Origin of the sequence: Hymenobacter piscis, assembly GCF_018760735.1 — a bacterium.
Lineage (GTDB): Bacteria > Bacteroidota > Bacteroidia > Cytophagales > Hymenobacteraceae > Hymenobacter > Hymenobacter piscis.
Window position 1 is genome coordinate 112785 of the sequence record NZ_JAHHZN010000003.1, and the last position, 113997, is coordinate 226781.

The 113997-nt window shown below is 63.2% G+C and carries 100 protein-coding genes (1 of these 100 cut by a window edge); 53 read left to right on the forward strand and 47 right to left on the reverse strand.

All coding sequences use genetic code 11. From position 1 onward, the window contains the following. The first annotated feature begins 75 nt into the window (after window positions 1–75). Window positions 76–1671 carry a hypothetical protein gene (locus KLP40_RS04365; RefSeq protein WP_215592464.1) on the forward strand — a complete coding sequence of 532 codons (1596 nt, stop codon included), beginning with the start codon at window positions 76–78 and terminating at the stop codon, window positions 1669–1671. A gap of 118 nt (window positions 1672–1789) precedes the next feature. Here KLP40_RS04365 and KLP40_RS04370 read toward each other — a convergent pair whose 3' ends face one another. Continuing rightward, a complete protein-coding gene (locus KLP40_RS04370) occupies window positions 1790–2911 on the reverse strand; it encodes a DNA topoisomerase IB (protein ID WP_215592465.1) in 1122 nt (373 codons plus the stop codon). Between the two features lie 289 nt (window positions 2912–3200). Between KLP40_RS04370 and KLP40_RS04375 the strand changes: the two genes are divergently transcribed. Then, window positions 3201–4013 (forward strand): M48 family metalloprotease, encoded by an 813-nt coding sequence (locus KLP40_RS04375; RefSeq protein ID WP_215592466.1) that lies wholly within the window; start codon window positions 3201–3203, stop codon window positions 4011–4013. 147 nt (window positions 4014–4160) lie between these two features. Then, complete coding sequence (locus KLP40_RS04380) at window positions 4161–5339, forward strand: App1 family protein (RefSeq protein ID WP_215592468.1); 1179 nt, start codon at window positions 4161–4163, stop codon at window positions 5337–5339. Between the two features lie 183 nt (window positions 5340–5522). Here the strand turns inward: KLP40_RS04380 and KLP40_RS04385 are convergent, their stop codons facing one another. Both KLP40_RS04385 and mtgA read right to left on the reverse strand, forming a co-directional pair. Further along, on the reverse strand, window positions 5523–5984 hold the full coding sequence (locus KLP40_RS04385; protein ID WP_215592470.1) for a YybH family protein: 462 nt from the start codon (window positions 5982–5984) through the stop codon (window positions 5523–5525). A gap of 111 nt (window positions 5985–6095) precedes the next feature. Next, window positions 6096–6800 (reverse strand): monofunctional biosynthetic peptidoglycan transglycosylase, encoded by a 705-nt coding sequence (gene mtgA, locus KLP40_RS04390; protein ID WP_215592471.1) that lies wholly within the window; start codon window positions 6798–6800, stop codon window positions 6096–6098. 286 nt (window positions 6801–7086) lie between these two features. Here mtgA and KLP40_RS04395 point away from each other — a divergent pair, with 286 nt between their 5' ends. Both KLP40_RS04395 and KLP40_RS04400 read left to right on the forward strand, forming a co-directional pair. Next, a complete protein-coding gene (locus KLP40_RS04395; RefSeq protein WP_215592472.1) occupies window positions 7087–7719 on the forward strand; it encodes an LON peptidase substrate-binding domain-containing protein in 633 nt (210 codons plus the stop codon). A gap of 164 nt (window positions 7720–7883) precedes the next feature. Beyond that, window positions 7884–9107: a metallophosphoesterase gene (locus KLP40_RS04400; RefSeq protein ID WP_317196746.1), complete on the forward strand. Its 1224-nt coding sequence runs from the start codon at window positions 7884–7886 to the stop codon at window positions 9105–9107. On the opposite strand, the gene KLP40_RS04405 is transcribed toward KLP40_RS04400, so the two are convergent. The 3 genes from KLP40_RS04405 to KLP40_RS04415 form a co-directional block, all read right to left on the reverse strand. Then, complete coding sequence (locus KLP40_RS04405) at window positions 9085–10011, reverse strand: diacylglycerol/lipid kinase family protein (RefSeq protein ID WP_215592474.1); 927 nt, start codon at window positions 10009–10011, stop codon at window positions 9085–9087. The two genes, KLP40_RS04400 and KLP40_RS04405, sit on opposite strands and share 23 nt — an antisense overlap. A 109-nt stretch (window positions 10012–10120) precedes the next feature. Continuing rightward, window positions 10121–10930, reverse strand: coding sequence for a M48 family metallopeptidase (locus tag KLP40_RS04410; protein ID WP_215592475.1), 810 nt, complete (start codon window positions 10928–10930; stop codon window positions 10121–10123). Window positions 10931–11344: 414 nt separating this feature from the next. Next, a complete protein-coding gene (locus KLP40_RS04415; protein ID WP_215592476.1) occupies window positions 11345–12178 on the reverse strand; it encodes a murein L,D-transpeptidase catalytic domain family protein in 834 nt (277 codons plus the stop codon). A 122-nt stretch (window positions 12179–12300) separates the two neighbouring features. Here KLP40_RS04415 and KLP40_RS04420 point away from each other — a divergent pair, with 122 nt between their 5' ends. After that, on the forward strand, window positions 12301–12702 hold the full coding sequence (locus tag KLP40_RS04420) for a hypothetical protein (protein WP_215592477.1): 402 nt from the start codon (window positions 12301–12303) through the stop codon (window positions 12700–12702). 166 nt (window positions 12703–12868) lie between these two features. Here the strand turns inward: KLP40_RS04420 and KLP40_RS04425 are convergent, their stop codons facing one another. Together KLP40_RS04425 and KLP40_RS04430 are read right to left on the reverse strand one after the other, a co-directional pair. Then, window positions 12869–13270 (reverse strand): hypothetical protein, encoded by a 402-nt coding sequence (locus tag KLP40_RS04425; protein WP_215592478.1) that lies wholly within the window; start codon window positions 13268–13270, stop codon window positions 12869–12871. A 263-nt stretch (window positions 13271–13533) separates the two neighbouring features. Continuing rightward, window positions 13534–14007, reverse strand: coding sequence for a DUF4199 domain-containing protein (locus KLP40_RS04430; RefSeq protein ID WP_215592479.1), 474 nt, complete (start codon window positions 14005–14007; stop codon window positions 13534–13536). Between the two features lie 300 nt (window positions 14008–14307). Between KLP40_RS04430 and KLP40_RS04435 the strand changes: the two genes are divergently transcribed. Then, window positions 14308–15930 carry an ABC-F family ATP-binding cassette domain-containing protein gene (locus KLP40_RS04435; protein ID WP_215592480.1) on the forward strand — a complete coding sequence of 541 codons (1623 nt, stop codon included), beginning with the start codon at window positions 14308–14310 and terminating at the stop codon, window positions 15928–15930. 19 nt (window positions 15931–15949) lie between these two features. Then, complete coding sequence (locus tag KLP40_RS04440) at window positions 15950–16738, forward strand: hypothetical protein (RefSeq protein ID WP_215592481.1); 789 nt, start codon at window positions 15950–15952, stop codon at window positions 16736–16738. A 113-nt stretch (window positions 16739–16851) separates the two neighbouring features. On the opposite strand, the gene KLP40_RS04445 is transcribed toward KLP40_RS04440, so the two are convergent. Then, the gene (locus KLP40_RS04445; RefSeq protein ID WP_215592482.1) at window positions 16852–17022 is read right to left on the reverse strand and encodes a lmo0937 family membrane protein; all 171 of its coding nucleotides are present in this window, start codon (window positions 17020–17022) and stop codon (window positions 16852–16854) included. A gap of 345 nt (window positions 17023–17367) precedes the next feature. Here KLP40_RS04445 and KLP40_RS04450 point away from each other — a divergent pair, with 345 nt between their 5' ends. Together KLP40_RS04450 and msrA are read left to right on the forward strand one after the other, a co-directional pair. Next, on the forward strand, window positions 17368–18261 hold the full coding sequence (locus tag KLP40_RS04450) for a 3-hydroxyacyl-CoA dehydrogenase family protein (RefSeq protein WP_215592483.1): 894 nt from the start codon (window positions 17368–17370) through the stop codon (window positions 18259–18261). Window positions 18262–18442: 181 nt separating this feature from the next. Further along, a complete protein-coding gene (msrA, locus tag KLP40_RS04455) occupies window positions 18443–18979 on the forward strand; it encodes a peptide-methionine (S)-S-oxide reductase MsrA (RefSeq protein ID WP_215592484.1) in 537 nt (178 codons plus the stop codon). 154 nt (window positions 18980–19133) lie between these two features. On the opposite strand, the gene KLP40_RS04460 is transcribed toward msrA, so the two are convergent. Beyond that, on the reverse strand, window positions 19134–19946 hold the full coding sequence (locus KLP40_RS04460) for a hypothetical protein (RefSeq protein ID WP_215592492.1): 813 nt from the start codon (window positions 19944–19946) through the stop codon (window positions 19134–19136). Window positions 19947–20050: 104 nt separating this feature from the next. Further along, window positions 20051–20875, reverse strand: coding sequence for a 2,3,4,5-tetrahydropyridine-2,6-dicarboxylate N-succinyltransferase (locus tag KLP40_RS04465; RefSeq protein WP_215592493.1), 825 nt, complete (start codon window positions 20873–20875; stop codon window positions 20051–20053). Window positions 20876–21033: 158 nt separating this feature from the next. Between KLP40_RS04465 and KLP40_RS04470 the strand changes: the two genes are divergently transcribed. From KLP40_RS04470 to mnmE, 4 genes are all read left to right on the forward strand, one after another. After that, on the forward strand, window positions 21034–22242 hold the full coding sequence (locus KLP40_RS04470; protein WP_215592494.1) for a glycosyltransferase family protein: 1209 nt from the start codon (window positions 21034–21036) through the stop codon (window positions 22240–22242). Window positions 22243–22344: 102 nt separating this feature from the next. After that, a complete protein-coding gene (locus tag KLP40_RS04475; protein ID WP_215592495.1) occupies window positions 22345–23364 on the forward strand; it encodes a 3-oxoacyl-ACP synthase III family protein in 1020 nt (339 codons plus the stop codon). A gap of 123 nt (window positions 23365–23487) precedes the next feature. Next, window positions 23488–24147, forward strand: coding sequence for a metal-dependent transcriptional regulator (locus KLP40_RS04480; RefSeq protein ID WP_215592496.1), 660 nt, complete (start codon window positions 23488–23490; stop codon window positions 24145–24147). Between the two features lie 161 nt (window positions 24148–24308). Further along, window positions 24309–25700 (forward strand): tRNA uridine-5-carboxymethylaminomethyl(34) synthesis GTPase MnmE, encoded by a 1392-nt coding sequence (mnmE, locus tag KLP40_RS04485; protein WP_215592497.1) that lies wholly within the window; start codon window positions 24309–24311, stop codon window positions 25698–25700. A gap of 194 nt (window positions 25701–25894) precedes the next feature. Here the strand turns inward: mnmE and KLP40_RS04490 are convergent, their stop codons facing one another. After that, the gene (locus KLP40_RS04490) at window positions 25895–26794 is read right to left on the reverse strand and encodes an aldo/keto reductase (protein WP_215592498.1); all 900 of its coding nucleotides are present in this window, start codon (window positions 26792–26794) and stop codon (window positions 25895–25897) included. A gap of 248 nt (window positions 26795–27042) precedes the next feature. On the opposite strand from KLP40_RS04490, the gene KLP40_RS04495 reads away from it, so the two are divergent. Then, on the forward strand, window positions 27043–28335 hold the full coding sequence (locus KLP40_RS04495) for a citrate synthase (protein WP_215592499.1): 1293 nt from the start codon (window positions 27043–27045) through the stop codon (window positions 28333–28335). Window positions 28336–28433: 98 nt separating this feature from the next. Here KLP40_RS04495 and KLP40_RS04500 read toward each other — a convergent pair whose 3' ends face one another. The 7 genes from KLP40_RS04500 to lepA all read right to left on the reverse strand — a co-directional run bounded on the left by KLP40_RS04500 (window position 28434) and on the right by lepA (window position 35682). Further along, window positions 28434–28796, reverse strand: a complete 363-nt coding sequence (locus KLP40_RS04500; RefSeq protein WP_215592500.1) for a hypothetical protein — start codon at window positions 28794–28796, stop codon at window positions 28434–28436. A 181-nt stretch (window positions 28797–28977) separates the two neighbouring features. Continuing rightward, the gene (locus tag KLP40_RS04505; RefSeq protein ID WP_215592502.1) at window positions 28978–29346 is read right to left on the reverse strand and encodes a hypothetical protein; all 369 of its coding nucleotides are present in this window, start codon (window positions 29344–29346) and stop codon (window positions 28978–28980) included. Window positions 29347–29697: 351 nt separating this feature from the next. Then, window positions 29698–31653 (reverse strand): OmpA family protein, encoded by a 1956-nt coding sequence (locus KLP40_RS04510; protein ID WP_215592503.1) that lies wholly within the window; start codon window positions 31651–31653, stop codon window positions 29698–29700. Window positions 31654–31672: 19 nt separating this feature from the next. Beyond that, a complete protein-coding gene (locus tag KLP40_RS04515) occupies window positions 31673–32323 on the reverse strand; it encodes a 7-carboxy-7-deazaguanine synthase QueE (protein WP_215592504.1) in 651 nt (216 codons plus the stop codon). A 340-nt stretch (window positions 32324–32663) separates the two neighbouring features. After that, window positions 32664–33575 carry a bifunctional 5,10-methylenetetrahydrofolate dehydrogenase/5,10-methenyltetrahydrofolate cyclohydrolase gene (locus KLP40_RS04520; RefSeq protein ID WP_215592505.1) on the reverse strand — a complete coding sequence of 304 codons (912 nt, stop codon included), beginning with the start codon at window positions 33573–33575 and terminating at the stop codon, window positions 32664–32666. Between the two features lie 15 nt (window positions 33576–33590). Continuing rightward, window positions 33591–33788 (reverse strand): hypothetical protein, encoded by a 198-nt coding sequence (locus tag KLP40_RS04525; protein ID WP_215592506.1) that lies wholly within the window; start codon window positions 33786–33788, stop codon window positions 33591–33593. A 106-nt stretch (window positions 33789–33894) separates the two neighbouring features. Further along, entirely contained in the window at window positions 33895–35682 is a 1788-nt protein-coding gene (lepA, locus tag KLP40_RS04530) for a translation elongation factor 4 (protein ID WP_215592507.1), read from the reverse strand. A gap of 192 nt (window positions 35683–35874) precedes the next feature. Here lepA and KLP40_RS04535 point away from each other — a divergent pair, with 192 nt between their 5' ends. The 3 genes from KLP40_RS04535 (at window position 35875) to KLP40_RS04545 (ending at window position 39444) form a co-directional block, all read left to right on the forward strand. Further along, the gene (locus tag KLP40_RS04535) at window positions 35875–37740 is read left to right on the forward strand and encodes a glycoside hydrolase family 15 protein (RefSeq protein WP_215592508.1); all 1866 of its coding nucleotides are present in this window, start codon (window positions 35875–35877) and stop codon (window positions 37738–37740) included. A gap of 171 nt (window positions 37741–37911) precedes the next feature. After that, complete coding sequence (locus tag KLP40_RS04540) at window positions 37912–38313, forward strand: GlcG/HbpS family heme-binding protein (RefSeq protein ID WP_215592509.1); 402 nt, start codon at window positions 37912–37914, stop codon at window positions 38311–38313. 270 nt (window positions 38314–38583) lie between these two features. Then, the gene (locus tag KLP40_RS04545) at window positions 38584–39444 is read left to right on the forward strand and encodes a carboxypeptidase-like regulatory domain-containing protein (RefSeq protein WP_215592510.1); all 861 of its coding nucleotides are present in this window, start codon (window positions 38584–38586) and stop codon (window positions 39442–39444) included. Window positions 39445–39469: 25 nt separating this feature from the next. Here the strand turns inward: KLP40_RS04545 and KLP40_RS04550 are convergent, their stop codons facing one another. Further along, window positions 39470–40237: a hypothetical protein gene (locus KLP40_RS04550; RefSeq protein ID WP_215592511.1), complete on the reverse strand. Its 768-nt coding sequence runs from the start codon at window positions 40235–40237 to the stop codon at window positions 39470–39472. A gap of 221 nt (window positions 40238–40458) precedes the next feature. Between KLP40_RS04550 and KLP40_RS04555 the strand changes: the two genes are divergently transcribed. From KLP40_RS04555 to KLP40_RS04575, 5 genes are all read left to right on the forward strand, one after another. Next, complete coding sequence (locus tag KLP40_RS04555; RefSeq protein WP_215592512.1) at window positions 40459–41328, forward strand: carboxypeptidase-like regulatory domain-containing protein; 870 nt, start codon at window positions 40459–40461, stop codon at window positions 41326–41328. Window positions 41329–41477: 149 nt separating this feature from the next. After that, complete coding sequence (locus KLP40_RS04560; RefSeq protein ID WP_215592513.1) at window positions 41478–44957, forward strand: methylmalonyl-CoA mutase family protein; 3480 nt, start codon at window positions 41478–41480, stop codon at window positions 44955–44957. 91 nt (window positions 44958–45048) lie between these two features. Beyond that, the gene (locus KLP40_RS04565; RefSeq protein ID WP_215592514.1) at window positions 45049–45618 is read left to right on the forward strand and encodes a hypothetical protein; all 570 of its coding nucleotides are present in this window, start codon (window positions 45049–45051) and stop codon (window positions 45616–45618) included. Window positions 45619–45921: 303 nt separating this feature from the next. Beyond that, window positions 45922–47751 (forward strand): peptidoglycan D,D-transpeptidase FtsI family protein, encoded by a 1830-nt coding sequence (locus KLP40_RS04570; RefSeq protein WP_215592515.1) that lies wholly within the window; start codon window positions 45922–45924, stop codon window positions 47749–47751. 118 nt (window positions 47752–47869) lie between these two features. Beyond that, the gene (locus KLP40_RS04575) at window positions 47870–48976 is read left to right on the forward strand and encodes an OmpA family protein (RefSeq protein WP_215592517.1); all 1107 of its coding nucleotides are present in this window, start codon (window positions 47870–47872) and stop codon (window positions 48974–48976) included. A gap of 75 nt (window positions 48977–49051) precedes the next feature. Here KLP40_RS04575 and KLP40_RS04580 read toward each other — a convergent pair whose 3' ends face one another. Further along, entirely contained in the window at window positions 49052–49591 is a 540-nt protein-coding gene (locus KLP40_RS04580) for a hypothetical protein (RefSeq protein ID WP_215592518.1), read from the reverse strand. A gap of 211 nt (window positions 49592–49802) precedes the next feature. Between KLP40_RS04580 and KLP40_RS04585 the strand changes: the two genes are divergently transcribed. The 5 genes from KLP40_RS04585 (at window position 49803) to KLP40_RS04605 (ending at window position 55582) form a co-directional block, all read left to right on the forward strand. Next, on the forward strand, window positions 49803–49940 hold the full coding sequence (locus tag KLP40_RS04585) for a hypothetical protein (protein ID WP_215592519.1): 138 nt from the start codon (window positions 49803–49805) through the stop codon (window positions 49938–49940). Between the two features lie 286 nt (window positions 49941–50226). After that, a complete protein-coding gene (locus tag KLP40_RS04590; RefSeq protein WP_215592520.1) occupies window positions 50227–50862 on the forward strand; it encodes an FKBP-type peptidyl-prolyl cis-trans isomerase in 636 nt (211 codons plus the stop codon). Window positions 50863–50965: 103 nt separating this feature from the next. Continuing rightward, entirely contained in the window at window positions 50966–51655 is a 690-nt protein-coding gene (locus tag KLP40_RS04595) for a hypothetical protein (protein WP_215592521.1), read from the forward strand. Between the two features lie 194 nt (window positions 51656–51849). After that, window positions 51850–53784 carry a KUP/HAK/KT family potassium transporter gene (locus KLP40_RS04600; RefSeq protein WP_215592522.1) on the forward strand — a complete coding sequence of 645 codons (1935 nt, stop codon included), beginning with the start codon at window positions 51850–51852 and terminating at the stop codon, window positions 53782–53784. A gap of 217 nt (window positions 53785–54001) precedes the next feature. Then, on the forward strand, window positions 54002–55582 hold the full coding sequence (locus tag KLP40_RS04605) for a S8 family peptidase (RefSeq protein WP_215592523.1): 1581 nt from the start codon (window positions 54002–54004) through the stop codon (window positions 55580–55582). An 87-nt stretch (window positions 55583–55669) separates the two neighbouring features. On the opposite strand, the gene KLP40_RS04610 is transcribed toward KLP40_RS04605, so the two are convergent. Next, complete coding sequence (locus KLP40_RS04610) at window positions 55670–57481, reverse strand: M61 family metallopeptidase (protein ID WP_215592525.1); 1812 nt, start codon at window positions 57479–57481, stop codon at window positions 55670–55672. Window positions 57482–57673: 192 nt separating this feature from the next. Here KLP40_RS04610 and KLP40_RS04615 point away from each other — a divergent pair, with 192 nt between their 5' ends. From KLP40_RS04615 to KLP40_RS04625, 3 genes are all read left to right on the forward strand, one after another. Continuing rightward, window positions 57674–58309 (forward strand): C40 family peptidase, encoded by a 636-nt coding sequence (locus KLP40_RS04615; RefSeq protein ID WP_215592526.1) that lies wholly within the window; start codon window positions 57674–57676, stop codon window positions 58307–58309. A gap of 741 nt (window positions 58310–59050) precedes the next feature. Further along, window positions 59051–59491, forward strand: coding sequence for a DUF2147 domain-containing protein (locus KLP40_RS04620; RefSeq protein WP_215592527.1), 441 nt, complete (start codon window positions 59051–59053; stop codon window positions 59489–59491). Window positions 59492–59665: 174 nt separating this feature from the next. After that, window positions 59666–60301 (forward strand): hypothetical protein, encoded by a 636-nt coding sequence (locus KLP40_RS04625; protein ID WP_215592528.1) that lies wholly within the window; start codon window positions 59666–59668, stop codon window positions 60299–60301. A 103-nt stretch (window positions 60302–60404) separates the two neighbouring features. Here the strand turns inward: KLP40_RS04625 and KLP40_RS04630 are convergent, their stop codons facing one another. Further along, window positions 60405–62456: a M1 family aminopeptidase gene (locus tag KLP40_RS04630; protein WP_215592529.1), complete on the reverse strand. Its 2052-nt coding sequence runs from the start codon at window positions 62454–62456 to the stop codon at window positions 60405–60407. Window positions 62457–62611: 155 nt separating this feature from the next. Here KLP40_RS04630 and KLP40_RS04635 point away from each other — a divergent pair, with 155 nt between their 5' ends. Beyond that, complete coding sequence (locus tag KLP40_RS04635) at window positions 62612–64861, forward strand: T9SS type B sorting domain-containing protein (protein ID WP_215592530.1); 2250 nt, start codon at window positions 62612–62614, stop codon at window positions 64859–64861. Window positions 64862–65044: 183 nt separating this feature from the next. Here the strand turns inward: KLP40_RS04635 and KLP40_RS04640 are convergent, their stop codons facing one another. From KLP40_RS04640 to KLP40_RS04650, 3 genes are all read right to left on the reverse strand, one after another. Further along, complete coding sequence (locus tag KLP40_RS04640; protein ID WP_215592532.1) at window positions 65045–65689, reverse strand: cytochrome c oxidase subunit 3; 645 nt, start codon at window positions 65687–65689, stop codon at window positions 65045–65047. A 202-nt stretch (window positions 65690–65891) separates the two neighbouring features. Next, entirely contained in the window at window positions 65892–66233 is a 342-nt protein-coding gene (locus KLP40_RS04645; protein WP_215592534.1) for a hypothetical protein, read from the reverse strand. Continuing rightward, window positions 66226–66459 carry a hypothetical protein gene (locus KLP40_RS04650; protein ID WP_215592536.1) on the reverse strand — a complete coding sequence of 78 codons (234 nt, stop codon included), beginning with the start codon at window positions 66457–66459 and terminating at the stop codon, window positions 66226–66228. The genes KLP40_RS04645 and KLP40_RS04650 overlap by 8 nt, the downstream gene beginning before the upstream one ends. Before the next feature lie 210 nt (window positions 66460–66669). Between KLP40_RS04650 and KLP40_RS04655 the strand changes: the two genes are divergently transcribed. The 4 genes from KLP40_RS04655 (at window position 66670) to KLP40_RS04670 (ending at window position 70912) form a co-directional block, all read left to right on the forward strand. Beyond that, the gene (locus KLP40_RS04655; RefSeq protein WP_215592538.1) at window positions 66670–67467 is read left to right on the forward strand and encodes a TapB family protein; all 798 of its coding nucleotides are present in this window, start codon (window positions 66670–66672) and stop codon (window positions 67465–67467) included. 46 nt (window positions 67468–67513) lie between these two features. Further along, window positions 67514–68017: a DUF4920 domain-containing protein gene (locus KLP40_RS04660; RefSeq protein ID WP_215592539.1), complete on the forward strand. Its 504-nt coding sequence runs from the start codon at window positions 67514–67516 to the stop codon at window positions 68015–68017. Window positions 68018–68166: 149 nt separating this feature from the next. Further along, window positions 68167–70269 (forward strand): NAD-dependent DNA ligase LigA, encoded by a 2103-nt coding sequence (gene ligA, locus KLP40_RS04665; protein ID WP_246558637.1) that lies wholly within the window; start codon window positions 68167–68169, stop codon window positions 70267–70269. 190 nt (window positions 70270–70459) lie between these two features. After that, window positions 70460–70912 (forward strand): rhodanese-like domain-containing protein, encoded by a 453-nt coding sequence (locus tag KLP40_RS04670; RefSeq protein WP_215592540.1) that lies wholly within the window; start codon window positions 70460–70462, stop codon window positions 70910–70912. Between the two features lie 136 nt (window positions 70913–71048). On the opposite strand, the gene KLP40_RS04675 is transcribed toward KLP40_RS04670, so the two are convergent. Continuing rightward, complete coding sequence (locus KLP40_RS04675) at window positions 71049–71984, reverse strand: polysaccharide deacetylase family protein (RefSeq protein WP_215592541.1); 936 nt, start codon at window positions 71982–71984, stop codon at window positions 71049–71051. A 128-nt stretch (window positions 71985–72112) separates the two neighbouring features. Between KLP40_RS04675 and dapA the strand changes: the two genes are divergently transcribed. Beyond that, window positions 72113–72982: a 4-hydroxy-tetrahydrodipicolinate synthase gene (gene dapA, locus KLP40_RS04680; RefSeq protein WP_215592542.1), complete on the forward strand. Its 870-nt coding sequence runs from the start codon at window positions 72113–72115 to the stop codon at window positions 72980–72982. Between the two features lie 713 nt (window positions 72983–73695). Here the strand turns inward: dapA and KLP40_RS04685 are convergent. Continuing rightward, a complete protein-coding gene (locus KLP40_RS04685; RefSeq protein ID WP_215592543.1) occupies window positions 73696–74430 on the reverse strand; it encodes a (Fe-S)-binding protein in 735 nt (244 codons plus the stop codon). Window positions 74431–74585: 155 nt separating this feature from the next. Next, complete coding sequence (locus KLP40_RS04690) at window positions 74586–75440, reverse strand: hydroxymethylglutaryl-CoA lyase (protein WP_215592544.1); 855 nt, start codon at window positions 75438–75440, stop codon at window positions 74586–74588. A gap of 227 nt (window positions 75441–75667) precedes the next feature. On the opposite strand from KLP40_RS04690, the gene KLP40_RS04695 reads away from it, so the two are divergent. The 5 genes from KLP40_RS04695 (at window position 75668) to KLP40_RS04715 (ending at window position 80739) form a co-directional block, all read left to right on the forward strand. Further along, complete coding sequence (locus KLP40_RS04695; RefSeq protein WP_215592545.1) at window positions 75668–76999, forward strand: M23 family metallopeptidase; 1332 nt, start codon at window positions 75668–75670, stop codon at window positions 76997–76999. A 382-nt stretch (window positions 77000–77381) separates the two neighbouring features. Beyond that, window positions 77382–77864 carry a thioredoxin family protein gene (locus tag KLP40_RS04700; RefSeq protein ID WP_215592546.1) on the forward strand — a complete coding sequence of 161 codons (483 nt, stop codon included), beginning with the start codon at window positions 77382–77384 and terminating at the stop codon, window positions 77862–77864. Window positions 77865–77936: 72 nt separating this feature from the next. Next, a complete protein-coding gene (locus KLP40_RS04705) occupies window positions 77937–78980 on the forward strand; it encodes an FAD:protein FMN transferase (protein WP_215592547.1) in 1044 nt (347 codons plus the stop codon). A gap of 119 nt (window positions 78981–79099) precedes the next feature. Further along, the gene (locus KLP40_RS04710; protein ID WP_317196750.1) at window positions 79100–79291 is read left to right on the forward strand and encodes a DUF4266 domain-containing protein; all 192 of its coding nucleotides are present in this window, start codon (window positions 79100–79102) and stop codon (window positions 79289–79291) included. A gap of 155 nt (window positions 79292–79446) precedes the next feature. Beyond that, window positions 79447–80739 carry a DUF3570 domain-containing protein gene (locus KLP40_RS04715; RefSeq protein WP_215592548.1) on the forward strand — a complete coding sequence of 431 codons (1293 nt, stop codon included), beginning with the start codon at window positions 79447–79449 and terminating at the stop codon, window positions 80737–80739. A gap of 85 nt (window positions 80740–80824) precedes the next feature. Here the strand turns inward: KLP40_RS04715 and KLP40_RS04720 are convergent, their stop codons facing one another. The 3 genes from KLP40_RS04720 to KLP40_RS04730 form a co-directional block, all read right to left on the reverse strand. Continuing rightward, the gene (locus tag KLP40_RS04720) at window positions 80825–81427 is read right to left on the reverse strand and encodes a hypothetical protein (protein ID WP_215592549.1); all 603 of its coding nucleotides are present in this window, start codon (window positions 81425–81427) and stop codon (window positions 80825–80827) included. A 200-nt stretch (window positions 81428–81627) separates the two neighbouring features. Further along, the gene (locus KLP40_RS04725) at window positions 81628–82338 is read right to left on the reverse strand and encodes a hypothetical protein (protein WP_215592550.1); all 711 of its coding nucleotides are present in this window, start codon (window positions 82336–82338) and stop codon (window positions 81628–81630) included. Then, entirely contained in the window at window positions 82335–84053 is a 1719-nt protein-coding gene (locus tag KLP40_RS04730) for a S8 family serine peptidase (RefSeq protein WP_215592551.1), read from the reverse strand. Before KLP40_RS04730 ends, KLP40_RS04725 begins: the two co-directional genes overlap by 4 nt. A gap of 638 nt (window positions 84054–84691) precedes the next feature. Between KLP40_RS04730 and KLP40_RS04735 the strand changes: the two genes are divergently transcribed. Beyond that, window positions 84692–84925: a hypothetical protein gene (locus KLP40_RS04735; RefSeq protein ID WP_215592552.1), complete on the forward strand. Its 234-nt coding sequence runs from the start codon at window positions 84692–84694 to the stop codon at window positions 84923–84925. Between the two features lie 173 nt (window positions 84926–85098). Here the strand turns inward: KLP40_RS04735 and KLP40_RS04740 are convergent, their stop codons facing one another. From KLP40_RS04740 to KLP40_RS04750, 3 genes are all read right to left on the reverse strand, one after another. After that, window positions 85099–86490 (reverse strand): M28 family peptidase, encoded by a 1392-nt coding sequence (locus KLP40_RS04740; protein WP_215592553.1) that lies wholly within the window; start codon window positions 86488–86490, stop codon window positions 85099–85101. Window positions 86491–86594: 104 nt separating this feature from the next. Continuing rightward, complete coding sequence (locus KLP40_RS04745) at window positions 86595–87164, reverse strand: histidine phosphatase family protein (protein ID WP_215592554.1); 570 nt, start codon at window positions 87162–87164, stop codon at window positions 86595–86597. 39 nt (window positions 87165–87203) lie between these two features. Beyond that, complete coding sequence (locus KLP40_RS04750; protein ID WP_215592555.1) at window positions 87204–88190, reverse strand: DUF1028 domain-containing protein; 987 nt, start codon at window positions 88188–88190, stop codon at window positions 87204–87206. Window positions 88191–88358: 168 nt separating this feature from the next. Between KLP40_RS04750 and KLP40_RS04755 the strand changes: the two genes are divergently transcribed. The 3 genes from KLP40_RS04755 to KLP40_RS04765 all read left to right on the forward strand — a co-directional run bounded on the left by KLP40_RS04755 (window position 88359) and on the right by KLP40_RS04765 (window position 92552). Further along, window positions 88359–89876, forward strand: a complete 1518-nt coding sequence (locus KLP40_RS04755) for a T9SS type A sorting domain-containing protein (RefSeq protein ID WP_215592556.1) — start codon at window positions 88359–88361, stop codon at window positions 89874–89876. Between the two features lie 91 nt (window positions 89877–89967). Further along, a complete protein-coding gene (locus KLP40_RS04760) occupies window positions 89968–90996 on the forward strand; it encodes an ABC transporter ATP-binding protein (RefSeq protein WP_215592557.1) in 1029 nt (342 codons plus the stop codon). After that, entirely contained in the window at window positions 90993–92552 is a 1560-nt protein-coding gene (locus KLP40_RS04765; RefSeq protein ID WP_215592558.1) for a glycine betaine ABC transporter substrate-binding protein, read from the forward strand. Before KLP40_RS04760 ends, KLP40_RS04765 begins: the two co-directional genes overlap by 4 nt. Window positions 92553–92580: 28 nt before the next feature. Here the strand turns inward: KLP40_RS04765 and KLP40_RS04770 are convergent, their stop codons facing one another. After that, window positions 92581–93279 carry a TIGR04283 family arsenosugar biosynthesis glycosyltransferase gene (locus tag KLP40_RS04770; RefSeq protein WP_317196747.1) on the reverse strand — a complete coding sequence of 233 codons (699 nt, stop codon included), beginning with the start codon at window positions 93277–93279 and terminating at the stop codon, window positions 92581–92583. A 162-nt stretch (window positions 93280–93441) separates the two neighbouring features. Here KLP40_RS04770 and KLP40_RS04775 point away from each other — a divergent pair, with 162 nt between their 5' ends. The 3 genes from KLP40_RS04775 (at window position 93442) to KLP40_RS04785 (ending at window position 95933) form a co-directional block, all read left to right on the forward strand. Further along, window positions 93442–94128 carry a response regulator transcription factor gene (locus KLP40_RS04775; RefSeq protein ID WP_215592559.1) on the forward strand — a complete coding sequence of 229 codons (687 nt, stop codon included), beginning with the start codon at window positions 93442–93444 and terminating at the stop codon, window positions 94126–94128. Window positions 94129–94354: 226 nt separating this feature from the next. After that, window positions 94355–95686, forward strand: a complete 1332-nt coding sequence (locus tag KLP40_RS04780; protein WP_215592560.1) for a sensor histidine kinase — start codon at window positions 94355–94357, stop codon at window positions 95684–95686. A gap of 97 nt (window positions 95687–95783) precedes the next feature. Continuing rightward, complete coding sequence (locus tag KLP40_RS04785) at window positions 95784–95933, forward strand: hypothetical protein (RefSeq protein WP_215592561.1); 150 nt, start codon at window positions 95784–95786, stop codon at window positions 95931–95933. A gap of 70 nt (window positions 95934–96003) precedes the next feature. Here KLP40_RS04785 and surE read toward each other — a convergent pair whose 3' ends face one another. Beyond that, on the reverse strand, window positions 96004–96879 hold the full coding sequence (gene surE, locus KLP40_RS04790) for a 5'/3'-nucleotidase SurE (RefSeq protein ID WP_317196748.1): 876 nt from the start codon (window positions 96877–96879) through the stop codon (window positions 96004–96006). Window positions 96880–97026: 147 nt separating this feature from the next. Here surE and KLP40_RS04795 point away from each other — a divergent pair, with 147 nt between their 5' ends. The 3 genes from KLP40_RS04795 to KLP40_RS04805 all read left to right on the forward strand — a co-directional run bounded on the left by KLP40_RS04795 (window position 97027) and on the right by KLP40_RS04805 (window position 100282). Beyond that, window positions 97027–97719 (forward strand): hypothetical protein, encoded by a 693-nt coding sequence (locus KLP40_RS04795; protein ID WP_215592768.1) that lies wholly within the window; start codon window positions 97027–97029, stop codon window positions 97717–97719. Between the two features lie 120 nt (window positions 97720–97839). Next, window positions 97840–98274 (forward strand): DoxX family protein, encoded by a 435-nt coding sequence (locus KLP40_RS04800; protein ID WP_215592562.1) that lies wholly within the window; start codon window positions 97840–97842, stop codon window positions 98272–98274. Between the two features lie 232 nt (window positions 98275–98506). After that, complete coding sequence (locus tag KLP40_RS04805; RefSeq protein ID WP_246558639.1) at window positions 98507–100282, forward strand: M14 family metallopeptidase; 1776 nt, start codon at window positions 98507–98509, stop codon at window positions 100280–100282. Window positions 100283–100424: 142 nt separating this feature from the next. On the opposite strand, the gene KLP40_RS04810 is transcribed toward KLP40_RS04805, so the two are convergent. The 3 genes from KLP40_RS04810 to KLP40_RS04820 all read right to left on the reverse strand — a co-directional run bounded on the left by KLP40_RS04810 (window position 100425) and on the right by KLP40_RS04820 (window position 103692). Next, entirely contained in the window at window positions 100425–101210 is a 786-nt protein-coding gene (locus KLP40_RS04810) for a hypothetical protein (protein WP_215592563.1), read from the reverse strand. 371 nt (window positions 101211–101581) lie between these two features. Next, window positions 101582–102361, reverse strand: a complete 780-nt coding sequence (locus tag KLP40_RS04815; RefSeq protein WP_215592564.1) for a hypothetical protein — start codon at window positions 102359–102361, stop codon at window positions 101582–101584. 86 nt (window positions 102362–102447) lie between these two features. Further along, a complete protein-coding gene (locus tag KLP40_RS04820) occupies window positions 102448–103692 on the reverse strand; it encodes a bifunctional 3,4-dihydroxy-2-butanone-4-phosphate synthase/GTP cyclohydrolase II (RefSeq protein WP_215592565.1) in 1245 nt (414 codons plus the stop codon). Between the two features lie 265 nt (window positions 103693–103957). Between KLP40_RS04820 and KLP40_RS04825 the strand changes: the two genes are divergently transcribed. Next, window positions 103958–104584, forward strand: coding sequence for a hypothetical protein (locus tag KLP40_RS04825; protein ID WP_215592566.1), 627 nt, complete (start codon window positions 103958–103960; stop codon window positions 104582–104584). Window positions 104585–104825: 241 nt separating this feature from the next. Here KLP40_RS04825 and proC read toward each other — a convergent pair whose 3' ends face one another. The 7 genes from proC to KLP40_RS04860 form a co-directional block, all read right to left on the reverse strand. After that, window positions 104826–105638 carry a pyrroline-5-carboxylate reductase gene (gene proC / locus KLP40_RS04830; RefSeq protein ID WP_215592567.1) on the reverse strand — a complete coding sequence of 271 codons (813 nt, stop codon included), beginning with the start codon at window positions 105636–105638 and terminating at the stop codon, window positions 104826–104828. Between the two features lie 162 nt (window positions 105639–105800). Further along, entirely contained in the window at window positions 105801–106976 is a 1176-nt protein-coding gene (locus tag KLP40_RS04835) for a glycosyltransferase (RefSeq protein ID WP_215592568.1), read from the reverse strand. An 11-nt stretch (window positions 106977–106987) separates the two neighbouring features. After that, window positions 106988–108211: a glycosyltransferase family 4 protein gene (locus KLP40_RS04840; RefSeq protein WP_215592569.1), complete on the reverse strand. Its 1224-nt coding sequence runs from the start codon at window positions 108209–108211 to the stop codon at window positions 106988–106990. Between the two features lie 219 nt (window positions 108212–108430). Next, window positions 108431–109507 carry a potassium channel family protein gene (locus KLP40_RS04845; RefSeq protein ID WP_215592570.1) on the reverse strand — a complete coding sequence of 359 codons (1077 nt, stop codon included), beginning with the start codon at window positions 109505–109507 and terminating at the stop codon, window positions 108431–108433. A gap of 81 nt (window positions 109508–109588) precedes the next feature. Further along, on the reverse strand, window positions 109589–111670 hold the full coding sequence (dnaG, locus tag KLP40_RS04850) for a DNA primase (RefSeq protein ID WP_215592572.1): 2082 nt from the start codon (window positions 111668–111670) through the stop codon (window positions 109589–109591). A 254-nt stretch (window positions 111671–111924) separates the two neighbouring features. Then, the gene (locus tag KLP40_RS04855; protein WP_215592574.1) at window positions 111925–112938 is read right to left on the reverse strand and encodes an LLM class flavin-dependent oxidoreductase; all 1014 of its coding nucleotides are present in this window, start codon (window positions 112936–112938) and stop codon (window positions 111925–111927) included. Between the two features lie 299 nt (window positions 112939–113237). After that, window positions 113238–113997 carry the 3' portion of a hypothetical protein gene (locus KLP40_RS04860; RefSeq protein ID WP_215592576.1) on the reverse strand. 494 nt of this gene lie beyond the right edge of the window, so only the last 760 of its 1254 coding nucleotides appear in the window; the start codon falls outside the window, past its right edge; its stop codon occupies window positions 113238–113240.

Below are 113997 nucleotides of genomic sequence, written 5' to 3' on the forward strand. Positions count from 1 at the left end.
GTTGTGTGCGCCCTGGTATTGACTTTTCCGGCGAACTTGCGTTGAAGGAAACCACGTCGCGCTTTTTCGCTCTGCATGAACCCACGCTACTTCTTCCCCCTGCTCCTGCTGACGGCCGCTTCCTGCGGCCGGGACACCTTCTTCCAGCCCGATGCCCGGGTCAATTTTTCCAGCCCCCTGCCCGCCGCCGCCGACAGTGCCCGCGTCACGGCCGGCCGCCATTACCGCCGGGGTCCGGGCGGCCGCCTGCTACTAGGGCCCCACTACCGCCGGGCCTGGGCCGCCCCCGTCAGCCTGCCCGTACTCAAGCCTGCCTCCGTAGTGCCGGGCGGCCTTACTTTCGCCAAAATGGGCGGCGGCTTCCAGACCATCAGCATGACCATGGTGGACTCCGCCGGGCATAGCTACGCCGTACGCAGCATCGATAAGGACCCGTACAAGACCCTACCGAAGTTTCTGCGCCAGGGTTTTGTGCTGGCCACCGTGCGCGACGCCACGGCCGCCGCCATGCCCTACGGCGCCTTTGTGGTGCCCCCGCTGACCACGGCGGCCGGGGTACCCCACACTTCCCCGCGGGCCTATTACGTGCGCGCCGATGAAACGGGCCTGGGCGAGGCGTCTGAGCAGTTCCGGGGCAAAGTGGTGCTGCTCGAACGCAAATACGAAGGCAAGCAGAACATCGACGGGCCCGTGGCCGGCGCTACGGCCCTGGAAGAAACCGACGACGTGCTGCCCGACCGCTACGCCAACCAGCGCCACCAGCTCGATGCAGACGCTTACCTGCGCGCCCGCCTGCTCGACCTCTGGCTCGGCGACTGGGACCGGCACGAGGGCCAGTGGAGCTGGGCGGCCTACCCCCAACCCGACCACCGCCTGCTCTGGAAACCCATTCCCCAGGACCGGGACCAGGTTTTTTTTCGCTTCGATGATGGCGTGGCCTCCTGGGTGGTGAGCAAGCTGGTCAGCAAGTTCCGCACCTTCGGGCCCCACTACCAAAGCATCGAGGGCTACACCCGCAACGCCTCCTTCATCGACCAGCGGGCCTTGGCCGCCGTGCCCCGCGCCACGTACCTGGCCACCGCCCAGGACCTGCAGCAGCGCCTCACCGACGCCGTGATTGAAGTGGCCGTGCGCCAGGGCCTGCCCCCGGAAGTGTACCAGCTGGAAGGCGCCCGCATGATAGAAAGCCTCAAGGCCCGCCGCGCCGCGCTGCCCCGGGCCGCCGAGGAGTTCTACCAGCTGAAATCGAAAGAAGTGCTGGTAGCCGGCACCGACGAGGCCGAGCGCTTCGAAGTAGAACGCCTCAACGACACGACGACGGTAGTGTCGGTGTACTCGTTGGAAGACGACAAGGTCGGGCGCAACGGAACGCTGCTCTACCGCCGCCGTTTTAACCCCCGGGACACCCGCCGGGTGCTCCTGCACGGCCTGAAGGGCAAGGATGAGTTCCTGGTTTCGGGTCAGGTGCGCCGCTCCCCGTTTATCGACATCTACGGCGGCCCCGACGAAGACCTGATCCAGGATTCCTCCCGGGTAACCGGCCTGCGCAAGCGCACCCGCTTTTTCGACACGGCCCGCAACAACGACTTCCGCCCCGGCCCCGAAACCAAGGACAAAACTGCCCACAACGTCCTCTCCCACGCCTTCGACCGCGACGGCTCGGGGCGGTAACGGTGAGATGGTGAAATAGTGAGGTGGTGAGGTTGGTGTTCAAAGGCCCTGTTGGCGCAAATGGCGCAGTCAGGGCCTTTAAACATCAACCTCACCACCTCACTATTTCACCATCTCACTATTTTACTGCTTCCAGCTCCGCCAGCATATCGAGCACCATGTGTTCGGTGGGGGTCAGCAGGTCGTTTTCGGCGGGGTCGGCGTCGTGGCGGCGCAGGTAGTCGATGAGCTTGTTGGAATTGAAAAGCTCGATGACCTGGGGATGAATGTAGTATTTGGAGCACACGCTGGGGGTGTTGCCCAGGTTCTCGGCCACGTCCTTGATGGCCCGTTTCAGGGTTTTAGGGCGCGGAAACTCCGGCTCTTCTTCCAGAATCCGCTCCAGGCACTCCACCATTTTCACGGTGCCGCCCCAGGTGCGGAAGTCCTTGGCCGAGAGCTTCATACCCGTAACGCGGTGCAGGTACTCGTTCACGTCGCCCGACTCCAGCTCCTGGCGGTGGCCGTCGGGGGCGTAGTACTGAAACAGGTGCTGGCCCGGGATTTCCTTGCACTTCTGCACCATGCGGGCCAGCTTCCGGTCATGAATCGTGAGGTCGTGGGGCACGCCCTTCTTGCCCACGAAGCTAAAGCGCACGTCGGCTCCGCTCACGTTCACGTGCTTGTCGCGCAGGGTGGTCAGGCCGTAGGTCTTGTTTTTCTTGGCGTATTCCTTGTTGCCGACGCGAATGAACGACTGGTCCATGAGCGTGAGCACCAGGGCTACCACCTTGGTTTTATCGAGTTGCGGGCGGGCCAGGTCGCGGTGGAGCTGGTCGCGCAAACCGGCCAGCTGCTCGCCAAACGCCCGCAGGCGGCTGAACTTGGTCAGGGCCCGGGCCTGGTCCCAGGCCGGGTGGTAAAGATATTGCTTGCGGCCCTTGGCGTCGCGGCCGGTCACCTGCAGATGGGTGTTGGCCGCGGGCGAAATCCACACGTCGGTCCAGGCCGGCGGAATGCCGAAGCTGCCGATGCGGGTGAGTGTTTTCTCGTCCGTGACCAGTTCGCCCTTGGGAGTGCGGTAGCGCAACTTGCCGGCGCGGGTGGTTTCGCGGGTCAGGCCGGGCCTGGTATCGGTGAGGTAGCGCAGGCCGGCCAGCTCGGCCTGGCGGGCGGGGTCTTTGTACAGCTCGTGGGCCTCCGAAAGGGGCAGTAGGCGCTTTTTCTTGGTTTTGGGGCGGAGGGTAGCGGCGGAAACCATAGGTCAGGAAAGGGGCAGAAAGGAGCCGCGGGCCGGAGCGGACGGGCGGGCTTAGCTCTACGCAGAAAGCCGCCGAAAGGTGGCCGCCCGGCCCCGGGCGCGCGCAAATCGACCAACCGGTTTTTATCGGCTTGATTTTCGGCCGCCTACCTGCTCGTCTACCCGTATTTCGCGCCGTTTCACAACACGTTCCCGCGTCCGGCCGTTAGGAGGGCGCTGGCTTTGGCACCGTTTTTTCTGGGTGGCCCGGCAACTCTCCTTTGTTTCATCATTTCCTTACGCACTTTTCATGCGACATATTCTGCAAAAAACCGGTCTGCTGGCGGGCCTGGCGTTCACGCTGGCCGGCGCGGCCGCCTGCTCCTCCGACGGGGGCGACGGCGTGCTGCTTTTCTCCATTGAAGACGACAAAGCCCTGGGCGAAAAAGTAGCCGCCCAGACCGATTCCACCTTCCGGGCCAAGGGCCAGCTGCTGGAGGCCAACGCCAATCCGCAGGCCTACGCGGCCCTCAACCGCATCGTGCTGCGGGTGCTCAACTCGGGCAAGCTCCAGTACCGTAACGAGTTTGTGTGGGACGTAAAGATTATCCGGGACGACCAGACCCAGAACGCCTTCGCCACGCCCGGCGGCCACATTTACGTGTATTCGGGCCTGATCAAGTACCTCGATAATGAAACCCAGCTGGCCGGCGTGCTGGGCCACGAAATTGCCCACGCCGACCGGCGCCACACCTCCCGCCAGCTCCAGCAGCAATATGGCATCAGCGTGTTGCTGAGCCTGATTCTGGGCAACAACCAGAACACGCTGGTGGACGTGGCCAGCGGCCTGGGCCAGCTTAAATTCAGCCGCGATTTTGAAACCGAGGCCGACGCCTACTCGGTGGAGTACCTCAACGGCACCAACTACTACGCCTGCGACGGGGCCGCCGGCTTCTTCATCAAGGCCCAGAACGACGGGCAGTCGGCCACGCCGGAGTTTCTCAGCACCCACCCCAACCCGGGCAACCGCATCGAGAACATTCAGGCCAAGGCCGACGAGCTCAACTGCCGCAACCGCACGGCCGCTTCCACTGATTTCAACCAGCTTAAAAGCGCGCTGTAAGTCTGCCGGCCCTTTCACTAAAAGCTCCCGCCGGTTGGTCGGGAGCTTTTTTTGTGGCTGAGCCTGAGCCGCTGACGGGGCCGCGACAACACCCGGGGCCGCCGCCTGCGTAGGAAGCGTTTCGGTAACCCGCTTTCTTTACGCCCTATGGCTTCTCTACTTGATAAATTCAGCGACTGGGCCGAGCAGGCCGACGAGGCCCTGACCCGCACCCGCGCCCGGCTTGGGCTGCTGCATCCGCTGCAGCTGGTGCCCTACCGCAGCTACGGCACTGCCGAGCGCCTGTACGTGAAAGGCCGCGTGCTCACCGATAAAGGCATCAGTGAGCCGGACCCCTCCGATTCGCGCTGGCACAACCTGGTGAACATGTACCGCCGCTTCGACAGCAACGAAATCAGCGGGGCCCGGCTCAGCGTGCTGCCCGCCGATGGCTCTGAGCACCCGGTCGTATCGGATGAGGAAGGTTATTTCACCCTCAACCTGGTCCCCGGGCAGCTGCCCGAGCCCGTGGACTTTCTCTGGCACCCGGTGGAAGTGGCCCTGGTGGAGTCGCCGCCGCCCTTCCCCACCCCGGCCGGTCTGCGCACCCGCGCCATGGTGCTCATTCCGCCCGCCGATGCGGAGTACGGCATCATTTCCGACCTCGACGACACCGTTATCCAGACCTCGGCCACGGACTTGCTGCGCATGGCCCGCATAGTGCTGTTGCGCAACGCCCGCTCCCGTTTGCCCTTCAAAGGCGTGGCCGAATTCTACCGCCAGCTTCAATTGGGCCGCAACGGCAAGCGCAACAACCCGTTTTTCTACGTCAGCAGCTCGCCCTGGAATCTGTACGACCTGCTGGAAGATTTCCTCGATCTGAACCAGATTCCGCCCGGCCCCCTGCTGCTGCGCGACATTGCCCTCCAGCGCAAGCAGGCCGGGGCCGCCTCCGAGCATCACGGCCACAAGCTCCGCGAAATCGACAACCTGCTGCTCACCTACCCGCGCCTGCCCTTCGTACTCATCGGCGACTCGGGCCAGGAAGACGCCAATATCTACCGCGAAGTGGTACGCCGCCACCCCGGCCGCATTCTGGCCATTTACATCCGCGACGTGAACCTGCCCGAACGGGCCGCTTTGGTGGAAAGCGTGCGCGACGAGCTGCGCCAGGCGAACGTAGAACTGCTATTGGTACAAGACACGGTGCAGGCGGCCGAGCACGCGGCCCGGAGCGGCCTCATCTTTGGAGAAGCCATTCCGGCCGTGGCCCAGGAAAAGCACAAAGACGAAACCGCCGAAGACGGCCTCGACGGTCAGGGTTCCGGCCAGCCGGTGATGAAATGAGTGAAGTACCAGTTATGAGTGGTTCGTGATTTATCCCTCCGGCTTAGTTAAGAGCCCCTGACGTATGCACGTCAGGGGCTTTGTTTTTGCCGGGGCTTGGTGCTGCGTAAAGGGTGGGTTAGTTTGCTTCGCGCCTCATGATGAGGCTGCTATTCACCCCCGCACGCTGTTCAGCTCGAATGTTCAGCTCGAATGGTCGGCTACAACCACCCAGGCGCCGTTGATGCGACGAAACACCAGCAGGAAGTGGCCCTGCAGGTCGCCGGCGGCGGGGCGGGCCAGGTGCCAGCGGCCGATGACGTGGGCCGCATCGGGGCTCAGGGGCTCAATGCGCAGGTGGCTGAAATCGAGCTGGCCCATGGCGGCGGCGGTGGGGTAGCTGCGGCGGTAGTTGTCGAGGGTGGACTGCCAGCCGTAGGTCAGGCCGCTCTTGCCGATGAAGACCAGCGAATCGTTCTGCCAGTATCCCTGCATGAACCCGGCTACGTCGCCCCGGTTCCAGGCGGCCGTCTGGGTGTGCAGCACGGTCAGGATGTCGCGGCGGGCAGCGGCCGTAACCGTTGGCGTAAGCCCGGGGGCCAGGCGTGGCGTGCAGGCCGGCAACAGGCCGATCGAGAGCAGGAACGCGAAACAGAAACGCTTCATAATACAGGGGACGCTTGACAGTAGCCGGAAAATGTTCCGCCCCGGTGACGACCACTGGGCCGGGACTGCACTACAGATTTCACTCACTCACTCACTCACTCACTCACTCACTCACTCACTCATCAGCTCTCGCACGTAGGCGGTGCCGCCCAGGCGGCGCATGTTGCGCAGCACCCGGCGCTGCTTGGCCCGGGCCTGGGGCCCCGGGTTGCTGGCCCGGAACCGCAACGGATTGGGCAGCACCCCGGCCAGCAGGGCCGCTTCCTGGGGCGTGAGCTTCTTGGCCGATTTGTGGAAATACTGCCGGGAAGCGGCTTCGGCCCCGAAGATACAGTCGCCCATTTCGGCTACGTTCAGGTACATTTCCATGATGCGGCGCTTGTCCCAGAGCAACTCGATGAGCAGGGTAAAATAGGCCTCGGCAGCCTTGCGCACGTAGCTGCGGCCGTGCCACAGAAACACGTTTTTGGCTACCTGCTGCGAGATGGTGCTGCCGCCCCGCAGCTGCTTTTTACCCTCAAAGTTCGACTGAGCCGCCTTCAGCAGCGCCTCTCCGTCGAAGCCGTGGTGCAGCAGAAACCGCTGGTCCTCGGCGGCCACCAGCGCCAAGGGCAACTGGGGCGAAACCTCGTCGAGCGTTTTAAACGCGTACTGCATGCGGCGGTCGGCCTCCCGGATGCCGTGGTAGCCCTGGCCAACGGGCGCGTGGGCCCGGCGCTCCAGCATCAGCCAGGTGGCGGGCGGACTTACCCAACGGTAGAGCAGCACCCAGGCCACTGAGGCCAGAAACAGTACCGCCAGCAGTTGTAATATCATCCGCCCGGCTCGCCGGGCCTGTTTTTTATAGTCTGTCACGCGTTTTGCTACCGGTTTACTCCTGGGATTCCCTGCGAAGCCCGCCGTAAAAATAGCGTCTGTTTCAGGACCAGGCTTAAAAACGGCCGTCCACGGCCGGCCACTACCCTGATTTGGCTGCCCGATAAGTAAAAAACTGCCCGGCGGCCGGGAGCTTACGGGCATTCCGTTGTTCTGAAAAAAGCCGGATATTGGCTGGCCGCCCGGTCCCGCGCCGGGCCTTCCGTTTCGCAACCCCTCCCCGTTCATGCGCCAGTTAGCTCTGTTTCCTTTGAATCTGGTCGTTTTTCCCGGCGAGAAGCTCAACCTGCACATTTTCGAGCCCCGCTACCGGCAACTGGTGCGCGACTGCCTGCAGGAGGGCATTACCTTCGGCGTGCCACCCTACCTGAACGGAGCCGTTAGCGTGCTGGGCACTGAAATGCGGCTGCTGAGCGTGGAAAAAAGCTACGCCTCGGGCGAGCTGGATATCCGCACCAAGGCCGTGGGCTTGTTTCGGGTGGAGGAGTTTTTCCGGGAGCTGCCCGGCAAGCTCTACGCCGGCGCCACCATCGAGCCCGTGGCCGACGATGCCTCCCCCGATCCGGCCCTGCACGTGCGCATCCGGGAGCTGATTCAGCAGCTCTACGACATTCTGGGCCTGCGCCGCCTGTTTCTCGACCTGCCGCCCGATTTCCGCGTGTACGATGTGGCCCACCAGCTGGGCCTGAGCACGGAACAGGAATATGAGCTGCTGGAAGCCTCCTCCGAGGTCGAACGTCAGCACCTGGCGCTGCGCCACCTGGCCCATATTCTGCCGGTTCTGCTGGAAACCGAGCGCCTCAAGGAACGGGTGCGCCTCAACGGCCACTTCAAAAACCTCACGCCTCCGTCGTTTTGAGTAGTTGGTTGTTGGTTGTTAAAGGAACGTTGCGGCGGGCGCAGCCAGGCAATAGCGGGGCGGCTTCTTGCAGGATAGTTGGTCTGTAGTAAGCCGCAACGAGGTTGATTGCCGTTCAAGACTACCTGGTTGCAATCCCTAACTGACGTCCAGCATCTATCCCCGTGGCAATTACTTCCCTTGTATTTTACGGGCTGCTCCTGCTGGCCGGGCTCCTGGCGCTCTGGCTGGGCCGCCGCTACGGGCAGGAGCGCCGCTACCGCCGCCGGCCCTACGTGGCCCCCGCCCACCACGACTGGGCCGCTCGCCCTCTACCGGCCCCTCTGCCCCGGCACCGCGTGGCCCTGCTCGGCGACCCCGGCGCGGTAGCCACCGATGGCACCGACCCTGTTTTGCAGTTGCTGGAAGAGTGGGAGCAGGAAACCGGCCCGGCCGGCACCATCGTGCTGCTCGGAGACAACATCTACCCTACCGGCCTGCCCGCGCCGGAGCACCCCGGCCGCCCTTTGGCTGAGGCCCGCCTGGCAGCCTTGCTGCGCAGCCTGGGCCGGTTTCCGGGGCGCGTGGTACTGCTCAGCGGCAACCACGACTGGAACAAAGGCCGCGCCGACGGCTGGGAATACCTGCGGCGTCAGGAGGCGTACGTGCACGAGCACCTGCCCCGGGCCCACTACCTGCCCCCCGATGGCACGCCCGGCCCCGTGAGTTTGCAGTTAACCGAGGGGCTGTTGCTGGTGGTGCTGAACACGCAGTGGTGGGTGCAGCACGGCCCGCGGCCCGCAGCCGATTCGCGCCAGCCCTTCCGGGACCTGCGCGCCCTGCTCGAAGCCAACCGCCACCAGCAAGTGGTGGTAGCGGGGCATCATCCGCTGTATTCGAATGCCCTGCACGGGGGTAAGTTTACGGCCAAGCAACACGTGTTTCCGCTGACCACCGTGCACAAGCGGGCCTATCTGCCGTTGCCCCTCATTGGCTCTCTGCTGCCGCTTTACCGCAAGTGGGTGGGCGCCGCCGAAGACATGGCCCACCCCCGCTACCGCACGATGCGCCGCCGGCTGCTGCGGGTGCTGCACGACTTTCCCGGCGTTATCTACGCGGCCGGCCACGACCACAACCTGCAGTATTTCCAGCGCCAGGGCGGGCACTACCTCGTCAGCGGGGCCGGCAGCAAAACCGCCTTCGTGCAGAAGGGTGGCCGCGCGGCCTTCGTGCACGAACACCAGGGATTCTTCAGTCTCGATTTTTACTCCCGCCACGAAACCTGGCTGCGCACCCTGGAGCCCGGGGGCCAGCCGGAGGTTTTCCGCATGCACCTGCGCGCGCCGTCCGGGCCGGTTCCTGCCCGGCTATCCTTCGGGGCCGGGCTTAGGCAGCGGTTTCGGCAGTAGCGGCCGGCACCAGCACCCGCAGGGTACCCGGCCTGATTTCCACGGCCACGGGCGCGGGCAGGTAACAGGGTTCCCCGTCTAGTTGCACCAGTACTTGGTCGGCGCCGGCCACCTTGATGCGGGCCCAGTGGCAGCGCAGGCGGTGGGTATAATCGGAAGCGTCGAACGTGCTGGTGTAGAGGCGAAAGAGCAGGCCGGGCGCTGCGGCGTTGGGAAAAGGCGCAATCAGGCAGATTTCGAATTGGCCGTCGTCGAGCTTGCTGTCGGGGTTGATGACCACGTTACTGCCGAAGGTGTTGGCATTGGCCATGGTGAGCATGAAAGCCGGTCCCGTCCACGTTTCCCGGTCGGTTTCGATGTGGTAGGTGGCGGGCTCATAGGCGGCGTATTCCTGGGTGGCAATGCGCACGTAGGCCGCCGGTCCGCGCACCTTGCCCGCATTGAACCGGCTCACTACCCGGGCATTAAACCCCATATCAGCCAGATGAGCTGCAAATCTACCGCCCACCCGCAGCGTGTCGAGGCGCCGGATCTGATGCTCCCAGCTCAGGCGCAGGGCTTGCTCCGGAACCAGCGGAATGCCCAGGTCCTTGGCCAGCCCGTTGCCCGAGCCCAGGGGCAGAATGCCCAGGGGGCAGGCCGTACCGCTAAGGGCTTCGGCAACCAGACTCACCGTGCCGTCGCCCCCGGCGGCAAACACGGCGTCCGGGGGGTGGGCGGCTACCTGCGCCCGCAGCCGGGCCAGGTCCTGCTCGCCGGTAGTAAAAAAGAACGACGCTGTGCGCCCACGCTCGGCGCAGTACTGCCTGATGGTCGTCTGCAGCGCGGCCTTATCAATATCACCCGATATCGGGTTCAGCACAAACAGCAGCCGGTAAAGCGGAGCGGGCGAAGTCGTTTCCATACAAACCAAGGCAGCAATATAAGGCAGAATAGCACCTGGCGGGTCGGTCGGTGCCAAACGCACAGAGCCGGCACCAGGCCGGCTCTGCAGAAAGTAACCACGATAAAAGTTACTGCTTGAGATTGGCTGGCAGCCCCTGTGGAAAATCGGCCGCAATTTCCCGCTCAATCTCCCCGATACGGTTGCCCGGATTGGGATGGGTGCTCAGGAATTCGGGCGGCTTGCTACCTTGGTTGGCTCCTTCCAGCACCCGCATCACCTGGAGCATGGCGCGGGGGTCATAACCGGCCGCCGGGGTGAAATCCACTGCCAGACGGTCGGCCTCCAGCTCATCCTCACGGCCGTAGCGCAGGGTAAGCAGCTTGCCCACCATGGCCGCCGCCGCGGCCGAGGCAGCCGTGCCGGGCCGCTCCGGATCATACAACCCGATGGCGGCCGCTCCGGTCAGCCCGTTGGTAAGCTGGGATTTGGCCACCTGTTCGGCCGAGTGGCGCGCGACTACGTGCCCGATTTCGTGGGCCAGCACCCCGGCGACCTGCCCTTCCGTGGTCATGTTTTTGAGCAGCCCGGCCGTGATAAAAATCTGGCCGCCGGGCAGGGCAAAGGCATTGATGGTGCTTTCATCGGCCAGCAAATGAAACCGGAACTGGTAGGGCGTCTGGCCGGCTTTGGTACTCTGCACCAACTGCTGACCGATGCGCTCCACGGCGGCGGCAGCTTTCTGATCGGGGTGCAGGCCGCCGTACTGCTGGGCCATTTCGGGCGCTGCCTGCAGACCCAGGGCAATTTCCTGTTCGGCCGACATGTTTACGTGCTGCACCTCGCCGGTCACCTCGTTTTTTTGGGTGTTGCAGTAGTAGGGAATGAAGGCGAAGGCGGCCATCACCAGCGCCAGAATGTAACGTAAGTTGCCTCGCATGATAGACTGAGGAGAAAGGATGGGGAGAGAGTTCAAAAACGGCCCGAGAGCCGCTTGGGCCTTGTAACGGGCGCTCCCCCGAAGAGTTTCACCCGCCTGCTTCCTCCCGTTTCCTCCCCCCAGCCAGCGTTGTGGCCGCCGTCTTTCAGCCTTGCTGCCGAATTGCACGGTAGTGGTGCGCAGCAGGATGCTGGCTCCACGGCAAACCGACGGCCTGATGCCCTCCAGGGCCTTCTTCCAGCTGCGTTGGTGGTCAGTTGGTTGTCCTTTCCGTCAACCTTAACCTGGCCCGGGCTACCAACTACCAGGCAAAGAGGAAGCAGCACTGCTCTCCCGCGCACAGAAATGCCCCATCACCGGTTGCGCCGGCAGTGGGGCATTCTTGTGCGAAAACAGAGGCATCGTCTCCAGGCATCAGCCCAGGCGCACTTTCAGCCCCTGGTGCTGAGCAAAGGCCAGCAGCGCCGCATCCAGTTCCAGCAGCGCAGAGTGGTAGGCAATTTCCCGGGGGCCGTGCGCGAATACCACCGAACCGCCCTTGATGGTGCGAATGATAGCGCCTGCTTCGGCGGTGGGCAGCGCCGGGCAGCCCTGGCTGCGGCCCAGGCGGCCGTGCTGCCGCACAAAGTCCTGGCTCACGTAACTGGCCCCGTGGACTACCACGGCGCGGCGGCGGGCATTGGTGTTGTAGCCCGCGTCTACTCCGTCCAGCCGCAACGAGAGGCCGTGCTTGCCCTGGTATGTCTGGCTGGTAACGTAAAAGCCCAGACTGCTCATCTCCGAGCCTTCCCGGTTGGAAAACGTGCGGGCAAATTCCTCACCGGTGTTCTTGCCGTGGGCTACCAGCGTGTGATGGAGCAGCCGGCCCTGGGCCAGATCTACCACCCACAACCGCTCCCGGGTGCTGGACTGGCTGAAATCAATGATACTAATCGTCTGGCACCGGGCACTGATGGCCCCATGCCGCTGAAGGTTATAAAACCCGATCAGGGCCTCGCGATACACCTGCACGGACAGATTGGCCGCCGCGAGGTTAGCCTGGGCGTAGGTCTGGGCCACATGCTGCTCGAAGGCGGCCATGTAGGCAGCCCGCTCGGCTCCGCTCAGTCGCGACGGATTGCCAGATGCCGCCCGGGATACGGGGTCGAGTGCGGGCAGCAGCTCACGGGCGGGAGTAGCGGCGGCTGGAAGCAGGTAGGAAAAACACGTTAGAAAGAAACCGGCAGTAACCGTCGGTAGGTTTGTCATCAGCTGAAATAGAGTAGTCGGAGCAAATGAATTTGAAGGTACCTTGCACAACCGCACCGTGTGAGGCCAGCCAAAAATAGTACTTTTTCGTCAACAACCCCGCCTCCCTTAATGACTTACCCATGAAAATTGTTCCCGTTTTTGCGTTGCGCATCACCCTGCTTGCAGCCGGAATCTTGTTTGCCGGTTGCGGTCATGACCTGCCGGAGCTACCGGATTTCGATGCCGCCGCCTGGCGCGCCGACCCCTACGGCTGCCAGAACAAGCGCGCGGCCCTGCTGTCCACGCTAGCCAAATACCGCAGTGACCTGTTTGGAGCCCGTATCAACGATATTACCAACGTTCTGGGCCACCCCGACGAAGAAGAACTGGGCGAGCAGAGCGACAAAGTCTACATCTACTACGTCACGCCGGGCCTGCAGTGCCAACCCGGGCATCCGCGCGCCGCCCGCAACCGGGTTATGCTGCGTAGTGGCGCTACCGGCACGGTAACGGAAGTTATTCTACCGGTTCTTCAGAAATAGGAAAATATAATTATAAAAATATCAAACTCATTTATTTAAAGCCTCTTCGCTTGCAGCCGGCCGAATTACCTTACTGGATGCACGCCGCAACACCGATACAAAAAGCGCCGCCTCCTGACCGGAAGCGGCGCTTTTTTGACAGCCCGAGGAGAAAAATGCAATAAACCTAGCCCAATCCTCCTTCGCTGGCCGGAGGCACCGGCACCGTTTCATGGTGCTGATCATTACGAAACAGACTTAGCTGGGAGGGCGTCAGAATCCGGCCGCATTCCGCTTCGTACTGGGCCTGCAATTCAGCCAGCTTGGCGTCCCGCTCCAGCGTATTTTCCTGGAACTGCCAGGTAATTTCCTCGGTGCGGGCCAGCTTGATCTTATTTACGTCGCGCAGCTTAATGTACTGGGCTTCGTTGAGACGAAGCTGCCGGCTCATCTGCCGGGTCAGATCCTCTACACGGGCTGCTGATGGATCAGTATTGCCGGGCCGCTCCGCATTACGGTCTTTCATCTGGGCCTGCGCTGCGGTGCTCAGACCCACCAGGAGGGTGAGTAAAAAGAAAAAGGCTTTCATAAAACGGTGGTGGAAAGCGTACAGCTTATTGAACGGTGTGTTAGGCCTGAAACTTCTCCGGCCAGATAAAAATTCCATCTTCCGGCATTTATTACATACAAATATATATAATTAAAGTTACATTGTAAAATAAATTTCACTTATTAGTTAAAACATATATTGTAATAGTTATTGTTTTTCGCACTTCGTTCATCCTTATTAATCAACAAAAAAAGGCTGGCCCATGGGGCCAGCCTTTACCACTTAGTTAGTTAGTTAGTGCGTTACTCCAAGCCCGTCATAGGCTTGTGGTCAGGACTCTTGTAATATTGCATGGCAATGAGGGAAATAATCATGCCCGACATGGCGCCCTGCAGGATAATGGCCAGAAAGGCAATGGTCACCGACAGATCGAATCCGAACAGATCCTGAGCCCGGATATCGTTCATAATGGCCCGGTTGAGCACCCCGGCGTAAAAGATAAAAAAGAAGGCAAAGGCCACGGACGCCACGAGGGCCGTAATGATACCCGTGCCGAAGCCGTGCAGGTAAGGCATCCGGCCGTGCCGGTAGCGCTTGTACTGCACAATGGCCATGCAGATACCGATGGCCAGAATCAGTCCGTTCAGAAAGCTCAGCTCAATGTGCTCGGCCAACCCAAACAAGGACGCCACTACGAAATAAAGCATCATGCCGATAGCCGTCAGTAAGCCGTACCGGACGCCGTTGGATTCGGGAGTGAGATGGGAATCTGCCATGGGAAGAACGGGTTGAGGGTGAAAAGATGAGTTTCAGGCGGGCGGCGCAGGGCATCGGAACTTACCGACCGGGCCGGCTTGTTCGCCCTACCGGCTATTAACCCAACGGGGCCGGCCCGCCTTTCTCTATACCATGCTCAGGACAAGGTTGTTGTAAATCAGCGCCATTTTTTTCCTGACTCCGCTGCCGTTGCCGCCTGGGGGCAGGGCGGGCGGGGCATTTTCCGTACTTTTGTGCGCCGGCCAGCCGCCTTCGGGGCTTCAGGGCCGGTTTTCCGCGTTTTTCCGCATTTTTTCTATATGATCAGCACCTCCAACGTAAGCCTGCGCTACGGCAAGCGCATCCTCTTCGAAGACGTAACCATCAAATTCATGCCCGGCAACGTGTATGGCCTGATCGGGGCCAATGGGGCCGGAAAATCCACCTTCCTCAAAATTCTGTCGGGTGAGATTGAGCCCAACACCGGCTCGGTGGACATGCCCAAGGGCTCCCGCCTCTCGGTGCTCAAGCAGGACCAGTTCGCGGCCGATGCCTACCCGGTGCTCCAGACCGTGATTATGGGCCACACCCGGCTCTGGAAGGTGATGGAAGAAAAGGACGCGCTCTACGCCAAGGCCGATTTCTCGGACGCCGACGGGGAGCGGGCCGCCGAGCTGGAAGGCGAATTTGCCGACCTTGAGGGCTGGAACGCCGAATATGAAGCGGCCGAGCTGCTCTCCGGCCTCGGCATCGCGGAAGACAAGCACCAAACCCTGATGGGCGACCTGGGTACTTCCGATAAGGTGCGGGTGCTGCTGGCCCAGGCCCTGTTCGGTAACCCCGACGTGCTGTTGCTCGATGAACCCACCAACGGCCTCGATGCCGAAACCGTGCTCTGGCTGGAAAACTTCCTCGACTCGTTCCAGAACACCGTGATAGTGGTCAGCCACGACCGCCACTTCCTCGATGCGGTGTGTAACTACATGGCCGACCTCGACTTCTCGAAGATTACCATGTACCCCGGCAACTACTCGTTCTGGTACGAGAGCAGCCAGCTGGCTTTGCGCCAGCGCCAGGATATCAACAAGAAAACCGAGGACAAGCGCAAGGAGCTGGAGGAGTTTGTGCGCCGCTTCTCGGCCAACGCCTCCAAGAGCAAGCAGGCTACTTCGCGCCAGAAGCTGCTCCAGAAACTCACCCTGGAAGAAATCAAGCCCAGTTCGCGCAAGTACCCCTACATTGCCTTCAAGCCCGAGCGTGAGGCCGGCAACCAGTTGCTGACGGTGGAGAACCTGAGCGCCAAAGTTGATGGCCAGACCATTTTCCGCAACGTGTCGTTCATGCTCGACAAGGGCGACAAGGTAGCCGTGGTCAGCCGCGACGACCGGGCCGCCTCCCTCCTCTTCGATATCCTGTTCGAGCAGACCAAGGCTGCCACCGGCGACTTCAAGTGGGGCACCACCATCACGCCCAGCTACTTCCCCAAGGAAAACACCGAGTTCTTCGATACCGACCTGAACCTGGTGGACTGGCTGCGCCAGTACAGCACGGAGAAGGACGAGTCCTTTATCCGGGGCTTCCTGGGCCGGATGCTCTTCTCGGGCGAGGAGTCGCAGAAGAAGTCGAACGTGCTGAGCGGGGGCGAGAAAGTGCGCTGCATGCTCAGCAAGATGATGATGGAGGGCGGCAACGTGCTCACGCTCGATGACCCCACCAACCACCTGGACCTGGAGAGCATTACGGCCCTCAACAACTCGTTGCAGGAGTTCAACGGTACGCTGCTGTTCGCCTCCCACGACCTGCAGGTGATTGAGACGGTAGCCAACCGCATCATTGAGCTGACGCCGGAGGGAATTATTGACCGCCGGATGACGTACGAGGAATACCTGGCCGACGAAAACATCAAGGCTCAGCGCCGCAAGATGTACCAATTGGTATCATAACCACGTTCTAGCAAGCATTATGAAACGACTCCTGTTCCTGATGCTGATTGGTGGGGCCAGCCTGGTTGGGCTGGCCCCTACCGTTTCAGCCCAAACCACCGATACTACCCGCACCAGCAAGCCCCAGCTGAACACGGCCCCGCCCGGCGGTGCCCCCGCTCCCCGGCAGCCGGCCCCCGTGTACCAGCCCGCCACGCCGGCTCCCGCTACGCCGGCTCCGGCCAGCACGCCCGACCCCAACGTGCCGGCTTCCCGCGCGCCCTACGACCCCAGCCGCCCCTCCGGCCTGGATTTGCCCCAGCGCCCGGGGGTGGCGGCACCAGCGCCGCCCCTGCGCAAGTATTTCCTCTACACTAATTTTGGCTTGGGCTTCAACGGCTTCAGCGGCTACAACCAGTTCAGCGCCAGTCTGGCCCCGGCCATCGGCTACCGTTTCTCGGAGCGCTTCGCGGCGGGTCCGGGCATCTCGTACGCCTATAACAGTTACACCTTCGGGCGCGGTGGCCCAACCATCAAAACCAATAGCCTGGGCTTTAAAGGCTTTGGGCAGTTCATCGTATACAAGGAGTTCTTTCTGCACGCCGAGTATGAGGTAACCAAGGCTGAAGTACTGGGCTACGACCAGTCCGGCAACCTCGGTATTTTCAAGCGTACGGTGCGTACGCCTTTGGCTGGCGCGGGCTACCGCACCCGCTTCAGCGACCGGGCCGCCGCCGACATTGTGGTACTCTACAACTTCAACGATGGGTTCGATGACATTTACGGGCAGCCGGTCATCCGTTTCAGCTTTCTGTTTGACCTGAAATAAGCCATTGAATTTTGGTTAAACACAAAAACTCCCACTCAGTAGCTGAGCGGGAGTTTTTGTGTTTTTCAGACTGCATCTTCAGCCAGCTAGCCAGCTGAAGAAAAAGCCGGCAGTTAAACTACCCGGCCGCCGCGAATAACGCGCAGCAGGATGGCAATGATGGCAATTACGAGCAGGATGTGGATCAGACTGTTACCAGCAATACCAGCGCCGAGTACGCCGAAGAAGCCCAGGGCCCAGATGATGATCAGAATTACCGCGATGATGTACAACAGATTACCCATGATGGAAAGGAGGAGAGAGTTGAAAAAATGAGAAAGGGGGAAAGAGAAAAGGGAGTTTTCCGGCCGATGGAGGGTGATTTGGCGGCCGGAAACCATTCTGGGGGTTTGTACGCGCACTTTCCGGCAAAAGGTTTAAATTCTATTCAAGTATTTTTTTTCGGCCGGCCGCAATAGGCCCCTAAGGGCCGGAAACGTGCCTTTGTCCCGGGAAAAAAACAACGGCAACCGCTCACTCCTCCACGGCCGGGCATTGGGTCAGCCGGCGTTTCGGGTTAGCTTTGCGGCGGCGCGGCCGACTAAAGGTCGGCCGCGCATTCCTTCTTCCCACCCCTTTCCCCCACCCTTATGAACGTTGCCGTTATTGGCTCGGGCACCATGGGCAATGGCATTGCGCACGTGTTCGCGCAGCATGGCTTTGCCGTTGCCCTCATCGATATCAACCAGGCGGCCCTCGACAAGGGCATGGCCACCATCGGCAAAAACCTGGACCGCCAGGTAAGCAAGGGCAGCCTCGCCGAAGCCGACAAAACTGCCACCCTCAGTCGCCTGACTACCTATACCAGCCTCTCGGAAGGCGTACTCAACGCCGACCTGGTGGTGGAAGCCGCCACTGAAAATGTGGAGCTCAAGCTCAACATCTTCCGTGAAATCGACCAGTATGCCCCCGAGGCGGCCATTCTGGCCACTAACACGTCGTCCATTTCCATTACCCGCATTGCGGCCGTTACCAAGCGGCCAGCCCAGGTAATCGGGATGCACTTCATGAATCCGGTACCGGTGATGAAGCTGGTGGAAGTGATTCGGGGCTACGCCACGTCGGATGAGGTAACCAAACAGGTAATGGACCTCTCGCGGCAGCTGGGCAAGACGCCTACCGAGGTCAACGACTTCCCCGGCTTCGTGGCCAACCGCATTCTGATGCCCATGATCAACGAGGCCATCATTACCCTGCACGAGGGCGTGGCCGGCGTGGAGGAAATCGATACGGTGATGAAGCTGGGTATGGCCCACCCCATGGGCCCGCTGCAACTGGCCGATTTTATCGGCCTTGATGTGTGCCTGGCTATTCTGCGGGTGCTGCACGACGGCCTGGGCAACCCCAAGTACGCCCCCTGCCCCCTGCTGGTGAACATGGTAACGGCCGGCCGCCTGGGCGTGAAATCGGGCGAGGGCTTCTACTCCTGGACCCACGGTACCAAGGACCTGGTGCTGGCCGACCGTTTCCAGAAACGCGGATAATGCCGTGAATGGGATGATGCTGATTCGTTTAACATGCTGCTGATCAGAAATCCGCGCCGTTGCTGTAAAGGCCTCAAGCGGCTCATGCGCCGCGATTTGAACAGCTTTCCTGCTTCGCGCGTTATACTGTCGGCATTGAGCAAATCAGCGTCATCCCATCATCAGCAACATCTGTGATTTAATGGAACAAGCAACTTTTGGCGGCGGGTGCTTTTGGTGCACCGAAGCCGTATTTCAGAGTCTGAAGGGCGTGGAGAAAGTCGTGTCGGGTTACACCGGCGGGCGCATTGCCAACCCTACGTATAAGGAAGTATGCAGCGGCCTGACGGGCCATAACGAGGTTATTCAGGTAACCTTTGATCCGGCCGTGATCAGCTACGAGGAGCTGCTGGAGGTGTTCTGGAAAACCCACGACCCTACTACCCTCAACCGCCAGGGCAACGATACGGGCACGCAGTACCGCTCGGGCGTGTACACGCATAATGAGGAGCAGCACCGCCTGGCCACGGCCTACAAGCAGCACCTGACGGAGGCCAACGCCTTCGACGGTCCCATCACCACGGAAATTCTGCCCCTGCCGGTGTTTTATCCCGCCGAGGCCTACCACCAGAACTACTACAACCTGAACGGCTCCCAGCCTTACTGCCAGTTCGTGGTAAAGAGTAAAGTGGACAAGGTGAAGGCCGTATTCGGCGACAAGCTGAAGGCGACGGTTTAACGCCCATTGAAAGGGTAATAAAGAACTGTCATCCTGAGCGGAGCGAAGGATCTTATCACGCAAAAACGACCGTATTAACGACTCGTTCTATCGTGGCAAGATCCTTCGTTTCGCTCAGGATGACAGTTCTTTTTTAACCCTACAGCAAGCCATGCTAGCCCTGCCGCTGGTCCTGAAAATCGATCTGGAAAGGGCCCTGCTCCCGGCCGATGGCGTAGAACAACGCCACCTGGTTCATGAGGGTGCGGGCGTAAAGGTCGAGGGCGCGGGTTTCGAGGATCTGGTCGTTCTTGACGATGATGAAGCTCACCAGCTCGCCCGGGTAGGCCCCGTCCTCGCCCACTTCCGGCAGGGCCTCGAAGGGCGACGCCGACTTGACGGGGATGTAGTCCTGCTTGGGCAGACTCATGAGGGTTTTCTCGCCGTAGGGCACGAAGCCCTTCAGGTGGGAGTAGCGGTAGTTCGGGTTCCAGACCCAGCTGCCGTTGAAGATGTAGTACTCATCGGTGCCCAGACGCAGGAAGTCCCGCAGCGAGACGTTGACGCCCACCCGCCAGTTGCTACGCTCCTCCAGGCTCTGCTTGATAATGGCCAGGCGCGTGGGGTCGGCCACGTCGGTCAGGCCCTGGGTCATGCGGGCCTGGGCCACCAGCTCGCAGCCGGCGTACAGGTTGAGCAGCTGCTGCCGCCAGGCGTTCTGAGCCCCCAACTGGTAGGCATCGGCGCGGGTGAACTCGAAGAAGTTATAGGTGTAGGGGCCGGCAATGGCCACCCCGTCGCGGCCGTTGGGCTCGGCCCACTCCACCAGGAAGCAGGGGCGCGAGCGGCCATCCACCCAGGGCAGTTCCCGGTTGAAGGCCACGCGGGTTTGCACGGTTTCAGGATCGATACCCAGCTCCTGGGCAATGTAGTCGCGCACTTCATCCCGGGCCTGCGCGGCCGATACAACGGTTTTGAGGGTACTCATCAAGCGAAAGAAGTAGGAATAAACGGCCCGCCGGCCAGTAGTAGCCGGGGGCAGTTTACAATGTTAGCGGTTTTGGCCGGGCTCTCCAACCCGGGCCCGGCGACTTACACGGCCACGTTGTGCTCGCGCAGGGCGTCGTTGAGGCTGGTTTTGAGGTCGGTGCTGGGCTTGCGCTGACCAATGATGAGGGCGCAGGGCACGTGGTACTCGCCGGCCGGGAACTGCTTGGGCAGCGAGCCGGGAATGACCACCGAGCGGGCCGGCACGTAGCCGCGGTACTCCTTGGGCTCGGTGCCCGTAACGTCGATAATGCGGGTGCTGCCCGTGATAGTCACGCCCGCCCCGATAACGGCTTCCTTGCCCACGAAGCAGCCTTCCACCAGAATGCTGCGCGAGCCCACGAAGGCGCCGTCCTCGATGATAACCGGCGCGGCCTGCACCGGCTCCAGCACGCCCCCGATGCCCACGCCCCCGCTCAGGTGCACGCCGGCCCCGATCTGGGCGCAAGAGCCCACCGTGGCCCAGGTGTCCACCATGGTGCCCTCGCCCACCCAGGCGCCGATGTTTACGTAGCTGGGCATCATGATTACGCCGGAGGCCAGGAAGGCGCCGTAGCGGGCCACGGCCGGCGGCACCACGCGCACGCCCTGGCCCTGGTAATCGGTTTTGAGGCGCATTTTGTCCCGGAACTCGAAGGGGCCGACTTCCAGCGTTTCCATCTGGCGGATGGGGAAGTAGAGAATCACCGCCTTCTTCACCCAGTCGTTTACCTGCCAGTCGGCGCCCTCGGTAGCGCCGGGCTGGGCCACGCGCAGGCGGCCCTTGTCGAGTTCTTCGATGACGTGCTCAATGGCCTGCACGGTGGCGGTCTGCTGCAACAGGCTACGGTCGTTCCAAGCGGCTTCAATCAGGTTTTGGAGGTCAGACATTTCGTTATTCGGCTTTCGTTTTTCGTTATTCGTGGTTTGATGGCCGGTTTCCGGCTTATCGGCCTAAAGGTAGCGGATGCGGGGCGAGCCCACCAAGCGCCGGGCGCAATCAACCTGACGCCAGTCGAACAACGGGCAACGAGTAACGAACAAGGAAAATGCTTCCCGTAACCATCCTGCTGGCCTCCGTACTCAAGCCCCTCGACGATACCCGCATGCTGGGCAAGTTCGGGCGCACCCTGGCCGGGCGGGCAGGCACCGTGGTGCACGTAGCTGGCCGGGCCGCCCCCACCCCGCCGGATTTGCCGGCCAATCTGCGCGTGCAGGAACTGCTGCGCGGCACCCGCCTGAGCTGGGAACGGCTGGCAGCCCAGCGGCGCTACTGGCAGCTGCTCCAACGCCTGCGCCCGACGGTGGTGTTCGTGCACGCCCCGGAGCTGCTGCCCGCCACCGTGCTCTGGCAGCTGTGCCACCCCGCAACCCGGTTCGTGTACGACGTGCGGGAAAACTATGCCCTCAACATCCGGACCCAGCGGGTGTACCCAGCCTGGGCCCGGGGCCTGCTGGCCGGCCTGGTGCGCCGCCTCGAAACCCTGGCCGCCGCCCGCGCCGCCGCCGTACTACTGGCCGAGCGCAGCTACGCCCCGGAGCTGCCCTTCGCCGCCGGAGCCGCGGCCGACTCGGATTCCCACCCTTTCGCCAACAACCAACAACCAACAACCAACAACCAACAACCCGTCCTTGTCATCGAAAACAAGTATCAGCCTTACGACTCGTGCCCGGTGCCCTATCCGCGCCGCCTGCCCGAGCGCACGCAGCCGCTGCGGCTGGTGTACTCGGGCACGATTTCGGAGCTGAACGGGATATGGGAAGCCCTGCGCTTCGCGGCCCACCTGCGCACGGTCTGGCCCCTGGCCCACCTCACCATCATCGGATACTGCCAGCAGCCGGGGCTGCTGCCGCGCCTGCAAGCGGCCGTGGCAGCCAGCGGCGGCGGGGTCACGCTCGTGGGCGGGGCCGGGCTGGTGCCCCACGCCCGGGTGCTGGCCGAAATCAGGGCCAGCCACCTAGGGCTGCTGCCCTACCGGCCCCACTCCAGCACGGCCCGCTGCATCCCCACCAAATTGTTCGAGTACCTGGGCGAGGCCCTGCCGCTGGTGGTGCCGCCCAACCCGCTCTGGGTGGCACTGGCCGAAGAGGCGCGGGCGGGTCTGGTTTTCGACTTCCAGCAGCCCGATTACCCGCCGGCGCAGGAGCTGGCGGCGGCCCTGGAGCAAGGTCTTTACTACCCCCTGGGGCCGCCACCGGGGGCGTTTTGGCCTCTGGAAGCCGAAAAATTGCACTGGCTCATGGATTGTATCAAGTAACTGCCGACCTTTGCCGCCCGTTTACGGGGCAGGGCTCCGAATTTTTCTACCTTCGGCGCACGCTTTTCTCCTGATTGCTCTGCTCCGCAAATCCCCCCAGTGATGAACAACACTCTCCGCAACTCTGAAATTGCCGGCGTCGGCCACTACGTGCCCGAGCGCGTAGTCACCAATGCCGAACTTATCCCCCTGATGGATACCACCGACGAGTGGATCCAGGAACGCACCGGTATCAAGGAGCGCCGCTGGTTCAAGGAGGGCACCGATACCACCGCCAACATGGGCGCCAACGCGGCCCGCAAGGCCCTGGAAATGGCCGGCCTCACGCCCGACGACGTGCAGATGATTGTCTTTGCCACGCTCTCGCCCGATTACTTCTTTCCCGGCTCGGGCGTGCTGCTCCAGCGCGAGTTGGGCATTCAGGCCCCCATTCCGGCCTTCGACGTGCGTAACCAGTGCTCGGGCTTCGTGTACGCCCTGAGTATGGCCGACCAGTTCATCAAAACCGGCATGTACGATACGGTGCTGGTGGTGGGCTCCGAGATTCACTCTTCGGGCCTTGATATCAGCACCCGCGGCCGGGCCGTGTCGGTGATTTTCGGCGACGGGGCCGGCGCCGTGGTCCTGCGTCCCTGCACCCGCGAGGGCCAGGGCATCCTGAGCACTCACCTGCACGCCCAGGGTGAGCACGCCGAGGAGCTCATTGTGAAGGAACCCAGCTCCAACCGCCAGAACCGCACCGCCTTCATCCAGAACCTGGAAAATGAGGAGGAGCTCTACCCCTACATGAACGGCCAGAACGTGTTCAAGCACGCCGTGGTCCGCTTCCCGCAGGTAATCAAGGAGGCGCTGGATCAAAACGGGCTGGAGTCGAAGGACATCGACATGCTCATTCCCCACCAGGCCAACCTGCGCATCACCCAGTTTGTGCAGCAGAAAATGGGCCTTTCGGATGACAAGGTGTTCAGCAACATCCAGCGCTACGGCAATACCACCGCCGCTTCCGTGCCCATCGCCCTGAGCGAAGCCGTGCAGGAAGGCCGCATCCAGCGCGGCGACCTAGTGTGCCTGGCCGCCTTCGGCTCCGGCTTCACCTGGGCCTCCGCTCTGATCAGATGGTAGATTGTCAATTGAGAATTAACAATTAAGAATTAGGAATTAGGAATTGGCCGTTCAGTAAGTCAGTATCAGGCCTGCTGAACGGCCAATTCTTATTTTTTAATTCTTAATTCTTAATTAAAAAACATGCCCAGCTACACCGAGGAAAACTACCTGAAGGCCGTCTACAAACTCTCGGAGGCCCAGCCGGGCACCGAGGTGAGTACCAACAGCGTGGCCGAGGAACTCCAGACCCGGCCGGCCTCGGTGACGGACATGCTGCGCCGCCTCGGCGAGAAGGGCCTGCTCCATTACACCCGCTACCGGGGCGTGACGCTGACTACCGAGGGCCGGCGGCTGGCTTTGCTCACCATTCGCAAGCACCGCCTCTGGGAGGTGTTTCTGGTACAGCACTTCGGCTTCAACTGGGATGAGGTGCACGAGGTGGCCGAGCAGATGGAGCACATCGACTCCGAGTTGCTGGTGCGCCGCCTCGACGAGTTCCTGGGCTTCCCCCAGCTCGACCCCCATGGCGACCCCATTCCCACGGCCGAGGGCGTGCTGCACCGCCCCCAGCACCGCCTGCTCGCCGACCTGCGCCCCGGCGACCAGGGCCGGGTAATGGCCGTGCGCAACACCACCGCCCCCTTCCTGCAGTACCTCGACAAAGTGGGCATCAACCTCGGCACCCACCTTGAAGTGCTGGATAAGATACCATTTGATAATTCCCTTGAAATCAGAATCAACCAGGAAATAAAATACCTGGTTTCCGCCGAAGTCAGCCGCAACCTGCTGGTGACGGATTGAGGCCGAGCGCTCAGTAAAACTGTCATTCCGACGTCGGAGGAACCTGGGTTTGTAGATGGCGGTAGTGTCCAATTAGCCTGACCCAGCTTCTTTGGGCGTCGGCTTGACCGTTCTGGTGAGGCCCTGATTTTCTACATTCCTTCGACTTCTTCCCCGCCGCCGTGGCTGCCAACTTACCCCTCTCGCTCTCCGACACCATCGTGGCCCTTTCCACCCCGCCCGGGGCGGGGGCCATTGCCCTGGTGCGCCTCTCGGGCCCCCAGGCCATTGCCCTGACCGACGCCGTGTTTGCCGGCAAGCGCCTGGCCGACCAGCCCGGCCACACCCTGCACTACGGCACCATCCGCGACGGGCAGCGGATTCTGGACGAGGTGGTCGTGTCACTGTTCCGGGGGCCGCACTCCTACACCCGCGAGGACGTGGTGGAAATCAGCACCCACGGCTCCGACTACATCGTGCAGGAAGTGCTGGGGCTGCTGCTGCGCCAGGGCGCGCGGTTAGCCGAGGCGGGCGAGTTCACCAAGCGGGCCTTCCTGCACGGGGCCTTCGATCTGGCCCAGGCCGAAGCCGTGGCCGACCTGATTGCCGCCGACTCGGCCCTGAGCCACCAGGTAGCCCTGCGCCAGATGCGGGGCGGCTTCTCCCAGGAGCTAAAGGACCTGCGCGGAAGGCTGGTGCACTTCGCGGCCCTGCTGGAGCTGGAGCTGGACTTCGGGGAGGAAGACGTGGAGTTTGCCGACCGCACCGGGCTGGTGCAGCTGCTCCAGGAAGTGCAGGCCCTGGTCCGCCGCCTGCTGCGTTCCTTCGAGCTGGGCAACGTCATCAAAAACGGGGTGACCACCGTTATTGCCGGCCGGCCCAACGCCGGCAAGAGCACCCTGCTCAACGCCCTGCTCAACGAGGACCGCGCCATCGTTTCGGACGTGGCCGGCACCACCCGCGACCTGATTGAGGACGAGGTCAGCATCGAGGGCATCCGGTTCCGGTTTGTGGATACGGCCGGCCTGCGCGACACCACCGACGTAGTCGAATCCATCGGCGTGGAGCGCACCCGCCAGCGGGTTCTGCAAGCTGCTTTGGTCGTATATCTGTTTGATATCACAACAACTTCCGGCAGCGAACTTGAAGCAGAGATTCAGGCCCTGAACCTGCCGGCCGGCGCGGCGGTGCTGGCCGTGGGCAACAAGCTCGATGTAGCTTCCGACGCCGAGCTGGCCGCCTTCCAGGCCCGCCCCGACACCGTACTGATTGCCGCCTCCCGTGGCGACGGCCTGGATGAGCTGCGCGAGGCCCTGCTGGCCCGCGTCCGGCTGGAGGGCCTGGACCGCACCGGGGCCAGCACCATCGTCACCAACCTGCGCCACGCCCAGAGCCTGGAGCAGGCAGGCCGCCACCTCGACGCCGTACTGGTGGGCCTGAGCACTGGCGGCGGCACCGAGCTGCTGGCCGCCGACCTGCGCCACGCCCTCAGCGCCCTGGGCCAGATAACCGGCGAAATCAGCAACGACGACCTGCTCACCAGCATTTTCACCCAGTTCTGCATTGGTAAGTAGGCCGTCCGTGGGCCGAACTTCGGTCCGCAGCCCCGGCTCGATGTAGCAGCAGCTTTGTGGCAGCACCCGAAGTGTCAGGCGTTCCGGGCCCCGCTACGCGGCGCACCATTCTATGAACCATAGGCCGCGCTGTGGTTTCCTGGCAGGCAGCAAGGCGCGAGGTCGGGCTACGGGCTGAAGTCCGGCCCAGATTTCTACCGGTGCTGTTCGTACGCGTTGGCCGGCACGGCCCGCAGCAAGGCGGCGCGGGCTTCGGCCGGCAGCGGTGGGCACCTGGCCAGTTGCAGGGCTTCGTCCAGTTGGGTTTCGGTGCGCAGCCCCAGTACGGCAGCCGTGACGCCCGGGGTATCGAGCACGAAGCGGCCGGCTACGGTAGCGGGGGTTTGGCCCAGTTCGATGGCTAGGGCCTGCACGGCGGCAGCGGCCTGAGCTACCTGCTCGGCCGGGTGGCCGAGGTAGTCGGTAGCGGGTTTACCGGCCAGCCGGCCCTGGGCCAGGGTCCCGCGGGCCAGTACGCCCACATTGTGCGTGCGCAGGTGACCGAGCATGGCTTCGAAAGGACGCTGATCAAGCAGGCTGAGTTGGAGCATCACGCTGGTCAGGCCGGCGCCGGGTACGTACTCGCGGATGACGTTGGGCCGGATGGACGAAATGCCGTAGTGGCGGATTTTGCCTTCCTCCTGCAACCGCCCAAAAGCTTCCAGCACTTCGTCCCGGTCGTCCTCGAGGGTACCCCCGTGGAGTTGGTAGAGGTCGAGGTAGTCGGTTTGGAGGCGGCGCAGGCTGGCTTCGGCGGCTTGCCGGATGTAGGCGCTGGTCGGATTCCAGTCCCAACCCTGGCCGTCGGCCCGCCACTGGTTGCCCACTTTGGTGGCCAGCACCACCTCGGAGCGGCAATGGCGGAAGGCGGCCCCGAACAATTCTTCGTTGCGGCCGTGGTCGTAGAGGTCGGCCGTATCAAAAAAGGTGATGCCGGAAGCGTGGGCCCGCTGGAGCAGGCGCTGGCCGGCCGCCGCATCCGGGTTCAGCGACATGCCGCCAAAAGCTATCCGGCTTAACTGCAGACCGGTAGCGCCGAGGTTGGTGTACTCCATAGGATGAAAATCAAAAGACATAAAGCCGGCGAATACCGGACGTGGAGCGAAAAATAGCGCGAATTAGCGGGGAAAAGTTCGTCGGCATGCCGCACTTGTCAGGCGGGGGGCTTTTCTTTGTGCTTTACCCCATCTCAAACAACCACCCGGGTGGATTTGTAGTATAGGCGCCAAACACTCACCGGGTTTCCGGCCTGCCGGTAATTCGTTAGTTTCGCCCTGCAACCCCACTCTTCAACCAACGCTTTATGGCAGAATCTGCTGAACTGATCCTCAACGGGCAGTCGTACACCCTCCCGGTTATCGAAGGCACGGAGCACGAAAAGGCCTTCGACATTAGCAAGCTGCGCGACCAGACGGGCTACGTAACCCTGGATCCGGGCTACAAGAACACCGGCGCCACGAAAAGCGCCATCACCTTCCTCGACGGCGAAGAAGGCATCCTGCGCTACCGCGGTTATCCGATTGAGCAGCTGGCCGAGGAATCGACCTTTATCGAAGTAGCCTACCTGCTGATTTACGGCAAGCTGCCCACCAAAACCGAGCTGGACGCGTTCAGCAGCCAGATTACCCAGCACACGCTGGTGCACGAGGACGTGCGCAAGATTTTCGACGGCTTCCCCTCGGCCGCCCACCCCATGGCCATTCTCAGCAGCCTTATCTGCTCGCTGACCGCCTTCTATCCCGAAAGTGTATCGCCGGACCTGAGCAAGGAGGAAATCGACCTGAACGTTATCCGGTTGATGGCCAAAATCTCGACCATCGCGGCCTGGACTTACAAGAACAACATGGGTCACCCGCTCAACTACCCGCGGAACGACCTCGACTACTGCGCCAACTTCCTCTACATGATGTTCAGCTTCCCCACGGAGAAGTATGAAATCAACCCCGTAGTTGTGAAGGCGCTCAACAAGCTGCTCATCCTGCACGCCGACCACGAGCAGAACTGCTCCACCTCTACGGTGCGCCTCGTGGGCTCGGCCAATGCCTCGCTCTACGGCTCGGTTTCGGCCGGTATCAACGCCCTCTGGGGCCCGCTGCACGGCGGTGCCAACCAGGAAGTGGTGGAGATGCTCGAATCTATCCAGCGCGATGGTGGCGACACCCAGAAGTGGATCGACAAGGCCAAGGACAAGAACGACTCGTTCCGTCTGATGGGCTTCGGGCACCGCGTATACAAGAACTTCGACCCCCGCGCCACCATCATCAAAAAGGCCGCCGACGAAGTTCTGAGCGCCCTAGGCCTCGAAGACAGCCCCCTGCTCAAAATTGCAAAGGAGTTGGAGCAGGCCGCCCTCACCGATGAATACTTCGTGGAGCGCAAGCTGTATCCGAACGTGGACTTCTACTCCGGCATCATCTACAAAGCCATCGGCGTACCCACGGAGATGTTCACGGTGATGTTTGCCCTGGGCCGCCTCCCCGGCTGGATTGCCCAGTGGAAGGAGATGCGCACCAACAAGGAGCCCATCGGCCGTCCGCGTCAGATTTACGTGGGCGAAACTGCCCGCGACTACGTGGCCCTCGACCAGCGCTCTTAGTCGGAATTGCATCCTGACAATCAACAAAAAAGCCCGCTTACGCGGGCTTTTTTGTTTTCAGGTGTTGCTACATATTCAGCAACGTAAGCGCTTCATTATCAACGAACATTGACGGCCGTAAACTCCGTGCGCAGGTTTTCATATACGGCGTACTGCTGGGGCTGCAGCGCGGCGGCCAGATCCCAGTCATAACGCTGCTGAATATCGGCCAGAGCCTGGTCGAGGGCGTCGCGGTTGGTAGCGAACTGGCTGCGGGCCTGAGCGGTTTCGGTGAGCAAGCGGATGTTGAGGCGGCGCACTTTCACGTACTCTCCCTCGCTGAGCTTGACTTGTTCGGCAATGCGCCAGGCCATGGCCGTGGCCCGCTCAGCAATGGTGCTACCACCGCCGGAAGTAACCTGGGCCAGGCTTCCAGTGGATACGAGTGCGGCAAAGGTCAGGCAAACGAATACCTTTTTCATAACGGTAGTGGTGATTTTGGTGGAAGATGTGGAAAAGAGAGCGGTATCAGGCAGAAACTTGAATTGAATATATGCTTATTATATGACATAATCAATATTTTATTTACTATTGAGTATTACACATTCTAGTTTTTCGACAAAAAACAAAGCCCACCGAATGACGATGGGCTTTGTTTGTCGGTTACTTGGGCTGAGAACCCAGTGCTGTCATGCTGGCCCGGCTTTGCTGAAACAGGGCGAGTTGGGCCGGCCGGAGCAGTTCCAGCAGCTCTGTTTCGTACTGCACCTGGGCATCAGCCAAACGCTGGTCGAGAATGGCCTGGTCAGCGGCGAAGCGCGTCTTGAGGTCCTCCTGCTCCGACAGCATCCGGATATTGAGACGCTTGACCTGCAGGTACTGACCTTCATCCAGCCGTACTTTCTCGGCTATAGAACGCGTGAGGGCCGTGGCACGGTTCTGAATGGCCGTGGGGCCCTCCTTTTTGGCACTGGCCAGTACGGCAGTCTGTACGCCAAGCAGCAAGCAAACGAAAAGGGAAATCTTCTTCATAGTGTTTGTTGGTGAAGGGTTTAAGGAAATGAGTTACACAGGCAGTATTCCCGAATTCGGTTGGTTTTTCTGATAGACGCGGCAGCAGGCCTTGCCCATCAAGCATTCCGGGAATGTTCAAATGTACACGGAATTATTTAACTATAAAATGTTTTTTTAGCACTATTCTATTTTAAAGCTTTTATCAAAAACCGTTACCTACCTCATTACCAGCCTTCTAATAATCCCATAAAAAAGGAAGACTACAATCAAAAAAAAGGCTGATTACGGGTGTAATCAGCCTTTTTTTTGATTGTAGTCTTGGGCCAGGCGCCTCAGCTACCCTCCCGGCCGGCAGCCGGGTTGTGGAAGCTAAAGGATGCGCAACTCAATCCGGCGGTTCTGCTGCCGGTGTTCATCGGAGTCGTTGGGCATGAGGGGCTTCGACTCACCGTAACCCCGGTAGCGCAGCCGCTGGGCACTAACTCCCTGGCTGACCAAGTAACTGTACACTGATTTGGCCCGGTTCTGCGACAGGACCTGGTTGTCGTCGTCGGAGCCCACATCGTCGGTGTGGCCCGATACCTCCACCTGCACCTCGGAGTACTGTTTCATGAAGCCCACCAGGCGGTTTAGCTCGGTGCGTGACTTGGGCTGTAGCTCGAACTGGTTTACGTCGAAGAACAGGTTGTTGAGCACGATGCTGCGGCCGGCCCGCACAGGCTCCAGGTAGATGTCGAGCGTGAGCGGGTCAAAGGCGCGCTTGTCGCTGTAATCAAAGCTCAGGCTCTTCATCAGGTACTTATCGGCGGCGGCATACATGGCGTACTGGCGGCCTTCGTTGAGTACCACCGTGTATTCGCCATTCTCGGCATCGGAGCCCACGTACTGCACCAACTCGTTGGTGTTCAGGTCGTAGAGCTGCACATCGGCGGCAATGGGCTTTTTGGTGAAGGCATCATAGACGCGGCCCTGGGTGTAGGTGCTGGTTTCGCGGGCCCGTACCTGCTGGGGCACCTCAAACCCGAAAAGCTCTACCGGGCGGTTGCGCTCCTGCTTCACCCCGGGCACGGCCGCCCGGGAGCGGGAGCAGAAGCCCCGGCGGTTATCAGAGCTGATAAACAGGGAAGCTTCGTTTTCAAACGTGTTGAGGGGGTAGCCCAAATTCTGGGGCGCGCTCCATTTTCCATCGGCGAGCTGCTGCTCGCAACGGTATACGTCGAGCCCGCCCATGCCCACCAGCCCATCGGTGACGTAGTAGAGCGTGGTGCCGCTGGCGTGAATAAAGGGCGCCATGTCCTTGCCGGCCGTGTTCACGGGTGCGCCCACGTTGCGGGCGGGCGTCCAGTTGTTGTGCTCGTCGAGGGTAGTGACGTAGATATCTTCCTGGCCCTGGCCCCCGCGCCGGGTACTGGTGAAGTAGAGCGTACGCCCGTCGGCCGAAAGCGTGGGCTGGGAGTCCCACTCGGGCGAGTTTACGTTGCGCCCCAGGTTCAGGGGCTTGCTCCACGTATTGCCCGTGCGCCGCGAAATGTACAGGTCGCAGTTACCCACCGAATTGGGCCGGTCGCAGGAGGCGAATACCAGGGTCTTGCCGTCGCCGGAAATGGCCCCCGCGCCTTCATTGTAAGGCGTGTTAATGGCCGGCGAAATCGAGGTCGGCTCGCCCATGCTCCCGTCTTTGTTCTGGCGGCTCACGAACAGGTCTTCCCCACTTTCCAGGGTCGGACGGCCGGTGAAGAGCAGGAAGCGGCTGTCGGCGGTGAGGGCCGGGAAGTACTGGAAGCGGAACGTGTTGAGCGGCTCGGCCAGGCGTTCGGGCTGAATGCCGGTGGGCGCGGCCATGGCCTTCTGGGCGAAGTCGCAGTTGAGCAGCTGGCGCTGGGCCCGCGGAATATTGCGTTGCCCCTTGGCCGCCGTTTTAAGGTAGTTCTTGAAACTGCCAGCCGCCGTCGGATAGTCGCCGAAGCTCATGGCCAGCTCGCCCAGGGTGAAGTAATCGTTGGAGCGGGAAGCCTCCAGGGGCAGCTTGCCAAGGCCGTCGCGGTACGCTTCAAAGGCCTGCTGATTTTCGCCCATCGCTTTGAGCAGAGAACCTTTCAGCACGTAAGGCTCCCCCAGAGAGGGAAACTTCTGACTGAGCTGGTTCAGGGTTTCGATGGCTTTTTCGAAGTCCCGGGCCTTGGCCTGGCCCTGCGCCTTGTCCCACAGGTTGCGGGCCTTGGTGTTGGTAGTACTCAGGCGGGCCTGAGCTGCGGCCGGTGGGGCGAGTAATCCGCCCCCGGTAGTCAGCAGCACAACCAGCGGAACGATGAGCGAACGACGCATTGGCGGGGAAAGTAAGGCGCTACGGGATATCGAGAAATTTATGCGTCTGCAACGACACCTGCCAGCGCGGATGGTCCTTCACGTAGTCCACGATGAGCGGCATCATGGCCGGGGCCTTGCTCCACTCGGGCTGCAGGTACAGGCGGCACTCCGGCCCAACCAGGGCGGCGTGCTCCTCGGCCCAGGCAAAGTCGCTTTTGTTGAAGATGATGATCTTGAGTTCGTGGGCGGCCGCCAGCACCGAGGGCAGCGGGGCCTTGAACTTCTTGGGCGATACGCAAATCCAGTTCCAGTTTCCGCTGAGAGGGTAAGCGCCGCTGGTTTCAATCCAGTTCTGGCAGCCGGCCGCGTGCAGGGCGGCCGTCAGCGGGCCCAGGTCGTGCATGAGGGGCTCCCCGCCGGTGATGACCACGTTGCGCCCCGGGTGGGCCGTAGCGGCAGCCACCAGCTCCGGCAGGGAGTGGCGCGGATGAGCATCCAGGGGCCAGGATTCTTTTACGTCGCACCACACGCAGCCCACATCACAGCCGCCGAGGCGAATGAAGTAGGCAGCGCGGCCGGTGTTGTAGCCTTCGCCCTGAATGGTGTAAAACTGCTCCATAACGGGCAGCGAGGGGGCGGCCGCCGGCGCCGCCGGAGCGGCCGACGTAACGGGAAGTTCGTGCAGCAAAACAGGTGGTATTCTCAGAAAAAACAAGTCGGACCGCCGGGTAATCCAACTGCCGCGGCAATTGGCTCGTTCCCGGGCGGACCGACTTTAAAAGTAGCATACTGCCCCGAATTCTGAAAGCCGCGGGCTGTTTTAGTTTGATTTCAGCTGGCGGGGCGTTAGTGCTTTGTGCTTAGGTAGTAGTGCCTGGAAAACAGCTGCGGTTCCGAACAACACGAAGGCCCCGGGCGGCGGCCACCTTCGCGAAGAAGGCCGCTACCACCCGGAGCCTTGGCAGCAGTATCACGCAGGATGAAAGCTGTGCCTGGGGCCTACGCACTAAGCCTCAGGCACAAGGCACTTACCTGGGATACACCTCGCCCTTGGCGGCGCGCAGTGTGTTGAGCAGCAGCATGGCAATGGTCATGGGACCAACGCCGCCGGGCACGGGCGTGATGTAAGACGTGAGCGGAGCTACGGCGGCAAAGTCCACGTCGCCCTTCAGCGCCCAGCCCGATTTCTTGTCGGCATCCGCCACGCGGGTAGTCCCTACATCGATAACCACCGCGCCGGGCTTCACCATGTCGGCCGTCACGAACTCGGGGCGGCCCAGGGCGGCCACCAGAATGTCGGCGGTGCGGGTGATGTCGGCCAGGTTCCGGGTCCGGGAGTGACATAACGTAACGGTGCAGTTACCGGGCTCCAGGTTCTTGGCCAGCAGAATGCTAACCGGCGTGCCCACAATGTTGGAGCGCCCGATTACCACGCAGTGCTTGCCGTCGGTGGGCAGCTCGTAGCGGCGCAGCAGTTCCACAATGCCCGAGGGCGTGGCCGGCAGCAGGGCCGGCAGCCCGGCCACCATCCGCCCGATGTTCATCGGGTGAAAGCCGTCCACGTCCTTTTCGGGCCGCACCGCCTCAATCACCTTGTTGGTGTCGATGTGGCGGGGCAAGGGCAGCTGCACGATGAAGCCATCAATCCGGTCGTCCTCGTTCAGCTCGGCCACCTTGGCCAGCAGCTCGGCTTCCGTGATGGAGTCCTCGAAGCGGAGCAGGGTACTTTCGAAGCCAACCCGCTCGCAGGCCAGCACTTTGTTGCGCACGTAGGTTTCCGAGCCCCCGTCGTGGCCCACCAGGATGGCGGCCAGGTGGGGCGTTTTGTGGCCGGTGGCTTTGCGCTGGATTACTTCGGCGGCAATTTCTGCTTTAATGGCCTCGGCGGTTTGCTTGCCGTCGATGAGGCGGTAGGTGGTGGCGTCGGGGGCAGTGGTCATGCGGGAGGAAGGAGGTTAAACGGGTTTGGATTCGTCGTCGGGCTGGTGGTTCTGCTGGGCCTGGTGAGCGGCAATGGCCTGGGCACCGGATTCGAGCAGGGCTTTCTCCATGGTGGGCCAGTCGTCGCGCCAGCGGAACTTGCGCTCCTGGCCTTTAACAATCTTGTCCAGCTGTTCCTGGCTCGTGCAGTTCTTAACGAGGTGTTGGGACATGGTTTGGGGTTTAGCAACACACGCCCGGTCAAGAAGTGCATCAAGTGAAAAAAGGAAGAAAGTACGCGCAAAAAAAACGCGCCCCGATGGAGCGCGTTTAACTCAGTTAGTCAATTTTTAATACGGCCAGGAAAGCTTCCTGCGGGATTTCAACGGAACCTACCTGGCGCATCCGCTTCTTGCCTTCCTTCTGCTTTTCGAGCAGCTTGCGTTTGCGGCTGATGTCACCGCCGTAGCACTTGGCAATTACGTTTTTGCGCAGGGCTTTCACCGTTTCGCGGGAAATGATTTTCTGGCCGATGCTGGCCTGGATAGCAATTTCGAACTGCTGACGGGGCAGCAGCTCCCGTAGTTTCTCGCAGAGGCGGCGGCCCCACTCGTAGCTCTTGCTGCGGTGCACAATGGCCGAGAGGGCATCGACCTTCTCCCCGTTGAGCATGATGTCGAGCTTGACCATGTCCGACTCGCGGAAGCCGATCAGCTCGTAGTCGAGCGAGGCGTAGCCGCGGCTGATGGTTTTAAGCTTGTCGAAAAAGTCGAACACGATTTCCGACAGTGGCAGCTCGAAGGTCATTTCCACCCGCTCGGAAGTCAGGTAGCTCTGGCCCTTGATGAGACCGCGCTTGTCCATGCACAGCGTAATGATGGGTCCCACGTAATCGGCGGCCGTGATGATCTGGGCTTTGATGTAAGGTTCCTCGATGTGCTTGATCATGTTCGGCTCCGGCATTTCGCTCGGGGCGTTGATGGTCAGCAGCTGGTCCTTGGTGCCGGTGGCGTGGAACTGCACGCTGGGCACGGTGGTAATCACCGTCATGTTGAATTCGCGCTCGAGGCGCTCCTGCACGATTTCCATGTGCAGCATGCCCAAAAAGCCGCAGCGGAAGCCGAAGCCCAGGGCCACCGACGTTTCGGGCTCCCAGACCAGCGAAGCGTCGTTGAGCTGAAGCTTTTCCATGCACGAGCGCAGCTCCTCGTACTCGGTGGTATCCACGGGGTAGATGCCGGCGAAAACCATGGGCTTCACGTCGGCGAAGCCCTTGATGGGCTCCTGGGTGGGGTTGGCCACGTGGGTGATGGTGTCGCCCACTTTTACTTCCCGAGCTTCCTTGATGCCCGAGATGAGGTAGCCCACGTTGCCGGCCCGCATTTCCTGGCGGGGCTCCTGGTTGAGGCCCAGAATGCCGATTTCGTCGGCACCATACTCTTTGCCCGTGGCCATGAAGCGGAGCTTGTCGCCCTTTTTCATGGTGCCGTTCTTGATGCGGAACAGCACCTCGATGCCGCGGTAGGAGTTGAAAACGGAGTCGAAGATCAGGGCCTGGAGGGGCCCCTCGGGGTCGCCCTTAGGAGCCGGTACCCGCTCGCAGATGGCGTGCAGGATGGCTTCGATGCCGAGGCCGGTTTTGCCCGAGGCGTGGATGATGTCGCCCGGGTCGCAGCCGATCAGGTCCACGATTTCGTCGGTTACCTCCTCCGGCATGGCGTGGGGCAGGTCAATCTTGTTGAGGACGGGGATGATTTCCAGGTCGGCCCCGATGGCGAGGTAGAGGTTGGAAATCGTCTGGGCCTCGATGCCCTGGGAGGCGTCTACGATGAGCAGGGCGCCTTCGCAGGCGGCAATGCTGCGGCTTACTTCGTAGCTGAAATCGACGTGGCCGGGGGTATCAATCAGGTTGAGCGTGTAGATTTCCCCTTTGTAGGGAAACTGCATCTGGATGGCGTGGCTCTTGATAGTAATGCCCCGCTCCCGCTCCAGGTCCATGTTATCGAGCAGCTGGGCCTGCATGTCGCGCTTGGCTACCGTGCTGGTAAATTCCAGCAGGCGGTCGGCGAGGGTGCTTTTGCCGTGGTCGATGTGGGCGATGATGCAGAAATTGCGGATGTTCTTCACTGGAGGCGGTTTTTTCTAGCTTCAAAGGTACGCAACGGGGTTGGGATATGCTACGGTGGGCCGCGGGCCCGGCCGGAGCCGGCACAAATTTCCCGCCACTACCGGCAATCCGGGCCTGTTTTGCGTTAACTCCGCAGTAGCCCCGGCCCGCGGGCCCCGGCCCTTCCCCCTTGCGCATCTGAATTTCCTCGTATGTCCGCTACCACTCCGCTTGAAGATTACGGCCTGATTGGCAACCTGCACACTGTGGCCCTGGTTTCGAAGGCCGGCTCCCTCGACTACCTGCCCTTCACCCGCTTCGACTCACCCACCATTTTCGCGGCCCTGCTCGACTCGGAGAAAGGCGGCTCCTGGTCGATTGCACCGGCCGGCGCCGAGGGCGCCGTGCACACCAAGCAGCTGTACCTGCCCAACACGGGTGTGCTGCTGACGCGGTTCCTGCTCGAGGGCGGCCTGGCCGAGCTCACCGACTTCATGCCCGTGAAGCACCCGGGCCAGAACTGCGCCGTGGTGCGCAGTCTGCGCGTCATCAAGGGCAGCCTCACGTTTCAGCTGCGCTGCGCCCCCCGCTTCGACTACGCCCGCGCGCCTCACCGCGTGCAAACCCAGGACGACGGCAGCCTGCTGTTCCGGGGCCTCGAAACCGCCGATGCCCACCTGCAATTCCGCCTGCTGAGCAGCCAGCCCTTGGAAGCCACGCCCGATGGCGACGCGGTAGGCAGCTGGACCCTGCACGCCGGCGAAACGGCCAGCTTCGTGATTGAGGCCACCCCCGTCGACGACCCCGGCTTTATCGCCCGCGACCTGGCGCACTACACCGAAGGGGCGTTTGCCGACACCCTGAAGTTCTGGCGCGAATGGGTGGACAGCAGCACCTACACCGGCCGCTGGCGCGAAATGGTGATGCGCTCGGCCATCACGCTCAAGCTCCTGACCTCCCTCGAATTCGGCTCTACTGTAGCGGCGGCTACCTTTGGCCTGCCCGAGGCCGTGGGCGGCTCCCGCAACTGGGACTACCGCTTTACCTGGGTGCGCGACGCGGCCTTCACCATGTACGCCTTCCTGCGCCTGGGCTTCACGCAGGAATCCCAGGGCTTTCTGCGCTGGATTATGGAGCGCTGCGCCCAGCTCACCGACGCGGCCGACCTGCAGCTCATGTACCGCGTCGACGGCTCTCCCGACCTGGAAGAGCAGGAGCTCGACCACCTGAGCGGCTACCGCAACTCCCGGCCCGTGCGCATCGGCAACGGCGCGGCCCAGCAGTTCCAGCTCGATATCTACGGGGAGCTGCTCGACACCATTTACCTCTACAACAAGTACGGCGGGGCCATCACCTTTGCCTTCTGGCAGCAGATCTGCCGGCTGGTGGATTTCGTGGCCGAAAACTGGCAGCGGGCCGACCACGGCATCTGGGAGGTGCGCGACGAGGAGCGGCACTTTCTTTCGGCCAAGATGATGTGCTGGGTGGCCCTGGACCGCGCCATCCACATTGCCCAGGACCGCTCCTTCCCCGCCCCGCTGGCCGACTGGCACCGGGTCCGCAACGAGATTTATGAGGAAGTGTACCACCACTTCTGGAGCGAAGACAAGCAGGCTTTCGTGCAGTACAAGGGCGGCCACGTGCTCGATTCCATTGCCCTGCTGCTGCCCCTGGTGCGGATGTTCAGCCCGGCCGAGCCCCGCTGGCAGGCCACCATGCGCGCCATCGAAAAGGAGCTGGTCATCGATTCGCTGGTATTCCGCTACCACCTCGACGGCGGCGCCTCCGACGGGCTCACCGGCCAGGAAGGCACCTTTACCATGTGCTCGTTCTGGTACATTGAGAACCTTTCCCGGGCCGGCGACCTGGACAAGGCCCGGCTGCTGTTCGAGAAGGTCCTGGGCTTTGCCAGCCCGTTGGGCCTGTACTCGGAGCAGATCGGGCCCCAGGGCACGCAAATCGGCAACTATCCGCAGGCCTTCACCCATCTGGCCCTGATCAGCGCCGCCTTCCAGCTCAACCGCGACCTGGATGCCCGCCACAGCCGGGGGCCGGGCGGGGGACACGCGTTCGTGTAGCCCGTACGGCAGCTCCAGGGGCTGGCCCTACCTATTTCTCGGTGCCCGCCGGCTACTTCCTATCGGTCCTGAGTAGCGGAGCTGCTTTGGTAGCGCCAGCTTCTGCTTACTGAGATTCCGTCGTTCTGCCCCCGGCTGCGTACAGCCTTATTCACCAACCGTATTTCTCTCATGAGCTCTATCACCCTTCAACAAGCGCAACAGATTATTGAAGCTGCCAAGCAGAAGTCCCAGGAAATGGGCGTCAGAATGAACATTGCCGTGGTAGATGCCGGGGCCAACCTCGTGGCCTTCGCGCGCATGGACGGTGCCTGGCTGGGCTCCCTCGACATTTCCATTAAGAAGGCCAAAACGGCCCGCTTCTTCGACATGCCCACCGGCGAGGTCGGTAAAATCTCGCAGCCCGGCGGCTCCCTCTTCAACATTGAGCACTCCAACGGCGGCCTCATCACCTTCCCGGGCGGTATCCCGCTCAGGCAGGGCGATGATATCATTGGGGCCATTGGCGTATCGGGCGACTCGGTGGAGAACGACCACACGGTGGCCGAGGCCGGCACCCAGGCGCTCCGCTAATACCGGATCGAGCGGTTACGCACTCTTTGGCAAAAGCGCCGGGCCGAAAGTCCGGCGCTTTTTTTACGGGGAGTATCGCCTGCGCACAACGCACTGCGTGATGCTGACAACCGCCCGGCAACCACGCTGCCGATTGGCCGTCCTATATCGTCGACGACACCATTTCGCTGCCAGGAGGCTGGGGTTCCATATCTCTCGTAGTTCGTAAAGCCGTTGAAACTTCCGTCTTTTGTGGTAGCTCTCTCCAAGGGCAGCTTTTTTCGTTTTTGTATGATTCGTCGGCTCCTGTCTGGCCTGGTGCTCGTCATCTGTTCTATCCCGCTATCCGTACAGGCCCAGACGAAGCTACTGGAAGGCCAGGTGCTAAACGACCAGACCGGCGAGCCCGTGCCCTTCGCCACCCTGGGCGTTCCGGGCCGCAGCATCGGCACCGTGGCCGATGAGCAGGGCCGCTACCTGCTGCGCCTCCCCCCTGACCTGCGCGATACGCTGGTGGTCACGTCGGTGGGGTTTTCCCGCACGGCCGTGCCGCCGGCCGCCCTGGCCCAGGGGCAGCGCGTGTTCCGGCTGCACCCCCGGGAACAGGCGCTGGGCGGCGTGGTGGTGCAGCGCCGGCCCGTGCACGCGGCTCAGCTGGGCCAGTCGCGCACCAAAGCCGATGTGCTGTGGATGGGCGGCTCCAGCGGCAAGGAAACTGTGGACGACGAGTGGGGCTGGGAGCTGGGCACCGTGTTGCGCCCCCTGCGCCGCACTTACCTGGAGGAGTTTCACGTGTATCTGGCCGATAACAACTACCAGCAGCTGCGCTTCCGCCTGAACCTGTACACCCTCGAAAACGGCCGCCCCGGCAAGCCCCTGCTCCGCCAGGACATCCAGCTCACGAGCACCGCCCGGCAGCGCGGCTGGCTCACGGTAGACCTGCGCCCCTACGACCTGCAGCTGGACGCCCAGCCCGTGGTGGCCACCATTCAGTGGCTGCAAAGCGAAAAACAGGACCCTTGGGACAAGTATTTTTCCATCCCCGTCACCCGCCAGCACAAGCAGGTGATGGTGGAGCGCGAAAACAGCGAGGCCATCTGGAGCATCCACGCCATGCAGCCCAGCCTGTATTTCACGGTGCTGACGGAGTAGAATACCGGCACCAGACTCACCGAAGCTACCGGTTCCTGAACGCCCGCATATAGCCGCCCCGCAGCACCAGTAACAGGTACAGAAACAGCAGGGCCACGGGAATCGTCAGGTGGTCACCGTCGATGATGGTCAGCACGGCGTAAAGGCCCGTCAGCAGAATAAAGAACCCCAGCACGGCCGTCGTCAGCCTCGTTTGCCAAGTATCACGAGGTGGTTTTTCGAACAGAAAAGCGGGCAGGCGCGCCGGCCACAGCGCAGGCAGCAGCACCGCGTTGCTCAGTAACCACCCCACCAGCAGCGCCATTCCTCCATACATGAGCGGAATACCAATGGAATCAGCAAAGGGCGGATAGTCGTCCCGACCGCCCCGGTAGTAATAATACCAGTACAACGATATGCAGAGCAGTCCCCAACCCAGGTTCAGCCAAAGCGCGAACTGCGTTTTGTTGATGGTACGCTGCCGCCGCAACTGGACCAGAGTCCGCAGGCGGTTGGCCCGCAGAAACAGGAGCACCGTCAGGCTGCTGATGGCTACCCCGGAGCTAATATCCAGCCACGTATTACGACTCGTGCGCCACGCTTCCTCCGCCGCGTAGTAGGCTTTTCGGTAGTCGGCATGATTGTCCGGCCGCGAATTTTCAGCCCCATCGGCCGGGTCAATAGTGTACGTAATACCATGCAGGTCGTTGATGCTTTTTCCCGCAATGAAGGCGGGCATGAAGCACCCGTATAGCCACGCGGCCGCGCCCAGCAGCAGCAGCCCCATAAATACCCCCTGTAAGTTCTTTGGCATCTGGATTCCGCTTTGCACAAAGCTAGCAAAACCCGGTAGCGGTACTGCCGCCTATCAGCTGCTTCCGGGTTATCGGAAACAGCCAACGCCTTCTATCAGTCTCCTTTAGATTCGAGGTCAGTCCATCTCATTCCGCACCTGCTAAGGAGCACAGGATTTTGTCGGGCGTGCAACGCCACCGCAGGCTTCCGGCCTCTTCGGGCCGTACCCTAACCAATGGCATGCGCTTTATCCTACTCCTGCTGCTGATTTGCAGCTCTCCGCTCCTGCTTCCGGCCCAGACCCTGCGCGGCCGGGTGTTGCACGCCGACTCGGCCGCCGCCCCGGTACCCTTCGCCTCCGTCGGCGTGAAGGGCAAGGCCGCCGGGACCGTGGCCGATGCCCAGGGCTTTTTTCGGTTCCTGGACTCGCCCGAACTGGCGGCCGACGACTCGGTCATCGTGACGGGCATCGGGTACCGGCCGGCCCGGCTGCTGCTCGGGCAGTTGCGGCAGGCTAACGCCCGGGTGCGGCTACAACCACTGCCGCAGGCCTTACCCGAAGTGAGGGTGCGCCACCGGCAGCTACGGCCCCAGGTACTGGGCCGCACTGGCACCAGTGGAGTGGCCCATTGGGGTGTAAACAGCATCGTGAAGGACAGCGTCCGGCGGCGCGAAAAGCTGGGCTCGGAGTTCGGCACCTTCCTCACCTCTCCCCACAACTGCTACGTGGACGATTTCAACGTGTATGTGCAGAGCAACCCCTTCCGGCAGGTGCGCCTGCGGCTGCTGTTTTACGCCGTGCACGACAAACGCCCGGCCGAGCAGTTGTTGCCCGTCGATATTCAACTGGTGCTCACGGAGCAGCAACGGGGCTGGATCAAGGTGGACCTGAAGCCTTATAACCTGCAGCTGCACAAAGGCCAGCAAGTAATTGTGGCGCTGCAATGGCTTGATGCCGTAGGCGAAACGCCTGGCTACCAGTCCTTCGATGTCCCGGCAGCATTCCCAACCCCTCTCCACCGGGTGTACACTCGTGATAAAAGCCAGGCAAACTGGCGCTTTTATCCCGCCCGGCCCAGCCTGTACCTGAACGTGCAGAGCTGGCGATGACCCTAGGGCGGCAACGTACGTTCGTATCGACAACGGTGATTCCTGCCCCGAGGCTTTGGCCGGAAGCAGGGCGGATTGCGTTTAATACGGCCCCTCACAACCTGTTTCGTACCTTAGCCTTTCAAAACCCACCCAACCGTTCTCCCGCTATGCAAGCTCCCGTAGCTCCGTATAAACCCAAAAACCACGTCCGCATCGTGACGGCCGCCGCCCTCTTCGACGGGCACGACGCGGCCATCAACATCATGCGCCGCATTATTCAGAGCAGCGGCGCCGAAGTCATTCACCTGGGCCACAACCGCTCGGTGCAGGAAATCGTGGACTGCGCCATTCAGGAAGATGCTCAGGCCATTGCCATTACCTCCTACCAGGGCGGCCACAACGAGTACTTCAAGTACATGCACGACTTGCTCCGGGAGCGCGGCGCGGGCCACATCAAGCTCTTCGGCGGGGGCGGCGGCGTGATTCTGCCCGCCGAGATTGAGGACCTCCAGAACCACGGCATCACCCGCATCTACTCCCCCGACGACGGCCGCGCCCTGGGCCTGCAGGGCATGATCAACGACCTGCTCGAAAAGTCGGACTTCCCCACCGGCCAGCACCTGAACGGCGAAGTCAGCCACCTCCGGGAAAAGGACGCCCGCAGCATCGGCCGCCTCATCTCCGCCGCCGAAAATTTCCCCGAGGAGTTTGAGCGCGTACGCGGGGAGTTGTCAGTTGATAGTTGTCAGTTGTCAGGCGACCAACCGAACGGCCTGACAACTGACAACCAACAACCGACAACTAAAACCCCAATACTAGGCATTACCGGCACGGGCGGGGCGGGCAAGTCCTCGCTCGTGGATGAGCTGGTGCGGCGGTTTCTGCTCGACTTCCCCGAGAAGACCATGGCCATCATATCCGTGGACCCCTCCAAGCGCAAAACCGGCGGGGCCCTGCTCGGGGACCGGATCCGGATGAACGCCATCAACAGCCCCCGCGTGTACATGCGCAGCCTGGCCACCCGCCAGAGCAACCTGGCCCTGAGCAAGTACGTGCAGGACGCCGTGGACGTGGTGCGCGCCGCCGGGTTCGACCTGATCATCCTCGAAACCTCCGGCATCGGGCAGTCGGACACCGAAATCATCGAGCACTCCGACGCCAGCCTCTACGTGATGACACCCGAGTACGGGGCGGCCACCCAGCTGGAAAAAATCGACATGCTCGATTTTGCCGACGTCATTGCCCTCAACAAGTTCGACAAGCGCGGGGCCCTGGACGCGCTGCGCGACGTGCGCAAGCAGTTTCAGCGCAACCACGGCCTCTGGGATAAGCCCCTGGACGAGATGCCCGTGTTCGGCACCATTGCCAGCCAGTTCAACGACCCGGGCATGAACCGCCTCTACCGCGCCATTCTGGCCACCGTGGAGGAGCGTACCGGGGCCGCCTTCGCCTCCCACCTGGAAACGTCGAAGGTCGATTCCGAGAAGATTTACATCATTCCGCCGCACCGCACGCGGTATTTGTCTGAAATTGCCGAAACCAACCGCCAGTATGACCAGTGGGTTCACAAACAAGCTGACGTCGCTCAGCAGCTCTACGGAATCCGTCAAGCCCTCGGAGCCGTTGAAAGCCTCTCCGGCGGAGCCGGAGCAGTTAGTAACAGCAGCGGCGCAGGCCGCCCCGGAATCGAGCCCGGAGCACTCGTGGCCGGCCTGGCGGCGACCTTCGAGGAGGTCAAGCTTCGCCTGGACGGGCAAAACTGGAAGCTCCTGGAGACCTGGCCGCAGAAGGTAGCCGCCTACAAGGCGCCCGAGTTCGTGTTCAAGGTGCGCGACAAAGAATTGCGCCTCCAGACTCACACCACCAGCCTCTCGGGCTCCCAGATTGCGAAGGTGAGTTTGCCGCGCTACACGGCCTGGGGGGATTTGCTCAAGTGGCAGCTCCAGGAAAACGTGCCCGGCGAATTCCCCTACACGGCCGGCGTGTTCCCCTTCAAGCGCGAGGGCGAAGATCCCACCCGCATGTTTGCCGGCGAAGGCGGCCCCGAGCGCACCAACCGCCGCTTCCACTACGTGAGCATGGGCCTGCCCGCCAAGCGTCTGAGCACGGCCTTCGACTCGGTGACGCTCTACGGCGAAGACCCCGACCACCGGCCCGACATCTACGGCAAAATCGGTAACGCCGGCGTGAGCATCGCCTGCCTCGACGACGCCAAGAAGCTCTACTCGGGCTTCAACCTGGCCAACCCCACCACCTCGGTGTCGATGACCATCAACGGGCCGGCCGCCACCGTGGCCGCCTTCTTCATGAATGCCGCCATCGACCAGCAGTGCGAGCTCTACATCAAAGAGCAGGGGCTGGAAGACGAGGTGAACCGCAAAATCGACGAGTTGTACGCCGGCTACGGTCAGCCCCGTCCCCGCTACCAGGGCCCCCTGCCCGAGGGCAACGACGGCCTGGGCCTGCTGCTGCTCGGCGTAACCGGCGACCAGGTGCTGCCCGCCGAAGTGTACCAGGCCATCAAGGCCCGCACCCTGAGCCAGGTGCGCGGCACCGTGCAGGCCGACATCCTCAAGGAAGACCAGGCCCAGAATACCTGCATCTTCAGCACCGAGTTTGCCCTGCGCCTGATGGGCGACGTGCAGGAGTACTTCATCCGGGAGAAGGTGCGCAACTTCTACTCGGTGTCGATTTCGGGCTACCATATTGCCGAGGCCGGGGCCAACCCCATCACCCAGCTGGCCCTCACGCTCAGCAACGGCTTCACCTTCGTGGAGTACTACGTGAGCCGGGGCATGGACGTGAACGACTTCGCCCCCAACCTGTCGTTCTTCTTCTCCAACGGCATGGACCCCGAGTACGCCGTGATGGGCCGGGTGGCGCGCCGCATCTGGGCCAAGGCCATGAAGCTCAAGTACAACGCCAACGCCCGCTCCCAGATGTTGAAATACCACATCCAGACCAGCGGCCGGAGCCTGCACGCCCAGGAAATCGACTTCAACGACATCCGCACCACCCTGCAGGCCCTCTACGCCATCTACGACAACTGCAACTCCCTGCACACCAACGCCTACGACGAGGCCATTACCACGCCCACCGAGGAATCGGTGCGCAGGGCCATGGCCATTCAGCTCATCATCAACCGGGAGCTGGGCCTGGCCCGCAACGAGAACCCCTTGCAGGGCTCCTTCATCATTGAGGAGCTCACCGACCTGGTGGAGGAAGCGGTGCTGCTCGAGTTTGACCGCATCACGGAGCGCGGCGGCGTGCTGGGCGCCATGGAAACCATGTACCAGCGCGGCAAGATTCAGGAAGAAAGTCTGTTTTACGAGATGCAGAAGCACACCGGCGAGCTGCCCATTATCGGGGTGAACACCTTCCTCTCCTCCAAAGGCTCGCCCACGGTGCAGCCCGCCGAGGTTATCCGGGCCACGGAGGAGGAAAAGCAGTACCAGATTACGATGCTGCAAGCCCTGCACGCCCGCAACGCCGACCAGGCCCCTGCGCGCCTCAAGCAGCTGCAACAAGCCGCCGTCGCCAACGAGAACCTGTTCGCCGAACTCATGGAAACGGTGAAGTTCTGCTCCCTGGGCCAGGTGACGAACGCACTGTTCGAGGTCGGCGGGCAGTACCGGCGGAATATGTAATGCGCTTTTAAACTAATTCGAAAAGGGTGCTACCTTGCTGAGGTAGCACCCTTTTTGTTAACTAGTTTCCCACGCTATTTTAGTACAGCCGATGATTTCAGATAACAAACATATCCAAACCTGCTGGACCAAGACTTTAATACTAGCCATTATAGCCTTTTGCTTATTCCTAATTATTTCACTAGACTTTGCAACTACTTATCAGTCCATTGCTGCATTCTTATTATTAGCATCAAGCATATTATTTACCAAATACATTTTTACAGCCATATCAGAAAGCCTTAATAATAAGCAATGGCCAACATATACACGAATCATTCCGGTAATTATCATTTTCCTCCTTGGCACGCTTCTATATGGATATAGAAACGGCTTATTTTATGGAAATAAAGTAGTTGACGCGACTTTTCTTGACGAGCAAAGCAGAATGGATATGCACTTATATACAGACGGCCACTACATAATAACTGCGACCTGGATGCTAGGCAGTGAAACATTTAGTGGAACATACAAGAGAACAGGCAGCACTATTATATTTAATAAATATCCTGTTACCGATAACGGTTTTATAGATCAGGTTATCACTATCAATGGAAGCAGAATCTACTTTCTTAAAAGCAATCCTGATACATCTTTCTACCACTTTACCATCAACAAATGACAGCATTTTAAAAATACGAACGGCATTCTGCTGAACGGTCACGCCGAATGCAGAGATGTATATAGCAGTTTCGCGAGCCGTAGATACCTGCTGTAGAGACGCGTATTCGCGTCTCATCGTTGAACGGCGACGCCTATGTTCTTTCACGGCAAACAACATCAGCAACGACGAAACGCGAATACGCGCCTCTACAGCGGCCTGTAACGCCACTACCCGGCACAACCCTGCCGTGCCCAACCCGCCCCGCGCGCGGTTCACCGAAAACCGCGCCGCCGAAGCCCGGCAATTGCCTAGCTTTACCCCATGCGCACGGCTCTCATTATTTGGCGAAACGGCCTGCTGGCACTGCTGGCCGGACTGGCCGCCTGCTCCTCCCCCGACCAATCCACCACCCAGGCCCCAACCGCCCCCGATGTGCGCGTGCGCTACACCGCCCGCCGCGTGGCCCTGCCCGGCGTCCCGCGCCGCGGCCGTATCCTCGACCGCCACGATTCGGTGCTGGTGGCCACCCGCCCCGAGTTTCTGCTCGGGTTGCCCCGGCGCGGCGCCCTCGATACCCTGGCCCTGGGCCAGCTGCTGGGCTGGGACTCCACCACCGTGCGCCGCCGCTTCGCCGAGGCCCGGCCCTACCCCGGTGCCACCCGCTACCCGGTGCAGCTGCGCCTGACCCCGGCCGAAGTGAGCCGGGTGCGCCGCGACAGTGCCGCCTGGCCCACGCTGACGCTCGGCCAGCGGCCCCGGCGCACCTACACCACCCCGGCCGGGGCACCAGTGCTCGGGTATTGGTCGGCGGAGGCTCAGCCGTTTCTGGGCCAGGCCCGGCGCGCGGCCCGGGGCCGCTTCTACCGCCTGCGCAACGGCGGCGTGGAAAGCTACTACAACGGCCTGCTCGCCGGCCACCGCGGCTACGCCCACCCGCTCGAAGATGCCCAGGGCCGCCCCCACGGCAGCTGGACCCGCGACACGCTCTTCCAGGACGGCCAGGACCTGCACCTGACCCTCGACGTCAAGCTCCAGGCCTACGCCGAAAAGCTGTTAGGCAACCGCAAGGGCTACCTGGTGGCCCTCGACCCGCGCACCGGCGAAATCCTGGCTTTCGTTTCGGGCCCGGTGTACTCGGCCAGCATCATAACGGCCCCCGACCAGGCCGGCACCCGGGCCGAGCTGCTGGAAAGCGACGACCGGCCCCTGCTCAACCGGCCCGCTACCCTGGCCAACCCGCCCGGCTCGGTGTTCAAGCTGGTAAATGCCGCCGTGGCCCTGCAGCTGGGCGCCATCAGCCCCGCCACCGGCTTCCGCTGCGACCAGTCGCTCATCAGTTGCGTGCATGACCACCCGCGCCCGCGCAACCTCACGGTGGCCCTGCAGTACAGCTGCAACCCCTACTTCTACCAAGTGATGCGCAACCTCATCGAGCGGGTGCCCGACAGCCTGGCCGCGGATACGGTGGCTGCCCGCCACGCCAACCTGGCCCAGTGGCGGCGCTACGTGCGCTCCTTCGGCCTCGACTCAGTGCTGGGCACCGATGTACCCCGCGAAGCGCCCGGCTTCCTGCCCACCCCGGCCTACTACGACCGGGCCCGCCAGACCCGGCGCTGGACCTACCGCTCCATCTACTCGCTCAGCATCGGCCAGGGCGAAATCAATCTCACGGGCCTGCAAATGGCCAACATGACCGCCATCATCGCTAACCGGGGCTGGTACTACCCGCCCCACCTGGTGCGCGGCATCGGCACCGGCGGGCCCCTGCCCCGCTTCAAAGTGAAGCACCACACCCTCATCGACAGCGCCCACTTCGCGGCCCTGCTGCCCGGCATGAAGGCCGTACTCGAGCGCGGCGGCACCGCCGAAGCCTCCAGCCTGGCCGACGTGGGCATTGCGGTGGCCGGCAAAACCGGCACCGTGGAAAACGGCTCCGACGAGGACGACGACCACGCCGCCTTCGTCGGCTTCGCCCCCGCCGACAACCCCCAGATTGCCGTGGCTGTGTACCTGGAAAACGCCGGTTTCGGAGCCACCGCCGCCGCCCCCTGCGCTGTCATGGTCATGGAAAAGTACCTGCGCGGGAGCATTGCGCCGAAGCGCCGGAACTGGGAAGCCCGCATCAAGCGCCGCGCCCGGTCGGGTTATTGATGCACCCCCGGGTGGTAGAGACACAAAATATTGTGTCTCTACCACCCGGAACGCAACCTTTGAGCCGCGGGAAGTCGTCTTTTCGGCAATTCCCCTCCGCTCCTTTTCTGGCTGACTGATGATCTGGAAAACCCTGCTGCCGGTTCTGCTGCTGTGTACCACCCTTTCCGCCCGCGCCCAATCCCTGTCCGGACTCTGGCAGGGCGTGGAACTAGACCCCGAGGATAAAGCTGGCTACTGGCCCGCCGAGCTGCGGTTGCAGCAGGGCAAATCGGGCAGCCTGTTCGGGGTGCTCTACCACGAAGTTGGCGACGACCCGGCGGTGACCGTAACGTTTCAGGTGCGGGGCACGCGCACGGCCGACGGCCTGCGCCTCGAGCACGGTCGCAAGCTGAATGAAACCGGCCAGTCGCCCTTCAGCTACTGGTGCGCCGGGGCCATCCGCTTCACTTACGATGCGGCCCAGGAAAAGCTCACCGGCCGCGCCGCCTACCAGCCCATCGGCAACTGCAGCACCGGCGACTTCACGCTCTACCGGGTAGTGCTCAAATCGGCCGCCACGGTGCCGGCCGGGGCCGAAACGACCATCCGCGTTTCGGGCCGCAACGTGCTCTGGTACGCCGACGCCCAGCGCCAGCGCCCCCTGGCCACCGGCAACGCCTACCGCACCCGCCTCACCCAAACGACAACCTTCTACCTAGCCCAGGGCTACTATCCCACCAGCCAGAGTGCCCTGGTGCCCATTACGGTGCGCGTGGGCGGACCGGCCCTCGTCGTGCCGCCGCCGGCCGTAGAACCGCTGGCTCCCGCCGCCGCGCAGATCGGCCGGGCGGCGGCCGTGCCGCTGCCGGCCACGGTAGCGGCGGTTTCTGCCCCGCAGCCAGCGCTGCTCAGTACTACGCCGGTAGTGCTGCCTACGGTGCTGTTCAAACTGGGGACGGCCCAACTGCTGGCCGAAGCCCGCCCCGCCCTGGCCCGGCTGGCGGCCGAGCTGCAGGCCCGCCCCGAGCTACATATTGAAGTAGCCGGCCACACCGACCGCATCGGGGAGCCGCAGAAGAACCTGGTGCTGTCGGAGCAGCGGGCGGAGGCGGTAAAAAAGCGGCTGATAGCAGCGGGGGTGGCGGCCGGGCGCATCAGTACCGTGGGCTACGGCGACGCCCGCCCCCTGCACCCCTCGCCCGATGCCCGCAACCGCCGCGTGGAAGTACGGGTGATAGAATAAGCGCCGGGGCCCGCCCATAAAAAACGCGCCCACGGCCGGGGGCGGCAGTGGGCGCGGAACGGGGCGCGGGCCCGGCTACTTGCGGGGTTTACGCCCGGGCTTGACGGGAGCAGCCGGGGCGGGTAGCAGGGCCTGCTGGCGGCGGGCATCTTCCTGCTGATAAAAAGCCAGCTCCTGCTGATAAGCCGCATAATTCCAACCAGGCCGGGCCGCCGCCGCCTCGCGGGCGGCCTGCATGATGGCCTCCGTTTGGGTGGCCGGCAGGAAGGGCTGCACCGAATCGGCCAGCAGGGCCTGGTGGCTCTGCTCGAGGGCGGCTTCCAGGGCCATAATCTGCTCCACGCCTTTACCTTTCAGCGTGCCGGCCGCCGTGCGCTGCCGCGATACAACCTGCCCCTGGTAGGTAAACGGCGTGACCGGAGCCGGCCGGCCAACCGACGATGGCGTGGCAGCTTCGGGGGCCGCGCCGGCCTTTTTGTGGGCGTTGGCCTTGCTCTTGCGCGCCGCCAGCGTGGCGGCCGAAGTGGCCGCCCGCATCCCGTTAAGCAACAGGCTGGACTGGGCCTGCACCAGTGGTCCTGAAACACATAAAAGAAGGGTAAAGAGGAATTTCATACGAACGAATAAAAAGTGAAGGAGCAGGCAAAAGTAAGCCACAAAACCCGTTCGGCAGCCCTGCCCCTCTCCTGTCCGGCCGGGCATGCCGGACTGCTGGGCCAGGGCCGACCGGCTTCACAAATAAATGATGCTTGCATAACACTTTCGTCAACTTTGCGTAGTATCTTTGCAGTCAACAAACTGACTTACATCACCTAACGATACTCGCATGAACAAGCGCACTGCCACCATTTCTTCCCTTTTGCTGCTCGGCGGCCTGGGGTCTTTGAGCTTTCTGGCGGCCCAGGTCCTGGACCTGAACCTGTTTTTTGACCTGCGCGACGAGGAAGAGCTGCACTTCTGCTAATCGCCGCTTCGGCCGATGTTTTTCCGAAACCCTGCCCCTTCGGCGGGGTTTCCTGCGTTCCGGCCCTCCGGCAGACACGAACTGCGCATAATCCGTTGCTCATAATCAACGGTTTACTTGGCCGACCCGAAAAAAACAACATCCTTTCGCGGCGGTTTTCGGTACTTCACACTGGCAGCGGCCCACTGGGGGCCCCCGCTCCGTGTTTTTCACCAGCTGATTCCGGGCTACTGCGGCCGTAGACAAGAGCGGCCACAGAGCCTTCATCAGCGCAACTCCGTGATTTATGAATTTGGATGGCTTGAAAGAGCAGATCAGCTACATCATCGGCCGCGACATGGCCCGCAACTTCGCCCAGCAGGGCCTGGAGGTAGACGTGGACGTATTTGCCCAGAGCATGAAAGAGGCCGTGGCCGGAGAGCCCAGCCGCCTCACCCCCGAGCAGATGCAGAACGCCATGCAGCAGCTCCAGGAGCAGCTTGGCGGCGGCCAGGACGACGACGACGACACCCCCAACTCCAACGATATGAGCAACAACAAAGCCGAAGGCGAATCCTTCCTGCAGCAAAACGCCGGCAAACCAAGCGTTACGACCCTGCCCAGCGGCCTCCAGTACGAAGTACTGACCGAAGGCAACGGCCCCAAGCCCGGCCCCGGCTCCTCAGTGACTACCCACTACCACGGCACGCTCATCAACGGCACCGTGTTCGACAGCTCCTACCAGCGCGGCCAGCCCGCCACCTTCGGCGTAAACCAGGTAATTGCCGGCTGGACAGAAGCCCTGCAGCTGATGCCCGAGGGCTCCAAGTGGCGCCTCTACATCCCCTCCGACCTGGCCTACGGCAAGCGCGGAGCCGGCCGCGACATTGGCCCCGATACCACCCTCATCTTCGATGTGGAGCTGCTGAAAGTGAACAAGTAGCCGGGCTGGGGAAAGCAAGCCGGACTTGCCGCACTTTTGTTGTGTAACAGGCTTGCATTTCATCTTCCTCCGAACCGCTTACCTGTCATCCACTTCCCCTTCAATGAAAGCCCCGCTGCCGCCCGTGCGCCTCGTACCACCCCACTGGGTACGAACCACTACGGCCAGCGGGGCTTTTTCCGGTATGTCTGAGCCCGATTCCCCTTCCCTGCCGTCCCCCGTTCCAACCCAGGCCCCCGGGGCCGACGGCCCTACGCCACCGGTTACCAACCCACCGGAACCTGCTGCGGCCGAAAACGCCGGCTTTCGGCTGCTGCCGCCCCCGCCCGCGGCGCAGTTTGCCGTGGAGCGCAGCGAAGACGGCCGCCTGGTGCTGGGCAACGAGGGGCTGGAACTGGACGGGGAGCTGTTTGCCTGGCGGGAGCTGGAAGCCGTGGACGTGCAGCCGGTGCGCTGGCTGTTGGGCGTATTGCTGGGGGCCTTCAGCTTCTGCGGATTCCTGCTCGGATTTCTGCAGTACTGGCTGCGCAGCCTGCCGGCCGCCCTGGGCATGGCCCTGGGAGTGGTGCTGATGGCCTGGGGGGGCCGCGGCACCAACCGGTGGCGCCTGCACCGCCCCGGTCAGGAAGCGCGTCACTTCGCCCTGTCGGGGGGGGCGCGCAGCTGGCAGCGGCTGGCCCAGGAAGCCAACCAGCGCATCCGTCAGCGCCACCACGAGGCGGCGGCAACGGCGGCCTATTACCTGCAGCGCGCCGACTATCAGGCCCTCCCGCCTGCCCCGGAATCAGCCTAGCGCCGGGGCCGGAGCGCCATTCAGCGGGCCGGAATGTCGGCTTTATCGACGGGCGGGGTCCCGGTTCGGGCCCTGGCTAACGGGCTTTGCCGGGTAGTTGGGCAGGCGGCGCCGGGCGGGAAGTCCGCGGCATCCACTACCTTCGGCCCCGTTTGTAAAAAACCTGCCTCCTTCTTACCAGCTCCCCTTACCTCATGGACGCTAAACACCAGCACTCTGCCATTTCCACGGCCGGCCTGCTCATTGCCCTCGGCATCATCTACGGGGATATCGGCACTTCGCCGCTGTACGTGATGAAGGCCATCGTGCCCGGGCAAATTGACCCGCTGCTCGTGTTCGGGGGCATTTCCTGCGTGTTCTGGACGCTCACGCTCCAGACCACCATCAAGTACGTGCTGCTCACGCTCAATGCCGATAACAACGGGGAAGGCGGCATTTTCTCGCTTTACGCCCTGGTGCGCCGGCGCGGAGCCTGGCTCTCGGCCGTGGCCATTATCGGGGGCTCGGCCCTGCTGGCCGACGGCGTCATTACCCCGCCCATTTCGGTTTCCTCGGCCATTGAGGGGCTGGAGGCGGTGTATCCGGGCATCCCGACGGTGCCCATCGTTATCGGCATCATTGCGGGCCTGTTTCTGCTCCAGAGCTTCGGCACCCAGATTGTGGGCAAGGCCTTCGGCCCGATTATGTTTATCTGGTTCTCGATGCTGGCGGCCCTGGGCGTGAGCGGCATTCTGGCCCACCCGGAAATTCTGAAAGCCCTCAACCCCTACTACGCCTATAATCTGCTGGTAAACTACCCCGGCGGTTTCTGGCTGCTGGGTGCCGTGTTTCTGTGCACCACCGGGGCCGAGGCCCTCTACTCCGACCTGGGCCACTGCGGCAAGGGCAACATCCGCATCAGCTGGATTTTTGTCAAGAGCTGCCTGGTGCTCAACTACCTGGGCCAGGGCGGCTGGCTGGTTGCCCACCAGGGCCAGCAGCTCAACGGCCGCAACCCCTTCTATGAGCTCATGCCCGCGTGGTTTCTGCTCATCGGCATCGGTATTGCCACTATTGCCGCCATCATCGCCTCCCAGGCCCTTATCACGGGCTCGTTCACGCTGGTGGCCGAGGCCATTCGCCTCAACATGTGGCCCAAGGTAAAGCTCAACTACCCCACCGATGTGAAGGGCCAGCTGTACGTGCCCAGCATGAACCGCCTGCTGCTGCTGGGCTGCGTGGCCGTGGTGCTCTACTTCCAGAAATCGGAGAACATGGAGGCGGCCTACGGGCTGGCCATCACGCTCACCATGCTCATGACCACCATATTGCTCACCACGTGGCTGCGCTCCAAGCGGGTGCCGCTGGCGGCCATTGTGCTGTTCGCGCTGGTGTACGGGGCCATCGAGGGCTCGTTTCTGATTGCCAACCTCATTAAGTTTCCTCACGGCGGCTGGGTGTCGCTGGCCATTGGGGCCACGCTGGTGGGCGTGATGTACGTGTGGCTGCGGGCCTTCTACATCAAGCGCCGCCTCACGGAGTTCGTCAAGATTGAGCCTTACGTAGAAGCCCTCAAAGAACTCAGCAGCGACGAATCGGTGTCGAAGTACGCCACGCATCTGGTGTTCATGACCTCGGCCGAGCGCCAGTCGGAAATCGAATCCAAGATCATCTACTCCATCTTCCAGAAGCGTCCCAAACGGGCCGATATCTACTGGTTTGTGCACGTGGACACCACCGACGAGCCCTACACCATGGAGTACAAGGTGACGGAGCTGGCCAAGGGCGACGTATTCCGCATCACGTTCCGCCTCGGCTTCCGGGTCGAGCAGAAAATCAACCTCTACTTCCGCAAGGTGATTGAGGAGCTCGTGCGCAACAAGGAAGTGGATATTACGTCCCGCTACGAGTCCCTGAGCAAGCAGCACGTGACGGGCGACTTCCGCTTTGTGGTGCTGGAGAAGTTCCTGTCGGTGGAAAACGACTTCCCGCTGGTGGAGAAGCTCGTCATGCAGGCCTACTTCTACATCAAGCAGTTTATTGCTTCCGAAGACAAGTATTTCGGCCTCGATACGAGCTCGGTGAAAGTGGAGAAAGTCCCGCTGGTTATTGCTCCCGTCCGGGAGGTCGCCCTGGAGCGCATCGGCTAGCGGCCGGATTTCTCCCGGATAATTTTTCGAAGTCCCGCTGCCCGGCAGCGGGACTTTTTTTTGCGCCCTGTCCTAGCCCGAATGCGGGCTTGGCCGTCCGAATCAGGCTCGGGCCGCAGGGCCCGGCGAGCTGGCTTACCCGCCACATGTTGCACTTATCCAATATTTCGTTTTATTTATGCCATCGTTCTTTTCCCAACCAAAACCCCACTATCCGATGCGTACCCTTACCCTTGCGCCCGTTGCGCTGCTGGCCCTGGCGCTGGCCGCCTGCCAGGCCGATTCCCGCGAGCAGGCTCCCCGGCCCCTGCCCGACCCGACGACGGCGCTGACCACCCAACAGCTCAACGACCAGATCATCAGCGGCCTGCGCCAGCGCGGGCAGTTCGACTGGAACGCGGCCTCCGTCCACACCGTCTGGAGCGCCCTCCAGCAGTCCGACCACGTGCTGTCGGTGGGGTATCAGCCGGCCGGCAACCGGGATTTGCGCCTGCCCGATGATGCGCGCAGGGCGGCGGAGTGGGAGCAGGCCCGGGCGCAGGTGCTGGCCCTGATTCTGGCCGAGGAGCAGAAAGCCCACCCCGACCTGACCCTGGATAAGCTCCGCGTTTTCGAGCCCAATGCCCTGCCGGTACTTACCGTTACGGTGCGGGAGCTTGGGACCCTTAAGGCCCTGCGCGCCTCCGGATTGGTGCGCTATGCCGAGCCCATGGGCTACGAGCCCCACGGGGCGGCGGCCGCCGCCCCCACTGCCAACCGACCTGCCGCCGGGGCCCTGAGCAGCGGCTGCGGCAACAACACGGCCACCGCCGGCCTCACGCCCAGCTCCGATTACACGGTGTTCCCGGACGGCAGCAAGTCATCGTGGCACCAGCAGGACCAGTACCACGGCATCCGCACAGCCTGGGGCCAAAGCACCGGCCGGGGCCAGAAGGTACTCATCATCGACACCGGCTCCTCCGCGGACCAGGAAAACCTGGGCGCAGCCTTCAACCAGGGGCAAAGCACCGGCCGTACCATTGAGCGCCTCGTGACTCTGCCCCGCAACACCATCTTCGGCATTCCCTACGGTGCCACCGAAACGCCCAACGACGACTGCGGACACGGCACCAGCATGGCCGGGGCCTGCGCCGCCCCCCGCGGCACCGACGGCGCCGCCGCGGGCGTGGCCTACAACGCCAACCTGATTGTGGTGCGGGCCGCCACCGACGTATTTCTGGATGCCAGCCGCGAAGTGCAGGGCGTGACGGATGCCTTTCTGCTGGCCGCCAACCGCCCCGATGTACGCATTGTAAGCATGAGCATGGGCCGGCTCACGTCCTCGGGCCAGATGGCGGATGCCATCCGCTACGCCTACGGTAAAGGAAAGCTCATCTTCTGCGCCGCCGGCACCTCCTTCGACTGGTCGGCCGGCTGGGTGGGTGTCATCTACCCCGCTTCCCTGCCCGAGGCGGTGGCCGTTACCGGCATAAAAGACGACCTCAAAACCCGCTGCGACGAGTGCCACGTGGGCCCGGCCGTGGAGTTCACCGTGGTGATGCAACGCGCCAGCAACAACCGGCGGCCCCTTACGTTGGCCATGAGCGGCGATGCTCCCAGCACTGTGGGTGGCTCCTCGGTAGCTACCGCCAGCATGGCCGGCATGGCCGCCGTCATCTGGGCCCGCTACCCCTCTGACACCCGGGCGCAACTGCTCAACCGCCTCGTGGCCGCCAGCTCCAACCGCGCCCGCCGCGACGCCAGCTTCGGCTGGGGCCGCGTGAACGTGGCCACCGCCGTAGGCGCACCGGCGCTGTAGTCAATTAAAAATTAAGAATTAAAAATGGCCGGTAGTTCCTCGTAAAAGAGGAGCCACCGGCCATTTTTAATTCTTAATCCTCAGTTTCTAATTTCCCTTTACCGGGAGCCACTTGGCCAGCACGGCCTGTTGCTCGGGCGTGGGGTTGCTCTGGCGCTCAATGCGGTAGCGGCTGGTGGTGCTGGCCAGCAGCGGCAGGCTCAGCTCCTGCACCTGCCCGTCGCGGGAAACCAGCACCTTGACGGTAGAGCCCACGGCACGGCCGCCGAGGAGCTTGTTCAGGTCGTCGGTGACGCGCACGCCGTCGAGGCTCAGGATTTCGTCGCCCACGTTGAGGCCGCCCTGCCAGGCGCTACCGTCGCGGACTACGCTGGCAACCGTCTGGCGGCCATTGGCGGAACTGATGCGGGCGCCCAGGTCAATTTCCGCGGCGGCGGAGGGCGTAATGCTCAGCCGAAGGCCGGCGTAGCCCAGGGCCTGCTCGTAGGGCAGGGTTTCGGTGCCGTACACGTAGCGGCGGAAGAAGTCGTCGAAGCGGCGGCCGGCCACTTTGGCCACGGCGGCCTGGTATTCCTCATCGGTAAAGCCCCGGCCCAGCTTCTGGTAATACTGGTCGTAGAGGTACTGCATCACGTCGTCGAGATGCTTCTGGCCCTTGGTTTCGTGAATCACCATCAGGTCCAGTACTGCCCCGATAACTTCGCCCTTGTCGTAGTAGCTGATGCCCGTGTTCTGGGAGTTTTCGTTGGGGCGGTAGTACTTGATCCAGGCATCGAAGCTCGACTCAGCGGCCGACTGCACCTTGTTGCCGGGCGTGTTCTCCACCCGGTTGATGCCGTTGCTCAGGTCGGCCAGGTAGGCGTCGGGGGTCAGGAAACCGGCCCGCTGCACAATCAGGTTGGAGAAGTACTCGGTGCCGCCCTCGCTCACCCACAGCATGCGGGTGTAGTTTTCCTGGTCGTAGTTGAACGGGCCCAGGGCCACCGGCCGGATGCGCTTTACGTTCCAGAGATGGAAATACTCGTGGGCCACCAGCCCCAGGAAACCCTTCCAGCCGGCTTCCGACGAATACGCCGTGCGCGACACGGAGAGCGTGGTGGAGAACAGGTGCTCCAGGCCGCCCGTGCCCCGGTCGATGTTGTGGATGATGAACAGGTAGCGGTCCAGCGGGTTGCGGCCGACTACCTGGTGGGCTTCCTCGCACACGCGCTGCATGTCGCGGGTCAGGCGCTGCTCGTCCACCTTCGGGTCGCCGAACATGGCGATGGTGTGGGGCGTGCCGTTGGCCGTGAAGGTGTAAAGCTTCTGGTTGCCGATTTCGATGGGCGAATCGGCCAGCTCATCGTAGCTGCTGCTGCGGTAGGTGAACGTGCCGCCGGCCGGCTTGAGGCTGGTGCTCACCTGGCTCCAGCCCGGGGCGGGCTTCACCTCCAGCTGGCTGGGCAGCTGCTGGGCCTCGGCCGGGTACATGAACACGCTGGTGCCATTCACGTAGCCATGGGCCGCATCAACGAAGCTCGTGCGCACGCTCAGCTCGTAGGCGTACACCTTATAGTGCACCTTGAAATCCTTGGCTTTGGGATGATACACCCGCCAGGTATTCTTGGTAACTTTCTCGGTGCGCAGCTTCTCGCTGCCCGCCGTGGCCTCGAAGCCCTCCACGTTTTTGGCAAACTCCCGCACCAGGTAGGAGCCGGGCGCCCACACGGGCATCTTTACATCGGTGTAGGCTTTGCTGAAGCCGTCGAGCTGCATATCGACCTCGAAGTAGTGCGTTTGGGGGGCCGGCATGGCCAGCGTATAGCGCAACGAGGGGGCGGCGGCCGCGGCCGAGCCGACGGGGCCCAGCAGCAAGCCCAGGGCCGCCACCGCCAGGCGGTGGGTTGAATTCAGGAGCATTAGCGGAAAAAGTGAGAATGGAAGGGGCAATACCCGCCCGCGGGGCCGGGTGGCTCAAAGAACGGGGAAAACCACGCAAGGCTGCAACTTCCCGTCCTAAATACCGGCCCGGGGATTGGTGCCGGCTCCGTGGCCCCGGAACCTGACCCTTCTGGTCGCCGTTAGCAAGCCCGTAACTTCCCGGCTTCTCTCATGCGCTACATCTGGTTGGTTTTTCTGTTGCTGATGGCCGTATTGCTGGGCTGGACGCTACGGGCCCGTTTGCAGCCCAGCTCCCCCACCGCTGCCACGGTGCCGGCCCTGGCCTCCCATACGCCCAGCCGCCCGACGGCTTACGTCGTGCGGAACCCTGCTCCGGTGCCCCCGACGGCTCCAACTTCCCGGCCGGTTCCTGCCCGCCAGGCGCCGGCCAGTACGCCGGCCGCGTCTCCCAAAGCAGATAGTGTGGTGGCGTTTGCCCTGCGCCAGCTGGGCACCAGCTACTGCTACGCCGGCACCACGCCCGCCACCGGGTTCGACTGCTCGGGGTTTGTGCTATACGTTTTTGCCCGCTACCACGTGCCCGTGCCCCACTCCACAGCGCTGCTCCTTGATGTAGGGCGCCCCGTGCCCCGGGCCCAGGCCCGCCCCGGCGACATTGTGGTGTTCACGGGCACGGCTAAAACGGCTACCACGCCCGGCCACGCCGGCATTGTACTTACGCAGCCCGGAGAACCCATCCGGTTCGTACACTCCTCCTCGGCCCGCCGGGAGCCGGGCGTTAAAATCAGCCAGGTAGAGGGTACTGACTACGAGCGCCGCTTCATGCAGATACGCCGGGTACTTTGAGATGGTGAAATAGTGAGGTAGTGAGGTGGTGAGTTTGCTGTTCCGCAATTTCGTTAGCGCAAGGGGCGCAGTCCTGATTGCTGAACGGCAAACTCACCATCTCACCACCTCACTATTTCACCTCAAGCCATAAAAGAGCGATGCCCGGCCGCCTATGCAGAACCTCCGTTTATGAGGCTGCTGGGCGAACCGGGCATCTAATCCTTCAAATCTTACCAAGCGGCTGAGCTGGGGTACAGCCCCGCCATCCTTTGTGTAAGACCTTGCCAGAATGCGGGAACACGCCCTGAAGGGCTAACGGTGTTCCGCGCGAAAGCTGTTGTTAAGCGCGTCCGGCGGTGAAGCGGACTACATTCGACAGGCTTGGCAGGATTTGTTTGGGACTACTAGACATTTTGTACCTCCTTTCTTTAGGACCAACATAACCCCCGCTGCGCTTCCCAGCACCTTAGGGCGGCTAGGCAGGGGCTGTAGCACTCACTACGAATGGTAAAGTTATAAACCCTCCGGATGGTTCAAAGTAAAAACACCATTATTTATGGTCGCAGCTCACATTTTAACTCATACTCCTGATGGTCAGCTAATTCTTGCCACTACCTTTTCTCAATTTTGATGTGGGTCGTATTCTGGCCCCATACTTGCACCCCGGCTGGCAGGGGTGAAAAGGCGAGAAAAACGAGCTTACCGAACTTTCCTCTATCTTTTCACCCCAGCACCCATCTTTTTCCCCTCACCACCAACATGAAGCATTTTATCATTCTCAGCATTGCCCTGCTCTTTGGCCTGATCGGGTCAGCCTCGGCCCAAACGCTTTCTCCGCTCGGCGTCTGGACGAATGCGGACAAGAAGGCCACGTTTGAAATCTATAAGTGCGGCGATAAGCTCTGCGGCAAAATTGTGAGCCTCGCTACGCCCAACGACCCCAAAACCGGCAAGCCCAAGGTTGATACCATGAACCCCAACCCCAAGCAGCGTACCCGCCCCCGGTTGGGCATGGTATTCATGTCGGGCTTTGAGTATGACGAAGACAACAAGTGGGACGACGGCAAAATCTACGACCCGGAAAGCGGCAAAACGTACTCCTGCTACATGAAAATGGAGAATGCCAACACCATGGAAGTGAAGGGCTACATCGGCTTCTCGCTCATTGGTAAGTCGCAGATCTGGACGCGGGTAAAGTAAGCCCCCGCTCTGCAATTCCCCCGGCGGGACCTTCGGCAACGGAGGTCCCGTTTTTTGTATGCGAAGGCCGGAAGCCCGCGGCCGGCAAGCTGGCCCGGGCTTTGCCATACCTGGCCCCGGCCCCGAAAACCATTTACCGGGGCCCATGTTACTCCTCAAACTACCCGCACTGTTTTGCTCGACCTGCTCAAACGGATTTTTTCCGACTCCCCTCCCGCTTCGGCCGACTGGCAGCCGCTGCACCGCAGTCCCGCTCAGGAGCGGGTGCGGCAGCAGTGGCTGGAGCAACAGGTATACCTGAACTGGGCCGGACCATACTTTAAGGCTTACCACTACCAGAAGGCCGGCTTGCCGGGAGCTCCCTTCCGGGTGCAGCTGGCCCGCCAGGAAGGCCAGCATGGGGCCGTATTCCTCTACGACCCCAGCATCGGCCCCGGCAACTTCCAGCATTTCTTTGACTTCATCCGCGACCGGGTGCTGGCCCTGGGCTATCAGTTGGGCGCGGCCGATCAGCGCACCGTTCGTCACGAGCGGTATTCCGAATCAACGCAGAAGTACTTCCTCAAGCCCCAGCCCCACGACTGTACCGACACGGGCCGCTGCAATCAGCGCTACGGCAACGTGATGGTGGACCTGGTCAGCATCAACGGGCAACCCGGTTTTATCCGGCTGTTCAACAACCCGTTCAAAGACGCCATCTTTACCCCTGCCGGCTCCTTCGATGAGCTGATAGACCAGATTTTCAATCTGCCCCCGGCTCCCGCCGAAGTAGTACAACGCATCGGCCAGTACGCCCGCAAAAGCAGCTAAAGCGCGGAGTATCGCCCTAAGCAAACTGCCCCCTGCAGAATCCGCATCGGAATCCGGCAGGGGGCAGTTTGCTGGGGCGATGCTGCTCGTTGCCCTAAGCCGCCTAATCGGCCCGCACGAAACGGGCCTGGGCCACCAGTCCATCGGGACCAAGGATGCGCAGGTGGTAGAGGCCGGGCAGCAGAGTCGTTGTAAGCAGCACGGGGCGGGTGGCCGTCAGGACCTGGCGCAGCACCACGCGGCCCGTTGCATCGGTCACTTCGGCCTGAGCGCGGGAACCGCCGAAATCAGCGACGTGCAGCTGGTCGCGGCAGGGGTTCGGATACACCGTGAGGGGGGCCGGCGCGGCGGCCACTCGTTGGCTGGTTACCAGTCCGGCATCGCGCACCACGCTGCCGGCTCCGCTCAGCAGCCACTGTTCCGGGTCCACCTCTACCCGCACCACGGGGCGGGATTCGGCCACGGCCACGGATACCACAGGCTGATTCTGGTGCAGGCGCAGGGTGCGGGTGCTGCCATCGGTGAAGGTGAGGCGATACTCCACGTCCGTATCGAAGAAGGGCGTGACGGCGGGCAGGGAAACGGTTTCGGTATTGTGGAGGTAGAGCAACCCGTTGGCCTGGTTCCAGCGCACGGCAAACGAGGGAAATCCCTCACCCCGGAACCACTGATCGAAGAAGTACTGCAGGTCGCGGCCGGCTTCGGCCTCAAAGAGGCGCTGCAGGTCGCGGGTGCGGGCCGTGCGGCCGGCGTAGGTGCTCTGGTAGGTGCGCAGGGCCCGGAAGAACTTCGTGTCGTCGTGGAGCAGGTAGCGCAGCATGTGCACCACCGAGGCGGCTTTTTTGTAGCTGAGCCGGTAGCTGAAGATGCGGCCCACGCTACTGGTGTCGGGCACGAAGACGCTCCCGCCGGGCGCGGGCACCCACTGCCGGCTGCCACCATCGTACTGGTGCGTAGCCCGGTAATGGGCGTCGGCCAGCCAGTCGCGGGCCGCCCCGGGCGTCGAGAACCGGTTCAGGGCGAGGTATTCGCCGTAGGAAGCAAAGCCCTCATTCAGCCAGATGTCCTCCCAGGCCCCGCAGGTCACGTTGTCGCCGAACCACTGGTGGAACAGCTCGTGGGCCGTGAGCGTGAAGGTAAACCCGTCCTGAGTGGTCATGGTCTGGTGCTCCATGCCGCCGCCGATGGGTGCCATGCTGTGCCCGTACTTCTCGCCGGCAAACGGGTACAGGCCCGCTACCTCGGAGAAAAACTCCAGAAAGCCCGGCGTGCGGTCAATTTCGGCGCGGTAGTCGTTGAGGGCCGCCTGGTTGTAGACGTAGTTGACAATCGGGATGCGGGGGCCGCCGCCGGGCGTAGCGTAGTTGACGTACTCCAGGTACGGAGCCACGGCCACCGAAATCAGGTAGTAGGCAATGGGGTTGCGCGACTTCCACTCGTAGCGCACCTCGTTGCCGGGCAGGCTGGTAACGCGTTCCAGCACCCCGTTGGAGCCCACTTTATTGGCGCCGGAAGTCGTCACCCACACGTCGGAGGAATCGGCCTTGTCGGTGAGCACCTGCTTGCAGGGCCACCACTCGTAGGCGTTGTAGGGCTCAGAAAGGCTCCAGGTAGTACTCACGCCATACCTGGTATCAACGCGGGTGTTGAGGGCGTTGCCGATGGCGGCCGCGTTGCCGTTGGGCGCCGTGCCGCGGTAGTAGATCAGGGCGCTGAATGGGGCGTTGGGTGCCACGGCCGTAGCCAGGCCGGCCGTGACGTCGCCGAGAGCGCGGCGCGTGAGCCCCCGGCTGCGGCGCCCGTCCACCACCACCGAATCGATAGTATAGGTCGTGTAGAGCTCGAAGGCCAGCGAATCCAGGGGCTGGCTGCCGGTGCGGGCCCGCAGGGTAACCACCCCACTCACGGCCCGGGACGTGTTGGCCAGCCGCAGGTCGAGCTTGTAGTAGGTCACGTCGTAGCGGGCCATCTGCTGGCGATGCCCCAGGCTGGCGTACGCCGGGCGGGTTACCGCCGAGCCGGTATGCGCGCGGGCGCAGGCCTCGGCGGCGGCTCCCTCCCGATCGGGAGCGGCGGGCTGATAGGTGGGCACCTGGGCCCGGGCCACGCCGGCCAGCAGGCAGCCCAGCACCAGGAATCGGGTAGCAAGACGCATAGAAGGTTACTCAAAAGCAGCGGCCAGATAAGGCCCTTGTGAATGGTCTTCCAAGATACAATGGGGGCGGCACAAATCCGGGGGCGGCTTCCCGATTCGGACGGCCCGTTTCGTATCTTGGACCACGCTCGTTTTCACCTTGCTGCTTATATCGGATGCTGCTTTCTACACTTACCTGTTTTGGGCGCCGCGGCTGGCTGGGGCTGCTGCTGTTATGGCTGCTGGCCGCCCCGGCCCAAGCCACCCACATTGTGGGGGGCGAAATGGACCTGCAATACCTTTCCGGCAGCGAGTATCAGCTCACCCTCACACTTTACTTCGACGCCGTAAACGGCCAGCCCGGCGCCCTCGACCCCGATCTGACGGCCAGCATATTTGAGAAAGGCAGCAACCGGCGAATCCAGGATGTGCTCCTGCCCCTGCTCAGCAACACGCTGGTGCAGTACACCGACCCGGCCTGCTCCACCTCCTCGCTCGTCACGCGCAAGCTCACCTACACCCGCCCGCTAACCCTGAGCGCGCAGGACTTTGCCAGCCCGGCCGGCTACTACGTGGCCGTGGAACGCTGCTGCCGCAACAACGGCATCAGCAATATTGTAAACCCGGGCGGGGCAGCCCAAACCTTCTATCTGGAATTTCCGCCCGTAGTGGGCCCGGATGGCGGGGCTCTGCGCAACTCCACGCCCCGCATTTTCCCGCCCCTGAGCGACTACGCCTGCCGCGGGGAGCTGTTTTACTACGATTTCGGGGGGCAGGATGCCGACGGGGATTCGCTGGTCTACGACCTGGTGACGCCGCTCAACGGCTTCTCATCAACCGCCGTGCCCAAGCCGGACGTGGCCTTTCCCGCCCCCTACCCGCCCATTACCTGGAGTCCGGGCCTGAGCGCCACCAACCAGATTCCGGGCGCGCCCACCCTGTCCATCGGCCGGCTGTCGGGGCGCCTGGAGGTGCGGCCCACCCAGCTGGGCCTGTTCGTATTCGGGGTGCGCTGTACCGAGTACCGCCGGGGCGTACGCCTGGGCGAAGCCCGCCGCGACTTCCAGCTCAAGGTCATCAACTGCCCCACCAACGCCCGGCCGAAGGTGCTCATGCAGCTGCCCGGCACCAAAACCGCCTACCAGCCGGGCCGCGACACGCTGCGCCTCACGCCGGGCCCCAACCGCTGCCTCACGCTACGGTTCACCGACCCTGATCCGGCCTCGGCCCTGACGTTCTCGCTGCGCCCGGTCAATTTCTCGGCCCCGCTGCCCACGCTCAGCGTGCTGAAGGGCACCGTGCGCACGCCCGGGCAGCCGGATACGGTTTCGTCCCAGCTTTGCTTCCCGGAGTGTATCAATACCCGGGGGCAGGTTTTTCTGCTGGATGTGATTGTGGCCGATAATGGGTGCAGCCTGCCCCAGCGCGATACGGTGCGGGTGGCCTTCACTTCCGTGCCCGCCCCCAACGGCCCGCCCCAGCTTCGCACCACGGCCGCCCTGCCCCTGCGCGCCCGCGTGGGCGACATCATCACCTTCGACCTGACGGCCACCGACCCCGACAACGACCCGCTGACCCTGACCATGGCCGGCCGCGGCTTTGCCCCCGCCGAGCTGGGCGCCAGCCTCACGGTGGGCGCCGGCGGCAACCCGCTTACCGGGCGCTTCCGCTGGCAGGTAGATTGCCGGGCCGTGGATACGCCCCGCTACGAGTTTGAGTTTACGGCCGTCGCCACGGGTCCCTGCGATACCCGGCAGGTTGTTACCCTCGTCATCCCGGTTCAGGTCGATTACGCCAACCAGCCGCCGGCCCTCACGTCGTCATTCCCGCCCGCGTCGCCCGACTCGGTTACGGTTATCCGACTGCCCATCGGGGGCATATACGAGGCCAGTCTCGACGGTCTGGACGCCGATAACGACGCGCTGACGCTTTCGGCGGCCGGCCGGGGCTTCGAGCTGGCCGCGGCGGGCATGACGTTCACACCCCGCAACGGCGCGGGCACGGCGGCCGGCTCCTTCCGCTGGGTAGCCGATTGCGAGGCCGTCCGCCAGCAGGGCCTTGAGGTGACATTCACGCTCCAGGAAGCCACCTGCCGGCCCCAGCTCCGCACCCGCACCGTGCGCTTTGAGGTCCTGCCGCCCACGGCCGGCCCCTTCCTGCCGCCCAACATTATCACCCCCTACCCCAAAGATGGGCTCAACGACGTTTTCACCCTCGATAACGCCCGGAACAATCTGCCGCCGGATTTCTGCGATGCCCGCTTTGCCAACCTCCGGGTTTTCACACGCTGGGGCAACCAGGTATACCACACCACCAACCGCAGTTTCCGCTGGGACGGCGGCGGGCTGCCGGCCGGCCCCTACTTCTATCTCATCGAATTCACCAACGGCCAGAAGTACCGCGGCGCCATCACCATCGCCAATTAAGATGCGTGATTGAGTGAAACAGAGAATGAGTGATCCTGCGCCCGCTACTGCCGGCCGCTGACCCTCAAAAACGCCCCTGACAACTGCATGTCAGGGGCGTTTGGATGTATTCAGGACGTTGACTTAAAAGAAGTGCAAATGGTTGCGCCCGGCGCCCTCATTGCTCGCTTCACTCATTCAGCGCTAGTACAGAAACAGAAAAGCCGCGAACAGGGCTATCCAGAGGCCGTCGATGAAGTGCCAGTACAAGGTAATCATGCGCAGCTGCAGGCGGCGGTAGGGGTTGCGGATGAACACCAGACTGCGCACTGCGTCGCGGGCGGCATAGTGGGTGCGCAGCAGCAGCGTGAGCAGAAACAGCATGCCCCCCAGCAGGTGGGCCACGTGCAGGGCCGAAATCAGGTAGACAAACGTGCCGCTCGACTCCCCGTTGAAGAATACACCCTGGGCCATGAGCTCCCGCCAGCCCAGCAGCTGCAGACCGGCAAATACGCTACTCAGCAGCAGCGTGGCGCCCAAACAGCGGCGCAGCGTAAGCAGGTCGTCCTGCTCATAGAGGCGGCGGGCCTGGGCAATAACGTAGCTGCTGATCAGCAGCACGATGGTACTCAGCGAGAAGAACCGGGGCAGCGGATAGTTGCCGGTGGGCATTTCGGCCCGGAACCGGGTGTAAGCGTAGGCCCCGACCAATACCACAAACAGCACCGTGACGCCGGCCAGGCCCGCGTAGAGCATCATCAGCAGCGGGGGCACACGCTCCATGCGCTGCAGGGAAGAGGCCGGGCGGTTGGAGCCTACTTTATTAGAACGGTTGGGGTCGGGAGTCATGGGGCGGGAAACGGAACTGCGTGCGTAATGGCAAACCAATCAACAGCCCTTTAGTTCCGGTCCGGCGGGACAAACGTGGGGCCAGGGGCCTTCCAGCAAGATACGTAAAAATGCCCCCGGAGCACGTACGATTTTCGGCCCAATCCGGCCGGTTTTCGCGCGTATCCTGAGGGCATTGGCACGTATTGAGGCCGGGGTTGCCTCACTTGAAAAAGGAGCCTATCTTACCCAGAACGGCATTGAGCGTGATTTTGGGCGAGCGGCCGGTACCGAACGTGACGTAGGTTTTGCCGGCCACCCGCAGCTCCAGCACCAGGCCCAGCTGGTGGGCCAGCCCGTTGAGCTGCTGCATGGGGTCGGGGGCGGAGCGGTCCTTGGGTTTGGGTGGGGCGTTGGGGTCCTTGGGCGGGCCGCTGGTGAGTTTGTCGAGCACGCGCTGGCTGGGCAGGTTGATGATCAGGTAGCCGCCCGCGCCCGCCACCTGAATATCGTCGCCGTCGAAGGTGATGACCAGCCGCGCTTCAATATCGAGGCCGCTAGCCAAGGGGCGCGGGGTTGGCCGGGGGCAGGGCGCCGGAAGGTGGGTTTTCGCCCCGGGTGCGGATGCGCAGGGAGCCGTTCAGCCGCCAGGTGGTGGGCGTAGCCGCGTTCTGGGGGTTAGGCACCTGCAGTTCCATCTGCTCAAAGTTCAGGGCCAGCTCCACCCCGCCCGAAAGCTTGGAGAGCAGGGAAGCGGCCGTATCGGCCCAGGAAGTAGGTTGTTCAGGCATGAGGTGAGTAGTGAGTAGTGAGTAGTGAGTAGTGAGTAGTGAGTAGTGAGTAGTGAGTAGGCAAACGCCGGAGCGCGCCCCAAGTTACACGATCAGGCTGGCAAGGCTTTTGCCGAAGCCCTGATCCGCGATTCGCGCAGCCGGCAGAACCCAATATAGTTCAGCTTGCGTATGCAGGTTTCCCGGCTAATCTCCCGCTTTTCTTTTTCTATGCGCCCACTTGTTTCCTCCCTGGTTTGGCTGTCCGGCACGTTGCTGGCCCCGGCCCTTATGGCCCAGACGCCCCCCGACACCGCCGCCGACTGCCCCCACCCCTTCGGCCTCTACGACAACACCGAGCTGGTGTACCAGCGCCAGGACGAGCGGGGCAAACTCCTGGGCACCCTCCGCCAGCGGGTGGTGAACCTGGGCTCGGAGCAAAACAAGAAGCAGACGCTCACCACCAACACGGTGCTGCTGAAAAGTGGCAGCTACAACGCCAAAAACCGCCTGCTCTACCTGCGCGACCTCACTTTCCGCTGCCGCCGCGACACGGCCTTTACCGATGGCCTCGCCCAGCTCAACCCCGAGCAGCTCAGCTCCTTCCGGGACCGGATTCTGACGTATTCGCCCACGCCCCTGGCCTGGCCCAACCAGCCTACCGTCGGCTCGGAGCTGCCCGACGGCGGTATTTCGGTGGATGTGCGCAGCTCGGCCGTGCACATTGCGGAAGTGTACGCCAAGGTGCAGAAACGTAAGGTTACCGGCCAGGAGTCCATCACCACCCCGGCCGGCACGTTTGCCTGCTTTAAGGTAGAAGCTGAGCAGGAAAGCGCCACCGTGGCCCGCGCCGACATGGTGCTGCGCACTACCACGCGACTAGTGGATTACTACTCCCCGGCCGTGGGCCTGGTCCGGACGGAGCTCTACGATAAGAAGGGCCGCCTGACCGAAGTGCGCCTGCTGACGGCCATCAACAAGGGCGGCCAGACGGTGGACAAAGTGAAGTACAAGGTCAAAAAATCGTAAGTTCAGGGCGAATAAGAGGGCTACGGTGGCCCCCGTTTCTTCTGCTATGCGCTTTCCCGCCTTTCTGCCGGCCTTCGTGGTATTGCTGGCCGCCTGCCAGCCCCAGGCTGATACTGCCGCCACCGCCGCTTCGGCCCCCACTCAGCCCGCCCCACTCACCGGCCCGACTTACGGGGCGTCCATCACCAGCGAAGGCGCTCAGCCAATATCAGCCCTGAGCACGCTACTCGGCACCCGGGATTCGGCCCAGGTAAAGCTGGTGGGCAAGGCCGAGGCCGTGTGCCAGGCCAAGGGCTGCTGGCTGACCATGAAAACGCCCGACGGCCAGCAGATGCGCGTGCGGTTCAAGGACTACGCCTTCTTCGTGCCCAAGGACATCAGCGGCCAGACGGTGGTCATCAACGGCTGGGCCCACCGCGAAACCGTGCCCGTTGCCGATTTGCAGCACTACGCGAAGGACGCCGGCAAATCCGCCGCCGACATAGCCGCCATCACCGAGCCCCAGCAGCAGCTCAACTTTGAGGCCGATGGCGTTATGGTGGTGAAGTAGGTCCGGTAGAAGAAATCAAGAACGTCATTCCGAGCGGAGCCGAGGAATGACGTTCTTGATTTTGCTTGGTCTACTCACTCACCCCGTCAGCGGCCTTCTACCTCAATCCGTCAATTCGTAGCTTGCGGCCCAAACCCGCCCGGCTTCCCATGACGACCGATATTCAGCAGCAGATTACCGCCCTCACGGAGCGCTTACACCACCTCAACTACCAGTACTACCAGCGCGATATTTCCGAGGTATCGGACCAGGAGTTTGACCGGCTGCTGGCCGAGCTGGCCCGGCTGGAAACTGAGCACCCGCAGCTGGCCCACCCCAACTCCCCCACCCAGCGCGTGGGCGGCACCATCACCAAGCAGTTCCCCACGGCCGAGCACCGCTACCCCATGCTCAGCCTGGGCAACACCTACTCCGAAGCCGACCTGCGCGAGTTCGACGAGCGGGTGCGCAAGGGCCTGGAGGGCGCGGAAATGCAGTACGTCTGCGAGCTGAAGTTCGACGGGGCGGCCATGAGCCTGACCTACGAAGCCGGCCAGCTCACCCAGGCCGTCACGCGCGGCGACGGCACCCGCGGCGACGTGGTGACCCCCAACGTGCGCACCATCCGCAACGTGCCGTTGCACCTGCGCCCGGCCGGCGTGCCCCAGCCCCCGGAGTTTGAGGTGCGCGGCGAAATCTTCATGCCCCTGCCCGTTTTTGCGGAGCTCAACCAGGAGCGCGAGGCCAACGGCGAGGCTCAGCTGGCCAACCCGCGCAACGCCGCCGCGGGCGCCCTCAAGCTCCAGGATTCGGCCCAGGTGGCGGCCCGCAAGCTGCGCTTCTACGCCTACTCCTTCCTGATGCCCGGCCGCAACCAGTTCCCCACCCACAGCGCCTCCCTGGAGGCCCTGAGCGCCTGGGGCCTGCCCGTGTCGGACACCTGGCGGCGGTGCGCCACCCTGGAGCAGGTCCTGGATTTCGTGCACGAGTGGGACAAGAAGCGGTTCGAGCTGCCGGTGGCTACCGATGGCATTGTGGTGAAGGTGGACGATTTCCGCCAGCAGGAACTGCTGGGCTACACCTCCAAAAGCCCGCGCTGGGCCATTGCCTACAAGTACCCCGCCGAGGCCGGCCGCACCCGCCTGCTGGCCATTCAGTACCAGGTAGGCCGCACCGGAGCCGTGACGCCGGTGGCCCTGCTGGAACCCGTACCCCTGGCCGGCACCGTGGTCCGGCGGGCCTCCGTGCACAACGCCAACCAGATTGCCGCCCTCGATTTGCGCCTGGGCGACATGGTGTTCGTGGAAAAGGGCGGGGAAATCATTCCCAAAATAACGGGCGTCGACCTCACCGTCCGGCCCGCCGACAGCCAGCCCATCGTGTATCCCACCGAGTGCCCGGCCTGCGCCACCCCGCTCATCCGGCCCGAGGGCGAGGCCCACTTCCGCTGCCCCAACGACCGGGGCTGCCCGCCCCAGCGCAAGGCCAAGCTGGAGCACTTCGTCTCGCGCAAGGCCCTCGACATCGACGGACTGGGCGCCGAAACCGTGGGCCGGTTCTTCGACCTGGGCCTGGTGACGGACGCGGCTTCCCTCTACGATTTACCCGCCAAGGCCGAAGAGCTGGCCCAGCTCGACCGCATGGGCGAAAAATCGGTGCAGCGCCTGGTGGCGGGCCTCGCAGCCAGCAAGCAGATTCCCTTCGACCGGGTGCTGTTCGGGCTGGGCATCCGCTACGTGGGCGAAACCGTGGCCGAGAAGCTGGCCGCCCACTACCGCACCGTGGAAGCCCTGGGCGCGGCCACGGCCACCGAGCTGGCCGCCGTGCCCGAGGTGGGTGGCGTCATTGCCGAGTCGGCGGCGGCCTGGTTTCAGGAGCCTGAAAACCAGGACCTGATTACGCGCCTGCGCACTGCCAGCCTGCAGCTGGCCCTCACCGGCGAAGCCCCGCAGCCCCAGAGCGACCGGCTGGCGGGCCTCACCTTCGTGCTCTCGGGCGTGTTCGAGCAGCACAGCCGCGACGAGCTTCAGCACCTGATTGAGCAGCACGGCGGCAAAATCACGGGCAGCATCAGCAAGAAGCTCAGCTTCCTGGTGGCCGGCGACAAAATGGGCCCCGCCAAGCGCGAAAAAGCCACCAGCCTCAACGTCCCCATTATCGGCGAAACCGACCTGCTGGCCATGCTTCCTACTGCCACCGACGAGGCCGAAACCCCGGAGGAATCTTCCGCGTCGGCCGCCCCAACCGCCGGCCAGCAAGGCTCCCTGTTTTAAGTAAAGACGCGACCCTTCGCGTCTCTTCGTTGCTGATATTGTGCAGACCACCAGTTACAGAGTGGCGCCAGTTGCTCGACGGCGAGACGCGAAGGGTCGCATCTCTACCTCGTTTCGGCGGGCGTTGCAACGTATCCAACCGGCTACGCGTCCATTCAATATCCCCTTCTCACTTCTTGACCAATACGTTATGAAACGTTTCCTGCTCGCCGGTGCCTGCACTCTGATTTCCGTAGCCGCGGCTGCCCAATCGACCAATATAGTCCGGGAAACAAAGGTAGAACGGGCTATGACCAACGGCAGCCCTGGCTTCGTTGATACCGGGGCCGTTAGCAATCCGACCGTGCCCGTTACGCCGGTGGCGGAGGTGAAGAAAACCCTGGCCCAGCCCAACGTGGTGCTGCTCGATGTGCGCACGCCCGAGGAATACGCCACCGGCCATTTGCCCGGCGCCGGTAACCTCAACTTCCGCGCCCCGGATGTGGCCGAGCAGCTTCAAAAACTCGACCCCAACAAAACCTACGTGGTGTACTGCGCCAGCGGCAACCGCAGCAACAAAACGGCCGTGCTCATGCAGGAGAAAGGCTTCCAGCACGTGGTAAATGCCGGCGCCTATAAGGATTTGAAGGACGACATCAAGTAGGGTTTAAACGAAGCCCCGCCTGTCATCCTGAGCGGAGCGAAGGACCTTATATCACCAGTAGATCAGGTGGCATAAGGTCCTTCGCTCCGCTCAGGATGACAGGCGGGGCTTTGGCTTTCTCGGTATCTGCCTGCGGCTAGAAGCTCTGGACCATGCTGTTGTGCAGGGTGCGGGGGCTCCAGTAGCCGCTGGCGATGATGCGGCGGATGGTAAAGAGCGGATCCTGCTGGTCGCGCTTTTCGGCCAGGATGAAGGCCGCGTCCATGCCGCGCTTCTTGAGCTCGGGAATGGCTTCGGGGTTCCAGAGGCCGAAGGGGTAGGCGAAATAGTTGATTTTCTTGCCCGTAATTTCTTCCAGCTTCTTCGTGGGCTCCTCAATCTGGGTCACCCAGTCCTGGCCTTGGTACTTTTTCACGTTGTGGTGGTCCCAGGTGTGGGAGCCGATGACGTTGCCCTCGTCGGAGAGCTGCTTGACCTGCGCCTTGCTCATGTAGTTGGGGCGGCCCAGGCTCACGGTCATGATGAAGTACACAGCCTTGAAACCGTACTTATCGAGGGTGGGGCGGGCCACGGTGAACTGGTCGAGGTCGGTGTCGTCGAAGGTCAGCATCACGGGCTTGCTGGGCAGTGTGGCGCCGGTGGTGAGGTAGGCGTAGAGCTGGTCGGGCAGGATGGTATGGTAGCCCGAATCGGCCAGCATCTTGATCTGGGCCTTGAACTGCTCCACGGGCACGATGTAGTCCTTGGCCCCTTTCGAATCCTTGGCGCGCCAGTCGCGGATCTGGTGGTAGCACAGAATGGGCACCTGCGGACGGGCCGTGATGGTAGCCGCGTCGGCGCGCTGACTGGCCGGAATGGTAGCCGGGCTGCCGGCATTGTTTACGGTAGCACCCGTGGCGGTGCCGGCGGTGGTGGTTTCGGCGGTTGCGGCCGAATCGGCGGTCAGGGCGGCCGTGGCCGCATTAAGGGCCGTGTTCTCGGAAGCGGCGGCAGTTTTGGCGTCGTTGCAGGCGGGCAGCACGGCCAGGGTTGCCAGCGCGGCGGCCAGCAGGGGGTACTTCGGAAAATTCATGGAGGAGGGTAACGCGGCCGGATGCGGGTCCGGTCGTACTTTTGAAAAATGACGGGCCGACCTTCTGGCCGACGGCAGTATCTTCGCCGCGGGTCTTCCCTCGTACAAATCAACCGCTTATTTCCCGCATGGACAAATTCCGTGGCACCGGCGTAGCCCTCGTTACCCCCTTCACCCCCACCCCCGACCGCGCCGTAGACTACCCGGCCCTGCGCCGCCTGATTGATTTCCAGCTCGAAGGCGGCGTGGACTACCTCGTCATCAACGGCACCACCGCCGAGTCGCCCACCCTCACCACCGCGGAAAAGGCGGAAATCATGCGCGTGGCCCGTGAGCACACCGCCGGCCGCGTGCCGCTAGTGTACGGCATCGGCGGCAACGACACGGCCGCCCTCGTGCGCACCCTAGAGGCCACCGACTTCACCGGCTACGACGCCCTGCTCTCGGCCTCGCCCTACTACAACAAGCCCAGCCAGCGCGGCATTATTGCGCACTACCAGCGCGTGGCCGACGCCTCACCAGTGCCCGTGCTGCTCTACAACGTGCCCGGCCGCACCAGCTCCAACCTCACGGCCGCCACTACCCTGGAGCTTGCTCAACACCCCAACATCATCGGCATCAAGGAAGCCAGCGGCAACCTGGAGCAGTGCATTGCCATTGCCGCCGCTAAGCCCGCCGACTTCCTGCTGATTTCCGGTGATGACATGATGACGACCTCGCTCATTAGCTTCGGAGGCGTGGGCATCATCTCGGTGCTGGCCAATGCCTTCCCCCGCCGCTTCGCCGACATGACCCGCGCCGCCCTGAACGGCGACTTCCCGGCCGCGTCCAAACTGCTGTTCGGCTTCACCGAACTGAATCCCCTCATGTATGAGGAAAGCAACCCCGTGGGCGTGAAGGCCGCCCTAGCCGCTCAGGGCCTGTGTTCGGATGCCGTACGCCTGCCCCTGCTGGAAGGGTCGGAAGGGTTGAAGGCTCGTATTGGGAAGCTGGTTTAGTTATGTTGTACTACTGGATACCGTTGGTGCTATCAGGGGTTTATCTGCCCCTGATTGCGCTGACGGTAATCCGACCTCTCCGGTTATCTACCCAGTTGCTAAAGCAGTTGCATCTTAGCAGTTGGGTGATTCTACTGGTTCTGTTCATTGGTTTTATATCCCTGGACATTTCTCCCAGGGGTCAGTGGACAGAACTCATTCTTGCTGGCATAACCTGGCTATCCGGTGCCGCCTACGCGTTGCGCCTCCCCGGCCAGACACGCTGGTTCACCTGGTTTTATTTTAAGGTGTGGCTAGCGTACCCAGCAATATTGGCAGGAGCATTTTTACTGGACGGTATTTTCTTCGTCTTGGTTTCCACCCCAGTGCAAGCCCTCATGCCGCAGCCCCAAAGTCATTCTACCTCAGTAGGAGCCTTACGCGGTGTCGGAGGGCTGCTAGCGCCACCTCAAATAAGCTTGGTCACTCCCTGGAGACTACTGTTTGAGCTACATCGCGGTAGTACCCAAGTCGAACCCATAATACTGGCTAACCTCAACCAATTCGATTCACTACGCATCCTCCCTTCCAGCCCACCCGATACTATTGTTGTATGGCTCAGTCGCAAAGGGCATCAGGACACCCTTCGGTTTACCAAATTATAGTAGGTTTCAGGCACTACAGCCAATCAAAATAATCAGCGAAATCACGACTAATCAGCGCAAATCAGTGATTTACCACCCGCTGGCCAGCACATCGGCCACGTGCAGGGTTTTGAGGGGCTTTTTCTCGCGGCGGATATAAGCGTCGAGGTGCATGAGGCAGCTCGTGTCGGTGCTGATGAGGTAGTCGGCACCGGTGGCCAGGGCGTGTTCTACTTTCTGCTCGGCCATGGCTACTGAAATGGCTTCGAACTTCACGGCGAAGGTGCCACCGAAGCCGCAGCAGGTTTCGGTTTCGGCCATTTCCAGGCGTTCCAGGCCGGGCACGGCGTCGAGGAGCTGGCGCGGGGCTTCGCGGATGCCGCACTCGCGCAGGGCGGAGCAGGAGTCGTGGTAGGTGTACTTGCCCGTCAGCCGGGCCTGCGGGATGCTGGTGATGCCCAGCACGTCCACCAGAAACTCGGTCAGCTCGAAGGCCCGGCGCTGCACGCCGTGGTAGCGGCCGGCGTCGGAGGTGCCCTCGAACAGGTCGGCGTAGGTGTTGCGCACCATGCCGATGCAGGAGGCCGAGGGGCTCACGATGTAGCGTTCCTGCTCGGTGGGGAAGTCGGTGAGGAACTTGCGGGCCACCTCGCAGCTCTGCTCCTTGTAGCCCGCGTTGTAGGCCGGCTGCCCGCAGCAGGTTTGGTTGGCGTTGTAGTGCACCTCGCAGCCCACGGCCTCCAGCACCTTCACCATGTTTAGGGCCGTCTGGGGGAAAAGCTGGTCTACAAAGCAGGGAATGAAGATATCGACGGCAGTAGGCATGGGGCAGAGAGGGGAAGAAACGAGGAAGCAGGTACTTGCTTGTCATCCTGAGCGGAGCGGAGGACCTTATCAATTTAGAACAAGTCGTTTATGCGACAATCTTGCTGGCGTGATAAGGTCCTTCGCTCCGCTCAGGATGACAGGCGGGTTTGTTCTTAATGTCCGGCAAAGATGCGCTGATTCAGCCGGACGGCCTCGCCCAGCGCCTCCAGGTTCAGGCCGGGCTCCAAGCCAACCTGGGTGGCGAAGTCCAGCAGGCGCTCGGTGGGCATGTTACCGGTGAGGTCGTCGGTGGCCATGGGGCAGCCGCCGTAGCCGCCCAGGGCCCCGTCGAAGTGGCGGCAGCCGGCCTCGTAGGCGGCCTGCACTTTTTCCCGCCAGGTATCGGGGGTAGTGTGCAGGTGGGCGCCGAACCGGATGTGCGGGTAAGCGGCGGTCAGCTCCCGGAAGGCGGGCGCGATGGTGGCCGGGGTGCTGGCCCCGATGGTGTCGGAAAGGGCCACGATGCCCACGCCCAGCGCGTCGAGCCGCTGGGTGAACTCGCCCAGCACGGCCGGGCTCCAGGCGTCGCCGTAGGGGTTGCCGAAGCCCATGCTCAGGTACACCACCTGTTCCTGGCCGGTACGGGCGCAGATTTCCTGCATCCGGGCCACGTCGTCGAGGGCCTGGGCAATGCTTTTGTTGGTGTTGCGCTGCTGAAACGTTTCGGACACCGAGAGCGGGAAGCCGATAAACCGGATTTGCGGGTGGGAGGCGGCCGTTTCGGCCCCGCGCAGGTTAGCCACAATGGCCAGCAGCCGGGTGCCCGACTGGCTTAAATCGAGTCCCTCCAGCACCTCGGCCGTATCGGCCAGCTGCGGAATGGCTTTCGGCGACACGAAGGAGCCAAAGTCCAGGGTATCAAATCCCACCCGGAGCAGGGCGTTGAGGTAGTCGATTTTATCGGCGGTCGGGATGAACGTGGGCCAGCCCTGCATGGCGTCGCGCGGGCATTCGGTGAGGTAGAGCATGGGAAGGAATTAAAAATTAAAAATGAAGAATTAAAAATTAGCGCGGGCTCTGCCGCGCCACCTTGCCCGCTCTGCGTACCTCTGCGCAAACCGATGCCGGCTGGCCTTCCACCGAACTACTCCGCGCCGGCCGGGGTTTAGGCAAGTACAATTCAGCCGGCCACAAATCCTGCTCAACGTCAATCTGACCGCCGCGCACTCCATTTAATCCGCATAATCCGCGATTCATGCCGCACCGCCTCCGCGCCCTGCCTGTTGTACTTGTTGTTTTACTGCTGACCGCCTGTAGCCAGAACCAGACGTTGCGGGGCATTTTCCAGTCGGGCACGCCCCACGAAAACTACGCCCGCCGGCTTCGGCAGGCCGGCTTGGCCGAAACGGCCCTGGGCCGCGACTGGCTCCGGGCCGCCGACCAGGCGCTGCGCGACTCGCTGCTGGTGAAGCTGCCCTACCAGGAATCCGGCTTCTTCCCCAGCGACCGGGCCGTAGCCACTGGCCTGCGCTACCCCGTCCGGACCGGCGAAACCATTCACGTGAGCCTCACGCTGGCGCCCGGTACGGCGGCCCCCAAGGTGTTCCTGGACGCCTACGAGCTCAGCCCCGACCGCGCCGCGCCCCGCCACCTCATCGCCGCCGACACCACCGACCTGTCGTTCCGCTACGTGGCCGAGGCCGACCGCCAGCACCTGCTGCGGGTACAGCCCGAGTTGCTGCGCGGCGGCCGCTACACCCTCAGCATCCGGCGCGAGCCCAGCCTGGGCTTCCCGGTGCTGGGCAAGTCCGATAAAGCCATTGGCTCGTTCTGGGGCGCGGGCCGCGACGGGGGTGCCCGCCGCCACGAGGGCGTGGATATTTTCGCGGCCCGCGGCACGCCCGTGGTGGCTGCCGCCCGGGGCTACATTACCCGCGTAAACGAAACGCCCCGGGGCGGCCGGGTGGTGTGGCTGGCCGATGCCGACCACGGCCAGCACCTCTACTACGCCCACCTCGACCGCCAACTGGTGCAACCGGGTCAGCAGGTGCGCCCCGGCGATACGCTGGGCCTGGTGGGCAACACCGGCAACGCCAAAACCACCCCGCCCCATCTGCACTTCGGCGTGTACCGCCACGGCGCCATCGACCCGTACCCGTTCCTGCGCCGGGCCGACGTGCTGCCGCCCGCCCCTAAAACGCCGCCCGCCCGCCTGGGCCAGTACGTGCGGGCCCGCGACGCCCGCCTGCCCCTGCGCCGCACTCCGGGAGATAAACTAACGCTGGCTACCACCACCCGCACCACGCCCCTGCTGGTGCTGGGCGTGGCCGCCGACTGGCTGCGGGTGCAGCTGCCCGGCGGCAGTGCCGGCTTCGTGCCCGCCAAAGCCGTGCTGCCGGCTGCCCCGTTGCGCCGCGAGAACCTGGCCGCCGCCACCGAGCTGCACTCGTTCCCGCTGCCCGATGCTCCCACCACGGCCGCCCTGCCCGCCCAGACCCCCGTGGCCGTACTCGGCGAGTTCGGCCTTTACCGCCTCGTCCGCCAGGCCAACGGCCGCACCGGCTGGCTGCTCTCGAAGCCGGTTTAGCTGGGTTGGTTGGTGGATAGTTGGTTGTTGGTTGTTGGTTGTTAGAAGAAGGAACGTCATTCCGAGCGGAGCCGAGGAATCTCGCGTGCTGATGTTGCGTCAACTAACCCTGACGACAGGATTACCATGGCACGCGAGATTCCTCGGCTCCGCTCGGAATGACGTTTCTCCTTTGTTCGCTCACTCGTTTTTTTAACCAAATTCCAGCGTTCTTCATACTATGTTCATGGAGGAGCCCGTACGTTTGAACTGGTGATTGGAGTAAAAACGCGGGGCAGCTTTTCAGGAGGCTGCTCCGCGTTTCATTTTTTGATACCGGCACGTTGGTTGCCCCGTACACGGCAACAGGCTGTTTTTCCTCTTCCCCTCTAAACTCCCCCTCATGCGCACTTCCTTGCTTTCCGCCGCCTTCTCGTTGATGATCCTGGGTGCCGCCCCTACGTTTGCCCAGTCGGTCACGGCTACGGCTGCCGCGCCCATTACCTGGAACAATACGCTGGATGCGGCTTTCCAGCAGGCCAAAGCCACCAACAGGCCTGTGCTGGCCGTTTTCTCGGGTTCCGACTGGTGCAAGCCCTGCATCATGCTCAAGCAGGAGGTTTTCGATAAGCCCGAATTCGAGCAGTTCGCCAAAGACAAATTCGTGCTGGCCCGCTTCGATTTTCCCCGCAGCAAGAAGAACAAGCTCCCCGCCGACCAGACCAGGCAGAACGAGCTGGCCGCGGCCAAGCTGAACAAGGAAGGTTCCTTTCCGCTGGTGGTGCTACTTTCACCCGATGGCAAGGTGCTGGCCAAAACCGGCTACCGCCCCGGCGGCGTGGCCGCCTACGATGCCCACCTGACTTCCCTGCTCGCCAAAAAATAACCCGTTTCTTTACCTCGGCCGGCCCTGGCAACAGCAGTGCCGGCCGTTTTTTTGTGCCTGCTGCGCCCGCCTATGTCTGCTTTGTTGCTTCGCTTACTCTGGATAGTGGTGCTGGGCCTGCCGCTGGCGGCGGCAGCCCACCCGCGCAACTACACCAAGGAAGCCCGCCTGATGGGCTCCCACTTCACCTACACGGTAGTCGCCGACAACGACACGCTGGGCTGGAACGGCCTGAACGCCGCGCTGGCCGAAACCCGCCGCATCGACCGGCTCATGTCGTTCTGGGATTCCACCTCCCAGATTACTCAGATCAACCGCGCCGCCGGCCGGCGCCCGGTTGTCGTGGACCAGGAGGTGTACGAGCTCATTGAGCGCACCCTGCGCATTTCGGCCCTGAGCGGGGGCGCGTTCGATATCACCTTCGCCTCGGCCGACAAAATTTACACGTTCGACCGCCAGGAACACCCCCTGCCCGCGCCGGCCGTGAGGCTGGCCGCCGTAGCCCGCATCAACTACCGCAAGGTGCTGCTCCATCCGGCCACCCACTCCGTGATGCTCCAGGACCAGGGCATGCGCCTGAACCTGGCCGGGGTACTCCAGGGCTACGGCATCCGGCGGGCCCGGCAGGTACTGGACCGCATGGGCATCAAGGGCGGCCTGCTCAACGGCTCGGGCGACATCCTGTGCTGGGGCCGCCAAGCCGACGGCTCCCTGTGGCGCGTGGCCATCGGCGACCCGGACCACCCCGGCAGCATTTCCAGCTGGGTGCAGGTGACCGACGTGGCCGTGGTAACGGCCGGCAACTACGAGCAGTACTTCACCTCCGGTGGCAAGGTATACGGCCACATCATCAACCCCAGCACCGGCCTGCCCGCCACGGGGCTGCGCTCGGTCACCATCATCTGCCCCGATGTGGAGTTGGCCGACTGTCTGGATGAGGTCGTCTTTGTAAAAGGGCCCGTCGCCGGTTTAGCCTTCATCAATACCCTGAAAAATGTAGATTGTACGCTCATCACCGACGACAACCGGACGCTGGTTTCCAAAAACATGCAGGTAAAATACTACCGCAACAACGCCCCGACAACCGGGCAGAACCAGCCCGCCACCCGGCCCTAGCCACTGCCCCGCTGGCGGGCGTCCCCGACCTCTCGCCCCTCACCTTTTTAGCTCCCCTCTCCGTGAATCGTTCCAGTGTTTTTCCGCGCCTGCGCCGCCCGTTGCTGGGCGTGGCTGCCCTGCTGGTGGCCGCCGGCAGCCTCTCGGGCTGCGTATCGGTGGCCGCCTACCAGAAAGTGTACCTCAACGATGAGGACATGAAGCTGGCCAACAAGCGGGTGGAAGTGTACGAAACCAACTTCGAATCCTACCGCGAAGGGGCCGGCGGCGCCAACGGCGGCAAAGTCGGCGGCGGCTGCGGCTGTAATTAGAGCTTAGAGCTTAGAGCTTAGAGCTTAGAGCTTAGAAAGGAACGGCATCCCGGTAGGAAGGCTGCCTTTTTGAACAGGAATCCGCGAAAAATCTGCACTGGCTAACAGGCATCAGCCAATAGCTAGCAGCCAAAAACAACCACCTCCCCTCTCTCATGCGCTTCTTTACTCTTGTTTTTCGTCCGGCGCGGTTGCTACCCGTGGTGTTCGGGTTGCTGCCGGTGCTGGCGCGGGCCCAGGGTGGCGTGACGCCCAACCGCATCGACGGCTCCGGGGTGCCGCTCACGCCCCAGACCGATGCGCCCGCGGCCCAGGTGGGCGAAACCGAAGTGAACATCCTCGGCAGCTACTACCAGCAGGACGGCACCCACGGGGCCGTGCAGGGCGGCATCGGGACCGAATACCTGACTGACGTTACGCCCACCATCATCCTCAACATCCCGCTCGATACGGTCAGCCGGCTCACGGCCAACATCGGGGCCGATTTCTACGCCTCCGCTTCCACCGACCGGATTGACGGCGTGCAGGGCTTGTTCCTCTCCACGCCCTCCGCCCACGATGTGCGCATTCACGCCGATTTTGGCTACTCCCGCGAGAACAAGGCCAAGCACCGCATTATCGGGCTGGGCGCCGGCGTATCGAAGGAATATGACTACTTCTCGGTGAACGTGGTGGGCTCCTGGGCCAAGGCTTCCCAGGATGGCAACCGCGAATTCAGCGCCGCCGGCCAGGTCTACCTCGACCAGGCTAAGCTGATTTACCCCACCGAGCTGCGCACCGGCCAGCTGCTGGTGCCCACCGACAAGCGCCAGAGCTACAACCTGTCGTTGGTGTATTCGCAGGTGGTGAGCCAGCGGATGCAGGTGGCCCTGAGCACGGAGCTGGTGTACCAGCACGGGCTGCTGAGCACGCCCTTTCACCGGGTGTACTTCCGCGAGCCGGGCGTTACGGACCCCAAAGTAGAACAGCTGCCCCAACGCCGCTTCAAGTACCCGGTAGCTCTGCGCGTGAGCTACTTCGCTTCTGATTTCGTGCAGCTGCGCGGTTTTTACCGCTTCTACAACGACAACTTCGGCATTACGGCCCACACCGTTGAGCTGGAAACGCCGGTGAAGGTGACGCCCTTTTTCGTGCTCTACCCCTTCTACCGCTACCATACCCAGACGGCCGCCAGGTACTTCGCCGCCTACGCCCAGCATTCCATTACCGACGAATTTTACACTTCCGACTACGACCTGTCGGATTTTCGGGCCAACAAGTTCGGGCTGGGCCTGCGCTACTCACCGGTGTACGGCATCAGCCGGTTCAAAACGCCCTTCCGCAACGGCCAGGGCGGGCGCAAGGTGGCCCGGTTCAAATCCCTGGACCTGCGCTACGCCTACTACCAGCGCAACATCAACTTCGAGGCCAGCATCGTCAGCTTCGATATGGCTTTTACCATGCCCTAGCCCGAAGTTCAGGCGCTACCAAAAAGCCCCGCCGGAAAAAATCCGGCGGGGCTTTTTGGTAGCGCCAAGCGTGGCGTGTGAGGGCTTATTCGGCAATGATAACGGCTTTGCTGAGCTGCTTGGAATACGCCAGGCGCCGCTCCCGGCCATCGGCCGCGGGGTAATCAAAGCCTACGGCGCGGGTATCGGCCTTCACGGCCTGCCAGGACTGGGAATCCACGTTTTCGGGCTGGGTGGCGGCTTTGGGCACGGCCGGCTGCACGAAACGGTCGTCGCGGAAAAAGTTGTTCATACCCTGCAGAATGGCAATTTCCTTGTCGCGGACCGTGGCGGCCAGCGGATCAGCCAGATCCTGGTCGCGAATCAGGGCCGTGGCCGGCATCGACTCATTGCGCAGCGTATCGCCGCTGCTGCTCACAATGATGAAGTAGGCCTGGGAGGTGGCAATCTTCGGGCCGCGCAGCTGAAGCACGAACGTATCCTTGGCCTTGGGCGAGGAGAAGGTATGGGTAGCATTGACCGTGCGCAGCACCGTGCGCTCGGATACGCGGCCCCGGTTGGCCTCGGGCGTAGGCGTGAAAAGGCGGTCGGCGTTTTTGGAAGTCCCCACCTCGCGCTCCGTGTTCAGACAGGAAGTTAGCTGGAGCAGACATAAGGCTCCGACGGCGGGGAATACAAGCTTTTTCATGAAAGGGGAATAAACCATCGTCAAATCAGTTCGGCAAAATACAAAACCTTCTCTTAGCCCGGATACCTGGTTAGGTGAGCACTCGGCAGGAAAAGGAAGGGGCCGCCGAATCAGGTGAACAGGGCTGATGGCGGTTTGGGGCTTATTTACGAGATAGATGCCTTCGGAGGCGAGGTCAACGCGGTATTTTTCGTGGATTTTTAGAATACCCCCAGTTCCAGCCCCAGTAGCCAGCGCGGCAGCTCCGGATAAGCCGGGCTGGCCACCGAGGTAAACGCAGACGTGAGCCGGTACCGGGCCACCAGCGCGTAGCGGCCGGTTCCCAACCGAACGGCCCCGCCCCCGGCCCAGCGGGGCAGGTAGTCGGGCTGCCGTTCCTTTACCACGGTGCGGGTGCCGCCGCCGGTACCGGGGTGGTCCTCATAGTGATGGGTGGTAGCCAGCGCCCAGCCACCCCAGCCGCTCAGGTCCAGGTAGTGGCCGATTACGTTGCCCCGCCGTCCGAAGCTCAGCCGCAGAAACGGTTCCAGCTGCAGCTGCGACAAAATCAGCGACTCCTGGTCGTGGAGCTGGGCGTTGGGTAGCTGCTTGCCGCTGGCTTGCCGCAGCCGGTACTGCAGGCGGGCGTAGCGCACATCGGCGCCGGCGGCCAGCCTGGCGCTAAGCCGGAATTTGGTGCGCAGCCCCAGAAACGTTTCCGCCGACTGCGGATAGTGCAGGGCCGCGCCGGGCCCCGCGGCCCGGCCTACCACGGGCGCGTAACCGGCAAACAGGTGCTGATAAAAGGCCCGGTTGGGGCCGTAGCGGGGCGGTACCGAGTCGGCCGCCGGCTCGGCGCGCAGCAGTACCCGCTGGGCCCGGGCGCTGCCGGCCGCCAGCAGCAGCCCGGCCAGCAGAAGCGAATACCTCATGGGGTGGGCAGGGAAAAGGTTTCGGTATAGCCCCGGTAGTGCACGCGCAGGGCGCGCCCGGCCGTCAGCTCGGGCGTGGGCAGTTGCAGCACGGCCCGCTGGCTGACTTCCAGCACTTCGTAGCGCAGCACCTGGTTATCGGGCGCCAGCAGTTGCCAGTACACGTAGGCGGGTGGCTCTGGAACGGGTACAGGAGCTTCATCGGGGCCGCCCCCCACCGGGGCGGCGGGCGGGCCGGATGCCACTGCCAGCACTGAATCAGCATAAAGCGGCAGCGTGCGGGCCGGCACGAAGGCCGCCGCGGGCCGGATGACGACGCGCACCACGGAATCGGCCCGCACAAAATCGAAGGTGGGCACGGCGGCCCGGTTGGCGGCGGGCGCGGTGAAGAAGGTCGCCCGGGGCAGACCGTAGCCGTGGGCGTAATCAAAGTATGGGTACAGGCTACCCGACTCCTGCAAGCGCCCGAACAGCTCCATTACCGTCAGGCTGCGCTGCTGCTGCCACACGCAGGCCGCGAAGCCCGCCACCAGCGGACTGGCAAAAGAGGTGCCTTCGGTGCGGTTGTAGCCACCCGGCACGGCGGTAATGGCCACCCCGAAAGCCGCCACGTTGGGCTTGAGCCGCCCGCCCGGGGCCGGGCCGTAGCTGCTGAAATCCAGGTGCAGAAACGTCAGCGGGTCGATGCCGCCCACGGCCAGCACCGAGTCGCCGTCGGCGGGAGTGCCCACCGTGTGCCACTGCGGGTCGTCGCCGGCGTTACCGGCCGCGTTGACCACCAGCATGCCCTTGCGCACGGCCAGCTCGGCGGCCCGGGCCACCAGGCTGGTGCGCCCATCCATCTGCTCAGGGAAGTAACGGCGGTCGGTGTAGCCCAAAGACGAGTTGATGATGTCGGCCCCGTTGCGGTCGGCCCACTCGGCGGCGGCCAGCCAGGCCTCTTCCTCGGCATATTTCTCGCGGTGCATCTGCTCGGTGCGGGCCAGCAGAAACTCCGCGTCGGGGGCCAGGCCCAGGGCGGTGCTATCGGGCAGGCGGCCGGCTATGCAGGAGAGTACCTGGGTACCGTGGGTGCCGCCCTGGTACACGTTGGAGGTGCGGCGCAGGAAGTCGTAAGTGGCCACAATGGCCCCACGGCGGCGCAGACGGGCAAAAGCCGGGTGGCGGTCGGTGCCGCTGAAGCCCACGTCGAAGATGGCAATGCGCAGCCCCTGGCCCGTGAGGCCGGCCCGCCGGAAATCGGCGGCGCCCAGGGCAGCGGTCTGCTGCCGGGCCAGGGTACGGTCGGCAGCACTCAGGGGGGCGGCGGCAGCGGCGGCGCTCCGGTCGGCCGGCAGCAGGGGCCGGACCGCCCACTCCTGCACGCTGCGCACCCCGGGCAGGGCCCGCAGGCGGGCCGCCTGGGCGGGCGTAGCCCGGCAGGCCACGGCATTAAACCAGCGGCTGACCAAGGTAACCGAATCGGTGGCGGCGCGCACCCGGGCCAGGTAGTCGGGGCGCACGGGAAAGTCGGTGCTGTCGGCGGCCGGCAAGTGCTGGCGGCGGCGGCGGGCTTGGGCAGCAGGACTGAAGTAGGCGGCAGGGCGGAACTGCTGGCCGGCCTTGTCGCGAAACGTGACCCAGTAGCGGGTGGCCGGCTGCGCCGGCCGGGGCTGAGCCTGCCCCGCCAGCACCGGCAACAGCCAGCTCAGGCCAAAAAGAAAAAGCAGACGCAAACGAATAATCGGAATTGAGAAAGATAATCGGATGTGTCGAAGGTACAAGAAAGCCGGCAGTCCGCGGAATGTGCAGAAGGCAAACTGCCGTTGCCCGGATTACAACCAATCAACCGTTACGGAGCCTTGCTGTCCGGACATTTCATTTTTTCAAGGGCTATTTGCACTATCGTCACGGTTATTTTTTTCGAATAACCCGTTTTTATTTCACCTCATTCAGGCTCAGTAATGGTTTTGGCGAATTAGTATTCCAGTCGGCCGACTGGAACAAGTTTCTCACCAAATCAGCCCAGCACTGCCGGAAAACGGCGTGACTCATTCCCGGCTGAAAAAAGAATATGCAGTCAAACAAAGAAACACGGCGAAGCAGCCGTAGCCTTCCCCCAGACCGGACGCCTGATTTTATCTTCCGGAATTAATTCCTGTTTGGAAACCTGGATTTTCCGCTCGTCGTATGACCATCAGCAAAAAGGCGGCAAACGCTGCGCATACACACCACCTGAGGCCACGGCAACCCGATAGATTAAAACGCCCAACCACAGTCCTAAATAATTTTTTGGCTGTAATTTGATGGTCATAAGCGTAAAAAAACCCACCTTTGACTTTTATTTCATTCACGTAAATAAACCTTTTGCACAATGGCAACTGCTGACCTCAACAAGCTGCAACAAATTCTGGCGAATGCCGAAGACAACGACGCCGTACTGAATCAAATTCGTAAGCAGGTAACCAAAATCAGCGGCCTGATGGAGGAACTGAACACGATGCTCGAGCCCGGTTATAAAATTGAAAAGAAAGAGCGTAAGCCCCGCGCCGCTAACGCTTCCGGCAAGCGTCCCGGCCGCCCCAAGAAAGTAGTTAGCGCCGAGTAATTTTGCCGCGCAACCGCTCAATAAAAAAACAGTCCGACCGCCACTTGGCAGTCGGACTGTTTTTTTATTGACGAAATCAGTTGCCAGTCGTCAGCCCAAAGAACCGACGCGCGGTTTCGGCTGTGTCCGCAAGTCCGTTGTTTCACCGGCTACTGGTCACTGACCACTAATGGCTACAGACCGTATTTGCTGATCAGGTAGATCAGGGCGGCCATGCTGGCGCCGCCGAGCTCCAGCTCGCGGCGGTTTACCTTGTCGAAGGTGTCGGCGGCGGTGTGGTGGATGTCGAAGTAGCGCTGGGAGTCGCAATCGAAGCCGATAAGGGCTTTGACCTGGCCTTTAAGCGGCTCCACGTCGGTACTGGCGTGCCCCACGGCGAACTGGGTGCTGTTGTAGGGCACGAACAGGGGCTGCCAGGCCTGGATTTTGCGCACCGTGGCCGGCTCGGCCTCGATGTTGAAGCCCCGGGGCGTGAAGCCTCCCCCGTCCGACTCCATGGCGGCCACGTGCTTTTCGTTGGCGGCTTTGGCCAGGGCGGCGTACTGGTTGCCGCCGCGCACGCCGTTTTCCTCGTTCATGAACAGCACCGCGCGCACCGTGCGCTCGGGGCGCAGGCCGGTGGCCTTGAGCAGGCGCAGCACTTCCATGCTCTGGGTGCAGCCGGTGCCGTCGTCGTGGGCGCCCTGGCCCAGGTCCCAGGAGTCGAGGTGGCCGCCCACGGTGATGATTTGCTCGGGGTACTTCGAGCCCCGGATTTCGCCCACCACGTTGTAGCTTTTGGTGTCGGGCAGGGTCTGGCAGCTCATTTCCAGCTCCACGGTCAGGTCCGGATCGGCCTTGAGCAGCTGGCTGAGCTCATCGGCCCCGTTGGTGCTCAGGGCAGCGGCGGGCACCTGGGTCACGCCGTCTTCGTAGCGCATGGCGCCCGTGTGCGGGAAGTCGTCGTGAGCCAGAGTGAGGCTGCGCACCAGGGCGCCCACGGCCCCGCGCTTGGCGGCGGCGGCGGCCCCGCTGCGGCGCTGGTCACCGGCCTCCCCGTAGGCCCGGCCGGTTTCAATGTAGAGCGGGTTCATGGGCCGGTTGAAGAACACGAACTTACCCTTGACTTTTTCGGCGGGCAGGGCGGCCAGCTCGGCCAGACTCTGCACCTCCACCACCCCGGCCTGGAGCTTGCCCTGGGTGCCCACCGAGCCGCCCAGGGCGCACACGTTCAGGTCCAGGCCCCTGCCCTTGGCGGGCCGGATCTGGGCCTTTTCCCGGGCGCCGCGCACCCAGTGGGGCACCATGACTTCCTGCAGGTACACCCGGTCGACCCCGATTTTCTCCAGCGTTGTTTTGCCCCACTGCACGGCCTGGGCCGCCTGGGGCGAGCCGCTGAGACGGGCCCCGATCTGGCCGGTGAGGTAGCGCAGGTTTTCGTAACTCTCGCCCCGGGCCAGGGCCTCGTCGTAAATCCGGCGGATGGCCACCGAATCGGCCCTGGTCTGGGCCTGGGCGGCAAACGGAACGGTGGCCAGCAGGGCGGCCGCCAGCCCGAGGGCGCGGCGGAAAGAAGCAATTCGCATACGTACAGTTGGAAAGAGCAAAGGAGAATTCAGCGCAAAAGTGGTTAATAGAAGCTGAACGCCCTGCCCGGGTTGCAGCGGTGCCGGGCACGAGGCGGGGTCTGCTACGGCCGGGTCGGGGCCCCGTAGCGGCGGGCGGTGGCCGTGGCCGGCCGGGTGGAATCGGCCGGAATGCTTACTTCGAGCAGGTAATCGTAGGTGTCATCCCCGATAACCGGAACCGGCCGGGGGGCACCCAGCGCGTCCACGGTTTCGAGGATGGTATTGGAGTGGCCCACTACCAGCACCGTGCGGCCCCGGTAGTCGCGGCGCAGGCGGGCAGCCAGGGCGGAGAGCTGCCGGGCGTCGTAGGGCTGAACCGGCTGGTTCTGGCGGGCGGCCAGCGGCGCGGCCGTAGCGCGGGTGCGCGCAGTGGCAGTAGAGAAAACGGCGGCTACTTGCTCCGGAGCCAGGGCCTGGTTTAAGGCCAGGGCGCGCTGCTGGCCGGCGGGCGTGAGGGGCGGGTCGGCCAGGCCGGGCGTGAGGTCTTTCTCGGCGTGGCGCACCACGTATACTTTCGTAGCTGAAGCCGGCAAAACCGCCTTATCGGCGCGCTGAAGTGAGGGCGTGCAGTGCGTGAGTACGCTTAGCAAGGGCAGGGCGGGCAACAGCCAGCGCAACGAAACAGGTAGCATCGAAATGAAGTTCAGGGGGAAATACGGTATCAGACGGCGCTAGCGCAGCGTCAGAATCTGCTGGAGCTCGGCGGCACTCACCGTGAGCAGGCCCACCCTGGGCAGGCGCTCAGTGAGGGTGCGCCAGTTGGGCTCCTGTTGAAAAATGGGCCGCAGCAGCTTCAGGGCGGCGGGCAGCTGCTGCTTGTTGGCCAGGCTGATGGCGTGCCAGTACTGCATTTCCAGGTTCTGGGGAAAGAGCTTTTCGGCGGCTTCGTACTCGTGGATGGCTCCGGGCACGTCGTTTTTCTCCACGGCTAGGTCGCCGGCATTCATGTGCTCGTAGGCGCGGTGCAGGCGCAGCAGGCGGCCCAGCTCGCGCAGGGGCGCGGCGTTATCGTCCACGCGCAGGTCGATGAGCCGGTCGGTCCAGGGTTCGGCCGTGGCGTTGCCGCGCACCACCAGCAACGCCGCCGACTGCCGCCCCCGGATGTCGCCGCCCGCGGCCTGGGCCGCCTCCAGGGCCGTGAGCAGACGCTCGGGCAGGGGCAGCCGGGCGTTCTGCTCGAAGGCCCGGGCCATGGCGGCGGGTACCTTATCGGTGAGCATCATGTTGGCCTGCACCGAAAACTGGCGCCCCTGGCGGTGGCCCGCGTAGTCGATGCACTTGGCGCCCGTGTGGGTGGCCACCCGGCCCCTGTTGTCCACGATGGCCACCTGGCGCACGTCGCGGCCCTCATCGGTGCGCAGCAGCTCGTCCAGCGTCTCACGGGCCGATTTGCCGCTGCGCAGCAGGGCCAGCCCCCGCGGACCGAAGGACTTGTTGGTGAACGACTGGGTGGCAACGGCCCCTACCCCGGCCTCGGCCCAGCTCACGCTGGTGCCCACCGAAAACCAGTGGCTCTGCACGGCCACGGCCAGTTCCCCGGTCAGCGAGTCGCGGGCCACGATGCTGTAGGTATGGGCCAGCGGGTCGGTGGCGCGATAAATCTGGGCGGCCGCGGGGCGCGCCAGGGCCCAGAGCAGGGCCAGCAGCAGTCGGTTCATGGGCTAAAGCTAGTGAAGAAACCGGGGCAGGAAAAAGAGAGGGTTGCCACTGCCAAGTAGAGCCAGTAGTTGCAGTCCACCATCCTTAATCAAACATTTAGCGCATCATTCTTTCATTAATCCTATCCCATACCCGGATTATTCCTTTACCTTTGCATCTTCATTATCTTGCTCATACTTCTTTTTCAACGACTTGCACGGTTATTTACCTGCTTTACACCGGCCAGTCTTTCTTTTTTCCTGATGCACCTGAAATCAGCTTTTCTGCTTGCCATCTTTCTACCGTTAGCGCCTATGGCACAGGCTCAAGCGGTAAATAACGTTACGGAAATTATTACCGACTTCGGCGGGTTCTGGCGGAGCGGTACGGGCGTTAATTCTAACGCTGCCCTTAACTCCGTCAAGCCCAATACTTCCCACGATTTGCTGGCTTTCACGCTCAGCAACACTCGCTACTCTACCGGAGTAGATGACGCGCTGCTCACTAGCCGTGGCATCAACTTTACGGCCAGCCAATTCAGAGCCTTGCCCGTGGAAGCAATTAGCGGAACCATCGGCCAGAATACCAAAATAGGACTGGGTGCCTCCTTCGATGGAGTCGCCAACGGGGCCAGTTCTCCACCACCCGCCAATAATATCCCCCTTTATTTACGCGATGGGCGCAACGGGCTCAACCTCGGTACCGGCGTAGCCAACGTGCCCATCGGTACCCTCGACTTCCGGATTTCTAATGTAGTGACCGGAGCCCTGGGAGATAACATTCCAGACATTCTGGTCACGCAGATTGCGGATCCGTCGGGCTCGCAGGATCGGTATCAATTTCTGGATGCCAACGACAATATTATTGGTCAGACGGTAACAGTTATTTTCACCAACATTACCAGGGTTGGCATCTGGACAGCGGATTTTTACGAAGCTTCCCAGAACCCCATGACTCTGGCCCCCGGCTTTACCCGCACCGACCGGGACCTGCGTCTCTGGGCCGCAGATCTGAGTGCCTTTAATATCACGGCCGCCAATGTGGCCAATATCCGCAAATTCAGGGTCCTGCTCAGTGGCAACAGTGATTTAGCCTTTGTGGGCTACAATGCCCAGACGGCCACTTTCTCTAACCCTCCCCTGCCCGTACAACTGACTGGTTTCAGCGGTCAGGCCCAGCCGACCTACTCTACTTTGCGCTGGACGACGGCCCAGGAGTTGAACTCGGAGGCTTTTGAAATCGAGGCTAGCACAGATGGCAGATCATTCGCCGTGGTTGGGCGCGTGGCGGCGGCGGGCAACTCCACCACCGCCCACCAGTACGCGTACCGCCATGCCACCCGACAGCCAGGCCAGCGCTACTACCGGCTCCGGCAAGTAGATATGGATGGCAGCAGCACGTACTCCTCGGTGATTACGCTTACGGCCGCACCAGTGGTAAGCAGTCTGCGTGCAACAGTCGGCCCAAACCCCTTCGCCAACACCCTGACGCTGTACCTGGAGGATACCCGCCTGATGTCGGCACCCACTATGGTGGAACTGCGCGACCTTACCGGTCAGGTGGTATATCAGCACGCGTTTCGTGCCGAGGAGAACCAGGCGGGGAAGGTGGTCCTGACAGATCTGCCCACCCTGCGCGCCGGTATCTACCTGGCCCGGATCGTGGCTGGCGACCAACAGACGGTACTCAAAGTAGTGAAGCAGTAAGGCTGGCTATTTTGCGGCCTACTTCCAGCAGGCACAGGGCTTTTCCGGCAACGGAAAGGCCCTGTGCTATTTTGACCCTACCTTACCTTCCATGTCTGTACCCACTCCCGCTCTCGAAGTCCGGAACCTGACCAAGCGCTACGGCTCCCGGACCGTGGTGCAGGAGGTGTCGTTTGCCCTGGTGCCCGGCGAAACGCTGGTGCTGTTGGGGCCCAGCGGCTGCGGCAAGACTACGCTGCTGCGCATGCTCAACCGCCTCGTGGAGCCCGACGCGGGCCAGGTGCTGGTACAGGGCACCGATGTGCGCGAGCAGCCGGCCGAGCTGTTGCGCCGGGGCATGGGCTATGTGATTCAGCAGGTGGGCCTGCTGCCCCACTACACCGTAGCCGAGAACGTGGCCGTGGTGCCCCGCCTGCTGGGCCACGCCCCGGCCCAGATTGCGGCCCGCACTGAGGAACTGCTGCGCCGCCTGCACCTGCCGCCCGAGCAGTTCGCAAACCAGTATCCGCGCCAGCTTTCGGGCGGGCAGCAGCAGCGCGTAGGCTTGGCCCGAGCCTTGGCCGCCGACCCACCCATCGTGCTGCTCGACGAGCCCTTCGGGGCCCTCGACCCGATTACGCGGGCCAGCATCCGGCGCGAGTTCCGGGAGCTGCCCGAGCTGCGCCGTAAAACCCTGGTGCTGGTCACCCACGACGTGACGGAAGCCTTCGAGTTGGCCGACCGGATTCTGCTGCTCGAAGCCGGTCGGGTGCAGCAGCTGGGGCGGCCCCGGGAGCTGCTGCTGCGCCCCGCCAACGACTTCGTGCGCCGCTTCTTCGCCGCCGACCGGCTGAGTCTGCAACTGCGTGCCTTGTACCTGAACGACCTGCTGACCGACCTGCCACCGGAAGCCGGTACTCAAATTATACTCCCTTCTGAATCAGATACTAATATAATTCATTCTTCAGCAACAGTTCAGCAGGCGCTGGAGGAGCTAAGCCATTTGCCGGCCGATCCGGCTAGCCCTGCGGCGGCTACGCTGTGGCTGGAAACCACCGCGCCCGCCGGTTATCGGCCCCTGACCTACGCCTCCCTGATGACAGCTTTCGGGCGCACCATCCAACGACTTTCGGCCGCATGAATACGCTTACTGAACTGCTCACTTTCTGGCAGGCCCAGGCCGGCAAGCTCGGCCAACAGACCCTTCAGCACATCGGCCTGACGGCAGCGGCCCTGGTGCTGGGCGTGGCCGTGGGCGTGCCGCTGGGGCTGCTGCTCACGCGCCGGCCCCGGCTGGCGCCCTGGGTGCTGGGCGGGGCCGGCATCCTGCAAACCATTCCCAGCATCGCCCTGCTCGGCTTCCTGATTCCGGCCCTGGGCATCGGGCCGGGACCGGCCATTCTGGCTTTGTTCCTGTACTCGCTGCTGCCCATCGTGCGCAACACGCTCGCGGGAGTGCAGGCCGTGGATGCGGCCGTGGTGGACGCGGCCCGGGGCCTGGGCCTGACCGACAGGCAGATTTTGCGGCGGGTGGAGCTGCCCTTGGCCCTGCCGGTGCTGCTGGCTGGCATCCGCACGGCGGCCGTTATCAACGTGGGCGTGGCCACGCTGGCGGCCTACATTGCAGCGGGCGGGCTGGGCGAATTCATCTTCGGGGGCATCGCCCTGAACAACCCAGCCATGATTCTGGCCGGCGCTATTCCGGCCGCCGCCCTGGCCCTAGCCTTCGATGGTCTGCTGGCCGGCGTGCAGCGCCTGAGCGGCCGGCAGCTGAAGCGCGCGGGGCAGGTGCTGCTGGTATCCCTGCCCCTGCTGGCGGGCCTTTACCTGCTGCCCCGGGCCGCCAGCAAGCTGCTGGCCGGCTTCAGCCCCGAGTTCGTGGGCCGCTCCGACGGGCTGCCGGGCCTCACGCTGCGCTACGGGCTGAACCCCACCTCGGTGGTGCTGGCCCCGGCCCTGGTGTACGAGGCCGCCCGCTCCGGCGACGTGGACCTGATTGACGGCTACTCCACCGACGGCCGCATCCGGGCCTACGACCTGCGGGTACTCCGCGACGACCGCCACGCCTTCCCGCCCTACCAGGCCGTGCCCGTGGTGCGCCAACAAACCCTGCAGGCCCACCCCGAGCTGGCGCCCGCCCTGGCCCGCCTCGCCGGCCAGCTCTCCGATTCGGTGATGACGGAGCTCAACTACCGGGTAGATTACCGCCACGAAACGCCCCGGGCCGTGGCCCTCGACTTTCTGCGCCGCCGGGGTTTGTGGCGGCGGCCCCGACCGGTGGGCGGGGCCACCATCCGGCTGGGCTCCAAGATTTTCGGGGAGCAGTACATTCTGGCCGAGCTGTACGCGGCCCTGATCCGGGGCTATACCAACCTGGGCGTGGAGGCCAAAACCGGGCTGGGCGGCACCACCATCTGCGCCGAAGCCCTGCGCACCGGCGCCATCGACCTCTACCCCGAATACACCGGCACCGGCCTGCTGGTGGTGCTGCAGCCCCCCGCCGCCACCCTCGACTCCCTGGGCCCCGACCCGGCGGCGGTGCTCCAGTACGTGCGCCGCGAGTACCGCCGCCGCTACCAGCTGGAGTGGCTGGCCCCACTGGGCTTCAACAACACCTATGCCCTGCTCATGCGCCGCCGCCACGCCGAGCGGCTGGGCATCCGGACGGTATCGGAGCTGAGCGCGTATTTGCAGTGAAGGCCCGTTTGCCGGCGCCGGCCCCGCTTCAGCGCACCAGCCGCCGGTAGAGCCGCGCCAGCGCCGGCTGCGGCAGCCCCAGCCAGTAGAGCACCGTGAGCAGGCCGAAGACGCTTTGCAGGCGCACCACGCCATTGCGCCGGTATTTGCGGGCCGAGGTAGTTACCACGCCCGGCAGCACCCGGAACGGCCCGTACTGACGCAGCCGGCCCACTATTTCCTGGTCTTCGAGCAGCTGCATCTCCGGGCAGTAGCCGCCCGCCTGCTCAAACACCCGCCGCTGCACAAACAGGCTCTGGTCGCCGTAGCGGAAGCCGGTGTGGGGCCAGCGCGTAAACCAGGCGCTCAGCCGCAGCAGCCAGTGCGAGTCGTCGAAGCGGAGGCGGAAGCAGCCGCTGCCGGCCCCGGCAGCCACGGCCGCGCGGATGGCGGCCCCGAAGCCGGCGGGCGGCCAGGTATCGGCGTGCAGGAAGTAGAAAATCTGGCCGGCGGCGGCCCTGGCCCCGGCGTTTAGCTGACGGGCCCGGCCTGCCCGGGGGCAGACCACCACCCGGGCCCCGGCGGCGGCGGCCCGGGCGCGGGTATCGTCGGTGCTGCCGGCATCGGCCACCAGAATTTCCACGGGGCCGTCGGTTTGGGCGCGCAGGTACCCGAGCAGGGTCGGCAGGGCCGCGGCCTCGTTGCGGGTGGGAATGATGATGCTCAGGAGCGGAAGCGGAGTAGTCACGGGCGGCAACGCGAGAAGGCCAGAACGGAGCCCGCCGGGGCAGCAAGCCAGCGCGGGCGGCGGCAAGTTAGCGCTCCGGGCGCGGGCCTGCCGGATCCGTTCATGCTTTCTTCATGGCCGGGCTACGTATGTTGCAGTCTACTTTACGCCTACCCGCCCGCCATGCACGTTCTGCTCGTTGAAGATGAAAAAAGCCTGCACCAGGAAGTGCAGCAGTTTCTGGTCCGGTCGCAGTACCTCGTCGACTCCGCCTATACCTACGCCGAGGCTTCTGAGAAAATCTTCGTCAACAGCTACGATTTCGTGCTGCTCGACCTGGGCCTGCCCGGCGGCGACGGCCTCGATTTGCTGCGCGAAGCCCGCCAGAACGACCGGCAGGAGGCTTCCTTCATCATTCTGACCGCCCGCGGGGCCATCGATGACCGGGTAAAGGGCCTGGACCTGGGCGCCGACGACTACCTGCCCAAGCCGTTTTCGTTGCTCGAGCTCCAGAGCCGGATGCAGGCCATCACCCGCCGCAAGTTCGGCCTCCGGCGCCAGGAGCTTTCGTTCGGCCACGGTTTTGCGCTCGATGCCACCGGCCGCACCCTGCGCTACGAGGGCCAGGATGTAGCCCTTACCAAGAAGGAATTCGACCTGCTGCACTACCTGCTGCTGCACAAAAACCGGGTGCTTACCCGCCTGCAGCTCGGGGAGCACCTCTGGGGCAACGTGCTCGAAGACGACTCCGACTCCAACTACATCGACGTGCACATCAAGAACCTGCGCAAAAAGCTCAGCCAGTTCGCCCCCGCCGACTTCCTCGAAACCGTCCGCGGCATCGGCTACCGGCTGGTGAGCCACGAGTAGCTGGTAGAGTTTAGAGTTTAGAGTTTAGAGCTTAGAAAGAACGTCATTCCGAGCGCAGGCGAAGCCGTAGCCGAGGAATCTCGCGGGCTGATGTTGCCAAACTAATCCAGTCGTCAAAGTTGCCGTTGTAACGTCAGCCCGCGAGATTCCTCGGCTACGGCTTCGCCTGCGCTCGGAATGACGTTCATTTTCAACTCTTCATTTTTAATTTTTAACTGAAACCCGCATGCGCCTGGAAGCGAAGCTGGCTTTGTTCAATGCCTTGTCGAAGCTGCTGCTGGTGCTGCTGGGGGCGGTGGTGATTCCGCCCATTGTGGGCCGGGTGGCGGTCAGCCACACCGATGAGCGGTTGCAGGAAAAGCGCGAGGAAGTGCTTCAGCTCATTCGGCGCGACGGAATTTCGACTTTCGTGCAGGGCGAGCAGTATGCTGATTATAACATTCTCAAGCAGGAGTACATCACCCTCACGGCCCTGCCGCCCACGCCCTCGGGCCGCCACGCACCCCACCCGCCCCGCATTTTCGATGAGCCCCGGCAGGTAGACAATGAGGTGGAGGACTTTCGGATTCTGAGCCAGCAGTTCACCACCAACGGCCGCAACTACCGCCTCGAAATCGGCAGCTCCCTGGCTACGGTGGAGCTGCTCACCGATACGCTGCGCCGCATGGCCCTGTGGGTGCTTGTGATTGGGGCTTTGCTCACGATTTTCACCGATGCCGCCTTCGCCCACTACCTGCTGCGGCCCCTGCACCGGCTTATTGTGCGCAAGCTCCAGGGCGTGCACCACCCCTCGGCCTTTTCCTACGAGCCCCTGCCGACGACCACCACCGACTTCCGCCACCTCGACGACAGCCTCAACGAGATGATGCGCCTGATTCAGTCGGCCTTCGAGAAGGAGCGCGAGTTCATGAGCAACGTGTCGCACGAGCTGCTGACGCCGGTGAGCATCCTGCAAACCCGGTTCGAGAACCTGCTCCAGGATCCCGAGCTGGGCCACGCGCACTCGCTCAAAATCGTGGATTCGCAGAAAACGCTCTACCGCCTGCGCAACACCGTGAAGACGCTGCTGCTCATTGCCAACATCGAAAACGAGCAGTACCTGCGCGAAGACACCGTGTCGGTAGCGGCGGTGCTGGCCGACGTGACCACCGAGCTGGAAGACCGGCTGGCCCAGCGCGAAATCCGGCTGCGGGAGGAGCTGCGGCCCGATTACGTGCTGCCCCGGGCCAACCGCACCCTGCTCTTCACGCTGCTGTTCAACCTGATCAGCAACGCCATCAAGTACAACCGGTTCGGGGGCAGCATCACGGTGCGGGGCCTTCCCGGCCCCGGGGGCGGCTACCGCCTGTCCGTCACGGATACCGGCCCGGGCATCGCGCCCCAGCACCTGCCCCACTTATTCGACCGGTTCCGGCGGTTTCAGGCCGGCGCTTCCGCTCCCGAGGGCTACGGCCTGGGGTTGCCCATTGCTAAAACCATTGCCGAGTTCCACGACGCCCGCCTCACGGTGGAATCGGTGGAAGGCCAGGGCACCACGTTTGCGCTGCACTTTCCGTAAGTGCCAGGCCACCAGCACCGGCGGTTCACGGGGTCTTCATGCGGGGCAGGTATTTGGGGGGGCCTTCTGCTTTCCTGCCCGTCTTGCCGTGAATCCTATGAAAAAGCTGCTGTTACTGGCCGGTTTGCTGCTGGCGCAGCAACTGATGCCCCTGCCCGCCCCGCGCCATCTGGCTACTGTACCCGTGGTGCGCAAACTGCACCACGCCACCACCCACCGCAAGCACGTTTCCCTGCCAAGGAAATGAGTGAAGTGGTGAATGAGTGAAGTGGGGAATGAGTGAACGGTTTACTCATTCCCCACTTCACTCATTCACCTCACCCCAATCCTACGGCTGATTCGCCGGGGGTGGGGGCGGCGCTGCCGGGCGCGGATACGGGCAGGGGCTTACCCGCCGGGGCGGGCATCGGGCTCAGGTCCCAGGTGTCGTTCATCTGGCGCAAGCCGTTGCGGGAAGTCATATCGAACTGGCAGGGCACGATGGACACGAAATTGTTGGCCAGCGCGTGCTCGTCGGTATCCTGGCCCGGGTCTTCATTAACGAATGAGCCGATCAGCCAGTAGTAGGGTCGCTTGTAGGGGTCGAGGCGCAGGTCGAACTCCTCCTGCCACTTGGCCCGGGCCTGCCGGCAGAGGCGGGCGCCGGTAATGGGCTGGTCGGATTTCTTGGGGATGTTCACGTTCAGGGCCGTGCCGGCGGGGATGCCGTGGGCCAGGGCCTGGCGGGCAATGAGCTCTACCCATTCCTCAGTGTGCGAGAAATCGGCGTCGTGGCCGTAGTCGCAGAGCGAGAACCCGATGGCGGGCAACCCCTCAATAGCCGCCTCAATGGCCGCCGACATGGTGCCGGAGTACAGCACGTTCACGGCCGAGTTGGAGCCGTGGTTGATGCCCGAGACCACCAAATCGGCACGGCGGTCCTTGAGCACGTGGTGCTTGGCCAGCTTCACGCAGTCGGCGGGTGTGCCGCTGCACTCGTAGGCTTCAATCCCTTCAAAAATATGGCTGGCATCCAGGCGCAGGGGGCGGCCGATGGTGATGGCGTGGCCCATGCCCGACTGGGGCGAGTTGGGCGCGACGACGACCACTTCGCCCAGGCGGCGCATCACGCGCACCAGCGTAGCAATGCCGGGGGCCGTAATACCATCGTCGTTGGAAATCAGAATCAGGGGCTTGCGGGCTTCAGCAGACACGGCTAGCAGAACAAATGAGTGGAAGAAAAATTGGCCCCAAGGTACGCCTACTGCGGCAGCAGGACCCCGGAACCCGTTGGCTTGGCTAACGGGAGCCGGGGGGCGGATGTTGTGAACTCCCTGGCGAACGGGCGCGTATAGCGCAGGATGCTGTTTCGTTTTTCCCTTTCCGGCCCAGCCCTGGCGGCCGTGTTGCTGGGCCTGAGTGCCTGCAACGATTCTCCTTCCTCCCGCGCCGCCGCCACCTCGGGCGCGCCACCCTTCGTGGCCGCCGATGGCACGCCGGTGGGCGCTCCGGGCGGACAGTCGGTAGCGACCCAGGCCACCGCGCCTACGGCCCCCTCCGGCGCCCCTCTCCCCGATTCGCTGCATCTGGTGAGTCCGGGGCAGGCCGGCCGCCTGAAGCTGGGGATGTCGGAGGCCCGCCTGCGGGAACTGGTGCCGGCCGCCCGGCTCAGGGCTACCACCTACCAGGACCAGGGCCGCACCTTGCCCGCCTACGAGCTGCTCGACGCCGCCCGGCCCGACGCCCCGGCTACCGTGCTGCACCTGATGGCGGCCCCGGGCGGGGGCTGGCAGGTGCGGCGCATCCGGATCCTGGATCCGCAGTATCGCACCGCCGAGGGCATCGGGGTGGGTTCTCCGTTCGGGGCGGCCCGCCAGAACCTGGGCCTCACGCGCATCCGCAACACGCCCGCCGGACTGGCTGCCGTCTCGGGAGAGGTGCAGATGGCCTGGGTTATCGACCCCAACTCGCTGCCCCCCAGGCCGCCGGAAAACATGGAGTCGGCCGACATTCCGCCCGCCGCCCGTATCACCGCCATTCTGCTCTACCGCTAAGCCCGAATATTCAAAAATTGCACTACGCTGCAAATAGTGTACTTTGGCAGACCGAAGGCACCTCCGCTTACGGTTTCTGTTGCATTATACTCCTCCCCGCCCCCGCCGGACCGACCGCCCATGGCTCTGTTTGAAAACCGCTACCGCACCCACGATTTCGGCCTGCTCATTCTGCGCGTCGGCATTGGCATCATGTTCACCATCCACGGCTACCCTAAACTCACGGGCGGACCGGCTGCCTGGGCCGAGGTGGGCGGGGTGATGAAGCTGGTGGGTCTGGATTTCGCCCCGGCGTTCTGGGGGTTTCTGGCGGCCGTGGCCGAAGCCGTGGGCGGGCAGCTGCTGGCCCTGGGCCTGTTCTTCCGCCTGGCCTGCGTACTGCTGCTGGGCACCATGCTTATGGCGACCGTGATGCACCTGAACGCCGGCGACGGATTCAGCGGTTACTCCCACGCCCTGGAGTCGGCCTTGCTGTTCCTGGGCCTGGCCTTCGCCGGCCCCGGCAAGCTCAGCCTCGATCAGCTCCTGTTTCCCGGCCCGCGGCGGCTGTATTAGAGCTTAGAGCTTAGAGCTTAGAGCTTAGAGCTTAGAGCTTAGAGCTTAGAGCTTAGAGGCTACGGCCCTGGCGGGTAGGGTTGCGGTGGCAGCGTATAATTGATACTGAATTGGGGAAAAGACGCCCGCTGTCGTGCCGGAACCGGCGGCGCGTTTCACGGGAACCAGCCGGCGCGGCTGCCGGGAAATGCGCGGAGTTGCCCATCTTTACTTCGCACGCTACTTCTGTTCTATGCTCCCGCCCTCCCTGCTTTCCGCTGCCCTGCTTGCCGCTGCCCTGCTTGCCGCCCTGGTGCTGACCTCGCCCCCCGCCCCCGCCGCGCCGGGGCCCGACTGGCGCACGCCTTTCGAGCTGGGCAATGGTAACCAGACTACCACCCACGAAGAGTGCATCCGCTACTACCAGCGGCTGGCAGCAGCCTACCCTGAAATCCAGCTCCGCGAGGCCGGCAGCACCGACAGCGGCCGGCCCCTGCACGAAGTAGTCGTGTCTCTGGATGGCGACTTTGATGCGGCCTCTTTGCGGGCCAAGGGCCGGCGCATCGTGTTTATCCAGAACGGCATTCACCCCGGCGAACCGGAGGGCATTGACGCGAGCATGCTGTTGGCCCGCGACTACGTGCAGCAGAAAAACCTGCGCCGCCAGCTTACCGATGTGGTGCTGGTCATCCTCCCGATCTACAACGTAGACGGGGCCCTGAACCGCAACAGCACCACCCGCACCAACCAGAACGGGCCGGAGAGCTACGGCTTCCGGGGCAACGCCCGCAACCTCGACCTGAACCGGGACTATATCAAGCAGGATTCGCGCAATGCCCGCTCGTTTGCGGCCTTGTTCCAGCGCTGGCAGCCCGACGTGTACGTGGACACGCACACCTCCAACGGGGCCGACTACCAGTACACGATGACGCTCATTGCCACCCAGAAGGACAAGCTGCACCCGGCCCTCAGCCAGTACATGCAACAGCAGCTGCTCCCGGCCCTGTACGGGGGCATGGAGCGCCAGAAGTGGTACCTGACGCCCTACGTGGACTTTCAGGGTCGCACGCCCGACGCCCGGGGCCTGGTGGGCTTCCTCGAAACGCCGCGCTACTCCACCGGCTACACCACCCTGTTCAACACCATCGGCTTCGTCACGGAAACCCACATGCTCAAGGCGTATACGCCCCGGGTAAAAGCCACTTATGATTTTCTGGCGCTGCTTATCAACACCACCCACCAGCAGGCCACCGCTCTGGGAGAGGCCCGTGCCACGGCGGCCCGCCAGAGCCGGCAGCAGCAGCAGTTTCCGCTGGGCTGGACGCTGGATACTACGCAGGTTGAGCAGTTTACTTTTCGCGGGTTTGCGGGCAAAACCAGGGCCAGTGAGGTGAGCGGGCAGCCCCGCCTCTACTACGACCGCACTGCGCCCTTCACCAGGGCCATTCCCTACTACAACACCTTCCGGCCCACCACCACCGTGCAGCGGCCCCGGGCCTACGTGCTGCCCCAGGCCTGGGGCGAGGTAGCGGAGCGCCTGCGCCTCTCGGGCGTGCAGTTGCGCACGCTCTCCATGGATACCGTCATCAACGGCGAAGGCTACTACATTCAGGACTACAAAACCGGCCAACGGCCCTACGAGGGCCACTACCTCCACTCCCAGGTGCAGGTGCGCCCGGTGCAGCAGCCCCGCCAGTTTCTGCGCGGCGACTACTACATTTCCCTAGCCCAGCCCGCCGCCCGCTACCTCATCGAAACCCTCGAACCCCAGGCCACTGACTCGTTTTTCGCCTGGGGCTTCTTCGATAGTATGCTGCAGCAGAAGGAGCATTTCTCCGATTATGTCTTCGAGGACGTGGCCGCGGCCCTGCTGCGCCGCCGGCCCGAGCTGCGTGCCCAGCTCGACGCCAAAAAGCAGCAGGACCCCGCCTTTGCCGCCAACGCCGCCGCCCAGCTCGACTGGGTTTACCGCCAATCCGACCACTACGAGCCCACTCACCTGCGCTACCCGGTGCTGCGGGTGCTGTAGAATGAGTGAATGAGTGAGTTGGTGAATGAGTGAACCGTACTGTCATCCTGAGCAGCGTGCAGAATCCAGGACTGTCAACGGTAAAGTAGGCCAGAATACTCCGGTCAGAATGACAGCACAACTCACTCATTCACCAATTCACTCATTTATCCCCGAGCGAATTGGCGTAGTTCACCAAGTAGGCCAGTTCGCGGGGGTCGGTGTAGCTGAGGCGGTTGGCTTTGGCGTACTGCTCCAGCTGGCGGGCGTGGGCGCGGAAGTAATTGGGCAGGTCCTTTTTGGGGTTGCGCAGGGGCCGCACCTCCCCGCCGGGCAGGCCCAGGTAAAAGTTGTCCTTGACTTCAGTGTAATAGCCGACCGGCCGGCCGGCCGAGGCGCCGTAGCCGTAAGGGCCGCTGTAGGTAATGGGGCGCTCCACGAGGCCCTCCCGGCGCAGCAGCACCACGGGGCCGCCGCTGAGCTGCTCGAAGAAGGCGGGGGCCCGAAAGTCGCTGTAGTCGTTGTCGCGGTTCCAGCGGTAGGTGCGGAACACGCGCGTCAGGTTGGTATCGGCCCGCTCGCGGCGGCGGGGCGGCGGCACCGCGCTGAAGAAGGGGTTGCCGGCGTAGTAGCCCTGCCGCATGGTGTTGAAATCGTCGTAGTAAAACCGCTCCCGGCTCTGGTCGTACTGCTCGCCGCGCACCGCGAAGCTCTGTACGTTCACGGCCGGCAGGGTGCGCACCGTGTTGTCGGGCAGTTCCATGAGCAGGGTTTCCTCGGTGCGGTGCAGCTGCACGGGGCCGCTGAGCGTGTCGCCGGTGCTCAGCAGCACCGTGGCCTCGTTGAAGCGCTGCATAAAGCCCTGCCCACTGCCCCGCTGGGCCTGAGCCAGCAGCGGCAGTAGTAGGCATAAGAGCAGGAGTGCAAATTGACTGGGAGCTGGTTTCATGACTGGAGTACGATGCGCCAGGCTCTGGCAGGTGGGTAGAACGCCCCCGACAGAACACGTATTGGCTCGGGTGGGAAGGGTTGCCGACGCGGCCATCGAAGCCCGCAAGCTTGTTGTCTGATTCTGCCCACAACCCCTGTTTTTGCAACGTCAAATTCCATCGCCACGTTGCTGATGTACACTCCCGCGTAGTCGCCGAACCCGTGGGTATCTCCGCGCAAAGCCAGCCCAGTGCGCCACAGCCTTTCTCAGCTCTGATGGGGTTGACAGATCGGGCATGTATGGCAGCGGCCGTCAGCAACCCGCCCGCACATAATGGGCAGCATTACAGGTAGCATAAGCACGCGCTGGCTCAAAAAATGTGCGTAACCCTACGGTTGCGAGTTGGCGACCAGGGAGTTGGCGTAATTCACCAGATAAGCCACTTCATTGGGTTTGGTAAGCCCCAGATTGTGTTGTCGGGCAAACGCCTGAACCTGCGGAATGACGGCCGGAAAACAATCGTAGAAATCCTGCGGCTTATCGAGCAACACTAGGCTACCATCGGCCAACGAGAGGTAGAGGCCATCCTTCTTATCGACCCACCGCTGGGAAACGCCTCCTCCGGCTATACCGTAGGTGGCTGTTTTCAGCACCAGGGCCTGCCGACGGAGTAGCATAACGGGCCCGGCACTCAACTGCTCAAAGAATCCCAGGGCCCGGAAGTTGCGGTCGGTGGGCGTCTGGCTCCAGTAGCAGGCATGAAATACCCGGGTTGCGGTCGGGGGTAATTCGGCCAGCCGGTGCGCCTCCGCCACCACTGCTTCGAACCGGGGTCGGCCCGGATAATACCCGCGCCGCATCGGGCCGAAATCGTAGAATTTTTTCCGATCAAACGCTTCAGCAGACTGCTCTTGCTGCACCCGGAAATAGCTGATCTGTACGACCGGCACTACCCGCTGGCCCGGCTGGGTCAGAATTACCATGTCTTCGGCCCAGTGCAGCGTAATGGGGCCCTGCAGCTTTTCCCCTGAAGTCAGGGTTACTTCGCCCCACTCAAACTGCTGCGCGAAGCGCTCTGGTTTATACTTTTCGGTGATTTGTGCCTGGCTCTTCAGCTCCGTACACACGGCGCCCAGCACCAGCAGAATGCTTGTGAGATAGTGCTTCACTTGAGGAAATAAATAAATAGAGAATATTACAACGGCGGATAAGCCCCTGCTCATCCGCCGTTGCAAGTTACCGCTAACGACGTGCTTTATCCCGCCGTCGTAGCGGCCGGGTCCGGGTGGGCGCTGCGGTCTTTGTGCAGAATGGTGTGGCCCAGCTTGTCGCGCTTGGTGGTCAGGTAGCGCTCATTGTGCTCGTTGGGCTCCACCTCAATGGCTACCGAATCCACCACTTCCAGACCGTAACCCATCAGGCCGGTGCGCTTGCGGGGGTTGTTGGAGAGCAGGCGCATCTGCGAAATGCCTAGGTCGCGCAGAATCTGGGCGCCCACGCCGTAGTCGCGCTCGTCCATGCCGAAGCCCAGCTCCAGGTTGGCTTCCACCGTGTCGCGGCCCTGCTCCTGGAGCTTGTAGGCCCGCAGCTTGTTGAGTAGCCCGATGCCCCGGCCCTCCTGGTTCATATACACGATAACGCCGCGTCCTTCGCGCTCAATCTGCTGCATGGCGCGGTGCAGCTGGGGGCCGCAGTCGCAGCGGCAGGAGCCGAAGATGTCGCCCGTCACGCAGGAGCTGTGCACCCGCACCAGCACGGGCTCCGGCCCCGAAATATCGCCCTTCACCAGGGCCAGGTGCTGGGCGCTGTTGCTGTGCTGGGTGTAGGCAATCAGGTCGAAGTCGCCGTAGTCGGTGGGCAGCTGCACCGAAATTTCGCGGGTAATCAGGCTTTCCTTTTCGAGGCGATACCGGATCAGGTCCTGGACCGAAATCAGCTTCAGGTCCCACTTGTCAGCAATCTGGCGCAGCTCGGGCAGGCGGGCCATTTCGCCGTCTTCCTTCAGAATTTCCACCAGCACCCCGGCCGGCTCGAAGCCTGCCAAGCGGGAGAGGTCGATGGCCGCCTCGGTGTGGCCGGCGCGGCGCAGCACGCCTTCCTTGCGGGCCTTGAGGGGGAAAATGTGGCCCGGCTTGCCCAGCTCTTCGGGCTTGGTGTCGGGGTCGATGAGGGCCAGAATAGTTTTGCTGCGGTCGGAAGCCGAAATGCCGGTGGTTACGCCGTTTTTGAGCAGGTCGATGCTCACAGTGAACGGGGTGGAGTGCAGGGCCGTGTTGCGGCCCACCATCAGCTCCAGGCCCAGTTCCTCACAGCGCTGCTCGATAAGCGGGGCGCACACCAGGCCGCGGCCGTGGGTGGCCATGAAGTTGATGACCTCGGGCGTGGCGCAGCGGGCGGCGCAGATAAAGTCGCCCTCGTTCTCCCGGTCTTCGTCGTCAACTACTACTACGACTTTGCCGGCGCGGATATCGGCAATGGCGTCTTCAATGGAATCAAGCATGAATCGCGGATTATGCGGATTAAAGGGATAACGCGGATTCCGGAACTGGCCCCGAAGCGGCCGCGAAAGTGCTGTTACAACCCGTAACGGTGCCGCGAAGTTACGAATTGGCGTCGCAGCGCCCCAGGTAAATCCGGCCGCCCTCCGGCCAGCGGTTCGGCCCCTTACCGGCAACAGCACTTTTTCAGCAAAGAATATGATTTAATTATTTATACATTTGAATTAACCTATATGATTTTCTTCCGCTTCTCTCCTCCCAGCCCCTATGAAATCACTCTTCCCCTGGCTGGCCGGCGCCCTGCTGCTGACCACCGGCTGCGAACAGGCCCAGCAAGCCAAACAATCCTACGACACGCTCAGCCAGGTGAGCAAAATGAGCCAGAACGCCGAAACCGCGCTCAACGAAGCCAAAACCCAGCGTGAGCAGCGCCGGCAGCGCGGCGACACCGTTTCGTTGCCTTACAAGGAGCTACAGCAGTTTCTGCCCGCCTCCCCGGGTGACTACACCGCCGCGGCGCCAAGCGGGGAATCCACCAAAGCGGCCGGCCTCTCGTTTTCCACCGCCACCCAGAAATTCACCCGCGGCGACGCCACGCTGGAAGTCAGCCTGACCGACTACAACGGGGCCCAGGACGTGTACCAGGGCGTGGCTGCCATGTTTGCCCTGGGCCTGGAGCAGGAAAACGACGAGCAGCTGGTCCGCCCCAGTCAACTCAGTATCGATGGAATCAAAGGCATGGAAACCTTTCACAAGCAGGACGGCCGCGCCGAGCTGGTACTGACCGCCGGCGGCCGCTTCTTGATAAAAATCGAAGCCAGCCAGCAGAAAGATCTGGATTTCGTGCAGGAAGTCGCCCGCCAAATGCCCCTGGAAAAGCTGGCCGGAATGTGAGAAATGAATAATTCGGGGAATGAGTGAATGAGTGAGCCGGTCGGTCATAGCGAGCGAAGCAACGCAATCCGTCCTTCACTTACTTCTCCACGTCGCCCCATTCAAAAGCCCCTGGCGTCGGCACGTCAGGGGCTTCGGGTTTACTCGGGGCTTGGCTCTGCGTGCAGGACGGATTGCGTCGGCCTCCGGCCTCGCCATAACCGAACGGCTCACTCATTCCTTGCTTCACTCATTCCCCGAATTACTCATTCGCCAGTTCCGTGGCGCGGTGCTGGGCGGCTTTCATGCCGCTGATGAGGGTTTCGGCCAGGTGGCCGGCGCGGAACTCGCGCAGGGCGGCTTCGGTGGTGCCGCCTTTGGAAGCCACGGCGGCAATGAGCTCGTCGGGCGTTTTCTCGGAGGCGTTGAGCAGGTGGTAGGCCCCGAGCATGGTCTGTTTCACCAGCAGGCCGGCCACCGACTCGGAGAAGCCCAGTTCCCGGCCCGCCTGCATCATGGCCTGCACGATGTAGTAGAAGTAGGCCGGCCCGCTCCCGCTCACGGCCGTCACGGCATCGAGCAGGCTCTCGTCTTCCAGAAAAATGGAGCGGCCCGTGGCGTTGAGCAGGTTTTCGACCTGGTGCAGCTGGCTGCGCTCCACCTCCGGCGCAGCCGCAAAGCCGGTTATGCCCATACCCAGCAAAGCCGGCGTGTTGGGCATGGCCCGCAGCACCAGGCGGTGCTGAAGCTCCCGCTGGAGGCGCGCAATCGGGATGCCGGCCATGATGGAAACCACCGTTTGCGCGGGCTGCAGCACGGCCCGCAGGCCGGCCGCCACCTGGCTGAAATCCTGGGGCTTCACGGCTACCAGCACCACGTCGTAGTCGGCCACGGCGGGGCTGAGCTCGGCCACCGGCAGGCCCGGATGCTGGCCGCTCAGCCGCCCGCACTGCTCCGTGTGGCGGCCGATGAGCAGCAGATCGGGCCGGGCCACGAGATTGTAGTGCAGAAAGGCTTTGGCGAAGGCCATGCCCATGTTCCCGCAGCCCAGAATAGCAATTCGAAGTGGTTTCATGGGGAAGTTCAGGGAAGATTTGAAAGGGAAGAATACCGGAGCACCCGACGCTGCCTGGTGGTCTATCCGACTTGTCGCGGGCTGGTCAACCGCCCGCCGGCCAGACAAAGCAGTGGCGGCGGTCTGGCTGGCCCGTACTCATCGCGCAGACCAGCCGAACCGTCAATTGCTCGTTGAAAATAACATTTCCAGCGTATTGGTGGCGGCTTCCCAGTTGTAGTGCTGCTGCACAAACCGGCGGCCCTGCCGGCCCAGCTCGGTGGCGGCGGCGGGGTTGCTGAGCAGACCGCTAAGCAGGGCAGCCAGCTCCGGGGCCGACTCACCCACCAGCAAATCCTGGCCGGGGCGGCCGCGCAGGGCGTTGTTGGCCAGCGGCGTCGTCATGCAGGGGCGCTCCATAGCCATGGCTTCCAGCAGCTTGTTCTGCAGGCCGGTGCCCACGCGCATGGGGGCCACAAACACCCGCGCGGCGGCGTAGGCGTCGCGGATATCGGGCAGCCGGCCGCTGACCGTGACGGCGTCCGAAGCCAGGGCCTGCACCCGCGCCGCGGGCGTAGTGCCCGCAATCAGCAGGCGGGCTGCGGGATGCCGCTGGCGCACCAGCGGCAGGATTTCTTCGGCCAGAAACACGGCGGCATCCACATTGGGATAGTAGCTCATGTTGCCGCAGAACAGCAGTTCGTACGTGGGCTGGGTAGCCCGGGGCTGGAAAAACTGCGTGTCGATGCCGTTGAGCACCACCTGAATCTGCTGGCGGCCGGGATGCTGAATAAGCTGGCGGTCCTGGTCGGAAATGATGGTGTGGTGGCGGAACCAGTCGAACACCCGGGCCTCGTAGGCGCGCAGGCGGCGGCCTTCGCGCAGCCAGAGGGGCCGTTGCCAGAGCGGTGCCTTTTCGGCCCGGCGCAGCATGCCCTCGGAAAACACGTCCATATAGTCGAGCGTCATGGGCAGGTGCGGGGCGTGGGCGCGCAGGTAGTGCGCCATCCGGATCAGCTGGCAATACACGTGCGCGGGCCGGAACTGGCGGATCAGGGCGTCGAGGTGGCCCTGGGCCGTGCGGTCGTGAAAGTAGCCCACTTGCAGCGGCAGCCCCTGGGCCAGGGCGCGGGTCATGTTCAGGGCAATGCCCGGGCGGCGGAGGTAGTGCACGTGCAGGCCCCCGGTGCACAGCGGCAGCACGGCCGCACGGTCGGCACTTGTCACCGGCTCGTCTGAGAGAGCAAACAGGCAAATTTCGTGGCGGCGGGCCAGGTGGCGCAGCTGATGGTAGGCGCGCAGCTTGTCGCCCTTGTCGAGCGGGTACGGAAACCGGGACAGCAGTACGAGAAGCTTCATCGGGGGCAAACTTACGCGGTTTCGGCGCGGCGCTGGCGCACGACGCTGTACAGATCCACAAAGCTCTCCACCACCCGGCCGTTGTCGTAGAGGCGGGCAATGGTGCGGGCGGCTTCCGCCCCGATGGCCGCCGCGCCCAGCTCGCCGCGGTGGTAGCGGCCCAGCGCCGCCAGCCAGTCGGCCGCCGAATCGGCCACCACAATATCGAAGCCGGGCCGCACGTGAATGCCTTCGGCCCCGAGGGTGGTGCTCAGAATGCACTTGCCCAGGGCCATGCCCTCAATGATTTTGATGCGCATGCCGCCCCCGCTCAGCAGGGGCACCAGCATCAGCTCGTACTGCTGCATAAACGCCGCCGCCGACTCCACGAAGCCGTGGACCGTAATGCCGGGCACCTGCAGCTGCATGAAGCGCTCGGGCAGGTTTTTTCCGGCCAGGTGCAGCTCCAGGCCTGGAAACTGCTGATGCGCCGCGGGCCAGACTTCGCGCAAAAACCAGTCGAGGCCCTCCTGGTTGGGCAGCCAGTCGAAGGAGCCAATCATGAACAGGGTGCGCGGCCGGGGCCGCAAAGTGGGGTCGCGGCGGAAGCGGTTCAGGTCCACGCCCGCGGGCACGAACACCACCGGCTCGGGGCAGCCCAGCCGGCGCAGGCGCTGCTGGTCGGGTTCAGTGATGGCGGCCAGGGCGTCGAAGCGGGGCATCATCTGCTGCTCGAAGCGGCGCAGGCGCCCGGCCAAATGCCCCAGGTAGTAGCGCTTGAGCGGGTTACGGGTGCGGGCAGCCAGCATCTGCCAGATGGTGTGCTCCAGGTTGTGGGCCCGCAGCACCACCGGCACCCCGGGCGCCAGCCGCCGGATGGCCGCCTCGTACCAGGCCACGAACGTACCCTCCAGCTGCACCACATCGAACTGTTCCCGGGCCAGCAGCTCCGCCAGGGCCGTTTCCACGGCCTCGCTCACGAACCGCTCCACGTTGTAGGGCAGCTCCCCGATCAGCAGGTTGTGCAGAGCTTTGCCTGGCGAGAGGCGCGTATCCACGTCCACGGTCAGCAGGCGCACGTTGGGGCCGAGGTGGTCGAGGACGGTGGCGGGCTGGTGGTGCTTGGGCGTGTTGAGGGCCAGCACCGTCACGCGGTGGCCGGCGCGGGCTAGGCCGGCGGCCACGTCGTACATGGCAATGGCCCCGCCATCGGTGGGCGGATACGGAACGCGCGGGCAGATTTGGAGGATGTGCACGAAAGGAGAGCAGCGGAAGGGAAGCAGCAGCGGAGGTAGCCCGTAAAACTACGAAAGAAGCCCATCCGGCCACGTGTCGGCGGCCGGCTCCGGCCCCCGCGCCCCCGCAACGGCAGCGCCGGCGGAGCGGGGGCGCCAAATCGACCTGCGAAAAATCCGGAACCTATATTCCGGAAATCGAAAAATAAGTTCCGGATTTTTCGGCGGTGGGCGGGCCGTCTATACCAGCCGGAACGAGTCCATGAGCTTGACGATTTGCTCCTCGGTGCCCAGAAACAGGAATACGTCGCCGGGGCCGGGCACCATGTCGGCGGGGGGGCTAATGGTGAACTCGCCGGCCTGGTGGCGCAGACCGATGACGGTGGCCCCGGTGCGGGAGCGCACGTCGAGCTCCCGGATGCTGCGGCCGCGCAGCTCAGGACGTAGTTCCTCGGTGCGCAGCTCCTCCAGGCGCAGGCGGTGGGGTCCGAGGCCCGAAATCATGTCGAGGAAGCGGATGACCTCGGGGCGCATGATGAGGTTGGCCATGTGGGAGCCCCCGATTTCGTCGGGCATGACCACCGAATCGGCCCCGGCCCGGAGCAGCTTGGTTTCCGAGCTTTTGAGGCTGGCCCGGGCCACGATGGTGATGTTGGGCGACAGCTCGCGGGCCGTGAGGGCCACGAACACGTTGTCGGCATCCTTGGGCAGGGTGGTGATCAGGGCGCGGGCCCGCTCCACGCCGGCGGCGCGCAGGCTGTCGTCCAGCGTCGCGTCGCCGTAAACGGCCGCAATGCCTTCCGGGGTCGTGTCGAGCTCTTCCTTGAGCAGGGTTTCGTTCTGCTCCACCACCACCACCTTGGCCCCGCTGGCGCGCAGCTCCTGGAAGGCTTTGCGGCCGTTGCGGCCAAATCCGCACACAATCACGTGGTCGGAATAGCTGCGGATTTCCTGGTCGTTTCTGAGCATGGCGAACATGTTGCGCAGGCCCCCGTCGAAGATGTAGGTGGTGAGCACCGACAACAGGTAGGCCAGCATCAAAAGGTTGAAGAAGATGTAGAACGAGACGAACAGCCGTCCCAGGGGCGAGAGCGGGTGCAGCTCGCCGAAGCCGACCGTGGAGACGGTAATCATCGTCATGTAGAGCGCGTCGACGAAGCTGAACCGCTCGATCCACATGAAGCCGGCAATGCCCACGGCAAAGCTGCTGGCCGTGAGCACCAGCGCCCCCACAAAACGACTCAGGTTGAAGCGGTTCCAGATGTCGCGCACGTAGCGCAACAGCGCAGATTTGGGCGGTTGAACGGCGGAAGGCATACGGTGGTAAAAGGGCGGCACTGCGCAAGGTCGCCACGTTCGGGCGGATTGGCAAGGCCGCGGACGGCGGGCACGGGGCGGCTACAACCCCAGGCGGGGGATGACGGTGCCCAGCATGTTGGCCAGCTGGTTGTCCATCTGCTTGAGCAGGTGAATGGTTTGCAGATTTTCCATGAGCGTGGCCTCGTCGGCGGGGTGGCGCAGGGCTTCGAGGCGGACGGCCAGCTCGCGCTCCACGTTCACTTTGTTGAGGCGCAGAATGGCGTTGTCGCAGGCAATCTGGAGCTGATCCACCTCCCGGGGCACGTGAATCTGGTGGGTGGTCCAGTTGGGGCTGAGCTCGTATTTTTCGGTGGCCAGCTCGGCCACCACGCTGCGGATATCGGAGCGGCCGTGCTGGATGAGGGTGCGCACCTCGGGCCAGCGGCCCTGCTCCAGCTCCTGGCGGCACAGGTGCAGCATGTCGGCGTAGATGCCGGTTTTGAAGGGCGTCTCGTCGAGCTGCTCGAGCAGGTACTGGGCCACGGCCAGATCGGGGGTGAGGGGCTGGGCCGAGTAGAGCAGCAGCAGGCGCACCACCTCCCGCTCGCACTGCTCCACCACGTCGGGCACGGGCTCCAGGTCCTCGCGGCTGATGGTGCCCAGGTCGCCGCCGCCGCCCATCAGGTCCTCCGGCGAGGCCCCGTACATCAGGGCTTCGGCCTCTTCTTCGGGGCTGAGCTGGTTGTTGGTTGCTGGTTGCTGGTTGTTGGCTTTGTTCGGGTAGCTGGCCCCGCTCCCACTGCTGCTGCTACTCGTGCTGGTGCTGCCCTGGCCGCCGGGGGCCTTGCTGGTGGCGTTGCGCACCAGCTTGTTGTACTCCGTAATGAGCACCTGCTCGTCGATGCCGAAGGCCTGGGAAGTCTGCTGCAAAAACACCTGCCGCTTGATGGGGTCGGGCACCTTGGCAATGCTCTGGAGCACCTCCCGGATGGCCTCGGCCTTCTTTACCGGGTCGTGGGCCGCCTCGCGGCTTACCAGGTCAGTTTTGAACTGGATGAAGTCCTGGCTGGCGCCGTCCAGGTGCTCCTTGAAGCGCTGGTCGCCCACTTTGCGGATGTAGCTGTCGGGGTCGTCGCCGTCGGGGAAGAGCACCACGCGCACGTTCAGGCCGCCTTCCAGCAGCATATCGATGCCGCGCAGCGAGGCCCGGATGCCGGCCGCGTCGCCGTCGTAGAGCACCGTCACGTTGTCGGTGTAGCGCTTGATGAGGCGGATCTGGCCGTCGGTAAGCGAGGTACCCGACGAGGCCACCACGTTCTTGATGCCGCCCTGGTGCAGACTCAGCACATCGAGGTAGCCTTCCACCAGGTAGCACAGCTCCTCCGAGCGGATGGGCTGGCGGGCCTGGTAGAGGCCGTAGAGCACATCCGACTTGTGGTAAATCTCCGACTCGGGCGAGTTGAGGTACTTGGCGGTCTTGTCGTTGGGCTTGAGCGTGCGCGCCCCGAAGCCGATGACGCGGCCCGAGATGTTGTGAATCGGGAACATCACCCGGCCCCGGAACCGGTCGTAGCGGCGGCCGGTGTCCTGGCCCTGGTCGTCTTCGCGGCGCACCACGAGGCCGGTTTTCTCCAGGTACTTCAGCTCGAAGCCCGCCGCCGTGGCCGATTTCAGCAAATCGTCCCACTGATCCAGGGAGTAGCCCAGCTCGAAGGTTTTGATGGTGGCCTGGTTGAGGCCGCGCTGCCGGAGGTAGCTCCAGCCGATGCTCTGCCCTTCCTCGTTGTCCTGCAGCAGCTTATGGTAGTGGTCCTTGGCCCAGTTCGAGACGATGAACTGGGAGTCTTTTTCGTTCTGGGCCAGCTGCTGCTCGGGCGTCTTTTCCTCTTCCTGAACGTCGATGCCGTACTTTTTGGCCAGGTACTTCAGGGCCTCCACGTAGCTGGTGCCCTCGATGTCCATGATGAACTGCACCACCCCGCCGGCCTTGCCGCAGCCGAAGCACTTGTACAGGCCCTTGGCCGGGGCCACCGAGAAGCTCGGCGACTTTTCGTGGTGAAATGGGCAGCAGGCCCACATATTCTGGCCCTTGCGCTTGAGGCTCACGAAGTCGCCCACCACCTCCACAATGTCGGCGTGGTGGATAATCTGGTCGACGGTTTCTTTGGGGATACGGGCCAAGGCGGTGCGGGCAACAGGGGTAGCAGCGGAACAGAACTACAAAGGTAGGCAGGAACCGCCGCGAAGTGGTAGGGTGAAAGAACGTCATGCTGAGCTTGCCGAAGCATCTCGCGTGCTGATGTTGCCAAATAGAACGGCAACCGCTCCGTAGCCCAGGGTTTAAACCCTGGGCTAGTGAAGTAACGTCAGCACGCGAGATGCTTCGGCAAGCTCAGCATGACGTTCAGTTTGTGTTCCTAAACCACTCCCCCCCCTTATCCCAGCAGCGGCTTCACCCGCTCGCCCAGCAGCTCGATGGCGCGGAGTAGCTTTTCGGGGGCCAGGTCGGCGTTGTCCATCTGGAACGTGACGCGGCTCACGCCGCCCAGCGACTCGGCGTGGCGCAGAATCTTGGCGGCCACTTCCTCGGGGTTGCCGACCAGCAGCGCGCCGCGCGGGCCGCGCTGGGCCTCGAAGTGGCCGGGCGTGACGGGCGGCCAGCCCCGCTCCCGCCCAATGCGGGTGAACGTGCGGGCGTAGCCGGGGTAGTAGTCGGCCACGGCCTGTTCAGATGTTTCGGCCACGTAGCCCAGGGAATGCAGGCCCACCTGCAGCTGCTCGGGCGCAAAACCGGCCTTCCGGCCTGCCTCCCGGTACAAATCAACCAACGGCCGGAAACGGTGGGTTTCGCCCCCAATGATGGCGACCATCAGCGGCAGCCCCATGGCCCCGGCCCGCACAAACGACTCGGGCGTACCGCCGACGCCGCGCCAGATGGGCAGCTGCGCCTGCATGGGCCGCGGGTACACGGCCTGCCCCGTCAGGGCCGGCCGGAACCGCCCCGACCAGCTCACCTGCTCCTGGTCGCGGATCTGGAGCAGCAACGCCAGCTTTTCCTCGAACAGGGCGTCGTAGTCGTGCAGGTTCAGGCCGAAGAGCGGGAAGGCTTCGGTGAAGGAGCCGCGGCCCACCACCAGCTCGGCCCGACCGTGGCTGAGCAGATCCAACGTAGAAAACTGCTGGAACACCCGCACCGGATCGGCGGCGCTGAGCACGGCCACGGCGCTGCCCAACCGGATACGGCTGGTGCGGGCGGCCGCCGCGCCCAGAATCACGGCCGGCGCCGAATCGAGGAACTCGCGGCGGTGATGCTCGCCGATGCCGAAGAAATCCAGGCCCACCTGGTCGGCCCGCTCGATGCGCTCCAGGAGCTGGCCCAGGGCTATGGCGTTGTCGGAGGCGGTGCCACCCGTGGGGGCCGCGGCGAAGCTATCGATACCAAGCTGCATGAGGGAGGAATTGCTAGTTGTCCGTTGTCAGGGCTAAAGCTACGGCCTGCTTAGCAACGGACAACTGGTGGTTCGCTGAACGATGTAGAGACGCGACACTTCGCGTCGCGTCGTTGAACGACCGGGGCCGCGCCGACTAAACAACGTCAGCAACGACGAGACGCGAAGTGTCGCGTCTCTACACCGTTCAGCGGCTCAGAACGGCAGTAGCGTGAACTTTGTAGTTCGCGTCCCAGAACGACAACCTCCAGAGCGGCGCGGGGACGCGAACTACAAAGTTCGCGCTACTGGTGCCGGGGCTAGATATTGTGGCTGGCGGTGGTTTCGGGGATGATGACCACGTAATCGTAGTTCATAATGGTCGTCAGCAGCTCGGAACTGCTGACTTTCAGCTGGTCGCGGAGCAGGGCGCGGCGCAGAGGGCGCACGTCGAACACCTGCCAGGCCGCGCCGGCCGGCGTGGCGGCCACAAAGGGCCGGACCATGTCGGTGTCAGCGTTGGAATACGTGGCCACGTTCTTACTGAAATCCTGCAAGTTGAAGCCGCTGGTCTGGGTGCCCTGCTTGCCGATGATGAAGATATGCAGCGACTTTTGGTCCTGCATTTCGGCCAGGTTCAGGGCCAGGTTGCCCACGTCGTACACGCCGCCCGTAAAGCTGGCCCCGCGCCCCATGTGGCCGGCCCCGAACTTGAAAAGCATTTTGGGCAGCGGCTGGCCCGGCTGCTGGTAGGCGGGCAGCTCGGCCAGCAGGTTGCGGCGCATCAGGTTCACGCGGTCCTGGTGGCTCTGGAAACCGGTTTTGGGCTGAATAGCGGTCTGGTTGATATGAACGCTGGTAATATACTCCTGCACCATGCGCTGCACTTCCGGACTTTCCTGGCGGGCCAGGGCCGTGAGGCTATCCAGGGTGGCCGGCGTGTGGCGGTACACCATCAGCTGGCCAGGGTCGGTGCCCATTACGGCCCGATTGTGGGCCTGGTAGGCCGCGCCCCGCTGCCGCAGGTACGCCGCCGACTGCTTGTTTTTGGTTTTTTCAGCCAGCAGCGCGTAGAAGCGG

Coding starts and splice junctions, on each gene's coding strand:
- KLP40_RS04365 (WP_215592464.1), top strand. CDS start 76: ATGAACCCACGCTACTTCTTCCCCCTGCTCCTGCTGACGGCCGCTTCC.
- KLP40_RS04370 (WP_215592465.1), bottom strand. CDS start 2,911: ATGGTTTCCGCCGCTACCCTCCGCCCCAAAACCAAGAAAAAGCGCCTA.
- KLP40_RS04375 (WP_215592466.1), top strand. CDS start 3,201: ATGCGACATATTCTGCAAAAAACCGGTCTGCTGGCGGGCCTGGCGTTC.
- KLP40_RS04380 (WP_215592468.1), top strand. CDS start 4,161: ATGGCTTCTCTACTTGATAAATTCAGCGACTGGGCCGAGCAGGCCGAC.
- KLP40_RS04385 (WP_215592470.1), bottom strand. CDS start 5,984: ATGAAGCGTTTCTGTTTCGCGTTCCTGCTCTCGATCGGCCTGTTGCCG.
- mtgA (WP_215592471.1), bottom strand. CDS start 6,800: ATGATATTACAACTGCTGGCGGTACTGTTTCTGGCCTCAGTGGCCTGG.
- KLP40_RS04395 (WP_215592472.1), top strand. CDS start 7,087: ATGCGCCAGTTAGCTCTGTTTCCTTTGAATCTGGTCGTTTTTCCCGGC.
- KLP40_RS04405 (WP_215592474.1), bottom strand. CDS start 10,011: ATGGAAACGACTTCGCCCGCTCCGCTTTACCGGCTGCTGTTTGTGCTG.
- KLP40_RS04410 (WP_215592475.1), bottom strand. CDS start 10,930: ATGCGAGGCAACTTACGTTACATTCTGGCGCTGGTGATGGCCGCCTTC.
- KLP40_RS04415 (WP_215592476.1), bottom strand. CDS start 12,178: ATGACAAACCTACCGACGGTTACTGCCGGTTTCTTTCTAACGTGTTTT.
- KLP40_RS04420 (WP_215592477.1), top strand. CDS start 12,301: ATGAAAATTGTTCCCGTTTTTGCGTTGCGCATCACCCTGCTTGCAGCC.
- KLP40_RS04425 (WP_215592478.1), bottom strand. CDS start 13,270: ATGAAAGCCTTTTTCTTTTTACTCACCCTCCTGGTGGGTCTGAGCACC.
- KLP40_RS04430 (WP_215592479.1), bottom strand. CDS start 14,007: ATGGCAGATTCCCATCTCACTCCCGAATCCAACGGCGTCCGGTACGGC.
- KLP40_RS04435 (WP_215592480.1), top strand. CDS start 14,308: ATGATCAGCACCTCCAACGTAAGCCTGCGCTACGGCAAGCGCATCCTC.
- KLP40_RS04440 (WP_215592481.1), top strand. CDS start 15,950: ATGAAACGACTCCTGTTCCTGATGCTGATTGGTGGGGCCAGCCTGGTT.
- KLP40_RS04445 (WP_215592482.1), bottom strand. CDS start 17,022: ATGGGTAATCTGTTGTACATCATCGCGGTAATTCTGATCATCATCTGG.
- KLP40_RS04450 (WP_215592483.1), top strand. CDS start 17,368: ATGAACGTTGCCGTTATTGGCTCGGGCACCATGGGCAATGGCATTGCG.
- msrA (WP_215592484.1), top strand. CDS start 18,443: ATGGAACAAGCAACTTTTGGCGGCGGGTGCTTTTGGTGCACCGAAGCC.
- KLP40_RS04460 (WP_215592492.1), bottom strand. CDS start 19,946: ATGAGTACCCTCAAAACCGTTGTATCGGCCGCGCAGGCCCGGGATGAA.
- KLP40_RS04465 (WP_215592493.1), bottom strand. CDS start 20,875: ATGTCTGACCTCCAAAACCTGATTGAAGCCGCTTGGAACGACCGTAGC.
- KLP40_RS04470 (WP_215592494.1), top strand. CDS start 21,034: ATGCTTCCCGTAACCATCCTGCTGGCCTCCGTACTCAAGCCCCTCGAC.
- KLP40_RS04475 (WP_215592495.1), top strand. CDS start 22,345: ATGAACAACACTCTCCGCAACTCTGAAATTGCCGGCGTCGGCCACTAC.
- KLP40_RS04480 (WP_215592496.1), top strand. CDS start 23,488: ATGCCCAGCTACACCGAGGAAAACTACCTGAAGGCCGTCTACAAACTC.
- KLP40_RS04490 (WP_215592498.1), bottom strand. CDS start 26,794: ATGGAGTACACCAACCTCGGCGCTACCGGTCTGCAGTTAAGCCGGATA.
- KLP40_RS04495 (WP_215592499.1), top strand. CDS start 27,043: ATGGCAGAATCTGCTGAACTGATCCTCAACGGGCAGTCGTACACCCTC.
- KLP40_RS04500 (WP_215592500.1), bottom strand. CDS start 28,796: ATGAAAAAGGTATTCGTTTGCCTGACCTTTGCCGCACTCGTATCCACT.
- KLP40_RS04505 (WP_215592502.1), bottom strand. CDS start 29,346: ATGAAGAAGATTTCCCTTTTCGTTTGCTTGCTGCTTGGCGTACAGACT.
- KLP40_RS04510 (WP_215592503.1), bottom strand. CDS start 31,653: ATGCGTCGTTCGCTCATCGTTCCGCTGGTTGTGCTGCTGACTACCGGG.
- KLP40_RS04520 (WP_215592505.1), bottom strand. CDS start 33,575: ATGACCACTGCCCCCGACGCCACCACCTACCGCCTCATCGACGGCAAG.
- KLP40_RS04525 (WP_215592506.1), bottom strand. CDS start 33,788: ATGTCCCAACACCTCGTTAAGAACTGCACGAGCCAGGAACAGCTGGAC.
- KLP40_RS04535 (WP_215592508.1), top strand. CDS start 35,875: ATGTCCGCTACCACTCCGCTTGAAGATTACGGCCTGATTGGCAACCTG.
- KLP40_RS04540 (WP_215592509.1), top strand. CDS start 37,912: ATGAGCTCTATCACCCTTCAACAAGCGCAACAGATTATTGAAGCTGCC.
- KLP40_RS04545 (WP_215592510.1), top strand. CDS start 38,584: ATGATTCGTCGGCTCCTGTCTGGCCTGGTGCTCGTCATCTGTTCTATC.
- KLP40_RS04550 (WP_215592511.1), bottom strand. CDS start 40,237: ATGCCAAAGAACTTACAGGGGGTATTTATGGGGCTGCTGCTGCTGGGC.
- KLP40_RS04555 (WP_215592512.1), top strand. CDS start 40,459: ATGCGCTTTATCCTACTCCTGCTGCTGATTTGCAGCTCTCCGCTCCTG.
- KLP40_RS04560 (WP_215592513.1), top strand. CDS start 41,478: ATGCAAGCTCCCGTAGCTCCGTATAAACCCAAAAACCACGTCCGCATC.
- KLP40_RS04565 (WP_215592514.1), top strand. CDS start 45,049: ATGATTTCAGATAACAAACATATCCAAACCTGCTGGACCAAGACTTTA.
- KLP40_RS04570 (WP_215592515.1), top strand. CDS start 45,922: ATGCGCACGGCTCTCATTATTTGGCGAAACGGCCTGCTGGCACTGCTG.
- KLP40_RS04575 (WP_215592517.1), top strand. CDS start 47,870: ATGATCTGGAAAACCCTGCTGCCGGTTCTGCTGCTGTGTACCACCCTT.
- KLP40_RS04580 (WP_215592518.1), bottom strand. CDS start 49,591: ATGAAATTCCTCTTTACCCTTCTTTTATGTGTTTCAGGACCACTGGTG.
- KLP40_RS04585 (WP_215592519.1), top strand. CDS start 49,803: ATGAACAAGCGCACTGCCACCATTTCTTCCCTTTTGCTGCTCGGCGGC.
- KLP40_RS04590 (WP_215592520.1), top strand. CDS start 50,227: ATGAATTTGGATGGCTTGAAAGAGCAGATCAGCTACATCATCGGCCGC.
- KLP40_RS04595 (WP_215592521.1), top strand. CDS start 50,966: ATGAAAGCCCCGCTGCCGCCCGTGCGCCTCGTACCACCCCACTGGGTA.
- KLP40_RS04600 (WP_215592522.1), top strand. CDS start 51,850: ATGGACGCTAAACACCAGCACTCTGCCATTTCCACGGCCGGCCTGCTC.
- KLP40_RS04605 (WP_215592523.1), top strand. CDS start 54,002: ATGCGTACCCTTACCCTTGCGCCCGTTGCGCTGCTGGCCCTGGCGCTG.
- KLP40_RS04610 (WP_215592525.1), bottom strand. CDS start 57,481: ATGCTCCTGAATTCAACCCACCGCCTGGCGGTGGCGGCCCTGGGCTTG.
- KLP40_RS04615 (WP_215592526.1), top strand. CDS start 57,674: ATGCGCTACATCTGGTTGGTTTTTCTGTTGCTGATGGCCGTATTGCTG.
- KLP40_RS04620 (WP_215592527.1), top strand. CDS start 59,051: ATGAAGCATTTTATCATTCTCAGCATTGCCCTGCTCTTTGGCCTGATC.
- KLP40_RS04630 (WP_215592529.1), bottom strand. CDS start 62,456: ATGCGTCTTGCTACCCGATTCCTGGTGCTGGGCTGCCTGCTGGCCGGC.
- KLP40_RS04635 (WP_215592530.1), top strand. CDS start 62,612: ATGCTGCTTTCTACACTTACCTGTTTTGGGCGCCGCGGCTGGCTGGGG.
- KLP40_RS04640 (WP_215592532.1), bottom strand. CDS start 65,689: ATGACTCCCGACCCCAACCGTTCTAATAAAGTAGGCTCCAACCGCCCG.
- KLP40_RS04650 (WP_215592536.1), bottom strand. CDS start 66,459: ATGCCTGAACAACCTACTTCCTGGGCCGATACGGCCGCTTCCCTGCTC.
- KLP40_RS04655 (WP_215592538.1), top strand. CDS start 66,670: ATGCGCCCACTTGTTTCCTCCCTGGTTTGGCTGTCCGGCACGTTGCTG.
- KLP40_RS04660 (WP_215592539.1), top strand. CDS start 67,514: ATGCGCTTTCCCGCCTTTCTGCCGGCCTTCGTGGTATTGCTGGCCGCC.
- ligA (WP_246558637.1), top strand. CDS start 68,167: ATGACGACCGATATTCAGCAGCAGATTACCGCCCTCACGGAGCGCTTA.
- KLP40_RS04670 (WP_215592540.1), top strand. CDS start 70,460: ATGAAACGTTTCCTGCTCGCCGGTGCCTGCACTCTGATTTCCGTAGCC.
- KLP40_RS04675 (WP_215592541.1), bottom strand. CDS start 71,984: ATGAATTTTCCGAAGTACCCCCTGCTGGCCGCCGCGCTGGCAACCCTG.
- dapA (WP_215592542.1), top strand. CDS start 72,113: ATGGACAAATTCCGTGGCACCGGCGTAGCCCTCGTTACCCCCTTCACC.
- KLP40_RS04685 (WP_215592543.1), bottom strand. CDS start 74,430: ATGCCTACTGCCGTCGATATCTTCATTCCCTGCTTTGTAGACCAGCTT.
- KLP40_RS04690 (WP_215592544.1), bottom strand. CDS start 75,440: ATGCTCTACCTCACCGAATGCCCGCGCGACGCCATGCAGGGCTGGCCC.
- KLP40_RS04695 (WP_215592545.1), top strand. CDS start 75,668: ATGCCGCACCGCCTCCGCGCCCTGCCTGTTGTACTTGTTGTTTTACTG.
- KLP40_RS04700 (WP_215592546.1), top strand. CDS start 77,382: ATGCGCACTTCCTTGCTTTCCGCCGCCTTCTCGTTGATGATCCTGGGT.
- KLP40_RS04705 (WP_215592547.1), top strand. CDS start 77,937: ATGTCTGCTTTGTTGCTTCGCTTACTCTGGATAGTGGTGCTGGGCCTG.
- KLP40_RS04715 (WP_215592548.1), top strand. CDS start 79,447: ATGCGCTTCTTTACTCTTGTTTTTCGTCCGGCGCGGTTGCTACCCGTG.
- KLP40_RS04720 (WP_215592549.1), bottom strand. CDS start 81,427: ATGAAAAAGCTTGTATTCCCCGCCGTCGGAGCCTTATGTCTGCTCCAG.
- KLP40_RS04725 (WP_215592550.1), bottom strand. CDS start 82,338: ATGAGGTATTCGCTTCTGCTGGCCGGGCTGCTGCTGGCGGCCGGCAGC.
- KLP40_RS04735 (WP_215592552.1), top strand. CDS start 84,692: ATGGCAACTGCTGACCTCAACAAGCTGCAACAAATTCTGGCGAATGCC.
- KLP40_RS04740 (WP_215592553.1), bottom strand. CDS start 86,490: ATGCGAATTGCTTCTTTCCGCCGCGCCCTCGGGCTGGCGGCCGCCCTG.
- KLP40_RS04745 (WP_215592554.1), bottom strand. CDS start 87,164: ATGCTACCTGTTTCGTTGCGCTGGCTGTTGCCCGCCCTGCCCTTGCTA.
- KLP40_RS04750 (WP_215592555.1), bottom strand. CDS start 88,190: ATGAACCGACTGCTGCTGGCCCTGCTCTGGGCCCTGGCGCGCCCCGCG.
- KLP40_RS04760 (WP_215592557.1), top strand. CDS start 89,968: ATGTCTGTACCCACTCCCGCTCTCGAAGTCCGGAACCTGACCAAGCGC.
- KLP40_RS04765 (WP_215592558.1), top strand. CDS start 90,993: ATGAATACGCTTACTGAACTGCTCACTTTCTGGCAGGCCCAGGCCGGC.
- KLP40_RS04775 (WP_215592559.1), top strand. CDS start 93,442: ATGCACGTTCTGCTCGTTGAAGATGAAAAAAGCCTGCACCAGGAAGTG.
- KLP40_RS04780 (WP_215592560.1), top strand. CDS start 94,355: ATGCGCCTGGAAGCGAAGCTGGCTTTGTTCAATGCCTTGTCGAAGCTG.
- KLP40_RS04785 (WP_215592561.1), top strand. CDS start 95,784: ATGAAAAAGCTGCTGTTACTGGCCGGTTTGCTGCTGGCGCAGCAACTG.
- KLP40_RS04795 (WP_215592768.1), top strand. CDS start 97,027: ATGCTGTTTCGTTTTTCCCTTTCCGGCCCAGCCCTGGCGGCCGTGTTG.
- KLP40_RS04800 (WP_215592562.1), top strand. CDS start 97,840: ATGGCTCTGTTTGAAAACCGCTACCGCACCCACGATTTCGGCCTGCTC.
- KLP40_RS04805 (WP_246558639.1), top strand. CDS start 98,507: ATGCTCCCGCCCTCCCTGCTTTCCGCTGCCCTGCTTGCCGCTGCCCTG.
- KLP40_RS04810 (WP_215592563.1), bottom strand. CDS start 101,210: ATGAAACCAGCTCCCAGTCAATTTGCACTCCTGCTCTTATGCCTACTA.
- KLP40_RS04820 (WP_215592565.1), bottom strand. CDS start 103,692: ATGCTTGATTCCATTGAAGACGCCATTGCCGATATCCGCGCCGGCAAA.
- KLP40_RS04825 (WP_215592566.1), top strand. CDS start 103,958: ATGAAATCACTCTTCCCCTGGCTGGCCGGCGCCCTGCTGCTGACCACC.
- proC (WP_215592567.1), bottom strand. CDS start 105,638: ATGAAACCACTTCGAATTGCTATTCTGGGCTGCGGGAACATGGGCATG.
- KLP40_RS04835 (WP_215592568.1), bottom strand. CDS start 106,976: ATGAAGCTTCTCGTACTGCTGTCCCGGTTTCCGTACCCGCTCGACAAG.
- KLP40_RS04845 (WP_215592570.1), bottom strand. CDS start 109,507: ATGCCTTCCGCCGTTCAACCGCCCAAATCTGCGCTGTTGCGCTACGTG.
- KLP40_RS04855 (WP_215592574.1), bottom strand. CDS start 112,938: ATGCAGCTTGGTATCGATAGCTTCGCCGCGGCCCCCACGGGTGGCACC.